At 65.1% G+C, this 113619-nt stretch carries 102 protein-coding genes, 1 tRNA gene and 1 pseudogene (2 of these 104 only partly in view); 62 read left to right on the top strand and 42 right to left on the bottom strand.

Translation table 11 applies throughout. The features are described 5' to 3' along the window. Both AC5P88_RS04575 and AC5P88_RS04570 read left to right on the top strand, forming a co-directional pair. On the top strand, positions 1-336 hold the 3' portion of the coding sequence (locus tag AC5P88_RS04575) for a LysE/ArgO family amino acid transporter (protein WP_005408523.1). The gene continues 300 nt to the left of window position 1, outside the view; only the last 336 of its 636 coding nucleotides appear in the window; its start codon lies beyond the left edge, outside the window; it ends in the stop codon at positions 334-336. 164 nt (positions 337-500) lie between these two features. Next, the gene (locus AC5P88_RS04570) at positions 501-2489 is read left to right on the top strand and encodes an alpha/beta hydrolase family protein (RefSeq protein WP_495224430.1); all 1989 of its coding nucleotides are present in this window, start codon (positions 501-503) and stop codon (positions 2487-2489) included. 55 nt (positions 2490-2544) lie between these two features. Here the strand turns inward: AC5P88_RS04570 and AC5P88_RS04565 are convergent, their stop codons facing one another. Beyond that, the gene (locus AC5P88_RS04565) at positions 2545-4299 is read right to left on the bottom strand and encodes a peptide MFS transporter (protein ID WP_495224429.1); all 1755 of its coding nucleotides are present in this window, start codon (positions 4297-4299) and stop codon (positions 2545-2547) included. 255 nt (positions 4300-4554) lie between these two features. On the opposite strand from AC5P88_RS04565, the gene AC5P88_RS04560 reads away from it, so the two are divergent. The 3 genes from AC5P88_RS04560 (at position 4555) to AC5P88_RS04550 (ending at position 10201) form a co-directional block, all read left to right on the top strand. Further along, positions 4555-6519: an OPT family oligopeptide transporter gene (locus AC5P88_RS04560; RefSeq protein WP_495224428.1), complete on the top strand. Its 1965-nt coding sequence runs from the start codon at positions 4555-4557 to the stop codon at positions 6517-6519. 233 nt (positions 6520-6752) lie between these two features. Then, positions 6753-8831 (top strand): S9 family peptidase, encoded by a 2079-nt coding sequence (locus AC5P88_RS04555; RefSeq protein ID WP_495224427.1) that lies wholly within the window; start codon positions 6753-6755, stop codon positions 8829-8831. Positions 8832-8971: 140 nt separating this feature from the next. Further along, the gene (locus AC5P88_RS04550) at positions 8972-10201 is read left to right on the top strand and encodes a DUF819 family protein (RefSeq protein WP_106549414.1); all 1230 of its coding nucleotides are present in this window, start codon (positions 8972-8974) and stop codon (positions 10199-10201) included. An 88-nt stretch (positions 10202-10289) separates the two neighbouring features. On the opposite strand, the gene AC5P88_RS04545 is transcribed toward AC5P88_RS04550, so the two are convergent. From AC5P88_RS04545 to AC5P88_RS04525, 5 genes are read right to left on the bottom strand one after another with little or no spacing between them, the layout of a single operon-like run. Continuing rightward, complete coding sequence (locus AC5P88_RS04545) at positions 10290-10769, bottom strand: hypothetical protein (RefSeq protein ID WP_111112278.1); 480 nt, start codon at positions 10767-10769, stop codon at positions 10290-10292. Positions 10770-10815: 46 nt separating this feature from the next. After that, entirely contained in the window at positions 10816-11076 is a 261-nt protein-coding gene (minE, locus tag AC5P88_RS04540; protein ID WP_005408532.1) for a cell division topological specificity factor MinE, read from the bottom strand. A gap of 2 nt (positions 11077-11078) precedes the next feature. Beyond that, a complete protein-coding gene (gene minD / locus AC5P88_RS04535) occupies positions 11079-11888 on the bottom strand; it encodes a septum site-determining protein MinD (RefSeq protein WP_005408533.1) in 810 nt (269 codons plus the stop codon). A 37-nt stretch (positions 11889-11925) separates the two neighbouring features. Beyond that, the gene (gene minC / locus AC5P88_RS04530; protein ID WP_106549416.1) at positions 11926-12768 is read right to left on the bottom strand and encodes a septum site-determining protein MinC; all 843 of its coding nucleotides are present in this window, start codon (positions 12766-12768) and stop codon (positions 11926-11928) included. Continuing rightward, entirely contained in the window at positions 12714-13310 is a 597-nt protein-coding gene (locus tag AC5P88_RS04525) for a GNAT family N-acetyltransferase (RefSeq protein WP_005408535.1), read from the bottom strand. The genes minC and AC5P88_RS04525 overlap by 55 nt, the downstream gene beginning before the upstream one ends. 196 nt (positions 13311-13506) lie before the next feature. On the opposite strand from AC5P88_RS04525, the gene AC5P88_RS04520 reads away from it, so the two are divergent. From AC5P88_RS04520 to AC5P88_RS04500, 5 genes are all read left to right on the top strand, one after another. After that, positions 13507-13704, top strand: coding sequence for a hypothetical protein (locus AC5P88_RS04520; protein WP_111112280.1), 198 nt, complete (start codon positions 13507-13509; stop codon positions 13702-13704). A gap of 112 nt (positions 13705-13816) precedes the next feature. After that, a complete protein-coding gene (locus AC5P88_RS04515; RefSeq protein ID WP_106549418.1) occupies positions 13817-15025 on the top strand; it encodes a sensor histidine kinase in 1209 nt (402 codons plus the stop codon). Beyond that, positions 15025-15666, top strand: a complete 642-nt coding sequence (locus AC5P88_RS04510; RefSeq protein ID WP_005408537.1) for a response regulator — start codon at positions 15025-15027, stop codon at positions 15664-15666. The genes AC5P88_RS04515 and AC5P88_RS04510 overlap by 1 nt, the downstream gene beginning before the upstream one ends. A 234-nt stretch (positions 15667-15900) precedes the next feature. Then, entirely contained in the window at positions 15901-16974 is a 1074-nt protein-coding gene (locus AC5P88_RS04505) for a polyketide cyclase (protein ID WP_106549419.1), read from the top strand. Positions 16975-17078: 104 nt separating this feature from the next. Beyond that, positions 17079-17450 (top strand): DUF423 domain-containing protein, encoded by a 372-nt coding sequence (locus AC5P88_RS04500; RefSeq protein ID WP_106549420.1) that lies wholly within the window; start codon positions 17079-17081, stop codon positions 17448-17450. Between the two features lie 511 nt (positions 17451-17961). Here the strand turns inward: AC5P88_RS04500 and AC5P88_RS04495 are convergent. The 6 genes from AC5P88_RS04495 to AC5P88_RS04470 are packed head-to-tail and all read right to left on the bottom strand — an operon-like array spanning position 17962 to position 21945. Further along, on the bottom strand, positions 17962-18771 hold the full coding sequence (locus tag AC5P88_RS04495; protein WP_495224424.1) for a M15 family metallopeptidase: 810 nt from the start codon (positions 18769-18771) through the stop codon (positions 17962-17964). 9 nt (positions 18772-18780) lie between these two features. After that, positions 18781-19374: a PH domain-containing protein gene (locus tag AC5P88_RS04490; RefSeq protein WP_106549422.1), complete on the bottom strand. Its 594-nt coding sequence runs from the start codon at positions 19372-19374 to the stop codon at positions 18781-18783. Beyond that, a complete protein-coding gene (locus tag AC5P88_RS04485) occupies positions 19371-20660 on the bottom strand; it encodes an alpha/beta hydrolase (RefSeq protein ID WP_258179487.1) in 1290 nt (429 codons plus the stop codon). The genes AC5P88_RS04490 and AC5P88_RS04485 overlap by 4 nt, the downstream gene beginning before the upstream one ends. A 2-nt stretch (positions 20661-20662) precedes the next feature. Beyond that, a complete protein-coding gene (locus AC5P88_RS04480) occupies positions 20663-20842 on the bottom strand; it encodes a DUF4177 domain-containing protein (protein ID WP_106549423.1) in 180 nt (59 codons plus the stop codon). Further along, positions 20839-21018 (bottom strand): type II toxin-antitoxin system antitoxin, encoded by a 180-nt coding sequence (locus AC5P88_RS04475; RefSeq protein WP_005408543.1) that lies wholly within the window; start codon positions 21016-21018, stop codon positions 20839-20841. The genes AC5P88_RS04480 and AC5P88_RS04475 overlap by 4 nt, the downstream gene beginning before the upstream one ends. Before the next feature lie 45 nt (positions 21019-21063). Beyond that, entirely contained in the window at positions 21064-21945 is an 882-nt protein-coding gene (locus AC5P88_RS04470; protein ID WP_019659308.1) for an SPFH domain-containing protein, read from the bottom strand. Between the two features lie 137 nt (positions 21946-22082). Between AC5P88_RS04470 and purT the strand changes: the two genes are divergently transcribed. Then, the gene (gene purT, locus AC5P88_RS04465; RefSeq protein ID WP_014646362.1) at positions 22083-23270 is read left to right on the top strand and encodes a formate-dependent phosphoribosylglycinamide formyltransferase; all 1188 of its coding nucleotides are present in this window, start codon (positions 22083-22085) and stop codon (positions 23268-23270) included. 141 nt (positions 23271-23411) lie between these two features. Here purT and AC5P88_RS04460 read toward each other — a convergent pair whose 3' ends face one another. Continuing rightward, positions 23412-24620, bottom strand: a complete 1209-nt coding sequence (locus AC5P88_RS04460) for an endonuclease/exonuclease/phosphatase family protein (RefSeq protein WP_106549424.1) — start codon at positions 24618-24620, stop codon at positions 23412-23414. A gap of 37 nt (positions 24621-24657) precedes the next feature. Continuing rightward, positions 24658-25413 (bottom strand): arginyltransferase, encoded by a 756-nt coding sequence (locus tag AC5P88_RS04455; protein WP_495224423.1) that lies wholly within the window; start codon positions 25411-25413, stop codon positions 24658-24660. Between the two features lie 156 nt (positions 25414-25569). On the opposite strand from AC5P88_RS04455, the gene AC5P88_RS04450 reads away from it, so the two are divergent. Then, positions 25570-26115: an EF-hand domain-containing protein gene (locus AC5P88_RS04450; RefSeq protein ID WP_495224422.1), complete on the top strand. Its 546-nt coding sequence runs from the start codon at positions 25570-25572 to the stop codon at positions 26113-26115. Positions 26116-26166: 51 nt separating this feature from the next. Here AC5P88_RS04450 and AC5P88_RS04445 read toward each other — a convergent pair whose 3' ends face one another. The 4 genes from AC5P88_RS04445 to AC5P88_RS04430 all read right to left on the bottom strand — a co-directional run bounded on the left by AC5P88_RS04445 (position 26167) and on the right by AC5P88_RS04430 (position 29881). Continuing rightward, positions 26167-27384: an RNA polymerase sigma factor gene (locus tag AC5P88_RS04445; protein ID WP_495224421.1), complete on the bottom strand. Its 1218-nt coding sequence runs from the start codon at positions 27382-27384 to the stop codon at positions 26167-26169. A gap of 148 nt (positions 27385-27532) precedes the next feature. Next, entirely contained in the window at positions 27533-28048 is a 516-nt protein-coding gene (locus AC5P88_RS04440; protein WP_495224420.1) for a pathogenicity-like protein, read from the bottom strand. A gap of 4 nt (positions 28049-28052) precedes the next feature. Continuing rightward, on the bottom strand, positions 28053-28973 hold the full coding sequence (gene tesB, locus AC5P88_RS04435) for an acyl-CoA thioesterase II (RefSeq protein WP_005408551.1): 921 nt from the start codon (positions 28971-28973) through the stop codon (positions 28053-28055). Between the two features lie 131 nt (positions 28974-29104). Next, a complete protein-coding gene (locus AC5P88_RS04430) occupies positions 29105-29881 on the bottom strand; it encodes an enoyl-CoA hydratase/isomerase family protein (protein WP_495224418.1) in 777 nt (258 codons plus the stop codon). Between the two features lie 34 nt (positions 29882-29915). Here AC5P88_RS04430 and AC5P88_RS04425 point away from each other — a divergent pair, with 34 nt between their 5' ends. After that, positions 29916-30362 (top strand): copper chaperone PCu(A)C, encoded by a 447-nt coding sequence (locus tag AC5P88_RS04425; RefSeq protein WP_495224417.1) that lies wholly within the window; start codon positions 29916-29918, stop codon positions 30360-30362. A 38-nt stretch (positions 30363-30400) separates the two neighbouring features. On the opposite strand, the gene AC5P88_RS04420 is transcribed toward AC5P88_RS04425, so the two are convergent. From AC5P88_RS04420 to uvrA, 3 genes are all read right to left on the bottom strand, one after another. Then, on the bottom strand, positions 30401-31126 hold the full coding sequence (locus AC5P88_RS04420) for an enolase (protein ID WP_495224416.1): 726 nt from the start codon (positions 31124-31126) through the stop codon (positions 30401-30403). An 85-nt stretch (positions 31127-31211) separates the two neighbouring features. Continuing rightward, a complete protein-coding gene (locus AC5P88_RS04415; RefSeq protein ID WP_108748941.1) occupies positions 31212-31619 on the bottom strand; it encodes an acyl-CoA thioesterase in 408 nt (135 codons plus the stop codon). Further along, positions 31619-34612, bottom strand: coding sequence for an excinuclease ABC subunit UvrA (gene uvrA, locus AC5P88_RS04410; RefSeq protein ID WP_106549431.1), 2994 nt, complete (start codon positions 34610-34612; stop codon positions 31619-31621). The genes AC5P88_RS04415 and uvrA overlap by 1 nt, the downstream gene beginning before the upstream one ends. Before the next feature lie 318 nt (positions 34613-34930). Here uvrA and rplU point away from each other — a divergent pair, with 318 nt between their 5' ends. From rplU to cgtA, 3 genes are all read left to right on the top strand, one after another. Next, on the top strand, positions 34931-35239 hold the full coding sequence (rplU, locus tag AC5P88_RS04405; RefSeq protein ID WP_006424709.1) for a 50S ribosomal protein L21: 309 nt from the start codon (positions 34931-34933) through the stop codon (positions 35237-35239). Between the two features lie 18 nt (positions 35240-35257). After that, the gene (gene rpmA / locus AC5P88_RS04400) at positions 35258-35521 is read left to right on the top strand and encodes a 50S ribosomal protein L27 (protein ID WP_005415704.1); all 264 of its coding nucleotides are present in this window, start codon (positions 35258-35260) and stop codon (positions 35519-35521) included. Positions 35522-35714: 193 nt separating this feature from the next. After that, entirely contained in the window at positions 35715-36767 is a 1053-nt protein-coding gene (gene cgtA, locus AC5P88_RS04395) for an Obg family GTPase CgtA (protein WP_106549432.1), read from the top strand. Between the two features lie 823 nt (positions 36768-37590). On the opposite strand, the gene rpsT is transcribed toward cgtA, so the two are convergent. Beyond that, complete coding sequence (gene rpsT, locus AC5P88_RS04390; protein ID WP_005408560.1) at positions 37591-37860, bottom strand: 30S ribosomal protein S20; 270 nt, start codon at positions 37858-37860, stop codon at positions 37591-37593. A 117-nt stretch (positions 37861-37977) separates the two neighbouring features. Between rpsT and murJ the strand changes: the two genes are divergently transcribed. From murJ to AC5P88_RS04355, 7 genes are all read left to right on the top strand, one after another. Continuing rightward, the gene (gene murJ, locus AC5P88_RS04385; RefSeq protein ID WP_495224539.1) at positions 37978-39582 is read left to right on the top strand and encodes a murein biosynthesis integral membrane protein MurJ; all 1605 of its coding nucleotides are present in this window, start codon (positions 37978-37980) and stop codon (positions 39580-39582) included. Between the two features lie 75 nt (positions 39583-39657). Next, positions 39658-40605: a bifunctional riboflavin kinase/FAD synthetase gene (locus AC5P88_RS04380; protein ID WP_111112447.1), complete on the top strand. Its 948-nt coding sequence runs from the start codon at positions 39658-39660 to the stop codon at positions 40603-40605. After that, positions 40602-43433, top strand: coding sequence for an isoleucine--tRNA ligase (gene ileS, locus AC5P88_RS04375; protein WP_495224414.1), 2832 nt, complete (start codon positions 40602-40604; stop codon positions 43431-43433). The genes AC5P88_RS04380 and ileS overlap by 4 nt, the downstream gene beginning before the upstream one ends. After that, positions 43433-43957, top strand: a complete 525-nt coding sequence (gene lspA, locus AC5P88_RS04370) for a signal peptidase II (protein ID WP_049428546.1) — start codon at positions 43433-43435, stop codon at positions 43955-43957. Before ileS ends, lspA begins: the two co-directional genes overlap by 1 nt. Positions 43958-43984: 27 nt before the next feature. Then, complete coding sequence (ispH, locus tag AC5P88_RS04365) at positions 43985-44935, top strand: 4-hydroxy-3-methylbut-2-enyl diphosphate reductase (RefSeq protein ID WP_049428543.1); 951 nt, start codon at positions 43985-43987, stop codon at positions 44933-44935. Positions 44936-45216: 281 nt separating this feature from the next. Then, complete coding sequence (locus AC5P88_RS04360) at positions 45217-47100, top strand: M61 family metallopeptidase (protein ID WP_495224412.1); 1884 nt, start codon at positions 45217-45219, stop codon at positions 47098-47100. Continuing rightward, a complete protein-coding gene (locus AC5P88_RS04355) occupies positions 47097-47762 on the top strand; it encodes a lysoplasmalogenase (protein ID WP_495224411.1) in 666 nt (221 codons plus the stop codon). Before AC5P88_RS04360 ends, AC5P88_RS04355 begins: the two co-directional genes overlap by 4 nt. A 51-nt stretch (positions 47763-47813) precedes the next feature. On the opposite strand, the gene AC5P88_RS04350 is transcribed toward AC5P88_RS04355, so the two are convergent. From AC5P88_RS04350 to AC5P88_RS04330, 5 genes are read right to left on the bottom strand one after another with little or no spacing between them, the layout of a single operon-like run. Continuing rightward, positions 47814-48533, bottom strand: a complete 720-nt coding sequence (locus AC5P88_RS04350; RefSeq protein ID WP_495224410.1) for a hypothetical protein — start codon at positions 48531-48533, stop codon at positions 47814-47816. Then, a complete protein-coding gene (locus AC5P88_RS04345) occupies positions 48530-49486 on the bottom strand; it encodes a hypothetical protein (RefSeq protein ID WP_495224408.1) in 957 nt (318 codons plus the stop codon). Before AC5P88_RS04345 ends, AC5P88_RS04350 begins: the two co-directional genes overlap by 4 nt. Positions 49487-49533: 47 nt before the next feature. Then, positions 49534-52320 carry a TonB-dependent receptor plug domain-containing protein gene (locus AC5P88_RS04340; RefSeq protein WP_495224407.1) on the bottom strand — a complete coding sequence of 929 codons (2787 nt, stop codon included), beginning with the start codon at positions 52318-52320 and terminating at the stop codon, positions 49534-49536. 14 nt (positions 52321-52334) lie between these two features. Next, complete coding sequence (locus AC5P88_RS04335; protein ID WP_106549441.1) at positions 52335-53303, bottom strand: FecR family protein; 969 nt, start codon at positions 53301-53303, stop codon at positions 52335-52337. Further along, positions 53300-53809, bottom strand: a complete 510-nt coding sequence (locus tag AC5P88_RS04330; RefSeq protein ID WP_080354990.1) for an RNA polymerase sigma factor — start codon at positions 53807-53809, stop codon at positions 53300-53302. The genes AC5P88_RS04335 and AC5P88_RS04330 overlap by 4 nt, the downstream gene beginning before the upstream one ends. Positions 53810-54063: 254 nt before the next feature. Between AC5P88_RS04330 and AC5P88_RS04325 the strand changes: the two genes are divergently transcribed. The 5 genes from AC5P88_RS04325 (at position 54064) to AC5P88_RS04305 (ending at position 61349) form a co-directional block, all read left to right on the top strand. After that, the gene (locus AC5P88_RS04325; protein ID WP_495224406.1) at positions 54064-56943 is read left to right on the top strand and encodes an autotransporter domain-containing protein; all 2880 of its coding nucleotides are present in this window, start codon (positions 54064-54066) and stop codon (positions 56941-56943) included. 97 nt (positions 56944-57040) lie between these two features. Beyond that, positions 57041-58045, top strand: a complete 1005-nt coding sequence (locus AC5P88_RS04320; RefSeq protein ID WP_106549443.1) for a 2-hydroxyacid dehydrogenase — start codon at positions 57041-57043, stop codon at positions 58043-58045. A gap of 50 nt (positions 58046-58095) precedes the next feature. Then, a tRNA-Thr gene (locus AC5P88_RS04315) sits at positions 58096-58171 on the top strand. 388 nt (positions 58172-58559) lie between these two features. Continuing rightward, a complete protein-coding gene (locus AC5P88_RS04310; protein WP_495224405.1) occupies positions 58560-60059 on the top strand; it encodes an ATP-dependent nuclease in 1500 nt (499 codons plus the stop codon). Positions 60060-60344: 285 nt separating this feature from the next. After that, positions 60345-61349, top strand: a complete 1005-nt coding sequence (locus AC5P88_RS04305) for a DUF4238 domain-containing protein (protein ID WP_495224403.1) — start codon at positions 60345-60347, stop codon at positions 61347-61349. 94 nt (positions 61350-61443) lie between these two features. Here the strand turns inward: AC5P88_RS04305 and AC5P88_RS04300 are convergent, their stop codons facing one another. Further along, the gene (locus AC5P88_RS04300) at positions 61444-62025 is read right to left on the bottom strand and encodes a hypothetical protein (RefSeq protein ID WP_495224401.1); all 582 of its coding nucleotides are present in this window, start codon (positions 62023-62025) and stop codon (positions 61444-61446) included. 163 nt (positions 62026-62188) lie between these two features. On the opposite strand from AC5P88_RS04300, the gene AC5P88_RS04295 reads away from it, so the two are divergent. Next, positions 62189-63391 (top strand): site-specific integrase, encoded by a 1203-nt coding sequence (locus AC5P88_RS04295; RefSeq protein ID WP_495224399.1) that lies wholly within the window; start codon positions 62189-62191, stop codon positions 63389-63391. 5 nt (positions 63392-63396) lie between these two features. Here the strand turns inward: AC5P88_RS04295 and AC5P88_RS04290 are convergent, their stop codons facing one another. Continuing rightward, a complete protein-coding gene (locus AC5P88_RS04290; RefSeq protein WP_495224398.1) occupies positions 63397-63738 on the bottom strand; it encodes a helix-turn-helix domain-containing protein in 342 nt (113 codons plus the stop codon). Between the two features lie 149 nt (positions 63739-63887). Here AC5P88_RS04290 and AC5P88_RS04285 point away from each other — a divergent pair, with 149 nt between their 5' ends. Beyond that, positions 63888-64421 (top strand): hypothetical protein, encoded by a 534-nt coding sequence (locus AC5P88_RS04285; protein ID WP_227199531.1) that lies wholly within the window; start codon positions 63888-63890, stop codon positions 64419-64421. A 734-nt stretch (positions 64422-65155) separates the two neighbouring features. Here AC5P88_RS04285 and AC5P88_RS04280 read toward each other — a convergent pair. Beyond that, entirely contained in the window at positions 65156-65716 is a 561-nt protein-coding gene (locus AC5P88_RS04280; protein ID WP_227199532.1) for a MarR family winged helix-turn-helix transcriptional regulator, read from the bottom strand. A 115-nt stretch (positions 65717-65831) separates the two neighbouring features. Here AC5P88_RS04280 and AC5P88_RS04275 point away from each other — a divergent pair, with 115 nt between their 5' ends. From AC5P88_RS04275 to AC5P88_RS04245, 7 genes and pseudogenes are all read left to right on the top strand, one after another. Then, a complete protein-coding gene (locus tag AC5P88_RS04275; protein ID WP_495224395.1) occupies positions 65832-66284 on the top strand; it encodes a hypothetical protein in 453 nt (150 codons plus the stop codon). Positions 66285-66881: 597 nt separating this feature from the next. Continuing rightward, entirely contained in the window at positions 66882-67529 is a 648-nt protein-coding gene (locus AC5P88_RS04270) for a hypothetical protein (protein ID WP_495224393.1), read from the top strand. 1393 nt (positions 67530-68922) lie between these two features. Further along, complete coding sequence (locus AC5P88_RS04265) at positions 68923-70197, top strand: phospholipase D-like domain-containing protein (protein WP_495224391.1); 1275 nt, start codon at positions 68923-68925, stop codon at positions 70195-70197. Positions 70198-70208: 11 nt separating this feature from the next. Then, positions 70209-70466, top strand: a pseudogene (locus AC5P88_RS04260) (hypothetical protein); the annotation flags it as partial. 130 nt (positions 70467-70596) lie between these two features. After that, a complete protein-coding gene (locus tag AC5P88_RS04255) occupies positions 70597-72330 on the top strand; it encodes a reverse transcriptase domain-containing protein (protein WP_495224390.1) in 1734 nt (577 codons plus the stop codon). Between the two features lie 543 nt (positions 72331-72873). Then, complete coding sequence (locus AC5P88_RS04250; protein WP_258179488.1) at positions 72874-73860, top strand: RHS repeat-associated core domain-containing protein; 987 nt, start codon at positions 72874-72876, stop codon at positions 73858-73860. Beyond that, positions 73857-74375: a hypothetical protein gene (locus AC5P88_RS04245; RefSeq protein ID WP_106549444.1), complete on the top strand. Its 519-nt coding sequence runs from the start codon at positions 73857-73859 to the stop codon at positions 74373-74375. Before AC5P88_RS04250 ends, AC5P88_RS04245 begins: the two co-directional genes overlap by 4 nt. 26 nt (positions 74376-74401) lie before the next feature. On the opposite strand, the gene AC5P88_RS04240 is transcribed toward AC5P88_RS04245, so the two are convergent. Genes AC5P88_RS04240 through AC5P88_RS04230 form a run of 3 tightly spaced genes read right to left on the bottom strand, consistent with a single transcriptional unit; the run spans position 74402 to position 75747 of the window. Continuing rightward, the gene (locus tag AC5P88_RS04240; RefSeq protein WP_106549445.1) at positions 74402-74728 is read right to left on the bottom strand and encodes a hypothetical protein; all 327 of its coding nucleotides are present in this window, start codon (positions 74726-74728) and stop codon (positions 74402-74404) included. Between the two features lie 23 nt (positions 74729-74751). Beyond that, entirely contained in the window at positions 74752-75096 is a 345-nt protein-coding gene (locus AC5P88_RS04235; protein WP_106549446.1) for a hypothetical protein, read from the bottom strand. A gap of 39 nt (positions 75097-75135) precedes the next feature. Further along, positions 75136-75747, bottom strand: coding sequence for a GyrI-like domain-containing protein (locus AC5P88_RS04230; RefSeq protein WP_106549447.1), 612 nt, complete (start codon positions 75745-75747; stop codon positions 75136-75138). A gap of 353 nt (positions 75748-76100) precedes the next feature. Between AC5P88_RS04230 and cyoA the strand changes: the two genes are divergently transcribed. Genes cyoA through cyoD form a run of 4 tightly spaced genes read left to right on the top strand, consistent with a single transcriptional unit; the run spans position 76101 to position 80132 of the window. Further along, positions 76101-77156 carry a ubiquinol oxidase subunit II gene (gene cyoA, locus AC5P88_RS04225; protein WP_111112461.1) on the top strand — a complete coding sequence of 352 codons (1056 nt, stop codon included), beginning with the start codon at positions 76101-76103 and terminating at the stop codon, positions 77154-77156. Between the two features lie 2 nt (positions 77157-77158). After that, positions 77159-79156: a cytochrome o ubiquinol oxidase subunit I gene (gene cyoB, locus AC5P88_RS04220; protein ID WP_005408582.1), complete on the top strand. Its 1998-nt coding sequence runs from the start codon at positions 77159-77161 to the stop codon at positions 79154-79156. Next, the gene (gene cyoC / locus AC5P88_RS04215) at positions 79153-79791 is read left to right on the top strand and encodes a cytochrome o ubiquinol oxidase subunit III (protein ID WP_005408583.1); all 639 of its coding nucleotides are present in this window, start codon (positions 79153-79155) and stop codon (positions 79789-79791) included. The genes cyoB and cyoC overlap by 4 nt, the downstream gene beginning before the upstream one ends. After that, on the top strand, positions 79791-80132 hold the full coding sequence (gene cyoD / locus AC5P88_RS04210; protein WP_005408584.1) for a cytochrome o ubiquinol oxidase subunit IV: 342 nt from the start codon (positions 79791-79793) through the stop codon (positions 80130-80132). The genes cyoC and cyoD overlap by 1 nt, the downstream gene beginning before the upstream one ends. Before the next feature lie 199 nt (positions 80133-80331). Here cyoD and AC5P88_RS04205 read toward each other — a convergent pair whose 3' ends face one another. Beyond that, a complete protein-coding gene (locus tag AC5P88_RS04205; RefSeq protein WP_106549509.1) occupies positions 80332-82389 on the bottom strand; it encodes a putative bifunctional diguanylate cyclase/phosphodiesterase in 2058 nt (685 codons plus the stop codon). A gap of 149 nt (positions 82390-82538) precedes the next feature. Here AC5P88_RS04205 and radA point away from each other — a divergent pair, with 149 nt between their 5' ends. From radA to AC5P88_RS04185, 4 genes are all read left to right on the top strand, one after another. Further along, positions 82539-83915: a DNA repair protein RadA gene (gene radA / locus AC5P88_RS04200; protein WP_106549510.1), complete on the top strand. Its 1377-nt coding sequence runs from the start codon at positions 82539-82541 to the stop codon at positions 83913-83915. A 176-nt stretch (positions 83916-84091) separates the two neighbouring features. Then, positions 84092-85948: an ATP-binding protein gene (locus AC5P88_RS04195; RefSeq protein WP_106549511.1), complete on the top strand. Its 1857-nt coding sequence runs from the start codon at positions 84092-84094 to the stop codon at positions 85946-85948. Positions 85949-85996: 48 nt separating this feature from the next. Further along, positions 85997-88303, top strand: coding sequence for a tetratricopeptide repeat protein (locus tag AC5P88_RS04190; protein ID WP_106549512.1), 2307 nt, complete (start codon positions 85997-85999; stop codon positions 88301-88303). Between the two features lie 94 nt (positions 88304-88397). Further along, complete coding sequence (locus AC5P88_RS04185) at positions 88398-88862, top strand: YqhG/Tai3 family protein (RefSeq protein WP_106549513.1); 465 nt, start codon at positions 88398-88400, stop codon at positions 88860-88862. Positions 88863-88958: 96 nt separating this feature from the next. Here AC5P88_RS04185 and AC5P88_RS04180 read toward each other — a convergent pair whose 3' ends face one another. Further along, the gene (locus AC5P88_RS04180) at positions 88959-89753 is read right to left on the bottom strand and encodes a cytochrome C assembly family protein (protein ID WP_106549514.1); all 795 of its coding nucleotides are present in this window, start codon (positions 89751-89753) and stop codon (positions 88959-88961) included. 122 nt (positions 89754-89875) lie between these two features. On the opposite strand from AC5P88_RS04180, the gene ffh reads away from it, so the two are divergent. From ffh to AC5P88_RS04125, 11 genes are all read left to right on the top strand, one after another. Beyond that, positions 89876-91252, top strand: coding sequence for a signal recognition particle protein (gene ffh, locus AC5P88_RS04175; protein ID WP_014036403.1), 1377 nt, complete (start codon positions 89876-89878; stop codon positions 91250-91252). A 95-nt stretch (positions 91253-91347) separates the two neighbouring features. Further along, positions 91348-91782: a hypothetical protein gene (locus tag AC5P88_RS04170; RefSeq protein ID WP_146146963.1), complete on the top strand. Its 435-nt coding sequence runs from the start codon at positions 91348-91350 to the stop codon at positions 91780-91782. 80 nt (positions 91783-91862) lie between these two features. Continuing rightward, complete coding sequence (locus AC5P88_RS04165; RefSeq protein WP_106549516.1) at positions 91863-92939, top strand: NAD(P)H-dependent flavin oxidoreductase; 1077 nt, start codon at positions 91863-91865, stop codon at positions 92937-92939. Next, positions 92936-93748: an aminotransferase class IV family protein gene (locus AC5P88_RS04160; RefSeq protein WP_106549517.1), complete on the top strand. Its 813-nt coding sequence runs from the start codon at positions 92936-92938 to the stop codon at positions 93746-93748. Before AC5P88_RS04165 ends, AC5P88_RS04160 begins: the two co-directional genes overlap by 4 nt. Positions 93749-93847: 99 nt before the next feature. Then, on the top strand, positions 93848-94108 hold the full coding sequence (gene rpsP / locus AC5P88_RS04155) for a 30S ribosomal protein S16 (RefSeq protein ID WP_005408594.1): 261 nt from the start codon (positions 93848-93850) through the stop codon (positions 94106-94108). A gap of 44 nt (positions 94109-94152) precedes the next feature. Further along, positions 94153-94665, top strand: coding sequence for a ribosome maturation factor RimM (rimM, locus tag AC5P88_RS04150; RefSeq protein WP_049431209.1), 513 nt, complete (start codon positions 94153-94155; stop codon positions 94663-94665). 8 nt (positions 94666-94673) lie between these two features. Further along, a complete protein-coding gene (gene trmD / locus AC5P88_RS04145) occupies positions 94674-95432 on the top strand; it encodes a tRNA (guanosine(37)-N1)-methyltransferase TrmD (protein WP_495224386.1) in 759 nt (252 codons plus the stop codon). 154 nt (positions 95433-95586) lie between these two features. Further along, positions 95587-95988: a 50S ribosomal protein L19 gene (gene rplS, locus AC5P88_RS04140; protein WP_005408597.1), complete on the top strand. Its 402-nt coding sequence runs from the start codon at positions 95587-95589 to the stop codon at positions 95986-95988. Between the two features lie 82 nt (positions 95989-96070). Continuing rightward, the gene (locus AC5P88_RS04135) at positions 96071-96451 is read left to right on the top strand and encodes a DUF6404 family protein (protein ID WP_495224385.1); all 381 of its coding nucleotides are present in this window, start codon (positions 96071-96073) and stop codon (positions 96449-96451) included. A gap of 80 nt (positions 96452-96531) precedes the next feature. Beyond that, on the top strand, positions 96532-96966 hold the full coding sequence (locus AC5P88_RS04130) for a DUF1801 domain-containing protein (protein ID WP_286075320.1): 435 nt from the start codon (positions 96532-96534) through the stop codon (positions 96964-96966). 38 nt (positions 96967-97004) lie between these two features. After that, positions 97005-97412 (top strand): DUF1801 domain-containing protein, encoded by a 408-nt coding sequence (locus AC5P88_RS04125; protein ID WP_495224384.1) that lies wholly within the window; start codon positions 97005-97007, stop codon positions 97410-97412. 117 nt (positions 97413-97529) lie between these two features. Here the strand turns inward: AC5P88_RS04125 and AC5P88_RS04120 are convergent, their stop codons facing one another. Beyond that, positions 97530-99002 carry an MATE family efflux transporter gene (locus AC5P88_RS04120; protein ID WP_495224383.1) on the bottom strand — a complete coding sequence of 491 codons (1473 nt, stop codon included), beginning with the start codon at positions 99000-99002 and terminating at the stop codon, positions 97530-97532. 62 nt (positions 99003-99064) lie between these two features. Here AC5P88_RS04120 and AC5P88_RS04115 point away from each other — a divergent pair, with 62 nt between their 5' ends. From AC5P88_RS04115 to AC5P88_RS04105, 3 genes are all read left to right on the top strand, one after another. Further along, a complete protein-coding gene (locus tag AC5P88_RS04115) occupies positions 99065-99304 on the top strand; it encodes a hypothetical protein (protein ID WP_111203361.1) in 240 nt (79 codons plus the stop codon). Between the two features lie 9 nt (positions 99305-99313). Then, entirely contained in the window at positions 99314-99721 is a 408-nt protein-coding gene (locus AC5P88_RS04110; RefSeq protein WP_495224382.1) for an RNA-binding S4 domain-containing protein, read from the top strand. Positions 99722-99862: 141 nt separating this feature from the next. Beyond that, entirely contained in the window at positions 99863-101053 is a 1191-nt protein-coding gene (locus AC5P88_RS04105) for a glycoside hydrolase family 5 protein (RefSeq protein WP_495224381.1), read from the top strand. Positions 101054-101163: 110 nt separating this feature from the next. On the opposite strand, the gene AC5P88_RS04100 is transcribed toward AC5P88_RS04105, so the two are convergent. The 5 genes from AC5P88_RS04100 to AC5P88_RS04080 form a co-directional block, all read right to left on the bottom strand. Beyond that, positions 101164-101766 carry a DUF937 domain-containing protein gene (locus tag AC5P88_RS04100; protein ID WP_049429956.1) on the bottom strand — a complete coding sequence of 201 codons (603 nt, stop codon included), beginning with the start codon at positions 101764-101766 and terminating at the stop codon, positions 101164-101166. 108 nt (positions 101767-101874) lie between these two features. Continuing rightward, positions 101875-103518, bottom strand: a complete 1644-nt coding sequence (locus AC5P88_RS04095) for a catalase (protein WP_495224379.1) — start codon at positions 103516-103518, stop codon at positions 101875-101877. A 184-nt stretch (positions 103519-103702) separates the two neighbouring features. Beyond that, positions 103703-105460 (bottom strand): wall associated protein, encoded by a 1758-nt coding sequence (locus AC5P88_RS04090; RefSeq protein ID WP_495224378.1) that lies wholly within the window; start codon positions 105458-105460, stop codon positions 103703-103705. A 197-nt stretch (positions 105461-105657) separates the two neighbouring features. After that, positions 105658-108249, bottom strand: coding sequence for a DNA mismatch repair protein MutS (gene mutS, locus AC5P88_RS04085; RefSeq protein ID WP_495224377.1), 2592 nt, complete (start codon positions 108247-108249; stop codon positions 105658-105660). 135 nt (positions 108250-108384) lie between these two features. Next, positions 108385-108777, bottom strand: coding sequence for a barstar family protein (locus tag AC5P88_RS04080; protein WP_495224376.1), 393 nt, complete (start codon positions 108775-108777; stop codon positions 108385-108387). A 601-nt stretch (positions 108778-109378) separates the two neighbouring features. Between AC5P88_RS04080 and AC5P88_RS04075 the strand changes: the two genes are divergently transcribed. The 3 genes from AC5P88_RS04075 to AC5P88_RS04065 all read left to right on the top strand — a co-directional run bounded on the left by AC5P88_RS04075 (position 109379) and on the right by AC5P88_RS04065 (position 112890). Next, complete coding sequence (locus AC5P88_RS04075) at positions 109379-109861, top strand: hypothetical protein (RefSeq protein ID WP_495224375.1); 483 nt, start codon at positions 109379-109381, stop codon at positions 109859-109861. 272 nt (positions 109862-110133) lie between these two features. After that, positions 110134-112356: a methyl-accepting chemotaxis protein gene (locus AC5P88_RS04070; protein ID WP_111112100.1), complete on the top strand. Its 2223-nt coding sequence runs from the start codon at positions 110134-110136 to the stop codon at positions 112354-112356. Positions 112357-112521: 165 nt separating this feature from the next. After that, entirely contained in the window at positions 112522-112890 is a 369-nt protein-coding gene (locus AC5P88_RS04065) for a glycine zipper 2TM domain-containing protein (protein WP_008268471.1), read from the top strand. Positions 112891-113016: 126 nt separating this feature from the next. Here the strand turns inward: AC5P88_RS04065 and AC5P88_RS04060 are convergent, their stop codons facing one another. Continuing rightward, positions 113017-113619: the 3' portion of an ABC transporter permease gene (locus AC5P88_RS04060; protein WP_495224374.1), read on the bottom strand. The gene runs 525 nt beyond the window's last position; only the last 603 of its 1128 coding nucleotides appear in the window; its start codon lies beyond the right edge, outside the window; it ends in the stop codon at positions 113017-113019.

Here is a 113619-nt window from a genome sequence, read left to right as displayed (position 1 = left end):
ATCGCCGGTGGCGGCGGCATGGGCGAGGCTGACAGCGACGACGGCAGCCGCCGTGCGGTGCTGATGGCCGCGGTCGGTTTCTCGCTGATCAACCCGCACTTCTGGCTGGACATGATGGTGATCGGTTCGATCGCCGAGAACTTCGGCAACGCCCGCATGGCCTTCGCTGCCGGCGTGGTCACCGCCAGCTGCCTGTGGCTGACCGCGCAGGGCCTGGGCGCGCGCCTGCTGGCGCCGCTGTTCACCAAGCCCAGCACCTGGCGTGTGCTCGACGGCACCATCGCGGTGATCCTCAGCATCCTGGCCCTCACGTTGGCGGTGCGCGGGGTCCATTGACCCGGCGCACGCCCCCCGAACCCACGTCCTGACTCTCTCTCCAAGGTAGTGGTAACGACGGCACCGGCAACGGTGCCGTCGTTTTTTGTGGGCCACTGGCGGTCCGGTCGGCAGCCTGCCTAGAATCGGCCAGCCGGGACAAGGGGTCCAGGCAGGGGGGAAGGATGCAGAAAATGATTCTGGCGGCCTCGCTGGCCGTCCTCGGGAGCGTTGCCGCGGCTGGCGCGGGCGCAGTGGATCTGACGCAGTACCTGCGTCGGGAGACCTTCACCGACATCAAGATCTCGCCGGGGGGCGAGTACGTGGCCGCGACGGTGCCGATGGAGGATTACACCGCCATCGCCGTGTTGAGGCTGAAGGACAAGCAGATCGTCGGCAGCTTCCGGCCTCCCCGGCGCAACCACGCGCAGACATTCGACTGGGTCAGCAACGAGCGCCTGCTGATCGGCCTGGCCCAGAAGTGGGGCGCGCTCGATCAGCCCAACCTTACCGGCGAACTCTACGCGATCGATGCCAACGGCAGCCGAGGCGAGCTGCTGGTGGGTTACCGCGTGGAGAGCAAGGGCCCGGGTACTCGCATCCAGCCGAAAACGGTCGAGGCGGTTGCCGCCTTCCTGGCCGATGATCTGCCAGGCGACGAGCGCAACGTGCTGGTGACGGTCTGGCCATTCACCGACGATCCCTACACGCGCATCGAGCGCATGGATGTCAGCAGTGGCCGGCGTTCGCGGGTGGTCGGATCGCCGGTCCGGCGCGGTGAGTTCACCACGGACGGGCAGGGTGAGGTGCGCTTCGTGCACGGTGCGGGTACCGACAACATCAACAAGCTCTATTACCGCGAGCGTAGCGGGGAGAGCTGGAAGCTGGTCAACGACGAACAGGTGAGCAAGCGTATCGAGACGGCGGTCGGGTTCTCCGCCGACGGCAACCTGGCTTACCTGGAGGTGCAGCAGGCGCAGGGCCCCGATGCCATTGTCAGCTGGAATCCGCAGACCGGCGAGCGCCATGCCGTGCTGCGCGATGACGTGGTCGATCCTTACCGGATCATCCGCCGCCCCGGCAGCCACGAGCCGGTGGGCGCGTTGTACCTGGGGGACACACCGAGGACCCGCTTCTTCGACGAAGCTTCGGCCGAGGCACGTCTTTACCGCAGCCTGGAAGCGGCCCTCGGTGGAGCGGTGTACATCACCTCCAGCACCCGCGATGGCCGTGTCGTGCTGGTGGAAACCTGGTCGGGCACGAACCCCGGCGATTTCTACGTGTACGACACCGAGGCACGCAAGGCCGAGCACCTGATCAGCCGCAGCGAATGGATCGACGCGCGCAACAGTGCCAGCGTAAAGGCGATCGCATTGAAGGCACGCGACGGGATGCCGCTGCATGGCTTCCTGACCCTGCCGCAGGGCAGCGATGGGCGCAATCTGCCGATGGTGGTGATGCCGCACGGCGGGCCGTTCGATGTTTTCGATTCCGGCCAGTACGATCGTGAAACGCAGATGCTGGCCGCTGCCGGCTACGCGGTGCTGCAGGTCAATTTCCGTGGTTCGGGCAACTATGGTCGTGCGCACACCCAGGCTGGCGCGCTGCAGTGGGGCGCGGCGATGCAGGACGACGTGACCGATGCCACGCGCTGGGCGATCGGGGAAGGCATTGCCGACGCGCGGCGCATCTGCATCTACGGCGCCAGCTACGGCGCCTACTCGGCGATGATGGGTGCCGCCCGAGAGCCGGGGCTGTACCAGTGTGCGGCGGGCTATGTCGGCGTCTATGACCTGCCGTTGATGTACACCCGTGGTGACATTCAGGATCGCGGCTCGGGCGTGACCTACCTGCGCGAATGGCTGGGGGATCCGGCACAGCTCGGTGCTGTCTCGCCAGTCAATCTTGCGGAACGGATCAAGGTACCGGTGTTCCTTGCAGCAGGTGGCGAGGACAAGCGTGCACCGATCCAGCATACCGAGCGCATGGAAGCGGCGCTCAAGCGCGCCGGCACGCCGGTGGAAAGCCTGTACTACACGACCGAAGGCCACGGCTTCTACACCGAAGCCCATCGCAGCGAGTACTACGGCAAGCTGCTGGCGTTCCTGTCGCGCAGCCTGGGTGGCAAGACCGCCACGACTGTGGCTGCGGACGGCAAGGGCAAGGCGCCGTAGCGCAAAGGGCGGCGGATGGTTCATCCGCCGCCCCGGTTCCTGCCTCTGCGTGGGCTTACTTCACCCCGTGCATCATCTTCTTCAGCAGCGGAGCGGCGATGAAGGCGGCCAGCGCGCAGCCGAGGCCGATCCACATCAGCAGCCAGAACAGGTGCGCATAGGCACCAGCCGCGGCGACCATGTCCAGCGATTCGCCTTCCGGCACCTCGATCGCGGCCAGCTTGCCGAACAGTGCGGCCAGCGTTTCCGAGAACGCGGTGGCCAGGAACCAGGTGCCCATCATCAGGCTCATCACCCGCGGCACCGCCAACTGGGTCACCGCCGACAGGCCGACCGGCGACAGGCACATTTCACCGCTGGCCAGCAGGAAGTAGGCCAGCACCAGCCACCACACGCTGGCCATCTCGCCGGTGGCGCCAACCTGCTGTGCAGCCAGTGCCAGTGGGACGAATGAAAGCGCGCCGATCACCAGGCCCCAGGCCGACTTCACCGGCTTGCCCGGCTCCCAGCCACGGCGGTCCATCCAGGTCCACAGTGCGGCGAAGGCCGGGGCCAGCAGCACCAGGAACAGGCCGCCGAGATAGGTGAGCGAGCCGGCGGTCTGCGGAATCACCAGGCAGTCGCGCACCAGCAGCACCAGCATCAGTACGACGATGGCGGCGAAGAAGGTGCGCGGCGCCGACGACCCCGGACGGCGCTCGGACAACCGCGCGCTGACTACGAAGCCGAGCGGTGCCAGCAGCAGCGAGATGATCGACCACGGCAGCGGCGTGCCACCGGTGATCACCAGCGACGGCACGATGTCCTTGGTCAGCAGGCGGTCGGTGAAGGTCACCCACGAGCCATAGGACTGCTCGTACATCGTGAAGAACACCAGCGCCATGAAGATCAGCACCATCAGCGCGATCATCTGCTGGCGCTGCACCGGCGTGCACTTCGTGCCGGTGAACCAGGCGAACCAGACCAGCACGCCGCCCAGCACCACCAGCATCAGCATCAGCGCCAGGCTGATTTCGCCGCCCAGCGCGAACGCGCCATTGCCGGCCGCCCACATCAGCCATGCCACCGGCAGCACACCGAGCACCGCGCACAGATAAATGAGCCATTCGCGCGGCAGGCCCAGCACCTTCTGCTTCAGCGCGGCCGGCTGTGGCGGTTCGGCATTGCCCTGCAGATACTTCTGGCCCCACAGGAACATCGCCAGGCCGGCCAGCATGCCAATGCCGGCGGCGCCGAAGCCGTATTTCCAGCCATAGGCCTCGCCAAGGAAGCCGCACACCAGCGAGGAGAACAATGCGCCGAGGTTGATGCCGGCGTAGAACAGCGAGAAGCCCGAATCGCGGCGCGGGTCGTCCTTGGCGTACAGCTTGCCGACGATGGTGGAGATGTTCGGCTTCAGGAAGCCCACGCCCATGATGATCAGCGCCAGCGACAGGTAGGTCACCGCCAGCGCGGAGGTATCGCGCACCACTTCGCCGTTGACCCGGTAGGCCGCGTGGCCTTCGAAGGCCATGCCCAGATGGCCGAGCACCAGCAGGATGCCGCCGAACAGCACCGCCCGGCGCATGCCCAGCCAGCGGTCGGCCAGCATGCCGCCGAACACCGGGATGCAGTACACCAGGCCACCGTAGGCGCCGAGCAGGTCCAGGCCGGCCTTGTCGCCGAACAGGTGGTACTTGGTCAGGTACAGCAGCAGCAGCGCCTTCATGCCGTAGAAGGAGAAGCGCTCCCACATCTCGGTGAAGAAGCAGACGTAGACACCCTTGGGATGGCCCAGGAAGTCGTCGGAGGCAGTAGCGGCAACGGTCATCGACGGCGCGGACAGCGGAAAGGGCGCGATTATAGAAGGGGATGGGCCGGATCACGGCGCTTATGACAAATGCGACTTAATCCCCTCCGTCCCCTTTTTGCGGCAGGCGTTGCCTGGCCTTGCCGGATCGGCCGGTTGGCCTTGCCGAGCGGGTCGGGGAGGGCGTTGGGCCATGTCCTGCGGTGACCATGCGCACTGGACTTGCCGCCCCCTGAACGCTAGCGTGATCGGGATTTTTTGCCAGCAGGGGCTTCCATGAACCACGACGCTGCGCCCAAGCAGCTCACCTTCCGCGCAGTGGCCCTGGCCATCGTGCTGGCGGTGGTGCTGTCGGCCGCAAACGCCTACCTCGGTCTGTTCGCAGGCCTGACCATCGCCACCGCCATTCCCGCCGCGGTGATTTCCATGGGCGTGCTGCGCCTGCTGGGCGGTGGCTCCATCCTCGAAAACAACATCGTGCAGACCGGCGCTTCGGCCGGCTCGTCGATCGCCGCCGGTGTGATCTTCACCATCCCCGCGCTGGTGATCATGGGCTACTGGCCGGACTTCAAGTACTGGTGGGTGCTGGGCATCGCCGGCCTGGGTGGCCTGCTGGGCGTGCTGTTCTCGGTGCCGCTGCGCCGTTCGATGATCGTCGAAGATCCGCTGCCGTTCCCGGAAGGCAAGGCCGCGGCCGAAGTGCTCAAGGCCGGTGAGAATCCGGGCCCGGGCCTGAAGATCCTCGGCCTGTCGGCGGTGATCGGTGCGTTCGTCAAGCTGGCCGCGGAAAGCGGCATGCGCCTGATTCCCGATGCGTGGGCCACCTCGGCCTATGTCGGCAGCTCCAAGGTCACCGCCTTCATCGGCACCAACCTGTCGCCGGCGCTGCTGGGCGTGGGCTACATCGTCGGCCTCAACGTCGGCATCGTGGTGGTGTCCGGCTCGATCCTGACCTGGCACATCGCCATTCCGATCTACCAGGCGTTCTTCATGAACACCGATCCGGCGCTGGCCGCTTCGGTGGCTGCCGCCTCGTCCACCGAGGCCGCGTTCGCCATCTGGGGCGCGAAGATGCGCTACCTGGGCGTCGGCGCGATGCTGATCGGTGGCATCTGGACCCTGATCTCGCTGCGCAAGTCGCTGTTGAACGGCGTCAAGAGCGGCTTTGCGGCAGCCCGCAAGAGCGGTGGCCCGGTGCTGGCGCATACCGAGCGCGACCTGCCGATGAAGTGGATGCTGGTCGCCCTGGTGGCCTTCGTGCTGCCGCTGCTGGCCCTGTACCAGGCCATCGTCGGCCAGTGGCACGTGTCGATCCCGATGACCCTCATCATGATCGTCGCCGGCTTCCTGTTCGTGTCGGTCTCGGCCTACCTGGCCGGCCTGATCGGCTCGTCCAACAACCCGGTCTCGGGCATCACCATCTCCACCATCCTGTTCGCCTCGGCCGTGCTGGTCGTGCTGCTCGGTGCCGACGGCCTGAAGCCGGTCGGTGCCGGCGGTGCGCCGCTGGGTGCGGTGGCCGCGATCATGATCGGCGCGGTGGTGTGCTGCGCCGCCGCGGTCGGCGGTGACAACCTGCAGGACCTCAAGGCCGGCTACATCGTCGGTGCCACCCCGTGGAAGCAGCAGCTGATGCTGGGCATCGGCGCGTTCTCGTGCGCGCTGATCATGGCCCCGGTGCTGAACCTGCTGGCCACCGCCTACGGCATTGGTGTGAAGTCCGAGCTGCATCCGAACGCACTGGCCGCGCCGCAGGCCAACCTGATGGCCTCGGTGGCCAAGGGCCTGTTCGGTGGCGAACTGCCGTGGACCTTCATCGGCATCGGTGCCGTGGTCGGCGCCGCCATCATCGCCTTCGACAGCTGGCTGAAGTCGCGTAACGCCCGTTTCCGCGTGCCGGTGCTGGCCGCCGCCATTGGTATCTACCTGCCGCTGGAACTGATGGTGCCGATCTTCCTCGGCGGCCTGATCGCCTACCTGGTCGAGCGCTTCCACAAGGTGCGCGCCGATGATGAAGAAGGCCGCGACCGCGTGCACAAGCCGGGCGTGCTGTTCGCCGCCGGCCTGATCACCGGCGAGGCGCTGATGGGCATCGCCATCGCGATTCCGATCGTGGTCAGCAGCCGCGCCGACGTGCTGGCCGTGCCGTTCCACCTGCCGGCCGCGCAGTGGATCGGGCTGGCCGTGCTGTTCCTGGTCGGCTGGCTGATCTACCGCACTGGCAAGTACGCCAAGGCGTAAGCAATGGGGTCGGATCCCTTCCCGCAGGGAAGGGCTCTGACCCCACGCAGGCGGCGCCTGGGGTCAGAGCCGATTCCGCCGGAATCGGATCCGACCCCGGTGTCCCCACAAACCGCGCTACGGCGCGGTTTGCAGTTTCTGGCGATTGCCCGCCCGCAGCCATGACCGATGGCCTTGGCAGCTCCGGCCGCGCGGGCCTAACATCGGTTTTTTGCCGTCCTGCGGAGACCCCGATGAAACTGCGTCATGCCCTGCTGCCACTGAGCCTGCTGGCCGCCCTTCCCAGCGTTGCCGCTGCCCGTGGCCTGGAAGTCCGCGACATGGTGGCCATGGACCGCGTCTCGGCGCCGGTGCTGACCGCGGACGGTGGCACCGTGGTGTTCGCCAAGCGCAGCGTCGATGCCAACCTGAAGGCCTCCACCGCACTGTACGCGCGCAACCTGCGCACCCGCGATGCGGCCCCGCCGAAGCAGATCACCCCGGCCGGCTGGAGCGTCAATTCGGCCTCGCTGTCGGCCGATGGCCAGACCGTGTACTTCCTCAGCGCCAAGAACGGCAGCCAGCAGCTGTACGCCCAGCCGCTCAGCGGTGGCACCCCGCGCCAGCTGACCGATTTCGCGGTCGACGTGGACAGTTACCACGTGTCGCCGCAGGACGACCGCGTGCTGTTCAGCGCCGGCGTGTTCCAGGCCTGTGCCTCGGACCTGGCCTGCACCGAGAAGAAGCTCAAGGACGTTGCCGGCGCCAAGGCCAGCGGCAAGGTCTTCGACTCGCTGTTCGTGCGCCACTGGGACACCTGGAACGACGGCCGCCGCAACACCCTGTTCGTTGCGCCGCTGCCGGCCGCCAAGGCCGGTCCGGTCAAGGGCGCTTCGGCACTGAGCGCCACCATCGATGGTGATGCGCCGTCCAAGCCGTTCGGTGGCAATGACGATTTCGTGTGGTCGCCGGATGGCGCCAGCGTGGTAGCCAGCATCCGCGTGGCCGGCAAGCAGGAGCCGTGGTCGACCAACTTCGACCTGTACCGCTTCGACGCTGCCGGCAAGCAGGCGCCGGTCAACCTGACCGCGTCCAACCCGGCCTGGGATGCCGGCCCGGTGTTCAGCGCCGACGGCAAGACCCTGTTCTACCGTGCGATGAAGCGCCCGGGCTTCGAGGCCGACCGATTCGGCCTGATGGCGATGGACCTGGCCAGCGGCAAGACCCGCGAGATCGCCCCGCAGTGGGACCGTTCGGCCGGTGGCATCACCCTGTCCGCCGACGGCGCCAGCATCTACACCACCGCCGATGACCTCGGCGAGCACCCGCTGTTCCAGATCGACGTGGCCAGCGGCAAGGCCACCAAGCTGATCGGCGACGGCAGCGTGACCGCGGTCGACGTGGCCGGCAACAGCGTGGCGATCACCCGCAACAGCCTGAAGAGCAACGACCAGGTGCTGGTCGGCCTGCTCCCGGCCGCTGGCCAGCCGATCGGCGAGCTGCGCGCGCTGACCCCGGCTGCTGGCGATGTGCTGAAGGACGTGTCCTTCGGTGACTACGAGCAGTTCGAGTTCAAGGGCTGGAACAACGACACCGTGCACGGCTACGTGGTCAAGCCGCACAACTACCAGGAAGGCAAGTCCTACCCGGTCGCGTTCCTGATCCACGGCGGCCCGCAGGGCAGCTTCGGCAACGGCTGGAGCTACCGCTGGAACCCGCAGACCTACGCGGGCCAGGGCTACGCGGTGGTGATGATCGACTTCCACGGTTCCACCGGCTACGGCCAGGCCTTTACCGATGCGATCAGCCAGCACTGGGGCGACCGCCCGCTGGAAGACCTGCAGAAGGGCTGGGACGCGGCGCTGAAGAAGTATTCCTTCCTCAACGGTGACAAGGCCTGTGCGCTGGGCGCCAGCTACGGCGGCTTCATGGTCAACTGGATCGCCGGCAACTGGAACAGCCCGTTCAAGTGCCTGGTCAACCATGACGGCGTGTTCGACCAGCGCATGATGGGCTACGCCACCGAAGAGCTGTGGTTCACCGAGTGGGAGCAGGGCGGTACGCCGTACCAGAAGGCCGCGAACTACGAGAAGTTCAACCCGGTCAACCACGTGGCGGACTGGAAGAAGCCGATCCTGGTGATCCACGGCCAGCAGGACTTCCGCATCCCGGTCGAGCAGGGCCTGGCCGCGTTCACCGCTGCCCAGCGCCAGGGCATCGAATCGAAGTTCCTGTACTTCCCGGATGAAAACCACTGGGTGCTGAAGCCAAACAACAGCATCCTGTGGCACGACACGGTCAATGCCTGGCTGAAGCAGCACATCGGCGAATAAGCCGGTCCAGCGCCGCCCCCCGGGGCGGCGCTCTGCTTCCTGGTAGTGCCGGCCGCTGGCCGGCAACCGCACACCTTCGCCCCGGGGTCAGAGCCCTTTCGCGTGGCGAAAGGGATCCGACCCCGCACAAGAGCACCTGCATGATCCAGAACGACATCGTCGTCTTCGGTTTGATCGCCGCCACGCTCGGCGCCGTGTTCTGGACCGCCTCGCGCGAGCAGGGCCTGTGGAAGCGCTTCTACACCTTCGTGCCGGCGCTGCTGCTGTGCTACCTGATTCCCGGCATCTACAACACCGTCGGCCTGATCGACGGGCAGAACACCAAGCTCTACAACCCGATCGCGCGCGACATCCTGCTGCCGGCGGCGCTGATCCTGCTGACGCTGGCGGTGGACATCAAGGGCATCCTGCGGCTCGGCCCGAAGCTGGTGCTGATGTACCTGGGCGCATCGGCCAGCATCATGCTCGGCGCGGTAGTGGCCTTCCTGCTGATGCGCGCGGTGCATCCGGAAACCGTCGCCGGCGACACCTGGGCCGGCATGGCCGCGTTGGCGGGCAGCTGGATCGGTGGCGGCGCCAACATGCTGGCGATGCGCGAAGTGTTCGACGTCAACGCCACCACGTTCGGCCAGTTCGCGGTGGTCGACGTGGGTGTCGGCTACGTGTGGATGGCCGCGCTGATCTTCCTGGCCGGGCGTGCCGCGAAGATCGATGCACGCAGTGGCGCAGATACCTCGGCCATCGATGAGCTGAAGGAGCGCATCGCGCGCTTCCAGGCCGAACACGAGCGCATTCCCAGCCTCACCGACCTGATGCTGATCGTGGCGGTGGCCTTTGGTGGTGTAGGCCTGGCCCACGCCATTGGCGCGCCGCTGGCGGCGTGGTTCAAGGCCAACGTCAGCTGGGCCGCGCAGTTCAGCCTGGACGCACCGTTCGTGTGGGTGGTGGTGCTGTCGACCACGCTGGGCCTCAGCCTCAGTTTCACCCGTGCGCGCAACCTGGAAGGCGCGGGTGCCTCGCGCCTGGGCTCGCTGCTGCTGTACTTCCTGATCGCCTGCATCGGCATGCAGATGGATCTGCTGGCGCTGCTGGATCGCCCGTGGCTGTTCCTGCTGGGCATCATCTGGATCAGCGTGCACATCGTGCTGCTGTGGTGCCTGGGCAAGCTGCTGAAAGTGCCGTTCTTCTACTTCGCCATCGGCTCGCAGTCGAACATCGGTGGCCCGGCCTCGGCGCCGGTGGTGGCCGCGGCGTTCCATCCGGCGTTGGCGCCGGTGGGCGTGCTGCTGGGCACGATGGGCTACGCCACTGGCACCTACCTGGCCTATATCGTCGGCATCACCCTGCGCGCGCTGGCGGGGCAGGGCTGATTCCGGTAGTGCCGGCCGCTGGCCGGCAACCCGGTGATGCTTCACGGCTTCATGAGGTTGCCGGCCAGCGGCCGGCACTACCGACGCTCTATGCCTGCAGCAACCCGCGTTCGATCAACCACGCTTTCGCGTCTTCGGCGTCCTGTTCGAACCACGCCTTCGTAGACCCCAGCCGATACGTGTACCCCCAGGCATCCATGTCGGCCATCAACCGCGCACTGCCGACACCCGGCAACCGCCCGGCCAGCACGATCTGCAGATAGCAGGTGGCATCTTCCTCGGCGACCGAATCGGTGGCGTCGGTGTGCACCTGCGCTCGCCGCTCCGGCGGCAACACGATCAGATGGCAGGCTTCGTGCAGCATCGAATGCACGGGGGTGTCATCGCGCACGTACACGTTGCTGGCGATGATGCCCGCCTCGGGCTCGCCCCAGTAGCTGCCGGGAATCGGTTCGCCGGCGGCCACATGGTGCAGCAGCAGGCCATGCGCGGCGAGCAGGCACTGCGCATCGGCGAAGGCGATGTCGCCCACGCAGGTGATGTCCACGGCGGTTGTCGTATCGGTCATGCAGGTCACGCGGCCCCGCCCATGCAGGCACGGGCGGGGCAGGGCATCAGGGTTTGTCCGGGCCTTCAGGCAGCGCCACGGAGATGTCCAGCACATCGTGCTGGCCATCCTTCACCAGGTCGACCTTCACCGCATCGACGTCGATGTTCACGTACTTCTTGATCACTTCCAGCAGCTCGCGCTGCAGCAGCGGCAGGTAGTCCGGGCCACCGCGGTGGCTGCGTTCCTGCGCGATGATGATCTGCAGGCGGTTCTTTGCGGTTTCGGCGGTGGTCTTCTTCGCTTTGAGGAAATCGAACAGGCCCATGCTTACCCTCCGAACAGCTTGCTGAAGAAGCCCTTCTTCTCGACGCTGGTGAAGCGCATCGGGCGATCTTCGCCGAGGATGCGCGCGACGGCGTCGTCATACGCCTGGCCGGCGGCGGATTCGACATCCAGGATGACCGGCTCGCCCTTGTTGGAGGCATTGAGCACGTCGCCCGATTCGGGGATCACGCCGATGGCCTTCAGGCCAAGGACTTCCTCGACGTCGGCGATGCTGAGCATCTCGCCGGTTTCCACCCGCAGCGGGGTGTAGCGGGTCAGCAGCAGGAACGCGGGCACGTTCTGGCCGGATTCGGCCTTGTGGGTCTTCGAGTCCAGCAGGCCGATGATGCGGTCGGAGTCGCGCACCGAGGACACTTCCGGGTTCACCACCACCACGGCGCGGTCGGCGAAGTACATCGCCAGGAACGCACCCTTCTCGATGCCGGCCGGCGAGTCGCAGATGATGTAGTCGAAGCCATCGGCGGCCAGGTCCTTCAGTACCTTGCCCACGCCTTCCTGGGTCAGTGCATCCTTGTCGCGGGTCTGCGAGGCGGCCAGCACGTACAGGTTGTCGAAGCGCTTGTCCTTGATCAGGGCCTGCTTGAGGGTGGCTTCGCCGTGCACGACGTTGACGAAGTCGTACACCACGCGGCGTTCGCAGCCCATGATCAGGTCGAGGTTGCGCAGGCCGACGTCGAAGTCGATCACCGCCACCTTCTTGCCGCGCCGCGCCAGGCCACAGGCCAGGCTTGCGCTGGAAGTGGTCTTGCCCACGCCGCCCTTGCCGGAGGTGACTACGATGATTTCAGCCAAAGGACTTCTCCTGGTTCTGCATTAGTTTGGGGCTGCGTCAGTCCAGCGCAGCGATCTTGATCTGGTCCTGTTCCAGCCACACCTGCACGGCCTTGCCGCGCAGGTTGTCCGGCACATCGTCCAGTACCTTGTAGTGGCCTGCAATGGCCACCAGTTCCGCATGGAAATCACGGCAGAAAATGCGTGCCGCGGTGTTGCCCTGGGCCCCTGCCAGCGCGCGGCCGCGCAGGGTGCCGTAGATATGGATGCTGCCATCGGCGATGACCTCGGCGCCGGCGCCGACGGTGGCCATCACGGTCAGGTCGCAGTTTTCGGCGTACAGCTGCTGGCCCGAGCGCACGTTGCCCAGCTGCATGCGGCCCGGCTGCGGCGCAGCGGCGTCGGCCACCTTGGCCACCGGTGCGGCCGGGGCCGGCTTCGGTTCGGCGCGCACGGCGCGGCGCGGTTCCGGCGCGGGGGGCGGGGCCGGTTCGGCCTCGGCACGTTCGTACTGGGCGCGGAACTTGGCCAGCAGCGGCAGGCCGAGCTGCTGCGACAGCAGGTCGACCGCGCTGGTGCCATAGGCCAGCGCCACCGGCAGCACGCCGGCGCTGCGCAGGCCATCGACCAGCGCCTGCGCGGTGGCTACGTCCGGCACCTGGCTCAGGCCGCCGAAATCGAGGATCACCGCCGCGCGGCCGAACAGCTTCGGCGCACGGGTCACGCGCTCGCGCATTTCCTGCACCAGGCGTTCGACATCAAGGGTACGGATGCGCAGGTTGGCGATGCCCACCTGGCCGATCTTCAGTTCACCGGCCTGTTCGTAATCGAAATTCACCGCCACGCTCAGGTCCCCGTCGGCCGCTGTGCCTGCGCCGGCAGCTGCCGGGCGCGTGTCCATGCCACATCCGGCAGCTTGCCGCCGTAGGTCTCCTGGACCCACGGGTAGCTGCACAGTTCCTTGGCCAGCATGCTGGCACGCACATCGACCTGGGCCATGGTGTTCTGGCCCAGCTCGCGGAAGCCGAAGCTGCCGTGGAAGAGCAGGGCGGCATCGGCGCCATGGTCGAGGAAGACTTCGCAGGTCATCTGCGGGTAGCGCAGCTCGGCGAAGCTCTGCGCGTCGGCATAGAACGCACGGCCGACGCCACCGCCGCGGCGGCGGCTGGCGACCACGATGCGGTCGATGTAGAAGAACGGGGTGTCCAGCTGCTGCTTGAACCAGGCGAAGTTGCTGCTGTCGTGCTGGCTGTCGCTGCCGAAGCCGATCAGGAAGCCGGCCAGGTTGCCGTCGCGCTCGGCGACGCGGAAATACTCAGCGGTTTCGTAGAACAGGCGCAGGCGGGCCGCATCCAGGGGAAGGATGGCCAGGCCAGCGTTGTTGTTCAAAGCCAGGACGGAATCGAGCTCGTGCTCGCGCACGTCGCGGATGACAATCGACATTGTGACTCCGTGGGGTAACGCGGTGGGTCCATCAAGGGACCGTCTGCACGATTATTGCACGGGGAGGCTTGGGCGCGTGCAGCGCCGTTCGTTGAGGCGTCACCCAGGCTGTGATATACCCGGCACACCTCTGGGGCAATGATGCGCCAGCGGCGATGTGGGTTCATTCATCAAATCAAAGGATGATTTTACAAATATGAACGCAATCGATTCCAAGTCCTGTGACCAGTACGGCCTGCGCGAGCTGACCGCCGAGCAGATCGAGGCCGTCTCGGGCGGCAAAGCGGACTTCTCCGGTGTCACTTCGTCTGTGGACAGCACCGCGCAGATCGTCAGCGGCTCGTGCGTGCGGTCTTCGAGCATGATGCCGTACTTCAGCTTCTCCTGCCTGTAGTCGCAACCGGGGAGGGTGCGGCAGACAGCACCCTCCCTCTGGCGGCCAACCCGTGCCGCGCGGGCGTGACTTTCGGGGCTTGGGCATGCCGGTGGAACCGCTACGATGAGGCATGCTGGTTCGACTCAACCACAATGCGATGCTGCGCTACTCCGGGCTGTTCACCTGGGGCACCGTCGGCCTTTGGCTCGCGATCTACCTGATCGACCCGGTCTCGCTGACGCTTGAGACCCTGGATGGCGAAGCGGGCTTCCGCATCATTCCGTGGGCCTCGGCCTACCTCGCTTTCGGTGTTGTGTACTGGGTGCTGACCCGCTCGTTGGGTGAGAGCCGTCCAGGCATCTTCGACCATGCCGCCCTTGTCCTGCTGACTGCCTGTGCGATCGGCGTGAGCTATTTTTCCGGGACCGCGCTGGGCAGCATCCTGCTGATGGTGGTGGCCGGCCTGCTGCCATGGCTGCTGGGCCCGCGCATCGGCGTGCTCTGGCTGGTCGCCAGCAATCTGGCCGTGCTGCCTGTCTACATCCAGCCCCTGGGGTTCCCGCCGTTCATCGCCGTGCTGCAGGCGGTGGGCTACATGGGCTTTTCCAGCTTCGTTTTCGTCATTGCGCTGGTGGCCCGCCGTCAGGCCGAGGCGCGCGACGAACAGCGTCGGCTCAATTCAGAGCTGCGTGCCACCCGCGCCCTGCTGGCCGAGAGTGCCCGCGTCAACGAGCGCACCCGTATCTCGCGCGAGCTGCATGACCTGCTGGGCCATCAGCTGACCGCGCTGACCCTGAACCTGGAAGTGGCCGGGCACCTGGCCGAAGGGCAGGCGCTGGAGCATGTGAAGCGCTCCCACGCCTTGGCCAAACTGCTGCTGGGCAACGTGCGCGAGGTGGTCAGCCAGCTGCGCGAGACCGGCGCGATCGATCTGGCCGCGGCGCTGCGCCCGTTGACCGAGAACGTGCCCTCGCTGGACATCCAGCTGGAGATCGAGGATCCGCTGAACGTGGAGGACCCGCAGCGGGCCCACGTCCTGCTGCGCTGTACCCAGGAGATCATCACCAACGCGGTGCGCCACGCTGGCGCCCGCCACCTGTGGATCAAGGTGTACCGTGAAGCCCCCGACCGGGTGGTGGTGGAGGCCCGCGACGACGGCGTCGGTGCGGATATGGTCAATGTAGGCAATGGCTTGCGCGGCATGCGCGAGCGCCTGCAACAATGTGGTGGCCAGCTGCAGATCGAAACCCGTCCCGGTGAAGGCTTCCGGCTGCGGGCGACGGTGCCGGCAACGGTGCTGGTGGCGGCCCTTACCAAGGTTCCTGAAGGAGTGCGTTGATGATTCGCGTCTGCCTGGTTGATGACCAAACCCTGGTGCGGCAGGGAATCCGCTCCCTGCTGGCACTCGACGACGGGATCGAGGTGGTGGCCGAGGCCGGCGATGGCCGGCAGGCGGTGGAATTGATCCCGCAGGTGCGCCCCGACGTGGTCCTGATGGACATGCGCATGCCGGTGATGTCCGGGCTGGAAGCGCTGCAGGTGCTGTCGCGGCAGGAGCAGCTGCCGCCGACCATCATCCTCACCACCTTCGACGACGATCAGCTGGTGCTGGCCGGCCTCAAGGCCGGTGCCAAGGGCTACCTGCTCAAGGACGTCACCCTGGCACAGCTGGTCGGTGCCATCCGCACCGTGGCCGAGGGTGGTTCGCTGGTGCAGCCGGCGGTGACCCAGCGCCTGTTGTCGGGCCTGGAGCACATGCGCAACGAGTTCGTCAGCCTGGACCGCCCGGACCCGCTGACCGACCGCGAGACCGAGATCCTTCGGCTGATGGCCAGCGGTTTCTCCAACAAGGAGATCGCCAACTCGCTGGGCGTGGCCGAGGGCACCATCAAGAACCACGTGTCCAACATCCTCTCCAAGCTGGGTGTGCGCGACCGTACGCGCGCGGTACTGAAGGCGTTCGAACTCCAGCTGGTCTGAGGAAAATCGTTTCGGTACAAAGACTTGGGTGTTGGCAGGGGGTTCCGGCCAAGGTTGCCCCCTACTTGCCGGGTAGCGGTATGCGTTACCCTTCGAATTCTTTGTCCATACAAATACGCAGCCGGCAGGGAAACCGGTGCGCCAATCCCGATAAACAATGCCCGCGAAGCCTGCTAGGATTGGCGCTTCGCTTCAATCAACCCGGCCGTGGGATCGGCCCCGGAGACTCTCTGAATGACCCGTATTATCGAGTTCCTGATCGCCTTGGGGATCGTGGCTGGCCTGTTCGTCATCATTGGCGTATGTCTGCCGGGCGAGCGTCACATCACCGAAAGCATCGAGACCAACCGCAAGATGACGATCGTGTACGACACGGTCAGCAGCCTGCGCCGCTTCAAGGACTGGAACCCGCTGGTACTGCGCGATCCCGCCGTTGAACTGAAGCTGTCCGGCCCGGCCTCCGGCAAGGGTGCCACCCTGGACTTCACTTCCAAGGACCTGGGCACCGGCTCTTGGAAGATCACCGACGCCGAAGAGAACAAGCGCGTTGCGATCGCCATCGAAGACGCCACCAAGGGTCACGACAAGGTCACCACCTTCACCCTGGAGCCGACCGGCAAGGGCGGCCGTAACGTCAAGATCACCCAGGACTACTCGGTGAAGTACGGCTTCGACCTGTTCGGCCGTTACGCCGGCCTGTATGTCAGCCGCCAGATCGGCGACGACATCAAGATGGGTCTGTCGCGCATGGCCAACATGCTCGCCAGCGTGCCGAACGTCGACTACCGCACCCCGGAAGCGCCGCTGACCGATCTGGCCATCGTCGATGTGCCGGCCGAGGACCTGCTGGTCGTCAACGCCGGTAACGTGGACCGCGGTCAGGACACGATCACCAAGTCCATCAAGGACAACCAGGAGTGGATCAAGCGCGTGATGGAGGCCAATGGCCTTGAAGCCGCCGGTCCGTTCCGCATCATCACCACCGACTTCGGCCAGGAGAAGTACGCCTTCGACATCGCCCAGCCGGTGAAGAAGAAGGGTGCTGAAGGCGCCACCGCTGAAGCACTGACCGTCAAGATCGACGGTGGCGCTCCGGTCAAGTACGTGCACGTCGCTCCGCACCGCTCGGCACATGCGGCCTACACCGGCCACATGGCGGGTCTGGACGTGGCCCGCAACGGCCTGCGCGCCTGGGCCGTGACGGCGGGCAACGAAGTGATCGACCGTCCGTACGAGTCCTGGAAGGACGGCATCGACAAGTCGTTCACCCCGGAAGGTACCTACGACATCTACTGGGCCGTCAAGTAAGCCTCGGCTGACCCATGTAGTGTTGGACACGAAAACGCGCCGCTCATTGCGGCGCGTTTTTTTTCATCCGGCGCCCGGCAAGGGGCGCTGCGCAAGGAGCCCTCATGTTCAATCTGGAACGTCGCGCACGTAAGCCCTCCCTGCTGGCCTGCCTGGGGGCGCTGCTGGCGGCCGCCTCGATCGGCTTGTCCGCCTACGCATCGCATGGCGTAGCCGACCCGCTGGCGCAGCAGCATCTGAACATGGCGGCGCTGTACGCGTTCGCACACGGTGCGGTGCTGGTGGCGCTCGGGCCACGCGCGCAGGGCGCGAGCGCGCACCTGGCGCTGTACGTGCTGCTGCTGGGCGTGCTGCTGTTCTCCGGCAGCCTGGTGGGCGGCGCGCTCTGGCAGTGGCCGACGCGGATGGCACCGATTGGCGGCACCAGCATGATGGCCGGATGGGTGTTGCTGGCGATCAATGCGTTGCGGCGGTGAGGGTCGCAGGGCTGTCGCTCCGATCCATGCCGATGCGATCGTGATGGTTCATGGGCGTTACTTTTCTTTTCGCGCGAAAAGAAAAGTAACCAAAAGAAACGCGCCGCCGACCGCGAGCCGGTGCTGCGCACCGGTCCCCTGCGCTCCTCTGCCCGTCGAGGGACGGTGCGGAGAGCAGCCGAGCATGGCTCGGCTCTACAGAATCGCAAGCACCTCTTCGCCCTCGCCGGACCTGCGGTGCTCGGCTCGCTTGAAGGCGGACCCAGCAGCCGCGCGCTGATCCGTCATAGAGGCTTCGAGCGAAGCGACCCGCTTTTGTCTTTGCTCTCTTGTTCCATCCCGTGGCGGACGCACACGGAAACTGTCAGAGGCCGGGCGGGTGGGCTGGGCAGGGGTATCCGCGCCATGGATGGCGCGGCTAAGCCTCCAGGGACGGATTCACGGCGTCCCCTGTCCAGCCTACCCGCCCGGACAGCTCCATGAATTTCGCCGTGCAGCCGCCACGAGGGGCTCAGCCGTTGGCCGGCTTCCAGCACCAGTGCCACGGTTCGTAGACGATGCCGTGCGGGTTGTCGCGCGGGTAGCTCAGCTGGAAGCCGTGTTCACCGGCATGGGCCTGCAGCCAGGCGAATGCCTCGGTCGCTTCGAACGCTTCCTCGGCGGGCGCGTCCCCGGGTGTGCCGATATCCAGCGCATGGCCGCTGTGGTGTTCGCTGAAGCCCGGCGCTGCATTGACCTTCAGGATCTCCGCCACGCCCAGTCCGCGTGCCAGCTTCCGCTCGAAGATTCCCAGCTGGTAGGCATGGCTGCGGAAGCCGGAGATGGCGTCCAGTGCGATGCCATCGCGTGCCGCGTGCAGGCGCATGCGGCGCCAGCTCTGTGCGGCGCCGCGACGCAGCCACAGCGGGCGGGCGAAACGATCACGGCCTGCGAAGTGCAGAAGGCAGGGCTCCGGCTCGAGCGGCAGCCCGCTGTCGTCGGCGTAGCGCTGTGCATCCAGGCCAAGCTGCTGCAGGCGCTGCTGCAGTCCAGCCAGCGGCAGCCATTGTTCTTCCAGTGAGATGCCGAGCGGCCGTGCCAGCGGCGCGTCCAGCAACGCCAGGGCCTCCTCGACGCCGGGTTCGCGCGGCAGGCGCGGCACCAGCGAATGGACGCCGCGCGCCAGCACCGCAGCCAGGTAACGGCCATCACGCTTGCGTCGCAGGACCCATTGCGCCTGCGACAGCAGGCGTGCATCCGGGTTGCTGCGTGCGCGCAGCAGATCGGCGGGCCACAGCTCGATGGCTTCGGTATTGATCAGCAGGGGCGGGCGTCGTTGCATCGCCTCAGCTTACTGCTGCGGTGCCGGTGCGGCCACCTTGCGCAGTGCCTCCAGCAGCGCCTGTGGCCGGTCCAGGCTGAGCAGCAGGGTGCTGCCATCGCGTACCGGCAGCACCAGGACGCGGCTGCGGTCGGTGACCAGCGCAAAACCCTTGCCACCGCCCTGCAGGCGGAAATGGCCGGAATGGAAGCCAGGCATCGAATAGCCATTGGTCTTGAAACGGATGCCATAGCGGCGATCGTGGCCGAGGTCGACCACCTCGGCCTGGTCCAGGCGCAGCTGCGCCACCGGCACCCGCCGCCGATACATCGTCGAACGCACGTCCAGCATGTCGCCATCGAACTCAACCCGGCGCCTGAAGAAGGCCAGGCCCAGCCCGATGCCGAGCACGGCGATCACCACCAGGCTCCATGCCGCGCTGCCGCCCATGCGGAACCACGGCGGCGACAGGGTCACCTCCATCCACGGTGCGTCGGCCCGGGTGGTGTGCAGCTGCGCGTAGACGCTGATGGCGAAGGCCAGCAGCAGGGGCAGCACCACCCAGAGCACGCGGAACGGCGAGCTCTCCGCCACATCGAAGCGTTTCGGATCGCTGCCGCTCATCGCTGCGCCTTGATCCAGGTGGCCACGTCATCGATCAGCGTTGTATCGACATGGCCCGGTTGTGCATATTCCTGCAGCGAGCTGGGACCGCTGTCGGCAATGCCGATGTGGTTGAGTGCCGGATACGCGCGCCATTGCACGTCGCTGCGGCCGGCCAGCGCCTTCTGCCAGAGCGCCCAGTCGGCATCGGGTACCTGGAAATCGCGGCCGCCGTGCAGCATCAGCAGTGGTTTGTGCAGGGCCTGTGCATCGGCCCGTGCGTTGACCGCCTCCACGCTCTTCCAGAACGACTGCGGAACGCCCAGTGGCAGTTCGCTCGCTGGCGCCGGTGCATCACTGCGCGCCGCCGCGATCTGCGCGTCAAGACGGTCGAGGAAGGCCTGTTCCGGTGCGCTGATGCTGCCGTCCAGTGCCATCAGGTAGCGGTTCTGTTCCGGCAACAGTTCCAGCAGCGTGCGTGCGGGCGCAGCCCACAGGATCGCGCCGCGTGCCTGTGGCCAGCGAGTGGCGATGCGCGGGGCGAGCATGCCGCCCTGGCTGTGCCCCATCACGAACACTCGCTTGCGGTCGATGTGCGGGGCCGCAGCCAGGCTGGCCAGCGCGGCCTCGACATCCAGCGTGGTTTCGTCATCGACGGTGAAGTGGTCGTTGGCGAAATCCTGCGGGCGGGCGAGGGTGCGCTTGTCATAGCGCAGCACGGCGATGCCCTGGGCGGCCAGGCCGCGGGCAACATCCAGGAACGGGCGACTGCCACCGATGGTCTCATCGCGGTCCTGCGGTCCCGAACCATGCACCAGCACCACTGCCGGGAAAGGGCCTTTTCCCTTCGGTAGTGCCAGGGTGCCGGGCAGGGCGCCGCGCGCCTGCGGCACGCTGAAATCCACTTCGCTGTAGGTGGCATCGGCCGGCGGCGGTGGTGCCTTGTCGGCCGCAGCGGGCCGCAGCATCAGGCCGGCCACCTTGTCCTGTGCATCCACCGCCACCTGCGCATTGACGCGGCCGCTGGCGAACTTCAGTGGCACCACCACCAGCGTCATGTCCTGTCGTGTATTCACCTGGACGGCGCCGCGATCCTGCAGTGTGCCCAATGAGTTCCACAAGGCGCCCAGTTTCTCGGCGGGCACGGCCTGGGCCATCTGCGGCGTGAACATCGCTTCTGCTTCGGCTACGCGCCCGGCCTGCAGGTGATCGAGCAGGCGGTTGGCGATCTGCTGCGGTTCGGCGGCGATCGCCGGGCAGCTCAGCAGGGCCAGTGACAGCATGAGCAATCTGCGATGGCGCGACATGGCTACTGTTCCTTCTTGAAGACCAGCATGGCCGGGCGCATCGGCGCCGGAATGATGATGTTGACCAGTTCCCAGCCCAGCTGGCCCTGGCGGGTCAGTTCACTCTGGATGTCCTCGGCCTTCAGGACGCCCATCATCGTGGTCTTCACTTCGATCGTCTGGTAACTCCAGCGCGTGCTCATTCCTTGTCCTCCGGCGATGGCGTGGGTTTTGGCAGGCGTCCTGCCTTGCGCAGTGCGTCGCGCAGCACGTATTCAATCTGCGCGTTGAGGCTGCGCAGCTCGTCGTCGGCCCAGCGCTGCGCCGCGGCCAGGACCTCGGCGTTGATGCGCAGCGGATAGGCTTTCTTCTCACTCATGAAAACTCCTGGCGGGGCGGTGGGGCGCCCCGTTGCGAGGGTGGTTCAGTACAGCGAACCGGCGTTGACGATCGGCTGGGTGCCGCGGTCCGAACACAGCACGGTCAGCAGGTTGCTGACCATGTGCGCCTTGCGTTCCTCGTCCAGCTCAACCACGCCGTTCTTCTGCAGTTCGGCCAGGGCCATTTCGACCATGCCGACGGCACCAGCCACGATGCGCGTGCGTGCAGCGATCACCGCGTTGGCCTGCTGGCGCTGCAGCATGGCCTGGGCAATTTCAGCGGCGTAGGCGAGGTGGCTGATGCGTGCGTCGATCACCTGCACACCCGCATCGGCCAGGCGCTCGGCCAGCTCGTTCTTCAGGTGCTGGGAGATCTCGCTGGCGTGGCTGCGCAGGGCCAGCTGGCCGTCCTCGTGCTGGTCGTAGGGATAGCTGGTCGCCATCGCACGCAGCGCGGATTCGGACTGGATGTGCACGAAGCTCTCGTAGTCGTCCACGTTGTAGACCGCTTCGGAGGCGTCGACCACCTGCCAGACGATCACTGCGGCGATCTCGATCGGGCTGCCGTCCAGCTCGTTGACCTTCAGTTTGCCGCTCTCGAAGTTGCGCACGCGCTGGCTAACCCGGCGCTTGGCGTAGAAGGGGTTGTTCCAGCGCAGGCCGTTGTCCTTGACGGTGCCGACGTACTTGCCGAACAGGCTCAGCACCGCCGCCTGGTTGGGCTGGATGGTGTACAGGCCGGCCAGGATGAAGACCGCGGCAGCGACCACCAGCACACCGGCCAGCATCAGCAGCAGGTTGGGCGAGCCGGTGCTGGCCTTGGCCGCCACCCCCAGCACGAACAGCGCGCCGCCGGCCAGCGCGGCCAGCAGGGATCCGGCCAGGGTGCCGAGGCCGTTGAGGGAGGCAAGCGACTTCTCTTTCATGGCGGTACGTCCTTGAGGGTTCGGGATGAAGATATCAAAGTGATATCACTTGTCGACTACCGTTCGTCGGATGCCGTGGTCGGGGCGGTCGGCCAGCTAGAATGCCCACCCGCCTTCACATCGCTGCTGGAACCGCCATGGCCAAGCTTGGAACTCCGTTGTCCCCCTCCGCCACCCGCGTGCTGCTGCTGGGCTCGGGCGAGCTTGGCAAGGAGGTGGCCATCGAGCTGCAGCGGCTGGGCGTGGAAGTGATCGCCGCCGACCGCTATGCCGATGCGCCCGCGATGCAGGTCGCACACCGCTCGCACGTGATCGACATGCTGGACGCGATGGCCCTGCGCGCGCTGATCGCCCAGGAACAGCCGCACCTGGTGGTGCCGGAGATCGAGGCCATCCACACCGAGACCCTGGTCCAGCTGGAACAGGAGCAGGGCCTGCGGGTGATCCCGACCGCGCGTGCCGCGCGCCTGACGATGGACCGCGAGGGCATCCGCCGCCTCGCCGCCGAGACTCTGGGCCTGCCGACCTCGCCGTACCGCTTCGTCGATACCGAGGCCGAATACCGCGCTGCCGTGGCCGCCATCGGCCTGCCGTGCGTGGTCAAGCCGGTGATGTCGTCCTCGGGCAAGGGCCAGAGCACCCTGCGCAGCGAAGCGGACATCGCCCCGGCCTGGGACTACGCACAGACCGGTGGCCGCGCCGGTGCCGGTCGCTGCATCGTCGAGGGCTTCATCGATTTCGATTACGAGATCACCCTGCTGACCGTGCGCCATGCCGGCGGCACCTCGTTCTGCGCGCCGATCGGGCATCTGCAGAAGGATGGCGACTACCGCGAAAGCTGGCAGCCGCAGCCGATGTCGAGCGCGGCACTGGCGCGCGCCGAAGAGATTTCGCGCGCGATCACCGACGACCTCGGCGGCTGGGGCCTGTTCGGCGTGGAGCTGTTCGTGAAGGGCGACGAGGTGTGGTTCAGCGAAGTGTCGCCGCGCCCGCACGACACCGGCCTGGTGACGCTGGTATCGCAGGAGCTGAGCGAGTTCGCGCTGCACGCGCGCGCCATCCTCGGCCTGCCGATTCCGGTGATCCGCCAGAGCGGCCCGTCGGCCTCGTGCGCGCTGCTGGCGCACGGCGAGGGCGTGCCGTACTTCAACAACGTCGCCGCCGCCCTGCAGGTGCCGGATACCGCCGTGCGCCTGTTCGGCAAGCCGAGCGTGCACGGTCATCGCCGCGTGGGCGTGACCCTGGCGCGCGCGGAAACCATCGACGAAGCGCGCGCCATCGCGCGTGATGCCGCCGACGCCATCGGCGTCGAACTGCGTCCATAAAGCGGTAGCGCCGGGCCACGCCCGGCGGCTTTCCCTGCGCTGCGCGAATCTACTGTAGAGCCGAGCCCGCGCTCGGCTGCTTTTCAATCCGCGCCGCGCGCGGGAGCCGAGCGTAGGCTCGGCTCTACGGAGCAATCTGCCTTACGGCTTCACATCCACCCACACCAGATGGTGGTCGCTGCCGTCGGCGATCTTCGCTTCCGGGCTTTCATTGGCCGGCCAGAAGATGCCGCTGCCCACGTATTCGAAACCGGTCGAGGGCAGCACATAGTCCAGGCGCATGGTGCCGGATTTCGGGCCGAAATCGCCGGTGGCATGGAACGGCGCGCCCTTGCGCTCGATGCCCTTGGCCGCATAGGCCAGGCTGGTCTGCTCGCCGCCGATGCTGCGCGGGGTGGGGTAGCGCAGCACGCGGGCGTTCTCGATCAGTTCGACGATCGCCTCATGGCGCCCATCGCCATCGACCGGGTCGTTGTTGAGGTCGCCCAGGATCACGAAGCGTGCGTCCTGCGCCAGGCCACCGCACTGGCCCTTGTCGTCGCACAGCCACGGCTTGTCACCCTTGGACAGGTATTCCTGCCACAGGCGCAGTTCGTCGTGGTTGCGCGCAGCGTTGCGCTTTTCCGGGCCGTCGAACACCGGCGGCGTCGGGTGCGAGACCAGCGCGTGGACCACGCCGGCCGGGGTCTTCACCGGCACGTCCCAATGCGACTTCGACGACAGGCGCAGCTGCGACCACACGTGGTCGTTGTAGAAGCTCTGGCCGGTGCGCGGATCGACCGGACGGATCGCACCGGGCATCGCGCTCCACTTCAGCAGCTGGAAGCTGCGCACCTTGGCTTCGTCGATGGGATAGCGCGACAGCACCAGCATGCCGTACTGGCCGGGGTGCAGGCCGTAGCCCCACGCATCGTTGCCGCGGCTGCGGCCTTCGCCGCCGACCACGCCGTTGTTGTCCAGGTCCAGGCCGCTCGGCACGCCGGTGTTGACCGGGGCCAGGTAGCGGTAGGCGAAGTGCAGCGGCTTGCCGCCGCCGGGCTGGGCCACTTCCAGGTAGCGTTTCTGGAACAGCTCGGCGGCGCGGTGGGCGTCGTCGAAGTCGAACTCGTTCAGCAGCACCAGGTCCGGGCGCACCTGCTGCAGTACCGCGGCGATCTTGCGCGCGTGCTCGCTGTCGCCTTCCAGCTCCTTGATCAGGCCGCCGGCGTCGTCGGAGTACAGCGAAGTATTGTAGGTGGCCAGGCGCAGCGCAGTGGACGGCTTTTCGGTCATCGCGGGGGACTTGGCGAAGGCGGGGGCGGTGGCGCCGCAGAGCAGGGCCAGGGCGAAGATCAGGGGTTTGGCGTTCATCCCCCTATTCTGCACCCGGCCCGGTGTCAGCGGTTTGTCAGCGCCCGTCCAGTTCGTTGTCGAAATCGTGCCAGCGGCGGCCGTCGTACGCCTCCAGCGGATGGAAGCGGCGCTTGTAGTCCATCTTCTGGTGGCCGCGGATCCAGTAGCCCAGGTACACGTGCGGCAGCCCCTCGCGGCGGGCCCACTCGATCTGCTGCAGGATCGCGAAGGTGCCCAGCCCGCGTGCGGCGTGGTCCGGGTCGAAGAAGGTATAGACCGCCGACAGGCCATGCTCGGTCACGTCGGTCACCGCCACCCCCAGCAGCTGGCTGGGCTGGCCGTCGTGCGCGGGCAGGCGCATCTCCATGAAGCGGGTGTGCGACCAGCTGCCGATCAGGAACTGCTCGAACTCGTGCGGCCCATGGTCGTCCATGCCGCCGTTGGCGTGGCGGTGGGTGAGATAACGGTGGTACAGCGCGAACAGGTCGTCGCGGGCGGTGGCGGCGGTGATCCGCACCTCCAGGTCGTCATTGCGGGTGGCGCAGCGGCGCTGGCTGCGGTCCGGGGCGAAGCGGGCCACGGGAATGCGTACCGCCACGCAGGCCTGGCAATGCGCACAGTGCGGGCGATAGACCAGATCACCGCTGCGGCGGAAGCCCCAGCTCAGTGCCAGCGGGTACAGGCCGCCCAGGCGGCGGTCGTGCGGGTCCAGTACCAGGTCGCGCGCGACCCGGTCCGACCAGTACCCGCAGGGGTGCTCGCCGGTCTGGAAAAGCCGCAGTTCGTCGTCTCTGTCGCCATGCATCGCCATGGGCACAGCATAGCCCCAGCCCGTCGCAGTGGCGGCGACTGTCCGCCGGATGAATGGAACCGGCCACGGCGTCAACCGATGTCGCGCCCGGGCGTTGTTGTCTCCCGAGGGTGAAGTGATCACCCCGACGCAATTCCCATTCCCAGGAGTGACCCCATGATCCGTACCCCCCTGCTGCTGGCCCTGCTGCTCGGCACCTCCGCTTCCGGCATCGCGCTGGCGGCCGACACCCCGGCCGCGCCGGCACAGCGTCCGGCCAAGCTGGACACCAACGGCGACGGCGTCATCGATCGCAGCGAGGCGGCCGCCAACCCGCGCCTGGCCGCGAAGTTCGACGAGCTGGACAAGAACAAGGATGGCAAGCTTTCGCGCGATGAACTGCCGCGCTGGCAGCATGGTCGCCGTGGCCACGGCGGCGAGCGCTGGGCCAAGCTGGACGTCAACAAGGACGGGCGCATCAGCCGCGAGGAAGCCAAGGCCGATCCGCGCCTGGCCGCGCGCTTCGACCAGCTCGACCTCAACAAGGACGGTTATCTGGACAAGGCCGATCGCGAGCTGCGCATGAAGCAGCGCCGTGATGCCTGGTTCGCTGCCGCCGACACCAACAAGGATGGCCAGCTGAGCAAGGCCGAGTTCGACGCAGCCAAGGGTCCGATGCATGGCGGTCCGCGCGACGGCGCTGCGCCGAAGCCGCAGCGCTGAGGTTCAACGCAGGGATTGACGACAACGCCGGCGCATTGCCGGCGTTGTCCGTTAAAGATGCCCGCTGCGCATCAGCGTGTACACCACCAGCGCGATCACGAACACGTTCGCGCCGATGATGCCGGTGCGGCCATACATCGATTCGAACTTCCAGTTGGTTCCACTGTGGCCGCGCCTTGCTGAATCACGTGCGATCATCGGTGCCATCAGGCGCTGAAGCGGCACCAGGCACTGGTAGTTGACCACGGCCAGACCCAGTGCCAACAGCAGCAACTGGCCCCAGACCGGGGCCTGCGTCAGCGCAGCCAGCAGCATTGTCAGGCACCAGACCAGGCTTGTGCCGACGTTGAGGCGCACAAAGCCTCGGACCTGCGTGCGTTCACGCTCGGTCTCGGCATATGACATCAGGAAGCGGGCCCCGAGATAACTGCCGATCGCGCCGCCGAGCACGCCGCCGATGACCGCGCCCCAGCTTGCGACCGGCAGTACGTGAAGCTGGCCCAGCGTAGCGGTCAGCGTGCCCATCGCGGTGCCGCCGGCAGCGCTGACGCCGCCCAGGCCGAGCTTGCTGCCACCGATGCCGACACCGGTACCGAGCAGGATCGCGGCACTGGCCGTACCCGGCGCCGCGACCAGCACCATCGACACCACGGCGGTGGCGAATGCGGCGCTCGGTGCGCTGCTGCGGGCGAACTCACCGAAGCGCTGCAGCAGGCCGTCACGCACCAGGGCGCGGGCGCGTGACAGGCGCTTGCGCACCGCCGCGTCGCTGAGCCCGAGCAGGTCGGCCACCTGCTGCGATCGTTGGCCTTCGCGGTAGTACAGCAGCAGTACTTCGCGGCTGTCGGCGGGGAGTGCGGAAATGATGTCCTCGGCGGCGATCTCTTCTTCCACCCGCTGCAGGCGGTCGGCGGCACCCGGGGCCGGGTCGGCGGCCATGCCGAGAGCCACCTCGGCGGCCTCACCGGTCAGCGGCCGGCCACGCTGCGCGCGCAGCCAGTCGCGGGCCAGGTTGCGGGTGATCTGGCGCAGCCAGGGCAGGAAGCTGGTCGAACTGCGCAGCTGGTGCAGCTGCTGCCAGCCCTTCACGAAGGCTTCCTGGGCAATGTCCTCGCTGGCCTGGCGGTCGCGGGTGATGGCCAGCGCGATGGCGGTGACGGTGTTCTGGCAGGCCAGAACGATGCGCCCGTAGGCGTGCTGGCAACCGCTGGCGGCAGCGGGCAGTTCGCGTTCCAGGGTCTGGTCGATCGATGCGGCGAACGTCGTCATGGCGGCGGCTCTCCTGCTGGGATTGTGTCCCATGACGGCGCTGCGCGCAGTTTGTGACCGGTTTGCCTGCCGGTAGCGCCGGGCCATGCCCGGCGGCGTCGCTGCCAGGCCGCTGTGCTCGCCGGGCATGGCCCGGCGCTACCGCCCCTTACTTGGACGGCTGGATGCGGACCCGCACTTCTTCCTCTTCCTCTTCCGGCGCGGCCTGCGGGGCCGGTTGCGCCTGCTGCGGCTGCGCCTGTGGGGCAGGGGCCGGTGCCGCAGGCGCCGGGGCGCCGCGGTGGCGCAGGCCGATCACCAGTGCCACGCCGGCGATCACCACCAGCAGCGCGATGCGGATGCGCCAGGCCCAGCTGCGGCCGCCGCTGCCCGCTTCCGGGGCGTCGCGGAAGGCGAACTCGGCGGTCGGATGGTCGCGACGGGTGGTGTCGAGCAGGCGCGCCTCGCGCAGGATTTCACGCGCGCGCGGCTGGTCGTCGGCGCGCACGATCCACACCGCCGGGTAGGCGTTGGCGTTGCCGAGGTCGGTATAGCTGAACTGGCCGCGGCGGCGGGTCTTGTACGAGCGCCCGTTGGTGACCTTGACGTCGATGCCATGCTCGCGCAGGAGCTCGGCCACGCCTTCGACGGTTTCCACGCGCTGGCTGCTGAAGATCTGGCGCATGGGTTTACTCCTTGGCCGGCACGGCGGCGGCCGCGGCCTGGTCGGGAACGACGCGGATCAGGCCTTCCTGCGCGGTGCTGGCCACCAGCACGCCGTTGCGGGTGAAGAACTGGCCGCGGGCCAGGCCACGCGAATCCTGCGCGCTGGGGCTGTCCAGCGAATACAGCAGCCAGTCGTCGGCGCGGAACGGGCGGTGGAACCAGATGGCGTGGTCGAGCGAGGCCATCTGCACGTGCGGGTGGTAGTAGCTGATGCCGTGCGGGAAGGTCGCCGTGCCCAGCAGGTGGAAGTCGGAGGCGTAGGCCAGCAGCGCCTGATGCAGCTCCGGCGCATCGCCAACCGGTTCGCTCAGGCGCAGCCACACCTGGTGGTAGGGCGGGCGCTTGGGCGGGTTCAGCTCGTCACGCGGGTAGACATGGCGGAATTCGAACGGGCCGCCGCGCGACAGCCAACGCTGCACCTTGATCGGCAGGCGTTCCAGCACTTCGGCCGGCAAAGGGCGGTTCGGCTCGATGTCTTCCGGCTGCGGCACTTCGGGCATCTTGTGCTGGTGCTCGGCGCCGGTCTCGGCCTGCTGGAACGAGGCCGCGCAGAAGAAGATCACCTTGCCGTGCTGGATCGCGGTGACCCGGCGCACCGAGAAGCTGCCGCCGTCGCGGGTGCGGTCCACGTCGTAGACGATCGGGTGGTCGATGTTGCCGGCGCGCAGGAAATAGGCGTGCAGCGAATGCACGTGGCGGCCGTTGTCGACCGTGGCCTGCGCCGCGGCCAGCGCCTGGCCCAGCACCTGCCCGCCGAACACGTACTTGGTGCCGATGTCGCGGCTCTGCCCGCGGAACAGGTTGTCCTCCAGCCGCTCCAGCGTGAGCAGGTCGATCAGCTCGGAGACGACGGGTTCGGGCGTGTCGTTCAAGGGGGCGGCCACAACAGGGAAAGAGGGCCTGATTATACCGGTGCAGGCCGGCTGCCCGATCTTCGGTAGTGCCGGCCGCTGGCCGGCAACCTCATGATCCTCTTGGGGTGCCTGTGGCTGCCGGCCAGCGGCCGGCACTACCGTTATTTGCCGAGGCGCGCCACCAGGGCCTGCAGCGCATTCTGTGCATCCGGGGCGAACCAGGCCTCGACGAAGCGGTCCAGCTGGATCAGGTCCGGGTGCAGCGCTTCGTGCAGGTCGGCGCGGGCGATGGCGCGGGTCAGCAGCATCGGCTGGCGCGGCTGCTTGAGCAGGTTCTGCAGCCAGGCGATGGCGCGCGCCACCACCAGGTCGCCTTCGGCCAGTTCATCGACCAGGCCGATCTGCAGCGCCTGTTCGGCTGGCACCAGCGAGCCGGTGGTCAGCAGCACGCCGGCGCGGTGCACGCCCACCGAACGGCGCAGCAGGCGCTGGATGCCCTCCGGTGCGATCAGGCCCACCTGCACTTCGTTCAGGCCGATGGCATACGGCCGCGACGGATCGGCGCTGCGCGCCATCACCCGGTAGTCGCAGCACAGGGCCAGCACGCAGCCGCCAGCCGGGGCGTGGCCGGTGATCGCCGCGACCACCGGGATGCGGCTCTCGGCCAGCGTGCGCACGGCGCCAAAGAAGGCGTTCCAGGTGTCCAACAACTTGTGCTTGTCATCGCCGTGCGAGAGCAGGTGCGGCACGTCCATGCCGCCGGTGAAGATACGCTCGCTGCCCGACAGCACGATGCCGTGCGCGTCTTCGGCCATGGCCAGCTCGATGGCATGGATCAACTGCCGGCACAGTTCGGTGTCCAGTGCGTTGACCGGCGGCCGCGCCAGGCGCAGTTCGCGGATGGGGCCATGGTTGATCACCTCGATGAGCGTCGTCATGCTGCGGTCTCGTTGCGAAGAAGGAACCTGGGCGATGATAACCAAACCATTCGTTGGCGTACTGTTGGTTCTGTGTGCGGCTGCAGCATCGGCCTCGGCCGCAGAACCGGCCTGCGTCACGGTGGAGCAGGGGTGGGCGCGGTTGCCACCGAATCCGGCGATGCCGATGACTGCTGGCTACGGCGTCATCCACAACGGCTGCGGCAAGGCGGTGGCGATCACCGGGGCGACCAGCAGCAGCTTCGATGATGTGTCGCTGCATGAGACCACGATTGTCGATGGCGTCAGCCGCATGCGCGCGATCGAACGCCTGCCGCTGGCACCCGGCGCGCGTGCCGAGCTCAAGCCCGGTGGCCTGCACCTGATGCTGATGCAGGGCAAGGGTGCGTTGAAGGAAGGCCAGGCGCTGCCGCTGCGGCTGCAACTGGAAGGCGGTGGTGAAGCGAGTGCGACGTTGACCGTGCGCAAGGCTGCGCCGTAACGCATCGCCCGTTCCGCCGGGCATGGCCCGGCGGGACGCTACGTCCAGTCGTACGAGAACAGCACCGTGCGGCTTACCGGTTCGTACAGCATCACGATCGCATCGGCACCGGTGGCGCACCAGTTGTAGCCGGCGACGTCTGCCACGGCGAAGAACTTGTTGCCATTGCGGGTGATGATCACCGTTTCGGCATCGTCCGGGGCGTCGGGATCATCGGCAGCCTCGGTGAAGCCAAGCTCGAATGCCGCGGGAATCTCTGCGGTCTCGGTCCAGTTGCCGAAACCGATCGGTCCGCCCAGCGTATCCAGGTAATCGCGCTCGCTGGCCTCACCCTTTCCATAGCGCGAGTAGCAGGCGAGGCGACCGTGCGCGGCATGGTAGTCGCGGGCCTTGGCGTAGCTCTCACGCATCTGCGCGATGTGTTCCTGCGCGTGCTTGTCCTGCTCCGCGTCGCTGATGAAGTAGCCCTCGTTGCCGAGGAAGCGCATCTCGTTGCCGGCAGTCAGTTCGAAGGCGATCCAGTTGATGCCGGTGAAATCGTTGTGGTGTTCTTCGGTGGTCTCGCCGATGCAGCCGTCATACGGCTCGATCGGGCACAGCATTGTGGCCACCTGGCCAGCCAGTTCCGGGCGCAGTACGCCAAGGTCGATCTTCAGCAGCGGCAGCAGGTGCTGCGCGAGCCACGCCTGGTCGGCAGGGAAGACATCGGCGGGGAAGGGGACCATGCCGGGCAGCAGGTCGCGTAGTTCAGTCTGGTGGATCATGTCAGTCCTTTGAATTGCAACGGTAGCGCCGGGCCATGCCCGGCGGACCAAACGCCGACCAAGGTCGGCATCTACCAGGAGCGGATCAGCTCGACGCGCTGCGGATCGCGTCCGGCAGCGGTGCGCTCTTGCCGGTCTGCGTATCCATCCACACCACCACCACGTTGCCGTCGGAATACAGCTTCGACTCGTCCTGCTGGTCGACGATGCGGTGGCCGATGGTCACGCTGCTGTTGCCCAGGCGCTCGACGAACAGTTCGACCAGGATGTCGTTGGGCCACACGATCGGCAGCCGGTAATTGACGTTGGTCGCGGCCACCACCGGTGCGATGCGGTCGGTCATCGATACGCCGTCCACGCCCAGCATCCAGCGCACGCGCGCTTCTTCCAGGTAGGAAATGTACTTGGCGTTGTTGACGTGGCCCATGCTGTCCATGTCGCGCCAGCGCACGCTGATCGGGATGCGGGCCAGGATCTTGTGTTCGCTGCTCATCAGGCGTCCTTCTTCTTCGTCGTGCTCTTGCTGGCCTTGCCGGTGCTCTTGGCGGCCACCGCCTTCTTCGCCACCTTGGCCGGCTTCTCAGGCTTCACCTTGCGCGGCGGGCGGGCGTCGGGCTTGTTGGCCACGGCGGCCGGCTGCTCGGGACGCGCGCTGGTGGAGGGCAGCATCCGCGCCAGGAACTGGCCGGTGTACGACTGCGGGCAGGCCGCCACGTCCTCCGGCGTGCCGGTGACCAGGATGGTGCCACCACGATGCCCGCCTTCCGGGCCCAGGTCGACGATCCAGTCGGCGGTCTTGATCACGTCCAGGTTGTGCTCGATCACCACCACCGTGTTGCCTTCGTCGCGCAGCTTGTGCAGCACGCCCAGCAGCGCTTCGATGTCGTGGAAGTGCAGGCCGGTGGTCGGCTCGTCGAGGATGTACAGGGTACGGCCAGTATCGCGGCGCGACAGCTCCTTGGACAGTTTCACGCGCTGCGCTTCACCACCGGACAGCGTGGTCGCGCTCTGGCCCAGCTTGATGTAGCTCAGGCCCACGTCCACCAGCGTTTCCAGCTTGCGGGCGATTGACGGCACCGGCTCGAACAGCTTCAGCGCATCCTCGACGGTCATTTCCAGCACGTCGTTGATGTTGAAGCCCTTGTACAGGATCTCCAGCGTCTCGCGGTTGTAGCGCTTGCCGTGGCAGACATCGCACGGCACGTACACGTCCGGCAGGAAGTGCATCTCGACCTTGATCAGGCCATCGCCCTGGCAGGCCTCGCAGCGGCCACCACGCACGTTGAAGCTGAAACGGCCCGGCGAATAACCACGCGCACGCGCTTCGGGCACCTGCGCGAACAGCTCGCGCAGCGGGGTGAACAGGCCGGTGTAGGTGGCCGGGTTCGAGCGCGGGGTGCGGCCGATCGGCGACTGGTCGATGTCCACCACCTTGTCGAACAGGTCCAGGCCATCGATCTCCTTGTACGGCGCGATCGGGTGCGAGGAACCATTGATTTCGTTGGCGGCCAGCGAGAACAGGGTGTCGTTGATCAGGGTCGACTTGCCCGAGCCGGACACGCCGGTCACGCAGGTCAGCAGGCCCGACGGAATCGCCAGGTCCACGCCCTTCAGGTTGTTGCCGCTGGCCCCGCGCAGGTGCAGGGTCATCTTCGGGTTCGGCTTGTGCCGGCGCGCCGGAATCTCGATCGCGCGCTTGCCCGACAGGTACTGGCCGGTCAGTGAACGTGGTGCCTCCAGGATGTCCTGCAGGGTGCCCTGGCCGACGATCTCGCCGCCATGCACGCCCGCGCCCGGGCCGATGTCCAGCACATAGTCGGCCAGGCGGATTGCATCCTCGTCATGCTCCACCACGATCACCGTGTTGCCCAGGTCACGCAGGCGGGTGAGGGTGCCGAGCAGCCGTTCGTTGTCGCGCTGGTGCAGGCCGATGGACGGCTCGTCGAGCACGTACATCACGCCGACCAGGCCGGCGCCGATCTGGCTGGCCAGGCGGATGCGCTGTGCCTCGCCACCGGACAGGGTGTCGGCCTTGCGCTCCAGGGTCAGGTAATCCAGGCCCACGTCGACCAGGAAGCCGAGGCGTTCGCCGATTTCCTTGACGATCTTCGAGGCGATCTCGCCGCGCCAGCCGGGCAGGCTCAGCTCGCTGAAGAACTTCAGTGCTTCGTCGATCGGCAGGACCACCAGGTCCGGCAGCGGGCGGTCGGCCACGAACACGTTGCGTGCCGCCTTGTTGAGGCGGGCGCCATGGCATTCCGGGCACGGCTGTTCGCTGATGTACTTGGACAGTTCCTCGCGCACCGCCGGCGACTCGGTTTCCTTGTAGCGGCGTTCGAGGTTGGGAATGATGCCCTCGAAGCGGTGCTTGCGCTGGGTGCGGCCACCGGCTTCGGTGAAGTAGGTGAAGGTGATCGCTTCATCGCCGCTGCCGTACAGCACGGCCTGCTGCACGTTCTCCGGCAGCGAGTTCCACGCCGCGTCGACGTCGAACCTGTAGTGCTTGGCCAGCGAGGCGATCAGCTGGAAGTAGTAGGCGTTGCGGCGGTCCCAGCCGCGCACCGCGCCGGCGGCCAGCGACAGTTCGGGGTGCACCACCACGCGCGAGGGGTCGAAGAACTCGGCCATGCCCAGGCCATCGCAGCCAGGGCAGGCGCCCATCGGGGCGTTGAACGAGAACAGGCGCGGTTCCAGTTCCGGCAGCGAGTAATCGCAGACCGGGCAGGAGTACTTGGAGGAGAACAGCGTCGGCGCGGTTTCGGCGTTGTCCAGGCTCTGCACCGAGGCCATGCCGTCGCCCAGCTTCAGCGCGGTCTCGAAGCTCTCGGCCAGGCGCTGCTTGATGTCTTCGCGCGGGCGGAAGCGGTCGATCACCGCTTCGATGGTGTGCTTCTGGCGCAGCGCCAGCGGCGGCACCGCATCGATTTCATGCAGCTCGCCGTCCACGCGCACGCGCACGAAGCCCTGCGCGCGCAGCTGGTCGAAGACCTGTGCATGTTCGCCCTTGCGGTCGCGGATGACCGGCGCCAGCAGCATGTAGCGCTGTTCCGGGTCCAGGGTCAGCACCTGGTCGACCATCTGGCTGACCGTCTGCGCTTCCAGCGGATAGCCGTGGTCCGGGCAGCGCGGGGTGCCGACGCGGGCGTACAGCAGGCGCAGGTAGTCGTAGATCTCGGTGATCGTGCCGACCGTCGAACGCGGGTTGTGCGAGGTCGACTTCTGCTCGATCGAGATGGCCGGGGACAGGCCCTCGATGTGGTCCAGGTCCGGCTTTTCCATCACGCTCAGGAACTGGCGTGCATACGCCGACAGCGACTCGACGTAGCGGCGCTGGCCTTCTGCATAGATGGTGTCGAACGCCAGCGAGGACTTGCCCGAACCGGACAGGCCGGTGATCACGATCAGCTTGTCGCGGGGCAGGTCGAGGTCGAGGTTCTTCAGGTTGTGCGTCCGCGCGCCGCGGATGCGGATGAAATCCATCGCCATGGGGGATCCGGTTGTGGGGGCGTTGGCTGGGTGCCGGGCCAGCAGGGAACGGCAATCGGTCAGCCTACCGAGGTGACCAGATGGGGGCAATGGGCGACAATGCCAGCCCGGTGTCTCACCTTCTGAGACAGGCCGACAGGCAGGGGTCAGATCCCTTTTCACAACGTGAAAAGGGATCTGACCCCGTTCCGGCCGGGCTTCCCAGGCCGTTCAGGGGTTGACTTGACCCGCGCCCGCTGATCTGCGTACAATTCCGCTCCTGTCCGCCCTCGACGGCGGCAGTCCATAGACCACAATAACTACAGAGGAAGTCTGGTCATGTACGCAGTACTGGTCACCGGCGGTAAGCAATACCGCGTGGCGCAGGGCGAAAAGCTCCGCGTCGAAAAGCTCGAAGTCGAAGTCGGCAGCGAGATCAAGTTTGACAACATCCTGATGCTGGGCGACAGCGATGGCGTGAAGCTGGGCGATGCGCTGAAGGGCGCTGCCGTCACCGCCAAGGTCCTGTCCCAGGGTCGTGCTGACAAGGTCCGGATCATCAAGTTCCGTCGCCGCAAGCACCACATGAAGCGTCAGGGTCACCGTCAGTACTACACCGAAATCGAGATCACCGGCATCGCCGGCTAAGCATCAGGAGAAGCAGTCATGGCACATAAAAAGGGCGTAGGCTCCTCGCGCAACGGTCGCGACTCCAACCCGAAGTACCTGGGCGTCAAGATCTTCGGCGGCCAGGCCATCGAAGCCGGCAACATCATCGTGCGTCAGCGCGGCACCCAGTTCCACCCGGGTTCGGGCGTTGGCCTGGGCCGTGATCACACCCTGTTCGCCCTCGTGGACGGCAAGGTGGAGTTCTCGGTCAAGGGCGCCAAGAAGCGTCGTACCGTCAGCATCGTCTCGGCCGACGCCTGATCCAGGCATCGCCGGCACCCATGCCCCGGCATGGCCGTGCTGGATGAAGAGCACGCTGCATGGAGAGCCCCGCTTCGGCGGGGCTTTTCGTTAGAGTGAACGCAAGACCGGCTGTGCCGGGTTGCCGGCCCGCGGCCGGCATGACATTCAAGGCGACGGCAGGCAGGCCGCGCCCATCGCAGGCATCGAAACAATGAAACTGGTAGACGAAGCAGAAATCGAAGTGTTCGCCGGCAACGGCGGCAACGGCTGCATTGGCTTCCGTCGCGAGAAGTTCATTCCGCTCGGCGGCCCGGACGGCGGCGACGGCGGTGCGGGCGGCAGCGTGTACATCCGCGCCGACGAGAACCTGAACACCCTGGTCGACTTCCGCCATGACCGCATCTTCAAGGCGCAGCGCGGCGAGAACGGCATGGGCCGCCAGGCCTATGGCAAGGGCGGCGAAGACCTGACCATCACCGTGCCGGTCGGCACTGTGGTGATCAACGTTGCCACCGATGAAGTCATCGGCGACCTGACCCAGCACAACGATCGCCTGCTGGTGGCCAAGGGCGGCCGCGGCGGGCTGGGCAACATGCACTTCAAGAGCTCGACCAACCGCTCGCCGCGCCAGGCGCTGCCGGGCGAGCCGGGCGAAGAGCGCACGCTGAAGCTGGAGTTGAAGCTGCTGGCTGATGTCGGCCTGCTGGGCTTCCCCAATGCCGGCAAGAGCACCCTGATCCGCGCCGTTTCCGCGGCGACGCCGAAGGTGGCCGATTACCCGTTCACCACGCTGTACCCGAACCTGGGTGTGGTGAAGGTGGAGAACTACCGCAGCTTCGTGATCGCCGACATTCCGGGCCTGATCGAGGGCGCGGCCGACGGTGCCGGCCTGGGCGCGCAGTTCCTGCGCCACCTGCAGCGCACCCGCCTGCTGCTGCACCTGGTGGACATCTCGCCGATGGAAGGTGGCGTGGAAGGCATTTCGCCGGTGGAGCAGGTGCGTGCGATCGAGCGCGAGCTGGAAAAGCACGATCCGGAACTACTGAACAAGCCGCGCTGGCTGGTGCTGAACAAGGCTGACCTGATGTTCGAGGACGAGGCCAAGGCCGCGGCCGAGCAGATCGTCGCCGAGCTGGGCTGGAAGGAGCCGTGGTTCCTTGTCTCGGCGCTGGGCCGCGAAGGCACCTTCCCGATCATGAGCCGGATCATGGCCTTCTTCGATCGCCAGAAGGAAGAAGAGCAGGAAGCCCGCGACGCGCAGTAGAGTCGACTGTTAGTCGACTGGCGTTGATGAAAACCCGGCTTCGGCCGGGTTTTTTGTGGCCTGCGCGATGGGGTTGGCTGGCTGAGGCGATGGCTCCGGCTGGGGCGACGGGCTTCGGTTGGGGCAGTGGGTCCAGTTTGGGCAACGGGCTTCGGCTGGGGCAATGGCTCCCGCTGGGGCGACGGGCTCCGGCTGGGGCAATGGCTCCCGCTGGGGCAATGGCTCCGGCTGGGTAGAGTCGACTGTTAGTCGACTGCTCTTCGCGCTACCCGTAAAGCCCGCGCTGCGCGCGTTAGTCGACTAACAGTCGACTCTACCCCGTCGAAGCGGCCAGTCGAAGCGGCCAGTCGAAGCGGCCAGTCGAAGCGGCCAGTCGAAGCGGCCAGTCGAAGCGGCCCGTCGACGCAGCCAGCCGACGCAACCAGCCGACGCAACCAGCCGACGCAACCAGCCGGCGCAACCAGCCGACGCAACCAGCCGACGCAGCCAGCCGACGCAGCCAGCCGACGCAGCCAGCCGACGCAGCCAGTCGAAGCAGCCCGTCGACGCAACCCGTCGACGCAGCCAGCCGACGCAGCCAGCCGACGCAGCCAGCCGACGCAGCCAGTCGACGCAGCCAGTCGACGCAGCCAGTCGACGCAGCCAGCCGACGCGGCCAATCGACGCGGCCAATCGACGCGGCCAATCGACGCGGCCAATCGACGCGGCCGGCCGATGCCGCCGGACCTGTGGCAATCCCCGGATCGCAGGCAACAAAAAACCCGGCCGAGGCCGGGCTTTTGTCTGCTGCCCACACCCCGAAGGGCAGGGCGGCAACGCCGGATCAGGCGGCCTTGAGGGCCTTGATGCGGTCGTTCAGGCGGCTCTTGTGGCGAGCAGCCTTGTTCTTGTGGATCAGGCCACGCGCGCTGAAGCGATCCAGGATCGGCTGGGCAACGGCGAAGGCGGCTTCGGCGCCGGCGGCATCGTTGGCGTCCAGCGCCTTGATCACTTTCTTGACAGCGGTGCGCAGCATCGAGCGCTGAGCCACGTTGCGCGCGTTGCGCACGACGGTCTGCTTGGCGCGCTTCTTGGCGGACTTGATATTGGCCACGGTGGTGGTTTCCTGAAAAAATCGGTGTTATGGGAACAGCAAGCTAGCTAGTATGATGGCGTAAGAAATGCACGTCAAGTCGATTGTCAAGAGGGACGCTGAGTGAGTTCACCCAAGTTGTTGCGGGGCCTGCTGTCGTTCAGCAGCATGACCATGGTCTCGCGCGTTCTCGGACTTGTCCGGGACTTCGTGGTGACCACCACGTTCGGCACCAACGCCATCACTGATGCTTTCTGGGTCGCCTTCAGGGTACCCAATTTCCTGCGGCGTTTGTTCGCCGAAGGCTCTTTCGCCACCGCTTTCGTGCCCGTGTTCACGGAAGTGAAGGAAACCCGCAGCCACGCCGAGCTGCGCGAGCTGATGGCCCGCACCGCCGGCACCCTGGGTGGGGTGCTGATGCTGGTCACTGCGCTGGCGCTGATCTTCGCGCCGCAGCTGGCCTCGGTCTTCTCAAGCGGCGTTGATACCGACCCGGTGAAGCAGGGCCTGCTGGTCGACCTGTTCCGCTTGACCTTCCCGTTCCTGCTGTTCGTCTCGCTCACCGCCCTAGCCGGTGGCGCGCTGAACAGCTTCCAGCGCTTCGCGATGCCGGCGCTGACCCCGGTCATCCTCAACCTGTGCATGATCGCCGGCGCGCTGTGGCTGGCGCCGCGGCTGGGCGGCACCCCGGAGAAGCAGATCCTGGCGCTGGGTTGGGCGGTGCTGGCCGCCGGCATCCTGCAGCTGCTGTTCCAGCTGCCCTCGCTGAAGGGCATCAATCTGCTGACCCTCCCGCGCTGGGGCTGGAGCCACCCGGGCGTGCGCAAGGTGATGACGCTGATGGTGCCGACCCTGTTCGGCTCCTCGGTGGCGCAGATCAACCTGCTGCTGGACACCGTGATCGCGGCCAAGCTGACCGATGGCTCGCAGTCCTGGCTGTCGCTGGCCGACCGCTTCCTGGAGCTGCCGCTGGGCGTGTTCGGCGTGGCGCTGGGCACGGTGATCCTGCCGGCGCTGGCCCGTCACCACGTCAGTACCGACCGCGAGGGCTTCTCGCGCTCGCTGGACTGGGGCCTGCGCATGACCCTGCTGATCTCGGTGCCGGCCATGCTCGGCCTGCTGCTGTTGGCCGAACCGCTGATCGCGACCATCTTCCAGCACGGCCAGTTCAGTGCCTTCGATACCCGGATGACCGCGCTGTCGGTGTATGGCCTGAGCTTCGGCCTGCCGGCGTTCGCGCTGCTGAAGGTGGTGCTGCCGGCGTTCTACGCCCGCCAGGACACCAAGACCCCGGTGCGCGCCGGGGTGGCCGCACTGGTGGCCAACATGGTGTTCAACTTCGCCCTGCTGGCGGTGCTGTACCAGGTGATGGTGCCGGACGAGCTGAAAGCGCAGGGCGTGATGGCGGCCATCGGCAAGCAGCCGGGCCTGCACCTGGCACTGGGCATCGCCAGCGCGCTGTCCAGTTACCTGAACCTGGGCCTGCTCTGGTACTGGCTGGGCAAGACCGATGTCTACCAGCGCCGGCCGGGCTGGGGCGGCTATCTGCTGCGCCTGCTGTTGGCCTGCCTGGCCATGGTCGCCGCGCTGCTGGCCCTGCTGCACTGGCTGCCGGCGTTCCCGGCGATGGGTGTGTGGGAGCGGATCGGCAGCCTGTCGCTGCTGGTCGGCGGCGGCGGTGCCACCTACGCAGTGGCCATGGTGGCGATGGGCTTCCGCCCGCGCGACCTGCGCGGGCATTGATCACCGCTTGTGGCGGCTATACTTCAGGGTTACACCATTGAAGCGGCGGCCCCGGTCGGGCCGGAACGAGAGTTGATGAGCAGGCTGTTCAGAAGCGTCGAGGGCGGGGAACTGTTCCCCAACGGAAGCGTGGTCTGTATCGGTGCATTCGACGGCCTCCACCTGGGGCATCGTGCGCTGGTCCGCCACGCGGTCGCCCGCGCGCGCGCCTTGGGCGTGGCCGCGGTGGCGGTGGCCTTCGAGCCGCTGCCGCGTGAGTTCTTCGCCCAGGGCACACCGCCGCCGCGGCTGACCCTGGCGCGCAGCAAGGTCGAGATCCTGCGCGAACTCGGCGTCGATGCGGTCGGCCTGCTGCGCTTCGACGCGGCGATGGCAGCGATGCCGGCCGAGACCTTCGTACGCCAGCTGCTGGTGCAGCGCCTGAACGCCCGCGAAGTCTGGATCGGCCCGGAGTTCTGCTTCGGCAACCGCCGCCGTGGCGACCTGGCCCTGCTGCAGAAGATGGGCGCCGAACTGGGCTTCACCGCGGGCGAAATCGAAGCGGTCGACCTGCATGGCGAACGCATTTCCAGCACCCGCATCCGCCAGCTGCTGCAAGAGGGCGACTTCGCCCGTGCCAACGACCTGCTGGGTCGTCCGTACGCGATCAGCGGCCGGGTGGTGCGCGGGCGCCAGCTCGGCCGTACGCTGGGCTTCCCCACCGCCAACCTGCGTTTCCCGAAGACCCCGGCGCTGTCGGGCATCTACGCGACCTGGGTGCACGGCGTGTTCGACCAGCCGTGGCCTTCGGTGTCCAGCTTCGGTACCCGGCCCACGGTGGAGGGTGTGGAGCCACTGCTGGAAGCGCACCTGTTCGATTTCCAGGGTGACCTGTACGGTCGCCACATCGACGTGGAATTCGTTGCCAAGCTGCGCGACGAAGAGAAATTCAATGATCTGGCGGCGCTGACCGACCAGATGCACCGCGACGCCGAACAGGCGCGCGCCATCCTTTCCGAACATAGATTGCGAGCCACTGCGTGAGCCAGGACTACAAGACCACCCTGAACCTGCCAGCCACCGAATTCCCGATGCGCGGCGACCTGCCCAAGCGCGAGCCGGGCATTCTGGCGCAGTGGGAAGCGCAGGGGCTCTACCAGCAGCTGCGTGACAACGCCGCCGGCCGCCCGCTGTTCGTGCTGCATGACGGCCCGCCGTACGCCAACGGCCGCATCCACCTGGGCCACGCGGTCAACAAGATCCTGAAGGACATCATCGTCAAGTCGCGCTACCTGGCCGGCTTCGATGCGCCCTACGTGCCGGGCTGGGACTGCCACGGCCTGCCGATCGAGATCGCGGTCGAGAAGAAGTGGGGCAAGGTCGGCACCAAGCTCGACGCCGTTGAATTCCGGCAGAAGTGCCGTGAGTTCGCCGAAGAGCAGATCAACATCCAGCGCGTGGACTTCAAGCGCCTGGGCGTGACCGGTGACTGGGACAACCCGTACAAGACCCTGAGCTTCGATTTCGAAGCCAATGAGATCCGCGCGCTTGCCAAGGTCGTGGCCAACGGCCACCTGGTGCGTGGCGCCAAGCCGGTCTACTGGTGCTTCGACTGTGGCTCGGCGCTGGCCGAAGCCGAGATCGAGTACCAGGAAAAGGAATCGCCGGCCATCGACGTGGCCTACGCCGCGCGTGATGCACAGGCCATCGGCCAGGCGTTCGGCGTGAGCGTGCCGGCCGACGTGGAAGTGGCGGTGCCGATCTGGACCACCACGCCGTGGACGCTGCCGGCCTCGCTGGCGGTGTCGCTGGGTGCGGAGATCAACTACGTGCTGGCCGAAGGCCCGGCCCACAACGGCAAGCGCCGTTGGCTGGTGCTGGCCGCCGCGCTGGCCGAGCGCGCGCTGCAGCGCTATGGCGTGGATGAGGTCGTGCTGCACGGTGAAACCACCGGCGCGGCGCTGGAAAACCAGCTGCTGGCGCATCCGTTCTACCCGGAACGCGAGATCCTGGTGCTCAACGGCGACCACGTCTCCGACGAGGACGGTACCGGTGCGGTGCACACCGCCCCCGGCCACGGCCAGGAAGACTTCGTGGTCAGCCAGAAGTACGGCCTGCTGGACAAGTACAACGCCGGTCAGGTCACGCCGATCGACGGCCGTGGCGTGTACCTGGAATCGACCCCGCCGGCAGGTGATGTGGTGCTGGCCGGCCAGCACCTGTGGAAGGCGCAGGAGGCCATCGTCGGCGTGCTGCGCGACAACGGTGCGCTGCTGGCGTTCCATCCGATCCGCCACAGCTACCCGCACTGCTGGCGCCACAAGACGCCGGTGGTGTTCCGCGCCACCCCGCAGTGGTTCATCTCGATGGACAAGGCCAACCTGCGCAGCGATGCGCTGGCCGCCATCGATACCGTGGGCTGGTTCCCGACCTGGGGCAAGGCGCGCATCCAGAGCATGGTCGACGGTCGCCCGGACTGGACCATCTCGCGCCAGCGCACCTGGGGCGTGCCGATCGCGCTGTTCACCCATCGCCAGACCGGCGAGATCCACCCGCGTTCGGTGGAGCTGATGCAGCAGGTCGCCGACCGCGTCGAAGCCGAGGGCATCGACGTGTGGTACTCGCTGGACGCCGCCGAACTGCTGGGTGCTGAAGCGGCCGACTACGAGAAGGTCACCGACATCCTCGACGTCTGGTTCGATTCGGGCGTGACCCATGAAGGCGTGCTCGCCGCGCGCGGCTTCGGCAAGCCGGCCGATCTGTACCTTGAGGGTTCCGACCAGCACCGCGGCTGGTTCCAGTCCTCGCTGCTGACCGGCGTGGCGATCGACAAGCGCGCGCCGTACAAGCAGTGCCTGACCCACGGCTTCACCGTGGACGAGCACGGCCGCAAGATGTCCAAGTCGCTGGGCAACGGCATCGAGCCGCAGGACATCATGAACAAGCTGGGCGCGGACATCCTGCGCCTGTGGATCGCCTCGGCCGACTACAGCAACGAGATGTCGCTGTCGCAGGAGATCCTCAAGCGCAACGCCGACGCCTACCGTCGCCTGCGCAACACCGCGCGCTTCCTGCTCGGCAACCTGGACGGCTTCGATCCGGCCCAGCACCTGCAACCGCTCGACCAGATGGTCGCGCTGGACCGCTGGATCGTCCATCGCGCGTGGGAGCTGCAGGAGAAGATCAAGGCAGCCTACGACGGCTACAACATGGCCGAGATCGTGCAGCTGCTGCTGAATTTCTGCAGCGTGGACCTGGGTTCGCTGTACCTGGACGTGACCAAGGACCGCCTGTACACGATGCCGACCGATTCGCACGGTCGCCGTTCGGCACAGAGTGCGATGTACCACATCGCTGAAGCGTTCACCCGCTGGGTCGCGCCGATCCTGACCTTCACCGCCGACGAGCTGTGGGGCTACCTGCCGGGCGAACGCGCCGGCCACGTGCTGTTCACCACCTGGTACGACGGCCTGGCGCCGCTGCCGGCCGATGCCCAGCTCAACGCCACCGACTTCGACCAGCTGCTGGCTGTGCGCGAGCAGGTGGCCAAGGTGCTGGAGCCGATGCGTGCCAACGGCGCGATCGGTGCCGCGCTGGAAGCGGAAATCACCATTGCCGCCAACGAGGAGCAGGCCGCGAAGTGGCAGCCGCTGGCCGATGAACTGCGCTTCCTGTTCATCAGTGGCGACGTGCAGGTGCGCCCGGCGACCACCGACGAAGTGTTCGTCAGCGCCCAGCCGACCACCAATGCCAAGTGCGTGCGCTGCTGGCACCACCGTGCCGATGTCGGCAGCAACGCCGATCATCCGGAACTGTGCGGCCGCTGCGTGAGCAACATCACCGGCGCCGGTGAAGTACGGAGCTGGTTCTGATGGCCGCCCCCCGTCCGCACCCGAACGCGCTGGTCTGGCTGCTGCTGTCGGCCGCCATCATCGGCCTGGACCAGTGGTCCAAGGCCTGGGTCCTGTCGAGCCTGCCGGAGTTCCAGCCGGTGGTGGTCATCGACGGCTTCTGGAACTGGTACCGCACCTACAACACCGGCGCCGCGTTCAGTTTCCTGAGCGACGCCGGTGGCTGGCAGAAGTACTTCTTCACCGCGCTGGCCATCGCCATCAGCGGCCTGATGGCCTGGTGGCTGCGCGGCACCGCCCGCGGCAACTGGAAGGCCGCGGTGCCGTATGCGCTGATCATCGGCGGTGCCATCGGCAACGTGATCGACCGCCAGGTGCACGGCCACGTGGTCGATTTCATCCAGTGGTACGTGGGCAGCTACACCTGGCCCTCGTTCAACATCGCTGATTCGGCCATCGTGGTGGGTGCCATCGGCATCGCCCTGTTTGGCCTGTTCGAAGGCAAGTCCGCCAAAAAGGCGGATAATGCCAACCCGAAACCGTAAGCCGGCCGCTGCCGGGAGATTGAACTGATGGATGTGCTGCTCGCCAACCCGCGTGGTTTCTGTGCCGGTGTCGATCGTGCGATCGAGATCGTCAAGCGCGCGATCGAAACGCTGGGCGCGCCCATCTACGTCCGCCATGAAGTGGTGCACAACCGCTTCGTGGTGGACGACCTCAAGCAGCGCGGCGCGATCTTCGTCGAGGAACTGGACGAAGTGCCGGACAACAACACGGTGATCTTCAGCGCGCATGGCGTCTCCCAGGCCGTGCGCCAGGAAGCCGAGCGCCGTGGTTTGAAGGTGTTCGACGCCACCTGTCCGCTGGTGACCAAGGTCCACTTCGAAGTCGCCCGCCACTGCCGTGCCGGCCGTGACGTGGTGCTGATCGGCCACGCCGGTCACCCGGAAGTGGAAGGCACCATGGGCCAGTGGAACCGCGAAGCCGGTACCGGCCAGATCTACCTGGTGGAAGACGTGGAGCAGGTCGCCACGCTGCACATCAACCAGCCGGAAAACTTCGCCTACACCACGCAGACCACGCTGTCGGTGGACGACACGCGCGGCATCATCGATGCGTTGCGTGAGCGCTTCCCGGCGATGCAGGGCCCGAAGAACGACGACATCTGCTACGCCACGCAGAACCGCCAGGACGCGGTGCGCGACCTGGCCAAGCGCTGCGACCTGGTGCTGGTGGTCGGTTCGCCGAACAGCTCCAACTCCAACCGCTTGAGTGAGCTGGCCCGCCGCGAAGGCGTGGAGTCGTACCTGATCGACGGCGCGCATGAAATCGACCCGGCGTGGGTGGTGGGCAAGCAGCACATTGGCGTGACTGCCGGTGCCTCGGCGCCGCAGGTGCTGGTCGATGGCGTGCTGGCACGCTTGGCCGAGCTGGGTGCCAGCGGCGTGGGCGAGCTGGATGGCGAGCCGGAATCGATGGTGTTCGCGCTGCCGAAGGAACTGCGCCTGCGCCTGGTCGATTGACCGGACCTGACTCGGGTGGGGATGCATCCATCCACGCATGGCGTGGATCTACCGTAAATCTGCACACGGTGGGTGCGAACCTGCACTAGGTGGGTGCGAACCTTGGTTCGCACTGCTTCTGGATGCATCCCATCCACGCATGGCGTGGATCTACCGCTCACGGCCTTGTTACCGGGTTTGCCGCTTCTGGTGGGGTTCGCGCGCCCCATGACCTTTGGCCATGGGGCAGGGCACTCTACAGGCCTAGCATCGGAGGATTCTCCGTTGTTGGATGCCGCCCGATGAAGACCCGTGCCCTGGTGATGTCCGTGCTGTTCGCGCTGGGCGCAACGCCTGCACTGGCGCAGGCCTCGCCGCCGGCCAGCGCCGCCACTCCCGGCCTGTTGCGCATCGACGTGGACGCGCGCGACCTGGCCCGGCGCATCTTCAAGGTGACCGCCACGGTGCCGGCCAAGCCCGGCCCGATGACCCTGCTGTACCCGCAGTGGATTCCCGGCAACCATTCGCCCACCGGCCCGATCGACAAGCTGGCCGGCCTGCGCGTGACCGCCAACGGCAAGCCGCTGGCCTGGCAGCGTGACCAGTACAACGTCTATGCATTCAAGGTGAACGTACCCGAGGGCGTCAGCGAGATCGTCGCCCACTTCGATTTCCTGTCCTCGCAGGGCGGCAGCCAGGGCCGGGTGGTGATGACCCCGGAGATGCTCAACCTGCAGTGGAACGCCAACTCGCTGTATCCGGCCGGTGTCGATGCGCGCCAGCTGCAGGCGCAGGCCAGCGTGACGCTGCCCAAGGGCTGGTCATTCGCCACCGCACTGGAGACTGCGCGCCGTGACGGCGACACCGTGGTGTTCAAGCCGATCTCCTATGATCACCTGGTCGACTCGCCGCTGTTCGCCGGCGAACACTACCAGCGCATCGACCTCGATCCGGGCGCGAAAGTGCCGGTGCACCTCAACGTGTTCGCCGACGAGGCCAAGTCGCTGAAGCCGACCGATGCGCAGATCACGATGCACCGCGCGCTGGTGCAGCAGGCCGACAAGCTCTACGGTGCGCGCCACTACAACCACTATGAGTTCCTGCTGGCGTTGACCGACCGTCTCGGCGGCATCGGCCTGGAGCATCACCGCTCCAGCGAGAACAGCGCCGATCCGGGCTATTTCACCGAGTGGGACAGCAACGCGTGGATGCGCGACCTGCTGCCGCACGAGTACACCCATTCCTGGAACGGCAAGTACCGCCGTGGCGCCGATCTGGCTACTGCCAATTTCAACGTGCCGATGGGCGACAGCCTGCTGTGGGTGTACGAGGGCCAGACCCAGTTCTGGGGCCAGGTGCTGGCCGCACGTTCGGGGCTGTGGTCGGTCGCGCAGGCGCGCGACATGCTGGCCAACGTGGCCGCCACCTATGACCGCGGCCGCCCGGGCCTCGCCTGGCGCCCGCTGCAGGACACCACCAACGACCCGACCATCGCCCAGCGCCGCACCCTGCCGTACCGCAACTACCAGATGAGCGAGGACTACTACTCCGGCGGCCAGATGCTGTGGCTGGAGGTGGAAGGCAAGCTGCGCGAGCTGAGCGGCAACCGCCGCAGCCTGGATGACTTCGCGCGTGCGTTCTTCGGCGTCGGCAATGGCGATTGGGACGTCAATCCGTACACCTTCGACGACGTGATGGCGACCTTGAACGGCATCGCACCGTATGACTGGGCGACCTTCCTGCGCGGCCGCCTGGACGGACATGGTTCGCTGACCGGTGGCCTGGAGCTGGCCGGCTGGAAGCTGGTCTACCGTGATACGCCGAACGACGCCTACAAGGCACAGGAAAAGCGCGCCAAGGGCGTGTTGCTGGCCTACTCGCTGGGTGCGACCGTGCTCGACAGTGGTTCGGTCGGTGACGTGATCTGGGACAGCCCGGCGTTCAACGCAGGATTGGCGCCGGGCATGAAGGTGATCGCCGTGGGCGGGCGCGAGTACAGCAGCCAGCGCTTGAAGGACGCGGTCGCTGCTGCGGCAAAGGACAAGGCGCCGATCGTGCTGCTGGTGAAGCAGTTCGACCGCATCGAGACCATGAACATCGACTACCACGGTGGTCTGCAGTACCCGGTGCTGGAACGCATCACCGGCAAGCCCGACCGCCTGGCGGACCTGTGGAAGGCACGATGAAACCGCGCGTCCGCGATGGCGTGATCCTGCTGGCAGCGATCCTCGCCATTGTGGGCGCGTTCCTGCACGGTGACGGGCGCTGGCTGCACTGGCTGGCCAAGCCGGCCACCACGCTGCTGATCGCCGCCATCGCCTGGCAGGTGCGCGATCCCGCGCGGCCGTTCTACCGGCGCGTAGTGCTGGCGGGCATGCTGTTGTCGTGCGCGGGCGATATCGCGCTGATGCTGCCGATCGACGCCTTCGTGCCGGGGCTGGTTGCGTTCCTGCTGGCGCACGTCTGCTACATCGTCGCGTTCCGCGAGGGCCTGCGCGCAGGCCGGGGGCTGCTCGCCGCTGCCGCGCTGCTGGGTGCCTTCGCCGTGCTCAACGTGCTTGGCCTGTGGCCGCACCTGCCGGCGCCGATGCGCATCCCGGTGCTGGCCTACGTGGTGGTGCTGGCGTCGATGGCGGTGCTGGCACTTGCACGCGCATGGGCGCGTCCTCAGGCGGCCGCGCCGGAACCGTGCAGTGCACGCTGGGCGGCAACCGGTGCCGTGCTGTTCGTGGCCAGCGATTCATTGCTGGCCTGGGATCGCTTTGCCGGAGGCCTGCCGCTGGCCAGCCTGCTGGTGTTGTCCACCTACTACGCCGCGCAGTACGCCATCGCCCGCTCCGTAAAATAGAAAAGGGGACGGAGGGGATTAAGTCGCCATCGGCATCAAGGCAATTACGACTTAATCCCCTCCGTCCCCTTTTCTGACGCTGCGCGCGATGCCCTGTGCATCGAACTGCAGGCGCGCCGATTCGCGGTCGCCGTCAACCTCGTCCGGCAGCCATGCCAGCTTGCCGGCCTTGCGCACGATCACGTAGACGTGGCCGACTTCCGAGGCCGGGTTCTGCAATGCGTTGCGTTGTTCCTGCAATGCCTTGGCCACGCGTGGCACGGCATCGAAATCGATGTTGGCCAGCGGCGTGCTGCTGCGTTGCAGGCTGATTGTGGGTGCGAACTGCTGCGGGTTCACCGGGTTGCCCTTGCGCCACTGCCCGCGTTCGAAGTGATAGCTGTCGACGTGGTTCGGCTGCTGCGGATCGACCAGGTCCAGGTTGATGCGGCCATCATCGTAGAAGTGGATGCTGTGGAACACCGTCAGCCGGTGTCCGGACAATGCAGGCAACTGCTCCAGTGCCTGGCGTGCGCCCAGCAGGTAGTCCGAATCGAACAGCCGGTTGCTGCGTTCGGGCATCAGGGCGGGCTGCAGTCCGGGCGCCGTTGCCAGTGAGTCGGCCTGCTCGCGCGGCGGTTGCGATGCAGATGGCCTCGGCGGACGGTCGGGCTGCATCGGATGTCCCAGCGTTTCGGCGATGGTTCCCAATGCACCGCCGGCTACGGCCACGCCGGCCAGCACCAGCAGCACCAGCGAAAACACCCGTCGGGTGGAAGGAGGCCGCTTCACATGTCCTCCAGGCGCACGTTGCCGCGGTCATCCGGGTCGTACAGCAGGGTCACGTGTTCGCGCGGGATGTTGGCCAGGTCGATCAGCGGAATGAAGCGACGCACGCTGGCCCGCTGCACATCGCCGTCACGGTCGGTGTACTCCAGCTGGAACTCCACCTGCGGCTGCTCGTTGAGGTAGGTGCCGGTCTGGCGCACCTTCAGTACCCTGGCCTCCACGCCGATGCCGCGGTACTTCAATGCGTCGCCGCGCGCATCACCCTGCAGCAGGCGGCCAAGCAGGCGCAGTCCCAGCATGTAGCCACACAGCACCAGTGGGCACACCAGCAGCGGGTGGCCGAAGGACAGGAAGGTCCAGCCAAGGCCCTCGCTCTGCAGCCGGTAGGCCGCCACATAGGCGGCGGCTACAAGGACGATGCCGATCGCAGCGCCGATGCTTCGCCGCCACAGGCTGGCGACATCCAGTTCGGGCTGGGCACCGTCCAGTACCACGTTCGGGAACGCGCCCGGCGTCCGGCCCAGGCGTGCATTGATGTGCCTGCCGACGCCGAAGCGCTGCAGTTGCGGCTTGCTGTCGACCACCAGCAGCTGTTCGCTGATCGAGGTGCCCGACAGATTCTGGAAGGACAGCTGCAGTTTCCATTGTGCGAATCCACGCACGTGCACACCGGTCTGCTCGGCGTGTTCAATCAGCGCATCACGAGGTTCGCCATCGGCGAGGATCGAACGCACGCGATGCAGGGCGCGCGGCGGGCCGAGCAGCAGGGTATGCAGGAAGGCGAGCAGCAGCGCCAGCCATGCACTCAGTGACAGGGCGAGCAGCAGTAGTGCCAGCCACGGCGCGCTGCGATCAGCCAGCGCCACCGGCCAGGAGGTGCCGAAATAAAGGATGCAGGGGAAGGGCAACGCGAAGAACAGCAGGAACGCGCCCCAGAACCAGAGATAGGCTTTCATGGGGGGAGGTGGCAGGCCGGTGGAACAGGGCGCGTAGCGTACTACGCTCAGCGGAACTGCAGGGTAAGCAGGTAGTAACGACCCAGTGGATCGTCCAGTCCCGGCATCTGCCCGCCATTGCCGTCCAGGTAGTTCACCGGCTGCGCATCAAGCACGTTGTGCACGTCCAGCGCCGCGATGACGCGCGGGCCCAGGCGGCGCGCCAGGTGCAGGTTCCAGCGCAGCTGGCGCGGGTTCATGCAGTGGTTCTGTTCGATCTGCCGCTGCGGGCACTCGGCGCCGGGCAGCCATGCACGGGTGCGGCCCACCTGGTTGCCGCGCAGGGCGATGTCCCAGTTGCTGTTCTGCCATTGCACGTTCAGGACCGCCGCCATCTCGGGCGTGACATGTCCGCGCAGGTCGATCGCCGGTTCGTGGTCGCGACGGCGGCGCAGCTCCTGCTGCTTCAGCGCGTCCAGCGAGAACATCCACTGGCCGTTGCTGCCGGTGTCGATCCGGTATTCGCCACGCAGCACCCAGTTGCGGGATGTGGTACGGCCGATATTGTCGAACGACAGCCGCAGGCTGCTCAGGTTGCCATCCTCATCCAGCTGCCAGGTATCACGGTTCCACACGGCATCGGTTGGCTGCAGCGCGAGGATCTCATTGCGCAGTTCGACGATGTTGTGGGTCAGCGAAAGCGAGAACGCATTGCTGGGTGACCAGGTCGCCGCCAGCGAATGGCTGCGTGAGCTCTCGGCCTTGAGCGTGGTGTTCTCCGCCACATCCGCAGTGACCACGCAGCGGCCGTCGGGCTCGCTCTGTGCACAGGGCGGCAGTGCGCTTGAGGCGGGCAGAGTAAGGGTGCCGAACTGTCCTGGTGGACGGCGCTGTTCGAACAGGCTGGGCGCGCGATAGCCGCGGCCGCTGGCCAGCAGGAACGACCAGTGCGGTGTTGGTGTCCAGCGCAGGCCGGCACGGGGCGAGAATGCCGTGTAGTCGCCGTCGTAGTCCCAGCGCGCGGCCACGTCCATGCGCAGTTCCGATGCGAGCGGCAGGCCCAGTTCCGCATACGCGCCGCCACTCTGCCGCGACAGGCGCCGCTGCTGCTGCGGCAGCCCCAGTGCCAGATCGCCCTGGCTCAGCAGGGTGTCCGGGTGGGATGTCCAGCGTTCATGGCGCAGGTCGATACCGGTGGCCAGCTGCGCATTGCCGCCCGGCATCGGCATCAATGCGCGCTGTATGCCCCACCAGCCCTGCCACTGCTCGGTAAGTCCACGGTTGCGGATCGATGGGAACAGCGACGTGGCTTCATCGGCGGGCAATGCATCGAAGCCTGGCAGGAACCTGAGTGACTGCGCAGCCTCGATGAAGGGCTTGGCGCGCACGGTGCCCGGCGTGGACAGGGTGACGTCGCTGCGCTGCGCGCTGATGCCGGCGTCCCAGCTGTGGCTGCCCTGGTCCCGGCCGATGCCCAGGGTGAGATCGGCGTCGGTGGCACGTACCTGGGGACGCACATTGCCGGCCTCGCGCAGGACGCTGTTGAAGGTGTAGCCGTACAGGCCGAGGGCGACGGCGGTCGGGCCCAGATCGAAGCGCTGCCGGTTGTGGCTGGCGCGGGCTTCGGCATAGACGTAGCGCCCCTGGCCACGCTCATGCCGGTAGCGCAGGTAGGCCGACGCGGTATCGGAGGCCGGTTGAAGCGAACGAGGGCGCGAGCTGTCGAACCAGCAGGCGCCATCGCGTCGTTTCAATGGTCCGTCGCAGCGCGTAGCGGGCCAGTAGTCGCCATCGCGGAAGGCACCGATCAGGTACTGCGACGTCTCTGCGTGCCAGTCACGCTGGTCCCCCGCCAGGTGATCGACGCGATGCAGGTCGATGCCTGCGAACCAGCGGTCGCCGTTCCCGCGCAGGCCTCCGGTGGCGGCCTGCACGCGGTACTGGCCAGCGTCGCCACGGCTGCTCAGGCCGGTCTGCAGCGTCGCCTCCGGGCCGTCAGCCTGGTCGCGCAGGATGATGTTGACCACGCCGGACATGGCATCGGCGCCGTAGATGGCCGAAGCACCGCCGCGCACCAGTTCGATGCGTTCGACAAAGCTGAGTGGAATGCCGCCCAGATCGGTGAGCCCGCCCTGCTCCAGTGACACCATCGGGTAGCGGGGCAGGCGCCGGCCATTGACCAGGAACAGTGTGGCGCGTGGTCCCATGCCATCCAGGCTGGTGGTGGCGGCTGCACCGACAGGCAGGTACTGCGAATCGCCACTGCGTGCGCTGCTCATCGCTGGCAGTCCGTTCATGCCGGGCAGGTGCCGCAGCAGGTCGAACAGGCTGCCGTAGCCGCTGCGCAGGATGTCTGCGCGATCGATCGTGGTCACCGGCAGGGTGGTCTGCACGGAGGTGCGCGGCAACCGGCTGCCGGTGACATGGATCGGCGCCAGGTCCACCTGGGGTGGCGACTGTGGGGGCGTGTGCGGGCGCGGCGCGACCGTTGCCGGAACCGGCGGCGCAGCCGCGGGCGCGACGCGGATGCGGCGGACCACGAAGCCTCCGGACGGTGTTCGAAGGATGGTCACCGGCATGCCGGCGACCAGCTGTTTCAGGGCCGATGCTGGATCGGCCAGGCCATGGGTGCCGTTGGCATGGAGCCCCGCCAGTTCCCGGGCATCGAACACCAGAGCGATGCCGCTTTGCCGTGCCCATTGCTGCAATGCCGAAGGCAACGGGCCAGCGTTGATGCGGTAGTCGTGGGTGGCGGCCGGATCGCCTGCGAGGGCGGCAGGCGGCGCGGCGACCAGCAGCGCCAGGCACAGCAGGGGGCGGAGCAGCCCCCACTGCAGCGCGCCTGGTCCTGCCATCACCGCAGGCCTCCTCAGTACGTGCGGCGCAGTTCCAGCGCGCCATCCGGGCGCGTCTGGCCAGCAATGGACCAGCCAAGTTCCAGCGCGGACAGCAACTCCTGTGCGTCACCTGCGCGGAACGTGCCGCTGACCGCCAGATCACTGATCTCCGGGTCAGCGATCACCAGCGGTGCATGGCCATAGCGGTTCATGCGTTCGACCACGATCGACAGCGGGGTGGCATCGAAGACCAGCTGCCCGTGCAGCCAGCCTTCGGCGGCTGCCGTGGAGGACAGCGCTGGACCGGGCTGGATGCGCCCGGAGGGCAGTACCTGCAGTTGCTGGCCAGGGGCCAGCGTGTGCTGGGCGGCGCCGTTGCTGACTTCCACCGCGCCCTCCAGCAGCGCGACCTCGACCAGGCCATCGTGCAGGCGCTCAACCTGGAAGGTCGTGCCGATATCGCGGATCGTGCTGGTGCCGGCGCGCAGCTGCAATGCCTTGCTTGATGGCGCGACCTGCAGCTGCAGGCGGCCGCGTTCGAGGTCCAGCTCGCGGTGGCGCCAGCCGAAGCGGGCATGCAGCGTCGTGCCGGCATCGAGCATGGCCACGCTGCCATCGGGCAGGGTCAGCCGCTGTGCCTGATGCGTGTCATTGGCAAAGCGTTGCGGGGCAGGGTTGCCATCCACCGCTACCATCCAGCCCACGCCGATGGCCAGGCAGATACCCGCGGCTGCGGCCGCAGCAGGCAGCCAGCGGCGCCGGGCAGGCCGTGCCGCGCGCGCCGCAGCCGTCCGCAGCCACGGGTCCGCAGCCAGGCCCTGGCCCTGCTGGAAAAGGTCTTCGGCCTGCACCCAGGCTTTGACATGGGCAGGGTCTTCAGCAAGCCAGTCTTCGAACGACTCGCGTTCGGCCGCGGTGCAGTCCGGAGCTTCCAGACGCGCCACCCAGGTGCTGGCGCGTGCGAACAGCGAGGCGTCTTCCCTATGCCGGTGGCTGCTCATTCGGTATCCCTGTCGTTGTGCAGCGGATCCGGTCCCAACTCCTGGCGCAGGCCCTGCAGGGCACGGGCGATATGTTTTTCCACGGTCTTGGCTGTAATTCCACAGTGCCGCGCGATCTGCGTATAGCTCATGCCGGTGATCCGGTTGAGCAGGTACACCTCGCGCGCGCGCTCGGGCAGTTTGAAAAGGGCCTGCCGCAGCAGGGACAACATCTGCCCGGACTCTGCCTGGCGCAAGGGGTCCGGCGACGGGCTGGTGGGCTCGTCGTGACCATCATGCTCGGCCAGTGACAGGTGCGGTCGCGACTGCGGCGATCGGCCGCGATCGGCCAGGCGATTGCGCGCGATACGATACAGCAGCAGGCGCAGTTCGTCGGTGCCGTGCGCGCGATAGCGGATCAGCCGCTCCATGCAGTCCTGCGCGATGTCCTCCGCGTCCTCCGGCCCGACGCCTCGTGTGCGCAGGAACGCACACAGTGGCGCGCGTTCCTCGCGTACGAACGCGATGAAGGCGTCCGCAGGCGCGGGTGGCTCCGGCGCGTGGTGGATCAGGGGGGACGGGACGGACAGGGCTGGCCTCGGCTGACGTTGGCGGATGCGCCTTCGAGTTTTACGCGACGATGACCGGATGGGGAAGAGTGCAGGGCACCCCCTCTCTCATTGTGAATGCATTCATTTTTCCCGGCCGGTCGCGCTGGGGGAGATTCCGGCGTTCTGCCGTTTGACTCCTTACCCGCGTGTTGCGGGTGGAGAGAGAACGTATGAAGCATTCGAAGTTGAGCCTGGCCCTGGCCGGGCTGATCGGCGTTGGTGCCATCGCGGTGGCTGATGACGTCATGGCAATGAGTTATCACGTGCAGGGGGATCGCATCTTCCTGAGTGGCGGGGTGACCTACGCCGACGTGGTGTCGCTGCCCGCGCTGCTGGCCAAGGCGCAGGCCGAGGGCCGGCCGATCCGCGAAGTGGTGCTGCGCACCTCCAATGGTGGCGCGCTGATCGCCGGCGAGTGGCTGCAGGGCGTGATCCGCACGTCCGGCCTGAACACCATCGTGTCCGGCCACTGCATTTCGTCCTGCTCGATCATGCAGTCCGGTGGCGTCGAGCGCTATCTGGCCGGTGACCTGCCGATCGTCGATTCGGTACAGATCCACGCGGCCAGCAACAGCGGCAAAGTGATCTACACGCCGTCGCCGCGGATGACCCAGATCTACACCGGCAACTACGGCGGCGGCATCGATGCCGGGCTGCTGCACAAGGCCATGTATGAAGTCGTGCAGCCCAACGGCCTGCTGGTGTTCCGCGATCCGGCGCGCACCACGGGTGCCTCGGTCACTTTCGATCCTGATGGCAGCGGCAGCAAGCTGGAGTCGTTCCCGGGGCAGGACATCTACAACAACAGGATCATCACCGCGAAGGGCTACCGCGATCCGGGCGATACATTGAATGTCGCCGCCAACGTGAGCGGCGACATCAACCCGGGCTACCTGCGCACCGGTCGCCAGCTGCAGACCTTCGTCGATGATGATTTCGCGCGCTGGAACACCAACTGGCAGTCCAGCTACATCAACCTGGCGCAGAGCATCTACAACGCGTCCAGCAATGGTCCGCAGGGCATCGGCGCGAACTCGGTACAGGACTACCAGAACGATCCCACATACAAGGCCCTGCTGCTGTCCAAGCTGCGTCTGGGCGACCTGGATGCGTCCACGCTGGACAACTCCATGGGCGTGATCCGCGTGACCAGCGGCGCGACATGGCGGACCTCCGCGACCACCGGTGCCGACTTCATGCTGGTCGACAACGGCACCATCGCACTGGAAGGCGGCGCCCTGCGCGCTTCGGAGGTGCGGGTAATGGGCGCAGGCATGCTGGTCGGCAATGGTGACGTGGCCGGCACCGCTATGGATCTCAGTGCGCTGGCCAGCGGTAGCCGCCCGTCCTGGCGCGAGGACGGCTTCAACCGCCTGCGCGTGTACGGGACCCTGATGCCGCGCGGCGGCGATCTGGTCACCCATGGCTACGTCAACATCATGCCGGGCGGGAAGGTGTTGTTCGATGTGACCGAGAACGGTGGCACCACTGCCGGGCGCGTGCGCGTGGGCAGCTTCTTCGACCAGTCCAGCGGCAAAGTGAATGACGGCGCGCTGGTGATCTCCAAGGGCGCCTTCCTGGAGCTGAATGTAGCGCAGGGCTACTACGGCCAGGATTTCCGTCGCGATCTCGTGCAGGGCCCGATCTACCAGGGCGGCTTCGAAGACGTCGTGCGCCTGGGCGACACCGGCTACAGCGCCAGCATCACCGGCGGAGAAGTGTTCCGCCCACGCCACAACTCGCTGCTGAGCTTCAACGTGAAACAGACCGCGGATGGCCTGTGGTTGACCGCCAACCCGGGCTTCGACCAGCTGGGGCTGTTTGCCAATGGTGCTTCGGGCGATGCCCTTGGCCGTGCGCTGGCGACCGCTTCCGATCGCAGGGACGGTGGCCTGAAGTCGCTGCTCGGCGCGCTGCAGTTCGCCGACCGTGATGTGATCGCACAGCAGGCCGGTGCCCTGCGCGGTGACGCGCACGCGAGCCTGCGCCTGGCCGACAACGCATTGGTGGGCAGCATCGGCAACGTGGTGCAGCAGCACCAGGCCGCGATGCGCAGTGGCGGTGATGCCGACGGCCTGGCCTCGCAGGCCGCGCAGTCGGTGTCGGCGCAGCCGGGCATGCGCCACGGCAGCCTGTTCAACCAGCTGGCCATGCATCTGGTCGAGCCGGCGGCGGGTGGCGGTGAAGGCAGTGGCTCTGGTCGCAACCATGGCCTGTGGGCGCGAGGTTTCGCCAGCCACGGCCGCATCGATGCCGACGGTGGCGTGGCCGGCTTGAGCCATAACATCGGCGGCATCGTCGTCGGTGCCGATACCCGCGTTGCCGATGACCGTGTCACCCTGGGCGTCAGCGTGGCAGCGGCAGATATGTCGACCAAGGGCCGCGACGGCTCCGACTTCAGCGGTGACGTGCGCGCGCTGGACGTGGGCGGCTACCTGGACGCGACCTATTCGCGCGGCTATCTGTCGGCGGCGGTGCGCTATACCGACCTGCGTCATGACACCCGGCGCAGCGTCAGCGGTATCGATGGCCTGCAGCAGTCGCTGCGCGCCAAGTACAACAACGATGCGATCTCGGCACGGGTGGAACACGCGTTCTCGTTCACCACCGGCAAGGGCCTGGTGATCCAGCCGTTGTTGCCAGTGGTGGACTACGCGCGTACCTCGGCCACGCGCTTCAATGAAGGGCAGGGCGCGGGTGCTCTGGTCGGTCGCAGCGGCAGCCTGGAAAGCATCCGCGTTGGTGCCGGCCTGCAGCTGTTCAGGACCTTCGAGGGCAACAACGGCGAGCGCATCACCCCGCGTGCGCGCGTGGTCTGGCAGAAGGAGCTGGGCGATTCGCAGGCCCGTTACAGCAGCGGCTTCGCCGCAGCACCGGACCTGGTGTTCGGCGCCAGCAGCCAGGCCGTGGGCGAGCAGGTGCTGGCCTGGAACCTGGGCGTGACCAGCCGCGCCAGCGAACGCCTGTCGATCATGGCCGACTACGTGGGCGAGCGTCGTGACGGGCAGATCCAGAACGGCGTGATGCTGGGCCTGGGCTACCGGTTCTAAGTGGTACAGGGCACCGGCGATGTTCGCATCGCCGGTGCCATCCCCACGGACGCGTGGCTGCGGTATGGTCGACATGGCATTCCACCCAGGTTCTTCCATGCAGATCGCCGTCTTCAGCGCCCGACCCTACGACCGCCGATTCCTCGACGAAGCCAACCAGCGCGATGCGGCGGGGCAGGGTTATACGTTCGCCTACTTCGATGCCGCGCTGGATGTGCATACCGCAGCACTGGCACAGGATTGCGCCGCCGTCTGCGTGTTCGTCAACGACCGGCTGGATGCGGCGGTGCTGCGTGCGCTGCACGCGTTGGGCGTGCGTGCGGTGCTGCTGCGCTGTGCGGGCTTCAACAATGTGGACCTGGCCGCTGCGAAAGCACTGGACCTGTTCGTTGCCCGGGTGCCTGCGTATTCGCCCGAGGCCGTTGCCGAGCATGCACTGGCGCTGGTGATGACCCTCAACCGCCAGACCCATCGCGCCTACAACCGCGTGCGCGAAGGCAACTTCATGCTCGATGGGCTGCTCGGGTGCACCCTGCATGGACGCACCGTCGGCATCGTCGGTACTGGCAAGATCGGGCAGGCTACCGCGCGCATCTTCAAGGGCATGGGCTGCACCGTGCTGGGGCATGACCCGTATCCGTCGGCCGCCTTCGCGGGTGTCGGCGAAATGGTGGCGCTGGATGAACTGCTGGCGCGCGCTGACATCGTCTCGCTGCATTGCCCGCTGACGCCCGATACCCAGCACCTGATCAATGACGCGTCACTGGCGCGGATGAAGCCGGGCGCGATGCTGGTCAATACCTCGCGTGGCGCATTGGTGGACACCCATGCGGTGATCCGCGCGCTGAAGTCGCGCCGGCTCGGCCACCTGGCTATCGACGTGTACGAACAGGAAAGCGCGTTGTTCTTCCAGGACCTGTCCGGCGAGATCATCGACGACGAGGCCTTCCAGCGCCTGATGACCTTCCCCAACGTGCTGGTGACCGGCCACCAGGGCTTCTTCACCGTGGAGGCGCTGCAGGAGATCTCGGCAATCACGCTGGGCAACCTGGCCGATTTCGCCGCCGGGCGGCCCTGCGCCAACCGGGTCGAGGCGGGCTGAGCCGGGTGGATTGACCGCCGGGGCGCCCAACCCGTAAAATCGCGGGCTCCGCCGGAATAGCTCAGTTGGTAGAGCGGCGCATTCGTAATGCGTAGGTCGCAGGTTCGACTCCTGTTTCCGGCACCAGTTGCTATGAAAAGCCCCGGCCTTGGTCGGGGCTTTTTGTTTGGGCGCGCTCGTGGAACTCTTTGATGGGAAAGGGGTTCGCGCCCAGCTGAGTGCTGGCCGGGCTTCGTTGCTGCGAGTTGCGGATGGGTCGTGTCCGCGCGCCGAGGCCGCGGTACCATCGACAGGGAGGCTTCAGGGTGACTTAGCTGGAGACGATACTTCCCTGTACAGCCGTTATCCTGAGATCCGGGATGCTGCTGGGCCAAAGGCTGATGAGCGGGACGCTCTTGCAGTTCCGACAGATGACTGACGAGAAAGGTCGCCGTCTTTAAGCCCCGCTCGAAGACCCCGCTCGGGCAAGATCATACCGGCTAAACTCTCACGAGTGTCGATACAGGGGAATGGAATGCCTTCGAAGATCATCATTGAAAACCTGCGCCATATCAAACGTCTAGAATTTGAAATCCCGAGTCAGGGATTGTGGCTGCTTACTGGTGCAAATGGCACGGGGAAGACTTCACTGCTCGGATGCATCAGGCGTATCGGATTTAGTAACTCCTTTCCCCTCCATTTCCCTGCCTCGAAAAAATCCGATCGATTGGATTCCTACGAGGGAGCGACAATCTCTTACGAGACACCAGGTGGAGACGTTTCATACACGTACCGAACTGAACGGTGGGTTCCTACGCCGAAGAAAAACAGCAAGGTTCTATCGCTCTTGCCGTACCCGAACGTGCTTTACATTGCGGCGAATGCAGATCGAATCGAGCCGAGTCAGGAGGATTTCTCGCCTAGACGAGTGCGCGCCGCCCCGCAAGGAATAATTGATGCAGCTAACAGGATATTCTGCACGGACAAGTTCGACGCTTTGAAGACAATCAATGTGCGCCGAGGAGTGGGGAGTCAGGCGTTCTTGATTGAGCTTCCCGATGTAGGAGGAAAGAAGCAGTACTTCTCAGAAAAGAACCTTAGCTTGGGTGAGCTGTGTATCATTAAGCTGCTACGGATGCTGCAGGATTGCCCTGACAACTCCCTCTTGTTGATAGACGAGCTTGAGCTTGCGCTTCATCCTACAGCACAGGCAGAGTTGCTTAGCCATCTGGGTGAGATTGCTGGCAGCAAGTCCTTGACCGTTATTGTGTCTACGCACTCTTCCACATTGATCAAGCAAGCCTCACGTGACAGCCTGTTGTTCCTTCAGGAGACGGAAGACGGCGTTGTTCAATGTACACGCGGCTGCTTCCCGTCTTATGTCCTGGGCGCACTGGCCTATCGTGAAGAGGCGGCATCCGACATTTTGATATATGTAGAAGATGAGTCTGCCCGAATTGTTGTGGAACAGTTGGTCCGGCATGCGATGACGCGTTTGTACGCAGACGGATCTATCTGTCCAGGTGTTAGTGCTGTTCCGGTCGGGGGGTTTGCAAATGTGCTTCGTTTTTTTGTTCGTCAAACTCCGTTGCTTCCGGCGATCACAAAGGCGTACATGGTCCTTGACGCAGATGCTCAGCAGTCAATCGCGGATGCAAGGGTTGAGGAGATTGTTAGAATCGCGGCGGAACAGGCTGCAAATATTTCCTACCTGCCTTACACGCCAGAACTGGGCCTTGTAGAGTATCTTCATGGAAATAGAGCGGAAGCGTTGATGAAATTGAGACAGCATTTCGTCCTCAACACCTTGAGTCTTCGCGCTCAAGACATTCCGTTAGTGCCGGATGATGCGGCCAAGCCCCGGAAGGTGGCCAAGGGAATCGTGGATAAGGTTTGCGATCTGTTGGCTCAACAGCTGCCTAATGCAAGTTCATTGGACGTCGAGGTTGCATTGCTGAAGTTGCTAGCGGACCACACGTTCAGAAACTCGATGCATAGAGTCATGCAGCAATTTGGACCGATCCTTCGGGGATAAGCGAAGCTGCGCGCGGACGATCATTATCCAAACACCGTGTCGCATCCTGTCCTAAGTTGGATTTATCGCCACTTACAGGGCAGTCATTTAATGTCAGTCGCCCTCACCAAACGCATCGGCTTCACCGCTGAGCCCAAAGAACGCCGCTACGAGCCCAGGGACACTCGGGTTCGTGGGCTGTTCTTCGTGTGCAGCCCTTTGGACATAAGGCATGGATCGTGACATGCAAGGCGCGTGGGCGGGATAAGATTGCGCCCAATCAAACCAGCGCTTTCAAGGACCGCCATGACGGCAGCGAAGATCCAGCACTACGTTCCGAAGTTCCTCTTGCGAAAATTCGGAACAGGGAAGAAGGACCAACTCTGGGTCTTCGACAAGGCCTCCGGACGAAGCTTCCAGACGAACGCCAAGAATGTCGCCAGTGAGTCGCGCTTCTATGATTTTGTGGTCGATGGTGCTGACCACTCCTTGGAAGATGGACTGTCAAGGATCGAGTCGCAAGCGAAACCCATCATGGAGCGGATTCTCCAGGATGATTCTGTCGGCGCAATTCCAGCCCAAGGCCGCGCTCTTCTGGCCGCATTCCTTGCTATCCAGTTCGTTAGGACGCGAGCCTTCCGGATGCAATGGGAAGACATGCGCCGCTTGCTGCGTGAGAAGATTGATTCCATGGGCGACCACGTCGCACCAGGTTCCCAGGCTGAAGCGCTCACTCGCCCGCAGACCGAGAACGAAATCAAGATCGACACAGCACGAATGATCTTGCAGGCGCCGACTGACTTCGGCCCTCACTTTCTCAACAAGGTCTGGTTTCTGGCGAAGACCACGAAGACTCATCCCTTCATGATTGGCGACAATCCGATCGCTCTCCAGAATCATATCGAAATGGGGCCGTACGGCAATCTCGGCCTCGGTGTTAAGGGGATCGAAATCTACTTTCCCCTTTCTTCAACACGTGCTCTCGCCATGTGGTGCCCATCGGTGGCTCAACAGGTGACTGAGGCGGCGAGCACACTTCGCTCCTTGCCAATCCAGCTCACTGCGTCGGTCGTACGCGACCGTGAAGGAATTTTCGCTTTGGACGATGCCCTGTCCCTCGGCACAGCGCTGCCTTACAAGCCGGAGCATGTGATGAACTTCAATTCACTTCAGGTAAGCCGAAGCGAACGCTATGTTTTTTCCTCAGTGGGAGACTTCTCATTGCCCATCAGGATGCTTGCAGATCATCCGATGCTGAGAGGTGGTCCGCGAATCACCGATATGGCAAGCAAGAGAACTTCGGTCGAGTAAACGATTCTCGGCTGGTCGAACGCCCGGCATTTGCACTTCATGGATTCATGGGCGCGAGGTTTCTACGGAGCCCTGGGTGATTGAGGGGCGGGGCTCAATTCCAAAGATTGATCACTCTTGAGATGGCAAGGATAGCTATGATGCCCAACGTTGTGAGGAGAATTAGAAACATGTATTTGCTGAGCGGTCTGAATAGCATGTACGCTCCTTCACCCTTTTTTACTCTTTGCCATTCAGTAAAGAGGAGTTTGCGGCCCTCTTCTTGGAGTTCGGTCAGTAGGTCATGGCTAGATGCTTGCAGAGGGCGCTCACTCCATTCCTTCTTGTCGACTTTGGTGAGAAGGTAGATGACGGGCTGATGCTTGCGCGGATCTAGGCGCATTCGCAACATCGCGATGTTCCTTTTTATGGAAAGCATGTCCTCTGCAAATTCTTTATGTATCTGGACTTCTGCCGTTCCCTGTGCTCTAAGTCTTTTCGATGATTCTTGAATATGAAGGCATCTTGCAGAGATCTCAGCGATCTCGGTTCTGACGGTGTCCATCCAGGCTAGGCGGAAGTCTGAAATTTTCGCATCTTTGGATAGCGTGGCGGTCAAGAAGGTGACACCTGCGGCGACGGTGGCGGCGATGACGGTTCCGATTGCTGTCCATAGGTCTTTTGAGGGAAGTTCCACTTTGCCGTCCTGTTTGATCTCCTTGGAAGTATCGGCTGGGAATGGCGAACGCTTTAGCCCTTGCGTTCTTCCTCCTCGTCATGGCGCGGACGATCCTCATCCAAACACCGCCTCGCATCCTGTCCTAAGTTGGCCTTATCGCCACTTATGGACAACCCGCCCAATGTCATCCCCCCTCACCAAGCGCACTGTGCTCACAGCTGAGCCCCGAGATCGCCCCTACGAGCTCAGGGACGCTCAAGTTCGTGGGCTGATTCTTCGCGTGCAGCCGTCAGGGTACAAAGCTTGGATCGTCACCTGGGCGCACGGTAAGCGTCGTACCTTAGGTTCGGTCGAACATCTGGCACTTGATCAAGCTCGCGACCAAGCCCGGCAAGCTGTCGCTGAATACATTCAGTCCGGATTGCCGACACTCGCAAAGTCCAAGCCCACCAGTTGCACGCTCGAAACACTGCTCAATGATCACTTCGAGCCTTGGGCGATAGCTGAGCTCAAGGGTGGTCGTCAGTACCCGGACCGCATCCGATCGGTGTTCCCGTGGCTGCTGCGCCGTCAGATCATCGAAATCGACGTGCCCACGATGGAGCGATGGTGGCGCGGGCGTGTCACTGGCCCCGATGCCGTCACCAAGGCTACTGCAGCGCGCGACTTCGCTTGCCTGCGGTCTGCCTTGACTCGGGCCGCTGAGTGGAAGCTGATCGAGAGTAACCCCCTCATGGGCATGCGTCAGCGATCAGCAGCTAGCCGCAAGGTTGTACGGTTCCTGTCGCCAGATGAAGAAGCGATGCTCCGGGCTGCACTGGCAGCGCGCGATCTGGCTGGCGTCGAAGGCAGGGCGAACGCCAATGCGGCCCGGCGTAAGTACCGGCAAGCGGTTCTGCCTGATTTGCCGATGGACGGGTACGTCGATCACCTGACCCCGGTGGTTCTTACAGCCATTAATACCGGTATGAGACGTGGTGAGCTGTTGTCGATGACATGGGCTGACATCAACTGGGAAGCCAAGATGCTGACTATTCGGGCCGAGAACGCCAAGTCCGGTAGGCAGCGTCACATCCCGTTGAATGCCGAAGTCATGGAAGTCCTGCAGCGTTGGGCTGGGCAAGCGGGCGAGCGCCGTGCGGGCAAGGTCTTCGACGTGACCGACATCAAGAAGGGGTGGGGAAAACTCATAGCCGATGCCCGCATTGAAGAGTTCCGTTTCCATGATCTGCGCCATCATTTCGCATCACGCTTGGTGCGGGCAGGCGTGGACCTGAACACCGTGCGGGAGCTCTTGGGACACGCAGACATCACCATGACTCTTCGCTACGCCCACCTGGCCCCGGACACCCTGGCGGCGGCAGTTGCCAAGCTGGCGGCGTGAGAGGCCTAATCCCTCTGCTCCCCAGCCAAACGCTCTAGCTCTTCCCGCATCCTTTGGCGCTCCCCAGAGGGAAGCTTGGCGAAAGCCAAGATCGCCGCAGCTAGGTCATCGTCCTCAGCGAACAGGTAGGCGACCGGTACATCCAATGCCCTGGCCAACTCTGCAGCCTTGGTCATGTCAGCTTGATTTCGTTCGCGCTCGTACCTGTTGATCAGCACGGCACCACGGTTCTTGTCCTGGTCCTTATCCACCAACGCCCCCAGCGCGCGCTGGGACAGCCCGCGCAGTGCTCGAGCTTCGGAGAGCCGCTTGGAAAACGTTGCAGTAATGACAGTGGGCGAGGGCACGCGGAGGTAACGGTCTGTGAACCTGCAGCAGCATGGGCCATATACCTGATCAGTAGAAGTCATTACCATATCAGTATATGGCGTTGTGCGAGGTATGACTGGCCGCATGGGGTGGCCGGGCCCGTCAGCGCTCAGTCGGGGACGTTGGGATGAAGAACCGGATTACGCATGTTGCCGTCATGTCGTTGGTGCTGACGGCTGTTGTTCCCGGGGAGGTGGTGGCTCAACAACAGCGGTCTTACGACCGTTTCAAGGATCGAACCTCCTACGAGGCCAAAGTGGAGCTATCGGAGCTGTCCAAGACCAGCAGGGGCATTTCTCTGAGCCTGCAGAGCGTGGTAGACGGAGACCGCGCTGTTACGAAGTCGGACTCTTTCACTGTTTCGGCCATCGTCACCTTCAACATGTCCTATGACGTTCGCTGTGCCGGTACAAGCTTTGACATGCTCGTGGACGGAAGGGCTGTTTCGCTTCCCAGCGACATGCCCGCCTTCAATCGATACGAGTACGCCATTCTTTCGTTCGGCAAGAAGATGACCTTGGCAGAAGCAGGGGCCTTCACCGGTGCCAAGAGGATCGAGGTCCGAGTCTGCGATACCGAATACAGCCTGGACGATGAGCAACGCGCTGCACTGCGTGATCTGGTCAAGGACGCTCAGGTGGGTAGTTCAACGGGTGGCTGATGTCGGAAACCCTCGCACATCCAATCATGGAGGAGAGAACATGCAAACCAGCGATTCAGCAATCAATCTCTATCAATGCCCGGCTTGCCGTGCTGCCATCCCCTCGGGTAGATCATCCGCGAAGTGTCCTAAGTGCTATGCGGACCTGCCCAAGGCAATTGTTGAATCGAATCGCGCTACCGCGAGCGCAGGGCAGGAGCTTGGGTCTGCGACGTTGTGCGTGGTGTTGGGCCTAGCTGGGCTTGGGATCGGGCTCTACTTCTTGATCAACCCATCAGCAAGCGGCTACAGCCACATAGCGAACATGCACGCGCTCGCTGTGGGACAAGCTCTGACCGTCACTGGGGCTGTCTTGCTTGGGTTCAGCATTCGCCCTCGATAACTTGCTCGCTAGCTTGATCGGGCCCGTTGGCAGAGATGTCAGCGGGCCTTTCGTATGTGCCAATGTCTGCGATCTGGGGCCATCTTCTATTGAGGATGTTATCCGTAGTCAGAAGCGTACTGGCACGCCCTGCCGCGCGATGTGGGGCGCTCCGTCGACTATGCACGCAGGGGTGTAGCTGCTCAGTCCGACGAGCGCTATGACGCGATTGATTGGCATTGCTGACGCTCCTATCAAGCAGAGGGTCAGGATCATCCGCATCCAAGTCGCGAAGTCCTAGGTGGTACGCGGAGAACGCAGTGCCTGCCCGACGAAGTGGAAGCGAGGTACGGACAACTCCATACAGGCATGCTTAGTCGAACCGGGCGCGCGCTCGCGAAGCAGCAGCCCTCGATTCCTCCTGATGCTTCCCTACTGCGATCTTCGTTTCCTTCTTCGACAGTGTGCGCATGTAAGCAACCCTGCGCCCCTCATCCTGTTCATGCGTACGAATCAGGTTCAGCTTAGCCACGGTCTCTAGGAGCTGCTTCTTCGCCGTGGGCGAGAGCGCCTCGCTAAGGCCGTCGAAGGTGTCCTCCCAAGCGACCGATCCTCCGGCCAACATCGAGCGACCTAGCTTCGTAGTGGCAAGCGCTTTAGAGCGTTCATTCAGCGACTTTTCTGTCACAAGGCCGTCGCGCTTCATGCGGCAGACGAGCACCGACATTGATCCGGGTGTTGTGTTGATCATCCTAGCAAGACTGGCACGGGTCATCGGATACGCACTTCCGGCTTCTGTCCGGGCAATCGCATCTAGTGCCAGGAAAGCTGAGGTAGACAACTTGTATGTCTTCAAGCGGGCCTCGAGATCGCTCGAGAGCCCATTGATCAAGATCATTAGCGCCTTGAATTCGGCGTGCGGCAGTTGGCTCATGCCACATCCTAAGATGGTGGACCAGTTGAATTCAATGGGTCCGCCACTTACTTGCTTGGCAACCTTGTTTCCAGCGACGGCAATTTCGCGGCCGCTATCAACTAGGAGAGCTACTATGCGCAAGCACAACAATATTGATCGTTCCACCCGCCTCTTCGCCGCGCAGCGCGAGGGCAGGGACGCGCTGCACGCCGCGCAGAGCTCAATTTCTGAAACGATCATGGGTGGTGAGCAGCTGGTCGCGGATAAGGCGTGCGAAATCCATCGCGCCTCCACCTACAGCGAGATGACTGCATTCGAGGCCACTACTGAGTTTGCGAACATGCTGCAGCGCTACATCGGGACTACTGACCGTCGCTTCGACCTGCGCGTATGCGATGCCTCGATGTTCCGTGCGATTTGGAAGGCTCGCCAGATGGTTGACATGACCGGTATCAATTACCGCGACTACGTTCAGCGTGCCGTGACCTACCTGCGCCACTGCGGCAAGAAGCGCATCACGCCTGCGATGCTTGTTTCTGCTGATGTGCAGTTGCACGTCATGGAGCTCGATCTCGTCAGCCGTTAAGAAATCCCGCACTCCATAAGGCGCGTAGTTCCTGCGCTAGGTGTGGAAGGGCCCTTCGCACCCAGCGCTTACCGGAACGTGACGCAGCGCGCGTCACGCCAACCATCTAGTCGGTCCTGGCCGGGTTATCAGAAATGAGGTCCAACAATGACAATGGCAGCATATCGTCGTGCCCAGAAATTGGCAGCGGCAAAGAGGGCTGGGTCTGAAGCGCTGGCGACAGAACAGATGGTCCAAGCACGGGAGTGGATTGCGCCGAGCGACTTCAATGAAGAGCCGGACTTTGCGCGATCTGCACATCTGACGTACCGATACATGAGTGCGTACGAGCGCACGCAGAGCTTCTATGAAGCGTATCGAAAACACTACGTCCATCGCTTCTTGCGACGTAAGGGACGCGAGCCGCAGGGGTTCCCGAGCCATATTAGTGGCCTTGAGGCAGGTGACTTCACTAGCATCTGGCGGGCGCGCCAGCGCGCGGATGCGATGGGGGTCCCCTATGAGCGGTATGTCATTGAGCTGATGCTAGATGCTGACGCTAATGGGACGCGACAGCTGCCCCGACCGAATCAGCTTTGTAGTGACTCCAAACTCCCCATGCTGCTCGAGCGTCTGGAGGAGAAGCGGGCCGAAGGGTTCTTCGATCCCTTTGCGGGGGACTTCGATCCGCGCTTCTATGCCGTCAACTTCGTCGACGACCAGCAGCAGCTGGATACATTGGCATGGATCGAGGAGCAGATTGCTAAGGCCGGACGTGCTCGCAAACCGGTGTTGCTTCGCCGCTTCATGTGCATTGAGCAGGTGATTTCGGAAGCAGAGGCTACGCGCCGGTTTGGGCAGGAGCTCGTCGATGAGGCTAAGGCCCACCGAGGGGGTTACACGTCGCGCACTCCGGTGGTGCTTGATGCCCCCGGGCCCTCCGATCCAGCCTGCTTTGGTATGCGCACCGAAGGGCATGCAATCTGCAGCCAATGTCCGGTAGCCCAGCGTTGCACTGAATTTCGTGCCGAAGTCGAGGAAAGGGTCCATGAGCGATTCGGGGTGCTGAACGTTCCGAAGGAGCGTGAGCGCGTTGCGGTCCGAGACCGCAAGCGTCGACAGCGCGAGCGAGAGCGCAGTGGGGCTGCCATGACGGATCAGGAGCTTCACCGGGTGCTGAAGGAGGCAGGGGATCCCAAGGTGATCCAGAGGCGCGAGAAGGACAAGCAGCGCCGGGATAGGAAGAAACCCAAGAGCCAGGAGTAGGCAAGGGGCCCGGCACTGGGCGAGATGTCACGCTTCCCTATATCTATTAGCTCTTACTTATAAGCTTTAACATATATAGGGAAGCGTGACATCGAGACCTCCCAGCCCGGAGATCCTAGCGCTCAAGAGGGCGGCTTCCGGCAGGCGCTGCCGTCCCGACGCCCCCCGAGAGGGTGTATCTCCTGACGAGTTATCCCTCGGCTGGATCCCTCGTAGCCGATCCTCTGGTCTTCGCGTCCGTCAGGACCCTGTCTCGGGAGCTCTGCATGCCCTTGCGGCCTCTGCCATGTATGAAACCCTGCTTCCGATCCGCGTCATACCGAGCCTGTGTGACGTGATCATTAGCCGGAGATCTGGGTGATGCAGTTGTGGTTCAAGCACTGATAGCGCAAGTCTGTCTCTACCGGCCGGGTGCCGGTGCGGGCAGGGCTGATCGTCACTTTCGCGAGCGCGAGGAATGCTGCCGTTTGCCCCATGCTAAGCGCTACTAAAGCGCATGCTGCCTGAGTTCAGCACGCAGGACGCGGGCGGCGGTGTATGAGTCGATGCCTGCACTCGCAAGACATGGGGGCCATGTATGAAGCGTACGGTGGTGTTTGGCCTTGTAAGGGCGGTTAAAAATGTGTGCCCTTCAAGTCTCATCCCCTGCGACCGATATGCTCAAGGATGCATAAAACAATCACCGGGACGGCTACATGGATCGTTGGACGTGGATGATGGTAAGGATGTATGTGCCCGCACTTGGGGTCTTGGCGCTAGGGTTGCTACTGATGCTGCCTTTGGGAACGCTCCGGGAGAGTCCGGTGCTTGCAGGGGTGTATGCGATGGTGCGATGGGTCCCGGCGTTGGCTATCGCTGTATCGGTCACCCTTGGACTTGTCGCTACTCTAAGGCTTTGGCGCTGGGATCAAGGGCGCAGCGCTTTGGTTTGCGAATGCGGTGGCTTGCTAGGACGGGAGCGTCGTGGGCGTTTTGGTGCATATCGAAAGTGTCTCGCCTGCAACCGCAACGTCAATGATAGGTACTACACGTAGGTTCGGTTCCGGGTCCGTACACCACAAGCCGCTGTCCGCCTTGAAAGCAGGCATGAGCCCCATCTGGCTTTCCCTTGGGGTTTCACGGGCCCGAATTAGCTCAAAGTGACGGCTCCCCGGCTTACAAGGCACTTATCGGCACCCTGGCGGCCAGTTGAGGCTGGCTAAGTCGTTGTTCCCAAAGGACATTCGGCTATCTCTGGTCCCATGAGTAACTGCATCAGTACTGCGTGACCCCTTCGTGCGGCGAGTGTGGGGTCTGATGTGAGTGAGTAGTGCGCTTTCCGAATTGGTGGCTCCTGCCAGCGCTTTGGCGGGCTATACAATCCTTCCATACATACAGCGAACCGGGGACTTGCGTGAGATCGATCTATGCAAACAGGAATTCCAAGGGCGATTTTCTGCTGAACGAGTTGGAGCGATGGGCAGATCGCGGTCTCTCCGTCTGCATTGCTTCTGCATTTTTCACGGATGCTGAAGTTGTCGAGAGGTTGTTGTACAAGGGTTGCAGCGTCTATATGGTCGTTCGACTCGGATTTCCTACAAGTCCTGATGCGATAGAGCGTGTGCGAAAGCACCCGAACATGAACTTGCGAGTCTATACAAGCAGAACATTCCATCCAAAGCTCTACATCCTAGGGGATGAGGAGGCCTTGGTCGGATCTGCGAATCTGACTCGATCTGCTCTGATGACGAACCAGGAGGTTGTGGTCCACATCGATCAGCATGACGGCTGCCTTCAGGATCTTGTATCGATATTTGATGACTATTGGGCCGGCGCTTCGGTGCCGACTGACTCAGAGCTGTCGACTTACAGAGGCCTCTATCGACAATTTTCCAAGCTCGACCATGAGGTTGGAGTGCTGGAGCAGAAGGTCCTTGGAGAGCTTGGTGAGACGTCACCTGCAAACATCGATCGCAGTGAGGCCAGGCAGGATAAGCGCTCTGCCTTCGTCGATGGGTTCAGGCGTAGTTATCAGGAAACCACTTCAGCCTTCAATGTCATCAGGCGGGTCTATGAGGCTAGTGGGTATAGAAAAGTCTCTGAGGAGGAAATTCCTCTGCGCATTGAGATCGACTCGTTCCTTAGCTATGTGCGCGAGACTGTGGCAAGTGGCGACTCTTGGGCGAGTGCGCCGTTACGTTCAGAGACTGAGCAGCGGTCGATGCTTGAGCCGCTGATTGAAGCTTGGAGCCGAACCCCTTGGCCGCATTTTGAGGGGAGGATTGTCGTCGATAACTATCCTCGCTTGAGGTCTGTCTTCTCAACCGAAGATTCGATTAGCCAGGCCGACGACTCGGAGTTGTTCGATGCCTTGGCAACGCTGCACTCATTCCATGATCGATTCAGGTTCTTTGAGGGAGGGCTGCCAACCTGGAAGAAGCAGTTTCCAGCCCTCAATGACCCGGCCAAGACGAGGAAGGCCCTCGCATACATCGTACATGGCCGAGGAGACGTCGTGGAGAGGATGGCGAACGCCATCTACTCGCCGAAGTTCAAGTTGAATGAGTTTGGGCGGGCGAACGTACAAGAACTGGTTGGCTGGACCAACCGCGAGGAGCTGCCAATCATCAATGGTAGAACGACAAAGGTCTTGCGGTACTTCGGCGCGAGAGTAAGTCAAGTAGGATGAGGTGGCTGTTTGGGCATTGCGGCGACAACGCGGCGTGCGAAGGCACTTTGGTGCCGTTCAAGCGCGAAAGGATCTGCAGAAAGAGCTACCTCACAATGGGTGCGGCACGGGCGGGTGCGCTTGACTAGATCGAGCGAACCCATCACTTAAGAATGAGGCGAAGGGTTGCCAGGCAGAATCAAAAGGTCGCAGCTCCTTTAGAGCCGTCCGTGAAGGGGGGTATCCCTCTTTTGTCTGCGATTGCGGTGAGTTATCATCTGAATTGGTGAGGCGGCATGGACATGTTGTTGGCCGATGCATTCGTCGGCATTGAACGGACCTGTTGGTCCAAGAGCGTCCCCGCTGTCCCAATGTGGACTTTGCGCACTTAACGTTACATTACGCGGTAAGTTGATGCCCATGTCAGCCTCACCACCTCCTATCAAGAAGACATCACTGCTCTCGCCCAACGCGATCGCGTTTAGGTCCATCAAAAGCAGGAGTGAGCTTGCCAACTGGATTGGCATCAAAGAGTCCACGCTGATTTACATACTGTACCGACTGCCCACCAGCAAGAAGTACACGGACTTCCTGATTCCAAAGAGGAATGGGGGAACTCGAATGATATCGGCGCCGCGTAAAGCGCTGAAGTATGCTCAGAAGCGAATTTCGAGCGTGCTTTATGATATCTCGCCTCCGCGCAACTTGTCGAAAGGCTATATTCCAGGTCGCGGCATTTTTGATCACGCATACAGGCATAGGCGGCGCTCTACCGTCGTTACAGCTGATATTAAGGGATTCTTTCCCAGCATCAATTTTGGCAGAGTGCGAGGCATGTTCGCGGCGGCACCTTTTGGCCTGCCTTTGGACGTAGCAACAATGCTCGCCCAACTTTGCTGCAAAGACGGTGAGCTGCCGCAGGGGTCTCCTTCCTCTCCCGCCATATCAAACATCATCTGTCGCTCTCTTGATCTAGATCTCGCTGGATTTTCGCGCAAGCATCGAATCACGGTCACACGTTATGCTGATGACGTGTGCTTCTCTACCAATATGCGAAAGAACCTGTTCCCCCTGGTCGAGCGAAATGACTTGCTGGGAGAGGTGCCGGGAGGAGAGGTATCCCGGATTTTTGAAAAGAATGGATTTGAGTTGAATCTGAAGAAGTTCAATTTATCTAAGTCCAACTCTCGTCAAATGATCACAGGCTTAATCGTCAATTCGCACGTGAATGTTCCGAGGCAATGGAAGCGGCAGCTCCGCACCCTTCTGCATCTTCGCAGCAGGATGGAAGATGCGCAGGCTACTGAGATCGTCAATACGTGGGCACGCCCTCAGGCATCAAGGAAGGGCGTGACAGAGTCTATAGACCACCTGATCCGCGGAAAGGCCAGTTTCGCGGCGTACATTGATTCCCGCTCCGGCACCAGACATATTGCATCACTGCATCGGGGATACCCCAAGCTGCGGCAGATGCTTCCTAGGATGAATCCTAGCTTTCCAGTCCGAATTATGGCGGAGGGTCCGACAGACTTGCTACATCTAGAGGCAGCATTGCGCCACTGTTCCGATCGGATCGACTTCTCTAATGTGGCACTAAGACTCCACAACTACCAAGGGGATGTCGGTGATACAGACATGATTAAGACGCTCCATCGGATCAACAAGGTTGACGTCGAAGAGCTGACCATTGGGATATTTGACCACGACAACCCGAGCTTCCTTAAGGAAATTTCACTGAACGAGGGTTCGCACGTTCGACTCGGAAGAATGGTTTTTGCTGCGTGCCTTTCTAGGCCAAAGTTCGTAACTGGGAATTACTGTATCGAATCACTCTACAGGAGAATTGATTCCTCCAGGGTTACATCAGAGGGCAGGCGCCTGTACTTCTCGGACGAATTTGATGCTGAGGGTCTTCACTCGCAAGGGGTTTTGAGGCGGCAGTACCCGAAGAAGACTGCTCTTGTGCTATCTGAGCGAGTGTTCGATCCCAAGGATCCCAACATTTCGTTGACACTATCGAAGACCGATTTTGCTGCGATGGTCAATGCTGGCGCGGCTCCGTTTAACGACATGGACTTCTCAGGTTTTCTACCCACGCTGGCGCACTTGAGAAAAATGATTGACGAGGCAATGTACTTTTCCGGAAATTCCTAAGGTTGTTTTGAACAAATATCAAGCTGGTAGAGGCTTAGACGGCGCTTACGGCCGTTCGGGTCGCTTCTGGTCAGTTTCAGGAACTGCTTCTTGGCAGTTGGAACTCAGATCCCGCACAGTGTGCCATTGGCGACGGTCCTTGCCGGTCCGCTCTGCGCGAGTAGTGCTTATCCTGTCTGTTGCTAGCCGCTTTGTTTGCTCGCGTGACTTATCGGTCGGGTTCGTAATGCGTAGGTCGCAGGTTCGACTCCTGTTTCCGGCACCAGTTGTAATGAAAAGCCCTGGCCTTGGCCGGGGCTTTTTTGTGCTCTGGTAGTGCCGGCCGCTGGCCGGCAACCAGTAGTGCCAGCCCATGGCTGGCAGCCCTAATTTCCGAACCTCGCGGCCTGCCAGCCACGCCGGCTTCCCAGGCGCTTAGCTCCTCGCACAGTTCCTGACCTGGCAACCGAAGCCGGCCATTCCTGTGCTATGAATGCACAGCCTTGCTTCGAGGCTCTTTCAGGAATTGCAGGGATGCGCAGGTTCGGGGGAACTGCAGGCGGTGTGTCCAACCGCCTCAGGAAATTCGAGAATCGAATTCGGAAGCTCGGCGCAATGGGCGCCTGGCTGTGCTGCGTGCTGCTGATGGGCCTTGGCCTGTCACCAACCGCAATCGCCCAGACCACGGTGACGTACATCCACACTGACGCCCTGGGCTCGGTCGTGGCTGAGAGCGATGTCAACGGCAATGTGATCAAGCGCAACGACTATGAGCCCTATGGCGCTTTGGTAGGTGGCCAGGTTGCGGATGGGCCGGGCTACACCGGTCATGTGAGCGACTCGGCCACGGGCCTCAGCTACATGCAGCAGCGGTACATGGATCCGCAGTTGGGGGTGTTCCTGTCGGTGGATCCGGTGACGGCACATGAGCAGCCTGTCGGGCAGTTCAACCGGTACCGGTATGCCAATGGGAATCCTTACAAGTTCACGGATCCGGACGGGCGAGTGGCCTACCAGGCCGGCAGTACCGTCTACATTCCCATCTACTATCAGGGCGCAGGAGCGACCCCCGACTTCATCGCTGGCCAGGTGAAGGCGGCCGCCGGTTTGGTTACTGAAGACGGTACCCGGTTCGTCATCGTTCCGCTTCGCAACAACATGTATCCCCGCGGCAACATCATGGACGTATCGCCAGGACAGAATTCAAATACGATCCGTGGCGAAGGCATCGTGAGGGGATACAACGGATCGGTGGCCCATATCGACTCCACCCGCAGTGATGCCAAGGGGGCGACCCTGCATGACTCTCTGCACTTTGTGCCGGGTTTGGGGGATGGCCGGAAGTCCGATGGCTACCTTGAGGCGGCGGGCAAGGACGGGGGGCGTGCATTCACTGGTTACAAGCCGGGATTCGGCAAGGACCAGATCATGGCCAATACTGGAGGCAACCTGCTGAAGTCGTTTGAAACAAGCTTCATGAACCACGCATACAACGGCAACGGTAGCGAGCAGCAGTTCAAGACGCTCGTTGAGGATGACAAGAGAAAATGATCGCGCGGATTGCTTCTTCGGGTGTCGTGCTGATCGCCTTGCTCCCGGCGGGGGCATCCGCTGCGCCGCCGGCCTCTGTGCCGCAGGCCTGCGCGCCGACCTACTGCATTGAGGTCGGCGCCACGTTGCCCGACCGGCCGGTGACGATCCGAGTTGAATCGATGGTTCCCGCAGACGCTTCGACGACAACGGTGGACATGGGGCGTGGATTCTCAATTGCCTTCCATTCCCGGTATGTCGAATGGAAAGCCGGGCGAATGGGCCTTCCGCCCGCGCGATGGACACCAGGCAAAGCCAAGGCGAGCGCGGCAGCCTGCCTGAAGTGTGGCGCGCCGGGCTGGAATGAAGTCATGGGCATTGCCATGACCGGCATCCCCGAAAACTATGGCAATGACCTTTCCGGTATCAGTGTCTGCTTCTGGCCGCTTGATCGTTCATCGGCCGGGCACGGGGACGGCAGAATCCTGCGCCTTGGGGAGAAGGTCTGCATCGCAGATCCAGCCCCGCAGCGCTGAGCAGCACGCCTGCGCAGGGTCTTGCCTCAAAAAGCAAGATCGAAGTAGTAGACCTTCTTTGCTCCGAACACGCCGCATCCTTCGCTGGTTAGGGCGTGGAAGCCGATCGGTGTCCGCGATGACGCCGCCGACAGGATGGCCGCGTATTTTTCCCGTCCGGATTTGTCGCTGGACAGATCGATTACCCAGCGCCCGTCGGAAACACACTCGTTGTTGGTGGGCTGGCCTTCCAGCCATACGGAAACGAACGTGGATTCGACAACCAGCTTGGTGATTTTTCCGGTCTGGTGTGTATCGGCCCATGCGCTGCCGGACAGCAGCAGTGCACCGAGCGTGATAGCGAGCTGTTTCATGTCTTCCCTGCAGGCCCGGGTGATCAAACCCTATATATAGCGCAGTACGTGCCGGATCTGATGAGCACGAGCATCATCAGTTGCCGCAGAAAGCCACCGATCACCCCGGCCAGCACCCCGGCCGCGATCCGCATGGCCAGCCGGACCCATCGCCCGGCGCGTTCCCGCAACCAGGGCAGTACCGCCGTTACCTGTGCAGCCAGCAGCAGCACCACCACATCCAGGCCCAGTGCATCGACCAGCGACAGCAGCGGCAACAGGTCGGGATTGCAGGCCAGTACAAGCAACAGCACGCTGCACAGCAGCGCAAAGGCCCGACGGCTGGTCGGCAGGGTGGTCCGGCGAAGTAGACGATCAATCAAGGGCATGAATCTACGGGTCCTTGTCAGAGCGGTGCATGCAGGCGGTCATTCCGCGCGGACGGGCTGCCGCAGCACTGTCTTCAATCGAGCGGCTTCGGTCCTGCGCGGGTCGCTCAGGTAGATCTCATGGTGGGGGCCGGCAAAGGCATACCCCAGAGAGGGCATCAGTTCATCGTGCAGATGGGCCAGGGCCGGACCCTCGTCATCGTAGGCGCCTACGTGAAGCGTCTGCAGGCAGAGGCCTTCTTCGAGAATTTCGTGGCGAAGGCTGGCCGGAACGTCGCCCAGTTTCTTCGCCGCCTTGGCAATGGCAGCCTCCAACTGCGCTGGACTGATCCCGTCAGGCGTGCGGATCATCACCGTCCACCTCCACTCATCCTTGCGGCGTGCCACAAAGCTCGACGGATCCTCGGCGGTCCAAAGCGCTTCCAACGGCGGCACCACATAGTCCTGGCCCCCGGCCTTCAATGCGAACTTCAGTGCATAGCTCACCGAGTACAGCCATTGCACCGCCTGCAGGTAGGCCGGGGCGGTGTTCGGGTCGCCGCGACCATCGACCATCAGGTAGGGCAGGGGCGGTACATCGACCGGTACGAACTGGCCGGCGGGCGGTTGATAGAGCGCCCGGTCGCGCTTCTTGAAGTCGATCTTGTCCATCGGGGGCTTCCTCCTGCGCCGAGCATCCCATGCCAGGCACCGCTCAGCACGCCTGAACCGGTTCAGGTGACTTTGCCGAACGAGGGCGAACGACCCGCGAACGTCCGGGGCCGGAATGCCGCCCTGGGTCATGCGCGTGTCATGCCCGCGCACTGCGACAACGTGTCGCAGCCTGAAACGGGCCTTTCCTGCGCCTGATCATTGTCAATGCCTTTCTTAAATGGTGGGTGACGGCCTAAAATTGAAAGGCTGACTCGACCCCACCTCCCTGCCTGTCTTCCGGACCGGCGGGACCGGCTTTTGCCGGAACAGGCAGGACGGGGAACGGCATTCCCTCGCAATTGGATCGACCGATGATTCCGTTGAAAACCCTTGGGCGCTGGTTGCGCCCGGGCCTGCTGCTGTCGTTGCTGGTGATGCTCACCGGCTGCGATGCCGTGGCCATCCTCAGTCCGAAGGGCCAGATCGGCCAGGATGAGAAGACCCTGCTGATCACGGCCACCGTGCTCATGCTGCTGGTCGTCATCCCGGTCATCATCATGACCCTGACCTTCGCGTGGAAGTATCGCGCCTCCAACACCAAGGCCCGTTACGAGCCGAAGTGGTCCCACTCGACGGCGATCGAGGTGGTGGTGTGGTCCATTCCCTGCATGATCGTGCTGGTGCTGGCGGTCCTGACCTGGCGTTCGTCGCACGCGCTGGACCCGTACAAGCCGCTGGAATCGGACGTCAAGCCGGTCACCATCGAGGCGATCTCGCTGGACTGGAAGTGGCTGTTCATCTATCCGGAAGAGAAGGTGGCGGTCGTCAACGAAATCAAGTTCCCGGTCAACACGCCGCTGAACTTCAAGATCACGTCCGATTCGGTGATGAATGCCTTCTTCATCCCGCACCTGGGCAGCATGATCTACTCGATGGCTGCGATGGAGACCAAGCTCCACCTGATCGCCAACGAGACCGGTGAATTCCCGGGCATGTCCTCGCACTACAGTGGTGCGGGCTTCGCCAAGATGCACTTCACTGCCTACTCGGTCACCGATGCCGAATACCGCCAGTGGCTGGACCAGGTCCGTGCCGGCGAGCAGACCCTGGACAAGACCTCGTTCAAGGCCCTGGGTGAAGCACGCAACGCCGAGTGGTATCCGGTCACCTACTTCGGCAAGACCGAAGAAGGCCTGTTCGACTGGGTCATCGCCAAGCACATGGGCGACAACAAGCACTACGGCATGAAGCACGAGCACAAGGCCCCGGCCGATGGTGCCGCTGCCGAAGGCCACGACGCCCATGCGGGTCACGAGGGCCACGAAGGCCACGCCGACGCCGCTGCCGCTCCGGCCGAACACGCCGGACATACTGCTGACGAGCACGCCGCCGCCGGTCACGCCGGCCACGCGGGTTCGGGAGAATGAACATGTTGGGAAAACTCTCTCTTGAGTCGATCCCCCACGATCCGATCGTGCTGACCACCCTGGTCGGCGCGGTACTGGGTGGCCTGGGCGTCATGGCCCTGATCACCAAGTTCAAGCTGTGGGGCTATCTGTGGAAGGAGTGGTTCACCTCGGTGGACCACAAGAAGATCGGCGTGATGTACCTCATCGTCGCCTTCGTCATGCTGCTGCGCGGCTTCTCCGACGCCATCATGATGCGTACCCAGCAGGCGCTCGCCGTCGGCGGGTCCGAGGGTTACCTGCCGCCGCACCACTACGACCAGATCTTCACCGCCCACGGCGTGATCATGATCTTCTTCGTGGCGATGCCTCTGATCACCGGCCTGATGAACCTGGCCGTGCCGTTGCAGATCGGTGCGCGCGACGTCGCGTTCCCGTTCGTCAACTCGCTCAGCTTCTGGCTGTTCGTGTCCGGCGCGGTGCTGATCATGCTGTCGCTGTGGATCGGTGAATTCGCCGCCACCGGCTGGCTGGCGTTCCCGCCGTTGTCAGGCATCGAATACAGTCCAAGCGTCGGCATGGACTACTACATCTGGGGTCTACAGGTCGCAGGCCTGGGTACCACGCTGAGCGGTATCAACTTCTTCATCACCATCTTGAAGATGCGTACCCCCAGCATGAAGCTGATGCAGATGCCGGTGTTCACCTGGACCGCCCTGGTGACCAACGTGCTGATCGTCGCCGCCTTCCCGGTGCTGACCATCACCCTGGTGCTGCTGACCCTGGACCGTTACCTGGGTACGCACTTCTTCACCAATGACGGTGGCGGCAACGCCATGCTGTACATCAACCTGATCTGGATCTGGGGTCACCCGGAGGTGTACATCCTGGTCCTGCCGGCGTTCGGTGTGTTCTCCGAAGTCATCGCGACCTTCTCGCGCAAGGCGCTGTTCGGCTACAAGGGCATGGTCTACGCCACCGCCTGCATCGGCGTGCTGTCGTTCATCGTGTGGCTGCACCACTTCTTCACCATGGGCTCGGGTGCCAACGTCAATGCCTTCTTCGGCATCACGACGATGATCATCTCGATCCCGACCGGCGTGAAGATCTTCAACTGGCTGTTCACCATGTTCCGCGGTCGCGTGCACTTCACCACTCCGGTGCTGTGGACCATCGGCTTCATGGTCACCTTCGTCATCGGCGGCATGACCGGCGTGATGCTGGCAATCCCGGCCATCGACTTCGTGCTGCACAACAGCCTGTTCCTGATCGCCCACTTCCACAACGTCATCATCGGCGGCGTGGTGTTCGGCATGTTCGCCGGCATCACCTACTGGTGGCCGAAGATGTTCGGCTTCCGCCTCAATGAGTTCTGGGGCAAGTGCGCGTTCTGGTGCTGGTTCATCGGCTTCTACGTGACCTTCATGCCGATGTACGTGCTGGGCTTCATGGGCATGACCCGCCGCCTGCAGAGCACCGTCAACCCGGCCTATGAGCCGCTGCTGCTGATCGCCGCCGCAGGTGCCTTCATCGTGGGTGCCGGCATCCTGTGCCAGATCATCCAGGTGGCCGTGTCGATCCGCGACCGCAAGAAGACCGTCGACCTGACCGGCGACCCGTGGGATGCCCGTACGCTCGAGTGGGAAACCTCTTCGCCGCCGGCCTTCTACAACTTCGGCACCCTGCCGGAAGTCACCGAGCTGGACGATTTCTGGGAGCGCAAGCAGCGTGGTGAAGCCTGGCCGAAGCCGGCCAAGTACACCGACATCCACATGCCGCGCAACACCGGCACGGGCGTTGTCATCGGTGCCTTCAGCCTGGTGTTCGGCTTCGCGATGATCTGGCACATCTGGTGGCTGGCCATCGTCGGCTTCGTCGGCATGATCGCCACGTTCATCTACCGCACCTTCGACCAGGACGTGGACTACTGGGTCCCGGCCGCCGAGGTGGAACGCATCGAGAACGAACACCGCAAGCACCTGGAAGCCCAGGGCCTGGTGAAGTCGGAGCTGAAGGCATGAGCACCAATACCTCGACCCTGAGCCACGGGCACGCCGCGCATGCGGCGGCCCATGGCCATGACGACCACGAGCACCACGACACCGGCGGCAACACCGTCTTCGGTTTCTGGGTGTACCTGATGAGCGACTGCCTCATCTTCGCCTCGCTGTTCGCCACCTACGTGGTGCTGGCAGGCGGCACCGATGGTGGCCCCACCGCGAAGGACCTGTTCGAACTGCCGTTCGTGGCATGGGAAACCGCGCTGCTGCTGACCTCGTCGCTGACCTTCGGCCTGGGCATGATCGCCATGCACCGCAAGCAGATGGGCCAGATGTACCTGTGGCTGGGCATCACCTGGCTGCTGGGCTTCGGCTTCATGTGCATGGAAGTGTGGGAGTTCCAGCACCTGATCCACCAGGGCTACGGTCCGGACCGCAGTGCCTTCCTGTCGGCGTTCTTCGCCCTGGTCGGTACCCACGGCCTGCACGTCAGCGCCGGCCTGCTGTGGCTGCTGGTGATGTTCGTGCAGCTGAAGAAGTACGGCCTGACCCCGACCAACAAGACCCGCATGGCGTGCCTGAGCCTGTTCTGGCACTTCCTGGACCTGATCTGGATCGGCGTGTTCTCCGTCGTCTACCTCAATGGAGCCCTGTAATGGCACATGACAACCATGCACACGACCACGGCACCGGCGGCGAAAGCCATGGCACCGTGAAGTCGTACCTGATCGGCTTCGTGCTGGCGGTGGTGCTGACCGTCATCCCGTTCTGGATGGTGATGTCGGGCGATTTCTCGCGCACCGTCAACGGTGTGGTCATCGCCATCACCGCGGTGCTGCAGATGCTGGTCCACCTGGTGTTCTTCCTGCACCTGGACCGCTCCTCGGAAAGCCGCTGGAACGTCAACGCTGCGGCCTTCACCGTGGTGGTGATCGGCATCATCGTGGTCGGCACCCTGTGGGTCATGCACAACATGAACGTGCACATGATGCACTGACGTCTTCGCGACGTTGCCACGCAGAAAGGCCGCCCCCGGGCGGCCTTTCTGTTTTCCTGCGGACGGGGTAGTGCCGGCCGCTGGCCGGCAATCGCGGGGAAGCCGGCCAGCGGCCGGCTCTACCGGTAGATCCACGCCATGCGTGGATGGGGTCGGAGCCCTTGCCTGCGGCAAGGGATCCGACCCCGAAACCGGGGTCTCACCCCACCCGGCGCAGGAACTCGTCGGCGTCCATCGGCCGGCCCAGGTGGTAGCCCTGCAGCTGGTCGCAGCCCAGCTCGCTCAGGTACTCGCGCTGTGCCTGCGTCTCCACGCCCTCGGCCACCACCTGCAGTTGCAGGGTGCGGCCCAGCGCGATGATCGATGAGACGATGGCGGCGTCCTCGGCATTGCACTCCAGGTCGTGCACGAACGCGCGGTCGATCTTCAGTTCGGTGGCGGGCATGCGCTTGAGATAGAGCAGGCTGGAATAACCGGTACCGAAATCATCGATGGCGATGTGCACGCCCATCGCGGTCAGGTCGTTGAGGATCGCCAGGCTGGCGTCAACGTCCTTCATCGCGGTGGTTTCGGTGATCTCCAGGGTCAGGCACGCCGGTTCGATGCGGTGCCGCTCCAATGCATCGCGCACGCTGTCCAACAGGGCCGGCGAGGAGAACTGCAGCGGCGACAGGTTCACCGCCATCGACCATTCGGAATGTCCGGCATCGTGCCACGCGCGCAGCTGTGCGCAGGCGCGGTCCAGTACCCAGTCGCCGATCGGCAGGATCAGGCCACTGCGTTCGGCGATGGGAATGAACACATCCGGTGCCAGCAGGCCCAGCTCCGGGTGCTGCCAGCGCAGCAGGGCCTCGGCGCCGGTGGCCGGTGCGCCCGCCGCGGGGAATTTGGGCTGGTAATGCAGCACCAGTTCGTTGCGCGTGATCGCCTTGCGCAGGTCCTGCAGCAGGCGCAGCTGGCGGTTGGCGCTCAGCTGCATCGACGGTGTAAAGAAGGTATAGCCGTTCCGGCCGGTTTCCTTGGTGTGGTACATCGCCGCATCGGCGTGTGCCATCAGCTCGCGTTCGTTGCCGGCATCATCCGGATACAGGGCGATGCCGAGGCTGGCGCTGACCTGCAGTTCGGCCGCGTCCAGGGTGAACGGCTCGCCCGCGGCAGCGATGATGCGCTCGGCCACGACCACGGCATCGTCGGGAATGTCGATGGCCAGCACGATCACGAACTCGTCGCCGCCGAGGCGGGCGAAGGTGTCCTGCGGGCGCAGCAGCCCGCCGATGCGCTGTGCCACCGCCACCAGAAGGCGGTCACCGAGCTGGTGGCCATAGGCATCATTGACCGCCTTGAAGCCGTCCAGGTCGCAGAACATCACCGCCACCGCGTGGTTGCGGCGGCGGGCCTTCTCGATGGCCTGCTCGATGCGGTCCTGCAGCAGCATGCGGTTGGGCAGCTGGGTCAGCGGGTCATGCAGCGCAGCCTGGATCAGCTTGTCGTTGGCGTGCGCCAGCGAGTCGGCCAGCAGCCCGGTGCGCACGCGCATCTGCCGGTCGAACAGCGAGGCCACCAGGGCGATGCCCAGGGTCGCCACCGTGGTGACGATCACCAGCACTGCCAGCCAGCGCGTATCGATGCCGCCACTGCCGACCGCGCCGCAGATGCTGCCTTCGGGGAAACGCGCGGCCGCCATGCCGGTGTAGTGCATGCCGACGATGGCCAGCCCCATCACCAGCGACGCCAGCGCGCGCAGGAGGATGGTGTTGCGCTGTTCGGTGCGCAGGCGGAAGGCAATCCACAGCGCCGCACCGGCGGCACCGATGGCTACCGCGATCGAGGCGGCGAACCAGCCGGGGTGGTAGTCGATGCCCGGCTGCATGCGCATCGCGGCCATGCCCAGGTAGTGCATGGTGGCGATGCCCAGCCCCATCAGTACGGCGCCGGCCAGCAGCCGGCGCCAGGGCAGGCTGGGGCGCGACACCAGCCACAGTGCGTAGGCAGAAGCGCCGATCGAGACCGCCAGCGAATACAGGGTGATGCCGAGGTCGTAGCCGACCGGGATCGGCAGGTCGAAGGCGAGCATGCCGATGAAGTGCATCGACCAGATGCCCAGGCCCATTGCCGCGGCGCCCCCGGCCAGCCACCAGCGGGCCACGCGCCCCTCGGCGGTGGCCAGGCGTCCGGCCATGTCCAGCGCCGTGTACGAAGCAAGGATGGCCACCAGCAGGGAGATGATGACCAGGCTCTGACTGTAACTGCCAGTCATGTTGAATCCAGTGGGGGAGGGAGGGGCGCCCGCAAGGCGCACGCCCGCGACCCCTATCGGCGCGGGTGGGCGGGACTTGAGCGGTCGCAGCACCTGCGACCCGGCTCGGCTATCCTGCCACGCCTGTTCCCGTTGCTGGAAATCATCCAATGGCAAAAGCCCGCACCGCCTACGTCTGCAATGAATGCGGCGCCGAATTCAGCAAGTGGCAGGGCCAGTGCACCGAGTGCAATGCCTGGAACTCGCTGTCGGAAATCGTGCTGGAGAGCGCGGCCGCGGCCAAGGCGCCGGCGTCGCGGCGGGCGGGCTGGGCGGGCAAGATCGATCCGCCGAAGATCACCGCACTGAAGGACGTGGAGCAGACCGAGCACCGGCGGGTCAGCACCGGCATCGGCGAGTTTGATCGCGTGCTTGGTGGTGGCCTGGTCGAGGGGGCGGTGGTGCTGGTCGGCGGCGACCCGGGCATCGGCAAGTCCACCCTGCTGCTGCAGGCGGTGGCGAAGATGGCGGCCGAACTGCCGGTGCTGTACGTCACCGGCGAGGAGTCGCTGGCGCAGGTGGCCGGCCGCGCGCACCGGCTGGAACTGCCACTGGATGGCGTCAACGCGCTGGCCGAGACCGGCGTCGAGTCGATCCTGCAGCATGCCTCCAGGGCCGGCCCGCGGTTGATCGTGGCCGATTCGGTGCAGACCCTGTGGACCGAGAGCCTGACCGCCGCGCCGGGTTCGGTCAGCCAGGTGCGCGAGAGCGCCGCGCGCTTGGTGCGCTTTGCCAAGGAGACCGGCACCGCGGTGTTCCTGGTCGGCCATGTGACCAAGGAGGGCGGCATCGCCGGCCCGCGCGTGCTCGAGCACATGGTCGACGCGGTGTTGTATTTCGAAGGCGAGAGTGGCAGCCGCTTCCGTTTGCTGCGCGCGTTCAAGAACCGCTTCGGCGCGGTGAACGAGCTGGGCGTGTTCGCAATGGGCGACAAGGGCCTGAAGGAAGTCTCCAATCCTTCGGCGATCTTCCTGTCCGGTGGCAGCACGCACCAACCCGGCAGCTGCGTGATGGTCACCCGCGAGGGCACCCGGCCGCTGCTGGTGGAGGTGCAGGCGCTGGTGGATGCTTCGCCGCTGTCGAACCCGCGCCGTGTCGCGGTCGGCCTGGAGCAGAACCGCCTGGCCATGCTGCTGGCCGTGCTGCACCGTCATGGTGGCGTGCTGGTCGGCGACCAGGACGTGTTCGTCAATGTGGTCGGGGGTATCCGCGTACAGGAGACTGCGGCCGACCTGCCGGTGCTGCTGGCGGTGCTGTCCTCGCTGCAGGACCGGCCGCTGGCGGAAAAGACGATTGCCTTTGGCGAGGTTGGCCTGTCCGGCGAGATCCGTCCGGTGCCCAATGGCGAGGACCGCCTGCGCGAGGCCGCCACCCATGGTTTCAAGCGCGCCATCGTGCCCAAGGCCAACGCACCCAAGGGCGGTTCGGTGAAGGGCATGGAAGTGATCGCGGTGGAACGCCTGTCCGAGGCGATCGAGGCGGCGTAACACCCGTCCTGTAGAGCCGAGCCCACGCTCGGCTGCCTTTGGTCGGACGAGCAGCCGAGCGTGGGCTCGGCTCTACAAACGTCAAGCACGGCAACGGTCAGGCTGCCTGTGCTAGTTTTTCCCGCTCGACGAAGGCGCCCTCTGGCGTCTTTCCGTGCCCAGGAGTAAACGATTACATGCAGGACACCGCGCTCACCGCCCCCAACGCCGAAATCCGTCGTGCCGGGGTCGATCTCAATGGACTGATGACGGTGCTGGGCAAGCACCTGTATTCCACCCCGGTGGTGGCGCTGCGTGAGCTGGTGCAGAACGCGCACGACTCGATCATCCGCCGTCGCATCGAACAGCCGGGCATCGAAGTGCCTTCGCGCATTTCGGTACAGGTCGATGCCGCTGCCGGCGTGCTGCGCATCACCGATACCGGTGCCGGCCTGACCCGCCAGGAAATCCACGACTACCTGGCCACCGTCGGCGTCGGCTACACCCGTGGCCTGCGCCAGGGCGGCGAGGACGACGAAGGCCTGATCGGCATGTTCGGCCTCGGCTTCCTGTCGGCCTTCGTACTGGCGCGCAGGGTCAGCGTGCGTACCACCTCGTACCAGACGCCGGAGCTGGGGCATCTGTACGTGTCCAGCAACGCCGAGCAGTACACCGTCAGTGAAGTGCCGGCGCGGGCGGTCGGTACCGAGGTGGAACTGGAGCTGCATCCGGACTTCCTGCCGCTGGCCAACGAGGCGCGCCTGCACGAGGTGCTGGGCCGCTACTGCGCGCTGCTGTCCGAGCCGATCTTCATCGGTGCTGCGGCCGAGGCGCTCAACCCCGAGCCGCCGCCGTGGCGTGGCCAGGGCGACGTCGCTGTGCATCCGGTGCAGGCGCGTCGCCAGGCGCTGCAGTTCGCAGCACGCTTCGAGCACGATTTCGAGCCGATCGTCACCGTGCCGTTGCGCGCGGATGGCAACAGCGATGCCACCGGCCTGCTGTGGGTGCAGGACGGTGCTACCTACGGCACCAGCGACAACCGCAACCTGTCGGTGTTCGTGCGCGGCATGCTGCTGGACGACGACGCCCGCGACCTGCTGCCCCCGTGGGCGGGCTTCATCGGCGGAGTGATCGAATCCTCGCGTCTCACGCCGACCGCCAGCCGCGAAGACCTGCAGCGCGACGACCAGTACCGCGCCGTGCAGCATGCACTGCTGGAAGCGCTGATCGACGGCCTGGCCGACGTCGCGCGGCAGCAGCCGGAGGCCTGGCGACGCGTTCTCACGCGCCATAATGAGGCCTTGCTGGGCGCGGCGCTGTGTGATGACCGCCTGTTCGACCTGCTGCTGGAGCACGTGCGCGTGCCGACTTCGCAGGGCGACCTGCCGGCCAGTGCGCTGCCGGCGCGTGGTGCCGTGCATGTGATTCTCGACAATGGCGGTGGCTTCGAGGAGATGCTGTTCCGCGCGATGGGCGTGCCGGTGGCGCACGGCCATCGCTATGCGGTGGTGCCATTCCTGCGGCGCTGGGCCCAGGCCAAGGGCCTGCGCCTGGTCGAGCTCGGCACAGAGCAGGGCAACCGCGCGCTGTTCCGCACTGACGACAGCCTCGACGAGGCGCAGCTGGCATGGCTGCGCGAGCAGCTCGGCGATGGTGAACAGCTGCTGCCGGCACGTTTCAGCCCGGAGGCATTGCCGGTGGTGGTGGTGCCCGACCGCGAGGCCGAACTGAAGCAGCGCCTGGAAGACGACGAGAACGACAAGCGCGTTTCAATGGCGGCGCTGCGCCTGGCCCGGCAGTTCACCGCACGCATCGAATCGCGTGCGCCGTCGCGGCTGTACCTCAACCTTGACAATCCGGCCGTGCAGGCGCTGTTGCGCGCCCAACGCGACGGGCACCCGCAGGCCGAAGCCGCAGCACGCCTGCTGCGTTCGCTGAAGATCATCGTCGCCGCGCAGGGCCGTCCGCTGGCCCGTGCGACTGCCACGCCCGGCCCGGACCTCAACGGTGCCTTCACCGATATCGCCGGTGCCCTGCAGCAGATGCTGCGCTGAGCACCGCCCCCTCTCATCCAGCTTTCGCTAGACAGGAGCACTTACCCCATGGACATCTGGAACTGGGTCGAAAAACTGCAGGGTGACCTGCGCCAGGCAGGCCAGGCGCAGAACGCGCACCTGCTGAACCGTCTCGCCGACGAGGTGAGTGAACTGCAGATCGACCGCGTCGATGCGTTGCTGCCCGAAGCGCGTGCGCTGGGCAAGGCGCTGGACAACCCGTGGGTCGACGTCTACGTCGGCCACTGGGCGCTGCGCAACCGCGTCGGCAACCGCGTCGAAGGCGAGAGCGCGCTGGGCGAAGCGGTGGCGCTGTTCGAACGTGCGCACCGTGAGGACACGCTGGAATGCCCGCAGTCGATCTGTGTGACCCAGGATCTGGCTGCCTGCTACGGCAACATCGATGGCCCGGGCTGGGTGCCCGAGCGCATCGAGGTCTGCGATGAAACACTGGGTCGCATCGACCCGAGCTGGGCCTGTTTCCAGTGCCTGAGCTGCGAGAAGGCCGATGCGCTGCTCGATGATGGTCGTGGCCAGGCGGCGCTGGATTACCTGCAGGCGCAGGCCGATGCCGTGGAGGCCTGTGGCAAGGAAGTGTTCGACAGCTTCCCGGAGATGCAGATCAAGATCCTGCTGGGAATGGGCCGTGCCGATGAGGCACTGGCGCTGATCGAAAAGCGGGAGGCCGAAGTTGCTGCGTCCGGAGAATACGAGCCGGCCAACTGCACGGTGCCGCGCCGCCTGTCCAAGGCCTGGGCGCTGGCGCAGCTCGGCCGCGACGAAGAGGCGCTGCAGCAGCTGGTGCCGTGGAGCGAGCTGACTCCGAACTACTGGCGCCTGTGGGCCAACACCGCCGCCGCGCTCTGTCAGCGGGATCCTGCGCGCAACACCTGGGATCTGGGCACGCGCTTCAACACGATCATCGAGCACTTTGCCCGGGTCGGATCGCATCGCCTCCTGATCGAAGTGGCAGCGCTGAGCCTGGAGCTGGCGCTGCAGCGTGGCGCTCGCTGGGTCGCACTGCGGCAGCTGGAACTGGCGCGCACCCATCTGGCGCAGCTGCGCCAGGATCGTGGTGCCGCGGCGCTGGTGGCCGGCCTGGCCGCGCGCATCGACGCGTTGCCGGATGTCGCACCGCTGCCGGTGCCGGCCGCTGAACTGCTGGCATGGCTGAACGAGCAGGGCGAGCAGAACCAGTCGCGTGATCCTGAGCGCGAGGCGCAGTGGCTGCTGCAGGCACAGGCGCAGCTGCCGGATGATGAAGCACTGGCCGAGATGGCCGCTTCCGCGTTGAGCGCCTGTGGTGCACAGGCGGAAGCGCGCGCATTGCTGTGGCGATTCGTGCGCACACACGCTCAGGATGATGGCCCGGCTGCCTACACGCTGATGCGCTGGCTGACCGAGCAGGGCGACGACGACGGCCTGCGCCAGCTGGCGGATACCTACCGCGGCAGCGTGCCGGTGTTCGCGCACTGGTGCGAAGTGCAGCGCGCTCGTCGCGTTTCCGACTGGCCGGCGCTGGAGCAGGCCGCGCAGGCGCTGCTGGCCGCCTCGCCAGGTTCGCACGGTGCGCGTGGCACGCTGGCGCGCATGTACATGGAAACCGGCCGCTTCAGCGAAGCACAGGCCTGCTATGCGCAGCTGGTGGAGCTGCTGGAAGAACCCAACGCCGCGCACTGGGACCACATGAGCGCCGCCAGCGCGGCGCGGGATTGGGACGCCGTGCGTCGCTCGGCGACGGCGATCGGCATGGAGCTGTCCAGCCAGGACGGCGTGGTCGAAGAACCGTGGGGCTGGGTGATCATCCGCAGCGAAGAGAATGGCGAGCCGATGGAGTACTACGCCCGTCGCAGCGGACCGGTGACCGCGCGCATCGTCGAGAACGCGCCGTCCAACCGCGCCCAGCAGGTCGGCGACTGGGTGGTGTTCGATGCCGCGCTGGTGCATCCGGCCCCGGAGGAAGAAGAAGCGCGCGAGCATTTCATCCCGACCTATGCGCAGGTGCATGTGCTGGAGCGCGGCGGCTTCGCCCGCAGCTGGATGATCGATGGCGCGCACCCGGGCGAAGAGGCCTGGAACATCTTCGTCGAGGCGGCCGAAGCACAGGGTTGGAAGGTGTGGTCGCACAGCCGCGCGGACTACACCGTGACCGATCCGGCCGTGGAAGAGGGCACCCTGCCGGGTGTGCTGTTCACCGTTGCGCAGCCGCAGGATCATGCGCCGCTGGCACTGCATCGCTTCCTGCAGCAGGAAACCGCGGCGTGGCCACATCCGCATTGCTGGCTGCGCCTGGCCGAGGCCTGTGACCAGGATCGACAGCCGCACCTGGACGTGATCGAGCGCTACGGGCTGTAATCCCGGTATCGGGTAGTGCCGGCCGCTGGCCGGCAGCCCCTTGGATATCTGCAATTGCCGGCCAGCGGCCGGCACTACCTCAAGGACGAACACAATGCGAAAGACAAGGACGTTGATGATCGCCGGGCTGCTGCTGGCCCCCACCGTGCAGGCTGCACCTGCATGCCAGGAGCCAGCCGCTGTGGCCCGCGCCTTCTACCAGGCGACGACCGGCAATGGCGACCTGCTGGAGCCACCGCCCGCGCTGGTCAGCCCGGCCTTCAGCAAGGCGCTGCGCGGCGAGCGTGCCTGCCAGGAACGCGAACAGGGCATCTGCACGATCGATTCCGATCCGTGGCTGGATGCGCAGGACGGCGACATCGACAGCCCGGTGCGCTACAGCTGGAAAGAGACTTCGGCGACTACCGGCCAGGTCGAAATGCGGTACTCGGTGTGGAAGGCTGCCTACGTGACCCGGTTGCCGATGGTGCGCCAGGCGCAGGGCTGCTGGCAGGTCGATGACATTCTCACCAACAGCGGTCGCTCGGTGCGGAAGATCCTGGCCCAGCCGGTGCCTTGACCGTCTGCGGCATCCACGCATGGCGTGGCTCTACGGCGCTCCGTTTGCCGGCCAGGTGATGTTGGGGCGGGTGCCGACCGTTGGTCGGCACACCGCCTATCGCGTATGCCCGAACACCAGCTCGATCACGAACTGGCTGCCGAAGAACGCCAGCAGCAGCAACAGCATCGCCGCCAGCGTCCAGTGCACCGCCTTCATTCCGCGCCAGCCGTAGCGACGGCGGCCGATCAGCAACACGCCGAATACGATCCATGACAGCACGCTCAGCACGGTTTTGTGCACCAGCTTCTGCGCCAGCAGGTCATCGACGAACAGCACGCCGGTGACCAGGGTCAGGGTGAGCAGCGCGAAGCCGACGGTGATCACGCGGAACAGCAGAGATTCGAGGTCGGCCAGCGGCGGCAGTGCGCGCAGCCACGGGCGGAATTCACGACGGCGCAGGGCACGTTCCTGCAGCCACAGCATGATCGCCAGCAGCGCGGCGATGCTCAGCGTCGCGTAGGCCAGCAGCGCCAGCCAGGCATGGCTGGCCAGGCGCCAGCCCAGCACTTTGCTCGGTTCGTGGCCGTAGCCGTGGTAGGCCAGCAGCAGCACGGCAGCCAGCGGGAACACCACCACGCCCAGCGCCGACATCCGCCCTCGCGCGCCGACCAGCGAGGTCAGCCAGGCCATGCCCAGGCCGACCAGCGACAGGGCGGCGAAGAAGTGCATGTCCGGGCCGCCGTTGGTGCGCATCGCGACCATCACGTGGTAGCCGCCGTGCAGCAGCATCGCCGGCAGCGCCGGCCACAGCCAGGTGGGCGCGCCAGAGGTTCCATCGCGGCCGAGCGCGCGCACCAGCAGGGCACTGGCAGCCAGGTACAGCAGGACGGCGATGAGAACGATTGTCATCGTTGCAGTTTCGCATACCCCCGCGGTGGTGGCGACGGCCGCGGCGTCGCAGCCCGGGGGCAGGGGCGGACCCGTTATACTGTCTGCCTTATTGTCCCCCGCTTTCAGACAGGTTGCGCCGCATGTTCGAGTCCCTGACCCAGCGCCTTTCCGGCACCATCGAGCGCCTGCGTGGCCGTGGCCGCCTGACCGAGGAGAACATCCGCGAGGCGACCCGCGAGGTCCGCATCGCGCTGCTTGAAGCCGACGTCGCGCTGCCGGTGGTGCAGGCCCTGATCGAGCGCATCAAGGTGCGCGCGGTCGGCCAGGAAGTGCTGAAGTCGCTGACCCCGGGCCAGGCCCTGATCAAGGTCGTGCGCGACGAGCTGACCGCGGTGATGGGTGCTGAAGCCAGCGACCTGAACCTGAATGTTCCGGCTCCGGCCATCATCCTGATGGCGGGCCTGCAGGGCGCCGGCAAGACCACCACCGTGGGCAAGCTGGCCAAGCACCTGAAGGAAAAGCGCAAGAAGAAGGTGATGGTGGTCTCGGCCGACGTTTACCGTCCGGCCGCGATCGAGCAGCTGAAGACCCTGGCCGAGCAGGTCGGCGTGCTGTTCTTCCCGTCCAGCGCCGACCAGAAGCCGGAGGCCATCGTCCGCGCCGCCATCGACGATGCACGGAAGTCGTTCGTCGACGTGCTGCTGGTCGATACCGCCGGCCGCCTGGCCATCGACGAAGCGATGATGGCCGAGATCAAGGCCCTGCACGCTGCCGTGAACCCGGCCGAAACCCTGTTCGTGGTCGACGCCATGACCGGCCAGGACGCGGCCAACACCGCCAAGGCCTTCGGCGACGCCCTGCCGCTGACCGGCGTGGTGCTGACCAAGACCGACGGTGACGCCCGTGGTGGTGCCGCGCTGAGCGTGCGCTACATCACCGGCAAGCCGATCAAGTTCGTCGGTGTCAGCGAAAAGCCGGAAGGCCTGGATGTGTTCCATCCGGACCGTATCGCCAGCCGCATCCTGGACATGGGCGACGTGCTGTCGCTGGTCGAGCAGGTCGAGCAGCAGGTCGACAAGGACAAGGCGGCCAAGCTGGCCGAGAAGGTCGCCAAGGGCAAGAAGTTCGACTTGAACGACATGCGTGACCAGCTTGAGCAGATGCAGAACATGGGTGGCATCGGCGGCCTGATGGACAAGCTGCCGGGCCTGGGCAACATCCCGGATCATCTGAAGCAGCAGGTCAGCCAGGGCAAGGAAGTGCCGCGCATGATCGCCATCATCGGCTCGATGACCAAGAAGGAACGGCGCAACCCGAACCTGCTCAATGGCTCGCGCCGCGCGCGCATCGCCAAGGGCTCGGGCGTGACCCCGGCCGACGTCAACAAGCTCATGAAGCAGTACATGCAGATGGAAAAGATGATGAGCAAGATGGCCGGCGGCGGCATGAAGGGCATGCTGCGCAGCATGAAGGGCATGATGGGGGCCATGGGCGGCCGTGGCATGCCGTTCCGTTGATCGACGTGAGGGCCGAACGCAGGTGCCGGGATCGGCACTTGCGTGCCCCGGCCCGTATTGCTTGACTACCTGCCGTATCTGACAAGGGAATGTTCATGAACAAAGTGATCGTGGCGATGGTCCTGGCCCTGGGCCTGGCCGCATGCAAGGACGACACTTCGGTGTCGCAGAAGGCCGGCAGTGCCATCAGTGGCACGGCGGCTGATTTCGTTGCGGGCCTGGGCGAGGGCGTGGACAAGCGCATGAACGTGACGCTGCAGGCCGATCCGGGCCTGGCCGCACATGGCCTGACCGTGACCCTGGGCAAGAGCCGGGGCATGGGTTCCAAGGAAGCGGCGGTGTATGTGGTGGCCGACAAGGCCTTCAAGGGCAAGCTGGTGGCGCGCGCGCTGGACGCCGATGGCACCGAGATCGGCCGTGCAGCGGCCGAGGTGGAGTTCGCCGCAGACGACGCGCGCTACGTGACCTTCCAGTTCAACGAGGAAATGGACAGCCAGCTGGTGCGCACCTACGCGGTGGTGGCGCGCTGATCCCTGTGCGACCGGATCTACGGATCCGGTCTCGGCGACTGGCGTATGCTGGGTGGTGACTTCTCCCACAGGTATGTCGCGTGAACGCATCGCCGATTCTTGAACGCGCCGACACCTTCTGTCGGCGTTTTTCATTGCAGCTTCCGGTCCTGCTGGCGCCGATGGCCGGCGCCTGCCCCGTACCGTTGTCGGCTGCGCTGGCCAACGCCGGCAGCATGGGGGCGATGGGTGCGGTGCTGTCGTCTTCGGCCGATATCGGTCGTTGGATGGACGATTTCCGCGCCGCTTCGGCCGGCCCGGCGCAGGTGAACCTGTGGGTGCCGGATCCGGCACCGACCCGTGATGTCGCCGCCGAAGCTGCCAGCCGCGCCTTCCTCGCGCAATGGGGCCCGGACGTGCCAGCGAGCGCAGCCGACGCCACGCCCGCCGATTTCGAAGAACAGTTCGCCGCGCTGCTGGCCGCACGCCCGGCGGTGGCCTCGACCATCATGGGCGTGTTGCTGCCGCGCCACGTGCAGCAGCTGAAGGACGCCGGCATCGCCTGGATCGCGTGCGCGACCACGTTGTCCGAAGCACGCGCTGCCCAGGATGCCGGCGCCGATGCCGTGGTGGCGCAGGGCGTGGAAGCGGGTGGGCATCGTGGTTCATTCGATCCGGCGATGGCCGAGCGCCAGCTGGTGGGCCTGTTCGCGCTGCTGCCGCGTTTGGCCGATCACCTGCAGATTCCTGTGATCGCCGCCGGTGGCATCGCCGATGGTCGCGGCATCGCTGCGGCGCTTACGCTGGGCGCCAGTGCCGTGCAGATCGGCACCGCGTTCCTGCGCACGCCGGAAGCGGCGATTGCGTCGGCGTGGGCGGACGGGCTGGCTGCCAGCGAACCGGAAGACACCTGGCCGACCCGTGCGTTCAGTGGTCGTCTGGGCCGTGGCCTGGCCACGCCTTATGTGCGCGCCGCCGCCGCGGAAGGTGCCCCGGCGCCGCGTCCGTACCCGGTGCAGCGGGGCCTGACCGGGCCGATGCGCAAACAGGCCGTGCAGGAAAACCGCCTGGCCGCGATGCAGGCCTGGGCCGGGCAGTCGGCGTGGATGGCGCCGGCAGAGCCCGCTGCCGAAGTGCTGCGCGGTATGTGGAACCAGGCGCAGGCGTTGCTGCGATGACGGTGACCTGCAACGGCCAGCCGGCGCAGGTGGAGGATCTGCTGCCCGCGCTGGTGAATTACGGCCATTTCACCTCGCTGCAGGTTCGCAACAACGCCGTGCAGGGGCTGGGCCTGCATCTGGCGCGGCTGTCGCAGGCGACGCGGGAGCTGTTCGGCAGCGCGCTGGACACGGTGCAGGTACAGGCCTGGATGGTGCAGGCATTGCAGCAGGCAGGCCTCGCCGATGCCTCACTGCGAGTGACGGTGTACTCGCGCCGCTTCGATTTCCGCAATCCGCTGGTCGCCGTGCCGGTGGACGTGCTGGTGGCGGTGTCCGCGCCGGTGGCGCTGAGTGCACCGAAGCGCGTGCGCAGCGTGGCCTGGCAGCGCGAACTGCCGCAGATCAAGCATGTAGGCACGTTTGGCCTGTTTGCCGAGCGCCGTGCGGCGATGGCGGCCGGCTTTGACGATGCCCTGTTTGTCACCGCCAGCGGCGAGATCAGCGAGGGCAGCACCTGGAACCTGGCCGTGCACGATGGTGAACGGCTGCTCTGGCCGCAGGCGCCGGCGCTGCGCGGGACGGCCGAGACGCTGCTGAAGCGGCACTGGCCTGGGTCGCAGCTCACGCTGCCGCTGGCGTTGGCTGAACTGGACGGCGTGAAGGCGGCTTTTGCCTGCAATGCCAGCGGCCTGTGGGCGCTTGAAGCCATCGACGGGCATGTCCTGCCCGGTTCGCAGACCTTGGCTGAACAGGGAAGGGCGGTGCTGGCGGCGGTGCCTTGGCAGGGATTGGGGTCAGATCCCTTTTGCGTCCCAAAAGGGATCTGACCCCCGGCAAGCCCCCCCGGGGTTGGCTCGGCCGGGCTCTGCCGCTATAATCGCCCGCTTACCTCGCCATCCTGGCGACTGGGCAATAGGAAAAACACCATGGTCAAGATTCGACTGACCCGCGGCGGCGCCAAGAAGCGTCCGTTCTACCACATCATCGTCACCGACGTGCGCAGCGCGCGCGACGGCCGCAACATCGAGCGCGTTGGTTTCTACAACCCGGTCGCCCAGGGCGGCGAGAAGCGCATCGAGCTCGACCTGGCCCGCGTTGACCATTGGGTCAAGAACGGCGCCCAGCCGACCGACAAGGTCCGCAACCTGATCAAGGAAGCGACCAAGTCCCAGGCCGCTGCGGCCTGATCCTGACGGGCCACGCTTCGGCGTGGCTCTCTCGGTTGAAGCAGATGAAAGATATCGAGCGCCGCATCCTGCTGGGCAGGGTTGTCGGCGCTTTTGGTGTGCGCGGCGAGATCAAGCTCGAGTCCTGGACCGAGCCACGTTCCGCCATTTTCCGTTACCAGCCGTGGATCGTGCGCAGCCCGTCCGGCGTGGAAACCACGATTGAAGGTGTGCGTGGCCGCGACAGCGGCAAGCACCTGGTCGCCCGTTTCCCCGGCGTCGAGGACCGTGATGCGGTCGAAGCGATGCGCGGCACCGAGATCTACGTGGCCCGCAGTGCCTTGCCGCCGCCGAAGCCCGATGAGTATTACTGGGTGGACCTGGAAGGCCTGGATGTGAAGACCACCGAGGGCGTTGCCCTGGGCCAGGTCTCGCACCTGTTCAGCACCGGCGCCAATGACGTGGTGGTGGTCCGGGGTGACCGCGAGCGGATGATTCCGTTCGTGCAGCCGGACTTCGTCAAATCGGTCGACTTCGAGGCCAACCTGGTCGTGGTCGACTGGGATCCCGAGTTCTGAGTGTGAGCATGCGTTTCGACGTCATCACCCTGTTCCCCGAGTTCCTCGCCCAGTCCGCTGGATTGGGCGTGGTCGGGCGTGCGCAGGAGAAGGGGTTGTTCAGCCTGCACGGCTGGAATCCCCGTGATTACGCCGAAGGCAACTACCGCCGGGTGGACGACCGTCCGTTCGGCGGTGGCCCGGGCATGGTGATGCTGATCGAGCCGCTGCAGGCCTGCCTGCAGGCGATCCGCGATGCTGATCCGACCCCGGCGCGGGTGATTTACCTCAGCCCGCAGGGTGCGCCGTTGACCCAGGCCAAGGTGCGGGAACTGGCGGCACTGCCGCGCATGGTCCTGCTCTGCGGCCGTTATGAAGGCATCGACGAGCGTTTCCTGGAGGCCAATGTCGACGAGGAGATTTCCCTCGGCGACTACGTGCTGTCCGGCGGCGAACTGGGTGCGGCGGTGATCATCGACGCCGTGGCCCGCCTGCAGGACGGGGCCCTGAATGACGCCGAATCGGCGGCCCAGGACAGCTTCGAAGGTGACCTGGGCCTGCTCGACTGCCCGCATTACAGCCAGCCGGCCCAGCATCCGCTGGGAGACGTGCCGGATGTGCTGCGCTCGGGCAACCATGCGGCCATCGCCGCCTGGCGCCGCCAGCAGTCGCTGGTCCGTACCGCCCAGCGGCGCCCGGACCTGCTGGATGAACAGGCGCTGGGCAAGGCCGACCGCAAACTGCTGGACCAGGCCCGCCAGGCCCAGAGACAGAAGGCCAACCCCTAGCGCAGGGCTGGCTTTATCGGCTATCATGGCCAATTACCGCCAGCCCCGGCCGGCGCGCGCAGTACCCACAACAAACGTGCAGCACAGTCCGGTGACTGCATGAGCCTACGTTGTCGACACGACACGCCCACCCGAACAAGAATCGGTGTAACCCATGAGCAAGCTGAACAAGTCCATCGTCGCGGAATTCGAATCCGCCCAGATCACCCGTGAACTGCCGAAGTTCAGCCAGGGCGACACCGTTGTCGTCAACGTGAAGGTGAAGGAAGGCAGCCGCGAGCGCGTGCAGGCCTACGAAGGCGTCGTCATCGCCACCAAGAACGCCGGCCTGAACTCCTCGTTCACCGTCCGCAAGATCTCGCACGGCTACGGCGTCGAGCGCGTTTTCCAGACCCACAGCGCCATCATCGACTCGGTCGAAGTGAAGCGTCGTGGTAAGGTCCGCGCCGGCAAGCTGTACTACCTGCGTGGCCTGGAAGGCAAGGCTGCCCGCATCAAGGAAGACCTGGCTGCCGCTGCTGCCGCCAAGGCTGCCCGTCTGGCCGAAAAGGCCTGATAAACAACTTCGGTTGTTGCCGCGACGGCCACCTTCGGGTGGCCGTTTGCGTTTCCGGCATCGCATCGGCCACGATCAGGTGATGAACGACATCAACCCGCGCTATCCCGCCGTGATCCAGGCGGCCTTGCGCTTCCTCGACGGCAAGGGGCTGGCGCGCGTGCAGTCGGCGCCGCTGCTGCACCGCCTGCTGTGGCGCCTGGGCATTGCCCTGCCGCCACCGATCCTGGCCGGCTTCGGCATCAATGCGCTGGTGCAGGGCCTGCTGTTCGGGTTGTTCTGGACCGCGCTGATGTGGCTGATGCTGTGGCAGGGCAGTGAGCGCCCGCTGGCGCTGCTGCTGGTGGCCGGCCTGTTGGCCGGCGCGCTGTTCGGCGTGGTGATGGCGGCCCTGATGCGCTCGCTGCGCCGCCACCGCAAGCTGCCGGAGTGGCGCCAGTTCCGCGCGGGGCAGGCGGACTGAGCTGATGGCGCACCGCGCCGTGACCAGCAGGCGCGCGTCGCGCTAGGCTGCCGGCATCATCCCGATGGACGTGCCGTGCGATGCCCGCCAAGCGAACCGCACCCTCCGCCGCCCCAACACTGCTGTCCGGCGGCAACCCGCAGATCGCCAAGGGCGAGGGCAATGCCCCGGTGCAGGCCTACATTGCCGCCATGCCGGACTGGAAACGTCCGATCGGCGAACAGCTGGATGCGCTGATCGAACAGGCCGTACCCGGCGTGCACAAGGCGGTGAAGTGGAACTCGCCGATGTACGCGGTGGCCAGGGGCGAAGGCTGGTTCCTCAGCTTCCATTGCTTCACCCGCTACATAAAGGTCGCGTTTTTCCGCGGCGCAGCGCTGAGGCCGGTGCCGCCGGAGCCGTCCAAAAGTGCCGATACGCGTTACCTGCACATCGAGCAGGATGGCGTGCGGGATGAGGCACAGTTCCTCGACTGGGTGCGCCAGGCGGCCGCATTGCCTGGAGAACGCATGTAAGTCCACCGTTACGATCTCCTTGCCGACGAGAACCGCTGATGACCACGCACGTGCCGAACCCTGACGACGCCGGAACCACGGCGGCTGAACTGATCGATGCGCGCATCGCCGAGCTGGGCGACTGGCGCGGCGAAACGCTGGCCCGCGTGCGTGCATTGATCCATGAGGCGTTGCCTGACGTGCAGGAAACCTGGAAGTGGCGTGGCACGCCGGTGTGGGAGCACAACGGCATCCTGTGCACCGGCGAGACCTACAAGCAGGCGGTGAAGCTCACCTTCGCCAACGGTGCGGTGCTGGCCGATCCGAAGGGCCTGTTCAACGCCAGCCTGGAGGGCAACACGCGGCGTGCGATCGACATCCATGAAGGTGCGATGCCCAATGCCGCGGCGTTGAAGGCGCTGTTGCGGGAAGCCGCGAAGTACAACGCGGCGAAGAAAAAGCGGTAGTGCCGGCCGCTGGCCGGCTGTTGCGCGATGCTTCCGGAGAGGCATGAAGTTGCCGGCCAGCGGCCGGCACTACCGGGGCGTTCACCGGTCCATGAGGTTGCCGGCCAGTGGCCGGCATTACCGCGGCGGCGTTGACTCCAGTGTCGCATCCGGGTCGGCCACCGGTGATGGCGGGCAGGCCGGAATCTCCGACGGCGTGGCCAGCTCCTCTGCGTGCGAGGGCTTGCCGATCATCTTCGCCTTGCGCCAGCCACCCCAGCGGTAATACGCCAGCGACAGCAGCATCGACACGAACGAGCTGACCGGGAAACTCCACCAGATCGCATCGGCGCCCCAGTACGGCTGCAGCAGTTCGGCGAACGGCACGCGCACGCCCCACAGCGAACCGGCCAGGATCAGCAGCGGCGGAATCACCGCGCCGGTGGAGCGCACCACGCCGGAGATGACGAAACTGACACCGAAGAACAGGAACGAGCCGATCACCACGTGATTGAGGTGGCGGGCGATGTCCAGCGCCTGGCTGGCTGGTGGCAGGAACAGCGCCAGCAGCTGTCGGTCGAACACCACCAGCGGCAGGATCAGCGCGCCGGTCAGCAGGAAGTTGAACAGCACGCCCTGGCGCGCGGTGCCGCGCACGCGGTCCCAGCGCTGCGCACCGACGTTCTGTGCGGCCATCGACGAGCACGCTGCACCGATCGCCATCGCCGGCATCTGCAGGTAGTTCCACAGCTGCAGCGCGGCGCCGTAACCCGCGCCGGTGTCGGTGCCGTACTGGTTGACCATGGTCATCAGCAGGATCACCGACAGCGAGATCAGCACCATCTGCAGGCCCATCGGCACGCCCTTGACCACCAGCGCCTTGAGGATGGTCAGGTCGAGCTTGAACAGGCGCATGTCGGCACGGCCCAGCCACAGCGTGTGGCGCTTGTGCCGCATGTACAGCAGCAGGCCGGCCAGCGACAGCGTCTGCGCGACCAGCGTGGCCCAGGCCGAGCCGGCAATGCCGAGCGCAGGGAACGGCCCCATGCCGAAGATCAGTACCGGGTTCAGCACGATGTCCAGCGCCACCGAGACCATCAGGAAGCGGAACGGCGTGCGCGAATCGCCGGCACCGCGCAGCGCGGCGGTGAGGAAGGCGAACGCATACAGCGTCGGCATCGCAAGGAAGATGATCCGCAGGTAGGCCTCGGCCAGCGGAAGCGAGGCGGCTGGCGTGCCCATTGCCGCCAGCAGCGGGTGCGCCATGAACCAGCCGGCGATGGCGATGATCACCGACAGGCCGATGAAGAAGGTGGCACTGGTGCCGACCACGCGCCGCGCCTGGGCAATGTCGCGCGCGCCGATGGCCTGGCCGATCAGGATGGTCGAGGCCATGCCGAAGCCGAATACCGAGCCGATCAGGAAGAACATGATGTTGTTGGCGTTCGCGGTGGCGGTCAGTGCCGCTTCGCCGAGGAAGCGCCCCACCCACACCGCATTCACCGAGCCGTTCAGCGACTGCGCGATGTTGCCCGCCAGGATCGGCAGCGAAAACAACAGGAGATTGCGGCCGATCGGGCCGGAGGTCAGGTCAAGCGGCGCTTTGGCCATGGAGTGGTGATCGAATCCCGGGAGGCGCACACTAGCACCAAGCCGGTTTGCGGGATGTGGCAATGCATCAACGACTGCAGGTGACGCGGGCTCTGGCGCTGGCCTTGATCGGCGCCACACTGGCCGCATGTTCGACAGGTGACCGGCTGGGCGATACCCAGGTGCGGCCGACCGACCGCCCCGAGTGCCTGGTCGGCAGCCAGCGCCAGGATCTGTCCGCGGGTGTGCCGACCCTGATCGGCGGCACCGGCTGCCGGACCGACCCCGACCATCCGCGCCCTCTGAACAAGCCACCGGAGTAGTCCAGATCGATGCATGAACTTCCCCCGCTGTCGCCCAGTGTCCGCCTGGACATCTGGCTGTGGGCGGCCCGTTTCTTCAAGACCCGCAGCCTGGCCAAGCAGGCCATCGAAACCGGCAAGGTCAGCGTCGCCGGCCAGCGTCCGAAATCCTCGCGCGCGGTGCGCGTGGGCGAGCAGTTGCAGGTGGATCGTGGCGAGGAGCATTTCGAGATCCAGGTGCTGGGCCTGAGCGATCAGCGCGGGCCGGCACCGGCGGCGCAGCAGCTGTATGCCGAGAGCGAGGCCTCGAAGGCGCGTCGTGCGGAGCAGCGTGCGCTGCGCATCGCGGCGCGCGACGGCTTCCAGCCGCCGGAGCACAAGCCGGACAAGCGTGCGCGGCGGTTGATCCGTGCGCTGGGCGATCTGGACGCGCTTTGACGCATCCGCCATGCATGGCGGATGCCGTGCATGCGGAATACCGTCGGTAGCGCCGGGCCATGCCCGGCGGGCAAGGTTCCGGTCAGCCGTTGTTGGGTAGACCTCCGGCAGGGTCGGAACATCCTGTCATGGAAGATCGCAATGCGCCTGCGCCACAGCCTGCTGTGCCTGACCCTCGCCACCGCCCCGGTGTACGCCGCAGACATCACCTTCTGGGATGTTCCGCAACGCGGCGGTAACAGCATGAACATGTCGCCGCCCGACCGGGCCTACTTCGATGCCCTGCGCGCGACCGGCGCGACCTGGGTGCGCCTGGTCCCCGACAAATGGAAGGGGCGGGGCGGGCGTGACTTCCTGATCGGCAATGCCGACGACTACCGTGGCCTGGTTCCGGCCGACCTGGCCACGCTGCGGCGGGTGCTGGATGATGCCGACGCGGCCGGGTTGAAGGTGGTGCTGACCCCTTTGTCGTTGCCGTTGCTGCGCTGGAAGCAGCACAACGGCGACAAGGTCGACCCGCGCCTGTGGCAGACCTTCGACAACCACGCGCCGGCCCGGCGCTTCTGGAACGACCTCGCCACGGCATTGAAGGGCCATCCCGCGCTGGCCGCCTACAACCTGATCAACGAACCGGTTCCCGAATACGGTGCTGGCCTGGCCGAGCATGCTTCGGCAGAGGCCATGCGCCAGTGGTACACCGGTGTGCAGGACGGGCCGCGCGATCTGCGTCGTTTCTATTCGGAACTGATCGCCAGCATCCGCGCGGTCGATGCGGACATGCCGTTGATGCTGGATGCCGGCTGGTACGCCGCTGCCGACGGTTTCAACTACTGGCCGGCGCCGCTGGCAGACGCGAAACTGCTGTACAGCGTGCACATGTATGAGCCGTATGCCGCAACCAGCGCGCCAAACCAGAAGCGCACCACGCCGTATCGCTACCCGGGCGTGGTGCCGTTTGGCGAGCACAGCGAACGCTGGGATGCCACGCGTGTCCGCAGTTACCTGCAACAGCCGATGGACTGGGCGAAGACGCATGGCGTGGAGGCCAACCGCATGGTGGTTGGCGAGTTCGGCTGCATGCGGCGCTGGCCCGACTGCCAGCGCTACCTGCAGGACGTGCTGCAGGTGCTGGAGCAGGAGAAGGTGCATTGGGCCTTCTACGCCTTCCGCGAGGATGGGTGGGATGGCATGGACTACGAGTTGGGTGACGGCCCGTTGCCGTGGTCCTACTGGCAGGCGCAGGAACAAGGCAAGGCCGTGGCGCCGCCGCGTTCGATGCAGGCGCCGTTGTTCGCACCGATCCTGGAGCGGCTGAAGGCGGGCAATCGCTAAGCCGCCGGGCATGGCCCGGCGCTACCCATGGAAATTCCGATGATGCGATCGGCGGATATCGATCAACGCGACGCCTGGTAGCGCCGGGCCATACCCGGCGACACCTTCCGTCAGCGCTTGCCACCCAGCAGGTTGCCGCCCAGCTTCAGCAGGTCGCCCACACCCAGCTGGCCATCACCGTCCTGGTCCAGCAGGCTGCCAAGCAGACCGCCGGCGAGACCGCCCTGCTGCTGTACCTGCTGCTTCTCCTGGCCCAGCGCCTGGCTGAGCGAGCCGGCATCGGCCTGGCCGCCGCCCAGGCGCTGGGCGAGGAAGGCCATCACGATCGGTGCGAGGATCTGCAGCAGCTGGCTGGTGCGGCCGCTGTCGAGCTGGGTGGCCTGGGCCAGGCCGGTTTCCACCTTCTGCTGGCTGCCACCGAAGATGTGGCCGAGGATGCCGGCGCCGTCGCTGGCGGCACCACCGCCACCGCCGCCCAGCACCGAACCAAGCACGCTGCCCAGGTCCAGCCCACTGTGGTTGTTCTGCAGTGCGCCGAGCAGCGCCTGCGCGCCCTGCGGCTGCGAGGCGTTGTTGCCCAGCGCGCCCATCAGCACCGGCAGTGCGGCACTGATCGCACCGGAGGCCTGGGTGTCGCTGATGCCGAGCTGCTGCGACACCTGCTGCAGCGGGGCGCCCTGCAGTTTGGAGAGAAGTTCATCGGTCAGGCTCATCAGGGGGCTCCTTGATTGGGTTTGGGCGTGCTGACGATACGACGCGGACCGTTAAAACGGCGACGCCGCCCCACAGGGAGGCGGCGTGCCGTACGCGGGGCAGGGCGATCAGAGCTCGATGTCTTCCGCGCCCGGGGTGGCGGCCGGGAAGTCGGTTTCCGGCTGGGCCGGCTTGAACGAATCCGACGGCTGGCTGGCCAGGGCCTTCAGGGCCGCGGTGATGCCGGCGCCATAGGCCGGGTCGGCCTTGCTGCAGTTGTCGATGTGGCGCTGCTTGATGAAGTCCGGCGCATCGCCCAGGGCACGGGCGGTGTTGGCGAACAAACGGTCCTTCTGCGCCTGGTTGTAGCTGCGGAACAGCGCACCGGGCTGGCTGAAGTAGTCGGCGTCGTCTTCGCGGAAGTTCCAGAAGTCGGCGTCACCGCGGATCTTCATCGGCGGCTCGCGGTACTCCGGCTGCTCCTGCCACTGGCCGTAGCTGTTCGGCTCGTAGTGCGGCAGGCCACCGTAGTTGCCGTCCACGCGCATCGCACCGTCGCGGTGGTTGCTGTGCACCGGGCAGCGTGCGGCGTTCACCGGAATCTGGTGGTGGTTCACGCCCAGGCGGTAGCGCTGCGCATCGGAGTAGGCGAACAGGCGCGCCTGCAGCATCTTGTCCGGCGAGGGGCCGATGCCCGGCACCAGGTTGCTCGGTGCGAATGCCGACTGCTCCACGTCCTGGTACCAGTTGACCGGGTTGCGGTTCAGTTCGAACTGGCCCACTTCGATCAGCGGGTAGTCGCTCTTCGGCCACACCTTGGTCAGGTCGAACGGGTGCACGCGGTAGGTTTCCGCATCCAGTTCCGGCATGACCTGGATGAACAGCTTCCACTTCGGGAAGTCACCCTTCTCGATCGCGGCGAACAGGTCGCGGCCGTGGCTTTCGCGGTCATGGCCGACCAGGATCTGCGCCTGTGCGTCGGTCAGCGATTCGATGCCCTGCTGGCTGACGAAGTGGAACTTGACCCAGAAGCGCTCGCTGTCGGCGTTGGTGAAGCTGTAGGTGTGCGAGCCGAAGCCGTGCATGTGGCGGAAGCTGCGCGGGATGCCGCGGTCGCTCATCACCACGGTCACCTGCAGCAGGGCTTCGGGCAGCAGCGTCCAGAAATCCCAGTTGTTGCGCGCGCTGCGCAGGTTGGTGTGCGGATCGCGCTTGACCGCCTTGTTGAGGTCGGCGAACTTGCGCGGGTCGCGCAGGAAGAACACCGGCGTGTTGTTGCCCACCAGGTCCCAGTTGCCTTCTTCGGTGTAGAACTTCAGCGCGAAGCCGCGGATGTCGCGCTCGGCGTCGGCGGCGCCACGCTCGCCGGCCACGGTGGTGAAGCGGGCGAACATCTCGGTCTGCTTGCCGACCTTCTCGAACAGCCTGGCGCGGGTGTACTTGCTGATGTCGTGGGTGACGGTGAAGGTACCGAACGCGCCCGAGCCCTTGGCGTGCATGCGGCGCTCGGGAATGATCTCGCGGTTGAGGTTGGCCAGCTTCTCCAGCAGCCACACGTCTTCCATCAGCAGCGGGCCGCGCGGGCCGGCGGTCTTGCTGTTCTGGTTGTCCACCACCGGTGCGCCGAAGGCCGTGGTCATCGGCGTGACCGGGTCATCGCCGTGCTTCTGCTTGGGCGTGGTGCTCAGCTCGCGCTGCTGCTCGGCGCCCTGCTCCGGCGACGGGGCGGTGTGATACGGGCACTTGGCGTTGTTGTTGTCGGACTGGCTCATCGGCTGGCTCCTGGGGGCGGTGAAGACGTGGGAAAACATCTTCACTCGACTGTAGCTAGGGCCAGATGAAATGAATAATCGAATGAATCATTCATTTCTATAGTTTTTGTCTATCGATTGTCGGAAATTCATTGCCGGAGCCTTGTTCCGGTCGCCCCGCGGCTGGCGCCCCGACATGCTCCGGTCATGGGCCAGCGGTGCTCGATTCGACGATGCGCACCGGGCGTGCCAGGCCGTCGAAGGCATCCACATAGCGACGATGGAGCATCCCGTCCCGGCGCAGCTGGGTATCCTGCATTGGCCGGATCTGGGTGGTCAGCGGATTCCCGCGTGGCGCCAGCTGCGTTCCGTAGCGCGCGGGATAGGCAGCGGATGCGCCTGCCTTCACATACCGGGTTTCCTGTACCACCACGCCGGCACGGCGAAGGCGCTCGATCTGCAGGTCGCCGATGTTGGCGGTGTAGTCGTTGCCGAAGACATACTCGGCCTGCACGCCGTCAGGCCGGTTCTCCCAGGTGGTTGAAACGCAGTTGGAGGTGCAGCCACCGGTGAATGACCAGCGCGGTGAGTATGTGTACGTCCAGGAGGCGGGCTGGATGCCGGGCCCGGACAGGGTCTTGGATACCAGCGACTTGGCCATGTAGGCGTTGGGAATGCCGAATGAGCCAAACCCGAAGTTGGAGGAACTGGTGCCGATGATGCCGCAGCTGCCAGGCGTGTTGTCCGATCCGTGGATCAACTGGCGAAGCGAGAACACTCCTTGCGCGCCGCTGGGATGGCGCATGGTGATCACATCGTTGTAGGCCGGGTCGCCGGCATCTTCCGAGCGGAATCCGGCTGCATTCTGCGCGCAGGAATTCATGTAGAAGCCTGGATTCAGGACGGGGGGCACCATCGTCCACGGCATCGCGCCGACATGGCGGTCGGTGGAGAAGGTCCAGCGCGACTGGTCGGGAAGCACGACTTCATTGAGCGTGCGTCCCCAGTAGCTGTCGACGTAGTTGTAGCGCCAGGTGCGATCTCCGGCCCGGACGGCACCGATCTTGCCCTGCGCGTCATAGTCGATGTCGATCCGGGCTCCGTCATTGGAAATGATCGCCAGCAGGCGGGTCGGGTTGGCACTGTCGTAGCTGTAGCTGACCCAGTTGCCGTGGCGGTCCTCGACACGTGTCGCGTAGAGGAAGACATCGACCACCGGAACCAGCAGGTAGGGCTGCGATGTGCCATTGCCATTGCCATCGCGGTAGTACTCGTTGGCCAGCACGTCGTGCTGGTCACGGACCGCCATCCAGTCGAAGAAGTAACGGGTGCCATCGGTGGTCCGCACGACAAAGCCTTCGCCGGTTCCATTCCTGATGGCTGGCAGGCAGCTGACGCGCCACTGGCTGGCCGAGGTGCCAATGTAGGTTGCCCCGTCCTGGGGCAGGCTTGCCCCTGCTTCCTTCAGCAACAGGGATTCATAACCGACCGCAGGGAGGTTGATGAAGATGCCGCTCCAATAGGTATGCTTCGGGATGACCCGGGTGTTGAAGTCCGGTGACGGGCCCACCCACTCGGTCGGGGACAGGTTGCTGCCGCTGCAGCGGCCGCCGCCCACCGCATTCCAGCCCCGGCGCTGATCGTAGGAGCCCATCATGTAGGGGGCATCGATTTCCCAGGACGCCCCCAGCGGAGCGGCAGCGCGATCCAGTCCCTGTTTCTGCTTCGGCGTTGTGCGTGTGAATGCGACCCGCATTCCGCTGCTGGTCGGCACGACGACATCGGTCTGCGAGAACTGCAGCGCGCCATCCTTCCTGTTGAGGGAGTCACCAAACAGATCATCGCCGAGCGCCGCGACCCGCGCACCCCGCAGGCGTTCGTCGTAGGTACGCTCGCTGCTTACGAATTCCTGTGCATCGGCCACGCCACACACCAGCAACAACGCTAGAACCATACGCCGCATGTTCGTTCCCTCGTGATCGAATCCCCTCGCTTCGATGCGGCGGCATGCTGCCCGGCCCCATTGCATGCCGCTGGGATCGCATTTCCAGTGATTGTGCGGAACGGCGCCCAGCTCCCCCGTGGCGGTCCGCGTGGCCGAGTATGCAGGATTCTTCGTGGCAGCTTCCAGGGGGCATGGTGCCCCCTGGCCTGGTGTGCCTACAGCAGTGCCTTCAGCCGGTACAGGGCTTCCAGTGCCTGCTTCGGGGTCAACTCGTCCGGATCGATCGTGGCCAGCGCTTCCTGCGCCTTGCTGGCCGGCGCGGCGAACAGGCCGAACTGCTGCGGTGCATCCAGCGCCTGCGGTGCCAGTTCGGCGGCGTGGCTTTCACCGCCGCGCTGCTCCAGCTCGGCCAGGCGACGACGGGCCTGCGCCACGGTGGCACGCGGCAGGCCGGCCAGCGCGGCCACCTGCAGGCCGAAGCTGCGGTTGGCCGGGCCATCCTTCACTGCGTGCATGAACACCAGCGCTTCGCCATGCTCGACCGCGTCCAGGTGCACGTTGGCGATGCCGCTGCGGCCGCCTTCGTGCTGTTCGTCGGCCAGCGCGGTCAGCTCGAAGTAGTGGGTGGCGAACAGCGTGTAGCAGCGGTTCTGGTAAGCGAGGTGGCGGGCCACCGCGTCGGCCAGGGCCAGGCCGTCGTAGGTGGAGGTGCCGCGGCCGATCTCGTCCATCAGCACCAGCGAATGCGCGGTGGCGTGGTGCAGGATGTAGCTGGTTTCGGCCATCTCGACCATGAAGGTCGACTGCCCGCGGGCCAGGTCGTCTCCGGCGCCGATGCGGGTCAGGATGCGGTCGATCGGCCCGATCAGCGCGCGGCTGGCCGGCACGAAGCTGCCGATGTGGGCCAGCAGCACGATCAGCGCGTTCTGCCGCATGTAGGTCGACTTGCCGCCCATGTTCGGGCCGGTGATGACCAGCATGCGACGGTCTGGATGGAGGTCCAGGTCGTTCGGCTCGAACGGCTGCTCGCGCACCGCCTCGACCACCGGATGGCGGCCGCGTTCGATCTTCAGGCAGGGCTCGGCCTGCAGTTCCGGTCGCGCCCAGTCCAGCGCCTGCGCGCGTTCGGCGAAGGCGGCCAGCACGTCCAGTTCGCTCAGCGCCGCGGCGCACTGCTTCAACGGTTCCAGCTGGCCGCCCAAGGTGTCCAGCAGCTGCTCGTACAGGTACTTCTCGCGCGACAGTGAACGGTCGCGCGCGGACAGCACCTTGTCCTCGAACGCCTTCAGTTCTTCGGTGATGTAGCGCTCGGCATTGGTCAGCGTCTGGCGGCGGGTGTAGTGCACCGGCGCGCGGTCGGACTGGCCCTTGCTGATTTCGATGTAGTAACCGTGCACGCGGTTGTAGCCCACCTTCAGGGTGGGGATGCCACTGCTCTCGCGCTCGCGCAGTTCCAGGTCGACCAGGAACTGGTCGGCATGGGTGGACAGGCGGCGCAGCTCGTCCAGCTCTTCATCGAAGCCATCGGCCAGCACGCCGCCGTCGCTCAGCTTCAGTGGCGGCATTTCGGCGATCGCACTGGCCAGCAGCTGCGCGCACTCGTCATGCTCGCCCAGCGCTGCGTGCAGCGCCTGCAGGCGCGGCGAATCCAGCGGCGCCAGCACCTCGCGCACGGCCGGCAGCAGGCCCAGGCCATCACGCAGGGTGGAGAAGTCACGCGGGCGCGCCGAGCGCAGTGCAACGCGGGTGAGGATGCGTTCCAGGTCGCCGAGGCGGCGGAACTGTTCGCGGATGTCAGCGTCGCTGCCGCGGTCGATCAGGGTTTCCACCGCATGGTGGCGCTGCACCAGCACCTCGCGCAGGCGCAGCGGGCGGTGCAGCCAGCGTCGCAGCAGGCGGCCGCCCATCGGCGTCACCGTGCTGTCGAGCACGCCCAGCAGGGTGTTGCGGGTATCACCGTCGACGCGCGTATCCAGTTCCAGGTGGCGACGGGTGGCGGCGTTCATCGCGATCGCCTCGCCGGCAGTTTCCATCGCGATCGAGGTCAGGTGCGGCAGGCGCTGCTTCTGGGTTTCCTCGACATAGCCGAGCAGGGCGCCAGCGGCAGCGGTGGCGCGCGGCTTGTCATCGATGCCGAAGCCGCTCAGGTCATGCAGCTTGAAGAAGTTCAGCAGCTGGCGACGGCCACTGTCGGCGTCGAACAGCCACGGCGCACGGCGGCGCACGCCGGTGCGCTGGCGCAGGAACTCCGGCCAGTTCTCCTCGTCGGGCACCAGCAGCTCGGCCGGTTCCAGTCGGGCCAGTTCGGCTTCCAGCGCGTCGTCGGTCTCGACTTCATTGACCAGGAAGCGGCCACCGGCCAGGTCGGCCCAGGCCAGGCCGTAGCCCTGCTTCGTGCGCGACAGCGCCATCAGCAGGGTGTCACGGCGCTCGTCCAGCAGCGCTTCGTCGGTGACGGTGCCGGGGGTGACGATGCGCACCACCTTGCGCTCGACCAGGCCCTTGGCCAGCGCCGGATCGCCGATCTGCTCGCAGATCGCCACCGACTCGCCCAGCGCCACCAGCCGCGCCAGGTAGCCTTCGTAGGCATGCACCGGCACGCCGGCCATCGGGATCGGCGCGCCGCCGGAGCTGCCGCGCTGGGTCAGTGTGATGTCGAGCAGGCGCGCGGCCTTGCGGGCGTCGTCGTAGAACAGCTCGTAGAAGTCGCCCATGCGGAAGAACAGCAGCAGGTCCGGATAGTCGGACTTGGCTGCGAAGAACTGCTTCATCAGCGGGGTGTGTTCGGCGGACTTGTCTTTGGACATGGCACTCGTGGATCAGGGCATCCGGTCGCGCCGGAGGGCGGCGACGGCGGAGCAGGTACAGGGCCGTCCATGGTAACTGCTGGGGCCGGTGGACGCCGCTGCGGTTGGCGGGCATTGCCCGTGCGGGGCACGCAGTCAGGCCGGGATGAGGGTGATCTGCCGGTGGCTGGCGAAGATCTCCATCACGATCTCGAAGTAGGTCTGGCCCTGGCCCTGCTGCAGGGCGTCCAGCTGGAGCGCAATGGCCCGCGTGTTGAAGGTGCCCGGGGCTTCCAGCTTGGACTGCAGCCACTGGCAGGTGGCCTCCACGCCCAGCGCCGCGCGGCTGTGGGCGATGTCGCGCCAGATCAGTGTGGCCGGTGCCTGGCCGGCCAGCGCGCCATAACCGCCATGCAGCAGGTCGTCCAGCGCGTCCAGGCTTGGCCCGAGCTGCCAGCCCTCGTCGGCCATGAACACGCGGTTGATCTCCGCGTACAGGCTCGCGATGTCATCGATGGCAGCGCCTTCAATCTGTAGGACAAGCGTCATATGTCGACTGTAGCGTCGTTTCCTGTGCGTTGGGCACGGCTGAGCGCCGGATGCTTTGGGACCCATGCTGGGGTTTCGCATACTTCTTCGCTGAGTCAAGGTGCTCGGCACTCCCGTCGTGGCGCGCGCCGGTTTGCAGGGAAGAAAACGATGTGACCCATCCCCAATAGCAGGGCCAGCAGCTGATAGAGAGTTCGCCCGAAGTCTTCTTCTTATTAATTGATTGGTGCCATCGGCAGCAGGACCCCCTCGGGCGCGCTCAACTTCCACTGTCAGTGATGATTGGCTGGGTGATAGAAATAGTTTCTCATCCTGTATCATCGGCGAGAAAGGTCTGGGAAATTGTTTCTGGCATGGTCAGTAACGTTGTATCTGCGTCTCCGGTGCGATGGGGGTTGTTTGATCTGTCCCCGTTGTGAGCAGGGTGAGGTGTTGAAAGCTCAAGTAAAGGAGCGCGGCGTTCAGATATTTGTCTGCGACGAGTGTGATGCCGTGTGGTTCTCCTTGGCTGCGGTAGGGGTCTCTCCGTTCAGAGACCTTGAGGGGTATCTTGAGGAAATTTCCGTCGCCCCGTCCTGGGAGTCAATTTCCGTGGATAGGCATGAGTAGAAAGTACGCAATTTCCGTGCACTCCTCGATCGTCTTGCCTCAGCGCAGCGTGTGGGTACGTGCAGCATGGGGTGACCTTCCCGTCTCCTATTTCCAGAGCGACGAGAATCTCAATGATTGCAGTTTCATTGACTTGAAGGTCAACAAGTGGGAGATCAGTGGCAGTGGAGCCCAAGGGGAGCTGGACCCCTTCATAAGGGTCGAAATCTTCAAGGGTCGGGAACTCGTGGATTACCTGGGCGATACAGAATTTTGCCTGCCTGTAGACGTCGCTGAGGAAGCTCTGCTTGTTTTTGAGCTGGACGACGGTGGTGATGAATCCGACGAGTGGCTGCTGATGCGGCTTGTATCTGTCGTGGCCGAGGACAACAGGCTCTATTGCTGGAGGGATGGCTTCCAGCAGATCGGCAGAGAGTTCTCCTGCACTGTGCCAGCGTTGGGGGATGTTCGGATGAGGTTGCAGCAGCGCGGGTAGCCCTGCGATGGCAAATGCCAGATTGCAGCTCTGATGGCAATTTCGAACGGAAGACGTTATCTGCGGTCGCGCGTCGTGAGCGCGGCGTGATGATTGCGATTGCCATGCTCGTACATCGACATGCCCAGCAGGAATAACCACCTCCATTAAATGTGTTCTTCACGCCTGTCTGCACAGTTCCATAGTTTTGGATCGATATAATAATATCGACCCATAAAGTTTCCCTCTCCTGCGCCGCCACCGTTCGTACGGCCACGATCAAGGGAATTGAGATGCTCGCCTTACGCAACCTCCGAGTGGGATCCCGGCTGGGTGCCGGGTTTGGTCTGCTGCTGCTGTTCATCGTGGCCATCGTTGGCCTCGTGCTGTACGGAAATCACCTGAAGTCCGCCCAGTTCGAGAAAGTGGTGGACGTCAACATGGTGAAGATGCGGCTGTTGAACGACATGCTGGATACCAACAACGCGGTGCTGATGCATCGCCGGCTGATGGTGATCAAGCGCGGCGAGGATTTCGACAAGGATTATCAGAAGGCGCAGGAGCTGTCGCAGACCTACGATGGTATCTGGGCCAAGTACATCAAGATTCCACGTGATGCCACCGGCGATACCCTGGTGGCGAAGATCGAGGCGGCGCGCAAGGCTACCGATGCTTCCACCCAGCACCTGCATGAGCGCATGAAGGCCGGCGATTTCGACGGCGCGGCCAAGGAACTGCTGGCCGAACATGGCCTGGCGACGGCCTGGAATGAAGCCATCTCGACCCTGCTGCGGCATCAGGAGGCGCTGACAGCGCGCAGCCGCGAGGAGTACCGCGCGACCGAATCATGGACCGGTACGTTGTCGATCGTGTTCGGTGTGATGAGTCTGCTGCTGGGCTCGCTGGCGGCATGGGCGATTACCCGCAGCCTGACCCGTCCGCTGGCAGGGGCGGTGAAGCTGGCCGACGGTATTGCCGGTGGCCGCCTGGACAGCAGCATCGACGCGTCCGGCAACGATGAGGTGACCCAGCTGCTCAGGTCGATGCAGCGCATGCAGGCGCAGTTGCAGTCGGTGATGGCGGCGCAGGGCGAGCTGGCCCGCCAGCACGATGCGGGCAGCCTCAGCTACCGCATGGATGAGAGTGCTTTCCCCGGCGACTACGGGCGCATGGTGCACGAGACGAATGCGCTGGTCGGCTCTCACGTGCAGGTGCAGAACCGCCTGATCGAGGTGATGAAGCATTACGCCCGCGGTGATCTGTCAGTGGACATGGATCCGTTGCCGGGCGAGAAGGCCGCAATCACCCAGGCCATGGACGAAACCAAGACGAGCCTGTCGGCGATCAACGGTGAGATCCGCCGCTTGGCGACGGCCGCAGCCGCCGGTGACTTCAGCCTGCGCGGTGACGAAGATCGCTTCGCCTACGACTTCCGCGAGATGGTAGCCGGGCTCAATCGGCTGATGCAGACCACCGACGAGAATCTGGTACAGGTGTCGACCCTGTTGCAGGCGATCTCGCGCGGTGACCTGACCGTGCGCATGCAGGGCGACTTCCATGGGGTCTTCGCGCGCATGCGCGATGACTGCAACGCCACGGTCGATCAGCTCAAGCAAATCGTGGGACATATCCAGACCAGTGCGTCCAGCATCACCCTGGCGGCAGGCGAGATCGCGTCGGGCAACACTGATCTGTCGCGGCGCACCGAGCAGCAGGCGGCAAACCTTGAAGAAACGGCCGCATCGATGGAGGAGCTGACGTCCACGGTGAAGCAGAATGCGGAGCACGCCCGCCAGGCCAACCAGCTTGCCATCGGCGCGCATGGCGTTGCCTCGCAGGGCGGCGAGGTAGTCGGACAGGTGGTGACCACCATGTCGGCCATCGAAGCCTCCTCGAAGAAGATCGCCGAGATCATTTCTGTCATTGATGGCATCGCATTCCAGACCAACATCCTGGCGCTTAACGCTGCAGTGGAAGCCGCTCGTGCCGGCGAGCAGGGCAGGGGCTTTGCCGTGGTGGCCAGCGAGGTGCGCACGCTGGCACAACGCTCGGCCGGTGCGGCCAAGGAGATCAAGGGCCTGATCGAGGATTCGGTTGGCAAGGTGGCCGATGGATCGGCGCTGGTCCGCCAGGCAGGCACCACGATGGGCGAGATCGTGGCGTCGGTGCAGCGCGTGACCGACATCATGGCCGACATTTCCGCCGCCTCGCAGGAGCAGAGTTCGGGCATCGAGCAGGTCAACCAGGCCGTGGTGCAGATGGACGAGACCACCCAGCAGAATGCCGCGCTGGTGGAAGAGGCCAGCGCCGCAGCGCGTTCCATGGAAGAGCAGGCCAACCTGCTGACCGAAGCGGTGTCGGTGTTCCGCACCGGGGCAGCCGCGGCAGCCGTATCGGTGCCGCGCGCGCTTGCGGCGGTAGCGGCCTCGGTCACGCCGGTGAGACGCCCGGCGGTGCTGTCACCGCGCATCGAGCCGACGTTGGCTGCCAACGCGGGTGGTTGGGAAGAGTTCTAGCAACAGCGCATGCCGGTAGGGAGACGGCGCCCATCGCGATGGCTGATCGCGATGGGCGCAACTTTCTTCCTGAACGCGCGATGGCCGGTGAGGCGGCGGACACGCGTATTTCACTTCGGGTTGCCAACCCCGGGAGGAGACTTGCGACATACCGGACCTCAGGAGATGGCCATGAAGACCTCGACCCGACTGCTTGTACTGGGCACGCTGCTGGCGGCTTCGTCCGTCGCGGGTGCGCAGACCTACGGGCCGCGCGATGAAGGACGCAAGTTCAACGACGGCAGCCGCGTGGTCTGCAAGAACGTGGAAGTGCAGCGCAACTCACGCGATCCCAACCGCATTGCCGGTACCGCCACGGGCGCGGTGATCGGTGGCCTGCTGGGCAACCAGGTCGGCGGCGGCAACGGCAAGAAACTGGCCACGGTGGCCGGTGCTGTAGCCGGCGGTGCGGCCGGCCGCCAGATCCAGGGCAACCAGCAGCAGAAGAACGGCGACCGCGTCGTTGAACGCCGCTGCGAACGCGTCTACCGCTGATCGTTCACAGCCAGACCTCGTTTCCCCTTCCACACCGCAGTGCTCGAACGCCGGCCCCGCGCCGGCGTTCGTTGTTTCAGAAAAGGGGACGGAGGGGATCAAGTCGCAATCCCCCAACCTTGCCGTTTACGACTTAATCCCCTCCGTCCCCTTTTGGGCGAGGAGGCGCCAGGTGGCGAGGCTGCCGTAGAGCAGCAACAGGACGGTGAGGGTGATCAGTTCGTGGCTGACTTCGGCCAGGCGAGCGTCCATCTGGTTCAGGCGCACCATCAGGTTGATGCCCGAGGTGGTGGGCAGCAGTTGCGCCAGCCAGACCAGTGGTTGCGGCGTCATCACCGCCGGCCACGACAGGTTGGCCAGGAAGAACAGTGGGATCGAGGTGGCGATGATGTACTGGAAGGCGCGTTCGCGGGTGCGGAAGAAGCTGCCGACGAACAGGCCGAACGCCACCGTGGCGGCGATGAACAAGGTGCCGCCCAGCAGCTGGCCCAGCGGATTGCCGCCGCGCGGATAGTCCTGCACCCACGCGGTGAACCCGGCGTAGTAGAACAGACCGAACAGGCCGATCAGGCCGAAGCCCAATGCCATGCCGGTCAGCGTCGGCAGGTCGAAGCGCAGGCGGCGGCCCAGTACGAGTCGGCGGCCGCCGAGCAGTACGCCGATGCCCATCAACAGGGTCTGGTGCACGATCAGCTCGGCCACGCCGGGCACGATGGCGCTGCCATAGCC

It is taken from the genome of Stenotrophomonas sp. YJH_SMC_8 (genome assembly GCF_059371315.1).
This window is presented reverse-complemented; position numbering and strand designations above follow the sequence as displayed.

Bases quoted from the DNA above. Each gene is read 5' to 3' on its own strand.
- AC5P88_RS04570 (WP_495224430.1), top strand. From the start codon at position 501: ATGCAGAAAATGATTCTGGCGGCCTCGCTGGCCGTCCTCGGGAGCGTT.
- AC5P88_RS04565 (WP_495224429.1), bottom strand. From the start codon at position 4,299: ATGACCGTTGCCGCTACTGCCTCCGACGACTTCCTGGGCCATCCCAAG.
- AC5P88_RS04560 (WP_495224428.1), top strand. From the start codon at position 4,555: ATGAACCACGACGCTGCGCCCAAGCAGCTCACCTTCCGCGCAGTGGCC.
- AC5P88_RS04555 (WP_495224427.1), top strand. From the start codon at position 6,753: ATGAAACTGCGTCATGCCCTGCTGCCACTGAGCCTGCTGGCCGCCCTT.
- AC5P88_RS04550 (WP_106549414.1), top strand. From the start codon at position 8,972: ATGATCCAGAACGACATCGTCGTCTTCGGTTTGATCGCCGCCACGCTC.
- AC5P88_RS04545 (WP_111112278.1), bottom strand. From the start codon at position 10,769: ATGACCGATACGACAACCGCCGTGGACATCACCTGCGTGGGCGACATC.
- minE (WP_005408532.1), bottom strand. From the start codon at position 11,076: ATGGGCCTGTTCGATTTCCTCAAAGCGAAGAAGACCACCGCCGAAACC.
- minC (WP_106549416.1), bottom strand. From the start codon at position 12,768: ATGGACACGCGCCCGGCAGCTGCCGGCGCAGGCACAGCGGCCGACGGG.
- AC5P88_RS04525 (WP_005408535.1), bottom strand. From the start codon at position 13,310: ATGTCGATTGTCATCCGCGACGTGCGCGAGCACGAGCTCGATTCCGTC.
- AC5P88_RS04520 (WP_111112280.1), top strand. From the start codon at position 13,507: ATGAACGCAATCGATTCCAAGTCCTGTGACCAGTACGGCCTGCGCGAG.
- AC5P88_RS04515 (WP_106549418.1), top strand. From the start codon at position 13,817: ATGCTGGTTCGACTCAACCACAATGCGATGCTGCGCTACTCCGGGCTG.
- AC5P88_RS04510 (WP_005408537.1), top strand. From the start codon at position 15,025: ATGATTCGCGTCTGCCTGGTTGATGACCAAACCCTGGTGCGGCAGGGA.
- AC5P88_RS04505 (WP_106549419.1), top strand. From the start codon at position 15,901: ATGACCCGTATTATCGAGTTCCTGATCGCCTTGGGGATCGTGGCTGGC.
- AC5P88_RS04500 (WP_106549420.1), top strand. From the start codon at position 17,079: ATGTTCAATCTGGAACGTCGCGCACGTAAGCCCTCCCTGCTGGCCTGC.
- AC5P88_RS04495 (WP_495224424.1), bottom strand. From the start codon at position 18,771: ATGCAACGACGCCCGCCCCTGCTGATCAATACCGAAGCCATCGAGCTG.
- AC5P88_RS04490 (WP_106549422.1), bottom strand. From the start codon at position 19,374: ATGAGCGGCAGCGATCCGAAACGCTTCGATGTGGCGGAGAGCTCGCCG.
- AC5P88_RS04485 (WP_258179487.1), bottom strand. From the start codon at position 20,660: ATGTCGCGCCATCGCAGATTGCTCATGCTGTCACTGGCCCTGCTGAGC.
- AC5P88_RS04480 (WP_106549423.1), bottom strand. From the start codon at position 20,842: ATGAGCACGCGCTGGAGTTACCAGACGATCGAAGTGAAGACCACGATG.
- AC5P88_RS04475 (WP_005408543.1), bottom strand. From the start codon at position 21,018: ATGAGTGAGAAGAAAGCCTATCCGCTGCGCATCAACGCCGAGGTCCTG.
- AC5P88_RS04470 (WP_019659308.1), bottom strand. From the start codon at position 21,945: ATGAAAGAGAAGTCGCTTGCCTCCCTCAACGGCCTCGGCACCCTGGCC.
- purT (WP_014646362.1), top strand. From the start codon at position 22,083: ATGGCCAAGCTTGGAACTCCGTTGTCCCCCTCCGCCACCCGCGTGCTG.
- AC5P88_RS04460 (WP_106549424.1), bottom strand. From the start codon at position 24,620: ATGAACGCCAAACCCCTGATCTTCGCCCTGGCCCTGCTCTGCGGCGCC.
- AC5P88_RS04455 (WP_495224423.1), bottom strand. From the start codon at position 25,413: ATGGCGATGCATGGCGACAGAGACGACGAACTGCGGCTTTTCCAGACC.
- AC5P88_RS04450 (WP_495224422.1), top strand. From the start codon at position 25,570: ATGATCCGTACCCCCCTGCTGCTGGCCCTGCTGCTCGGCACCTCCGCT.
- AC5P88_RS04445 (WP_495224421.1), bottom strand. From the start codon at position 27,384: ATGACGACGTTCGCCGCATCGATCGACCAGACCCTGGAACGCGAACTG.
- AC5P88_RS04440 (WP_495224420.1), bottom strand. From the start codon at position 28,048: ATGCGCCAGATCTTCAGCAGCCAGCGCGTGGAAACCGTCGAAGGCGTG.
- AC5P88_RS04430 (WP_495224418.1), bottom strand. From the start codon at position 29,881: ATGACGACGCTCATCGAGGTGATCAACCATGGCCCCATCCGCGAACTG.
- AC5P88_RS04425 (WP_495224417.1), top strand. From the start codon at position 29,916: ATGATAACCAAACCATTCGTTGGCGTACTGTTGGTTCTGTGTGCGGCT.
- AC5P88_RS04420 (WP_495224416.1), bottom strand. From the start codon at position 31,126: ATGATCCACCAGACTGAACTACGCGACCTGCTGCCCGGCATGGTCCCC.
- AC5P88_RS04415 (WP_108748941.1), bottom strand. From the start codon at position 31,619: ATGAGCAGCGAACACAAGATCCTGGCCCGCATCCCGATCAGCGTGCGC.
- uvrA (WP_106549431.1), bottom strand. From the start codon at position 34,612: ATGGCGATGGATTTCATCCGCATCCGCGGCGCGCGGACGCACAACCTG.
- rplU (WP_006424709.1), top strand. From the start codon at position 34,931: ATGTACGCAGTACTGGTCACCGGCGGTAAGCAATACCGCGTGGCGCAG.
- rpmA (WP_005415704.1), top strand. From the start codon at position 35,258: ATGGCACATAAAAAGGGCGTAGGCTCCTCGCGCAACGGTCGCGACTCC.
- cgtA (WP_106549432.1), top strand. From the start codon at position 35,715: ATGAAACTGGTAGACGAAGCAGAAATCGAAGTGTTCGCCGGCAACGGC.
- AC5P88_RS04380 (WP_111112447.1), top strand. From the start codon at position 39,658: ATGAGCAGGCTGTTCAGAAGCGTCGAGGGCGGGGAACTGTTCCCCAAC.
- lspA (WP_049428546.1), top strand. From the start codon at position 43,433: ATGGCCGCCCCCCGTCCGCACCCGAACGCGCTGGTCTGGCTGCTGCTG.
- ispH (WP_049428543.1), top strand. From the start codon at position 43,985: ATGGATGTGCTGCTCGCCAACCCGCGTGGTTTCTGTGCCGGTGTCGAT.
- AC5P88_RS04360 (WP_495224412.1), top strand. From the start codon at position 45,217: ATGAAGACCCGTGCCCTGGTGATGTCCGTGCTGTTCGCGCTGGGCGCA.
- AC5P88_RS04355 (WP_495224411.1), top strand. From the start codon at position 47,097: ATGAAACCGCGCGTCCGCGATGGCGTGATCCTGCTGGCAGCGATCCTC.
- AC5P88_RS04345 (WP_495224408.1), bottom strand. From the start codon at position 49,486: ATGAAAGCCTATCTCTGGTTCTGGGGCGCGTTCCTGCTGTTCTTCGCG.
- AC5P88_RS04340 (WP_495224407.1), bottom strand. From the start codon at position 52,320: ATGGCAGGACCAGGCGCGCTGCAGTGGGGGCTGCTCCGCCCCCTGCTG.
- AC5P88_RS04335 (WP_106549441.1), bottom strand. From the start codon at position 53,303: ATGAGCAGCCACCGGCATAGGGAAGACGCCTCGCTGTTCGCACGCGCC.
- AC5P88_RS04325 (WP_495224406.1), top strand. From the start codon at position 54,064: ATGAAGCATTCGAAGTTGAGCCTGGCCCTGGCCGGGCTGATCGGCGTT.
- AC5P88_RS04320 (WP_106549443.1), top strand. From the start codon at position 57,041: ATGCAGATCGCCGTCTTCAGCGCCCGACCCTACGACCGCCGATTCCTC.
- AC5P88_RS04310 (WP_495224405.1), top strand. From the start codon at position 58,560: ATGCCTTCGAAGATCATCATTGAAAACCTGCGCCATATCAAACGTCTA.
- AC5P88_RS04305 (WP_495224403.1), top strand. From the start codon at position 60,345: ATGACGGCAGCGAAGATCCAGCACTACGTTCCGAAGTTCCTCTTGCGA.
- AC5P88_RS04295 (WP_495224399.1), top strand. From the start codon at position 62,189: ATGTCATCCCCCCTCACCAAGCGCACTGTGCTCACAGCTGAGCCCCGA.
- AC5P88_RS04285 (WP_227199531.1), top strand. From the start codon at position 63,888: ATGAAGAACCGGATTACGCATGTTGCCGTCATGTCGTTGGTGCTGACG.
- AC5P88_RS04280 (WP_227199532.1), bottom strand. From the start codon at position 65,716: ATGAGCCAACTGCCGCACGCCGAATTCAAGGCGCTAATGATCTTGATC.
- AC5P88_RS04275 (WP_495224395.1), top strand. From the start codon at position 65,832: ATGCGCAAGCACAACAATATTGATCGTTCCACCCGCCTCTTCGCCGCG.
- AC5P88_RS04270 (WP_495224393.1), top strand. From the start codon at position 66,882: ATGCTGCTCGAGCGTCTGGAGGAGAAGCGGGCCGAAGGGTTCTTCGAT.
- AC5P88_RS04255 (WP_495224390.1), top strand. From the start codon at position 70,597: ATGTCAGCCTCACCACCTCCTATCAAGAAGACATCACTGCTCTCGCCC.
- AC5P88_RS04245 (WP_106549444.1), top strand. From the start codon at position 73,857: ATGATCGCGCGGATTGCTTCTTCGGGTGTCGTGCTGATCGCCTTGCTC.
- AC5P88_RS04240 (WP_106549445.1), bottom strand. From the start codon at position 74,728: ATGAAACAGCTCGCTATCACGCTCGGTGCACTGCTGCTGTCCGGCAGC.
- AC5P88_RS04235 (WP_106549446.1), bottom strand. From the start codon at position 75,096: ATGCCCTTGATTGATCGTCTACTTCGCCGGACCACCCTGCCGACCAGC.
- AC5P88_RS04230 (WP_106549447.1), bottom strand. From the start codon at position 75,747: ATGGACAAGATCGACTTCAAGAAGCGCGACCGGGCGCTCTATCAACCG.
- cyoA (WP_111112461.1), top strand. From the start codon at position 76,101: ATGATTCCGTTGAAAACCCTTGGGCGCTGGTTGCGCCCGGGCCTGCTG.
- cyoB (WP_005408582.1), top strand. From the start codon at position 77,159: ATGTTGGGAAAACTCTCTCTTGAGTCGATCCCCCACGATCCGATCGTG.
- cyoC (WP_005408583.1), top strand. From the start codon at position 79,153: ATGAGCACCAATACCTCGACCCTGAGCCACGGGCACGCCGCGCATGCG.
- cyoD (WP_005408584.1), top strand. From the start codon at position 79,791: ATGGCACATGACAACCATGCACACGACCACGGCACCGGCGGCGAAAGC.
- AC5P88_RS04205 (WP_106549509.1), bottom strand. From the start codon at position 82,389: ATGACTGGCAGTTACAGTCAGAGCCTGGTCATCATCTCCCTGCTGGTG.
- radA (WP_106549510.1), top strand. From the start codon at position 82,539: ATGGCAAAAGCCCGCACCGCCTACGTCTGCAATGAATGCGGCGCCGAA.
- AC5P88_RS04195 (WP_106549511.1), top strand. From the start codon at position 84,092: ATGCAGGACACCGCGCTCACCGCCCCCAACGCCGAAATCCGTCGTGCC.
- AC5P88_RS04190 (WP_106549512.1), top strand. From the start codon at position 85,997: ATGGACATCTGGAACTGGGTCGAAAAACTGCAGGGTGACCTGCGCCAG.
- AC5P88_RS04185 (WP_106549513.1), top strand. From the start codon at position 88,398: ATGCGAAAGACAAGGACGTTGATGATCGCCGGGCTGCTGCTGGCCCCC.
- AC5P88_RS04180 (WP_106549514.1), bottom strand. From the start codon at position 89,753: ATGACAATCGTTCTCATCGCCGTCCTGCTGTACCTGGCTGCCAGTGCC.
- ffh (WP_014036403.1), top strand. From the start codon at position 89,876: ATGTTCGAGTCCCTGACCCAGCGCCTTTCCGGCACCATCGAGCGCCTG.
- AC5P88_RS04170 (WP_146146963.1), top strand. From the start codon at position 91,348: ATGAACAAAGTGATCGTGGCGATGGTCCTGGCCCTGGGCCTGGCCGCA.
- AC5P88_RS04160 (WP_106549517.1), top strand. From the start codon at position 92,936: ATGACGGTGACCTGCAACGGCCAGCCGGCGCAGGTGGAGGATCTGCTG.
- rpsP (WP_005408594.1), top strand. From the start codon at position 93,848: ATGGTCAAGATTCGACTGACCCGCGGCGGCGCCAAGAAGCGTCCGTTC.
- rimM (WP_049431209.1), top strand. From the start codon at position 94,153: ATGAAAGATATCGAGCGCCGCATCCTGCTGGGCAGGGTTGTCGGCGCT.
- trmD (WP_495224386.1), top strand. From the start codon at position 94,674: ATGCGTTTCGACGTCATCACCCTGTTCCCCGAGTTCCTCGCCCAGTCC.
- rplS (WP_005408597.1), top strand. From the start codon at position 95,587: ATGAGCAAGCTGAACAAGTCCATCGTCGCGGAATTCGAATCCGCCCAG.
- AC5P88_RS04135 (WP_495224385.1), top strand. From the start codon at position 96,071: ATGAACGACATCAACCCGCGCTATCCCGCCGTGATCCAGGCGGCCTTG.
- AC5P88_RS04130 (WP_286075320.1), top strand. From the start codon at position 96,532: ATGCCCGCCAAGCGAACCGCACCCTCCGCCGCCCCAACACTGCTGTCC.
- AC5P88_RS04125 (WP_495224384.1), top strand. From the start codon at position 97,005: ATGACCACGCACGTGCCGAACCCTGACGACGCCGGAACCACGGCGGCT.
- AC5P88_RS04120 (WP_495224383.1), bottom strand. From the start codon at position 99,002: ATGGCCAAAGCGCCGCTTGACCTGACCTCCGGCCCGATCGGCCGCAAT.
- AC5P88_RS04115 (WP_111203361.1), top strand. From the start codon at position 99,065: ATGCATCAACGACTGCAGGTGACGCGGGCTCTGGCGCTGGCCTTGATC.
- AC5P88_RS04110 (WP_495224382.1), top strand. From the start codon at position 99,314: ATGCATGAACTTCCCCCGCTGTCGCCCAGTGTCCGCCTGGACATCTGG.
- AC5P88_RS04105 (WP_495224381.1), top strand. From the start codon at position 99,863: ATGCGCCTGCGCCACAGCCTGCTGTGCCTGACCCTCGCCACCGCCCCG.
- AC5P88_RS04100 (WP_049429956.1), bottom strand. From the start codon at position 101,766: ATGAGCCTGACCGATGAACTTCTCTCCAAACTGCAGGGCGCCCCGCTG.
- AC5P88_RS04095 (WP_495224379.1), bottom strand. From the start codon at position 103,518: ATGAGCCAGTCCGACAACAACAACGCCAAGTGCCCGTATCACACCGCC.
- AC5P88_RS04090 (WP_495224378.1), bottom strand. From the start codon at position 105,460: ATGCGGCGTATGGTTCTAGCGTTGTTGCTGGTGTGTGGCGTGGCCGAT.
- mutS (WP_495224377.1), bottom strand. From the start codon at position 108,249: ATGTCCAAAGACAAGTCCGCCGAACACACCCCGCTGATGAAGCAGTTC.
- AC5P88_RS04080 (WP_495224376.1), bottom strand. From the start codon at position 108,777: ATGACGCTTGTCCTACAGATTGAAGGCGCTGCCATCGATGACATCGCG.
- AC5P88_RS04075 (WP_495224375.1), top strand. From the start codon at position 109,379: ATGAGTAGAAAGTACGCAATTTCCGTGCACTCCTCGATCGTCTTGCCT.
- AC5P88_RS04070 (WP_111112100.1), top strand. From the start codon at position 110,134: ATGCTCGCCTTACGCAACCTCCGAGTGGGATCCCGGCTGGGTGCCGGG.
- AC5P88_RS04065 (WP_008268471.1), top strand. From the start codon at position 112,522: ATGGCCATGAAGACCTCGACCCGACTGCTTGTACTGGGCACGCTGCTG.